A 90,723-nucleotide genomic window follows, 5' to 3' on the forward strand; every position below is an offset into this window, starting at 1 on the left:
TGATTGACACCCGATCCGCTGATGACAGCGTAAATGTGATCGCCGTCCGCGATTGCGTCTTTGAGTCGCTTCACAACTAGCGCCCCGCACCCTTCCCCAGGCACAAAACCATCCGCTCGGTCATCGAAAGTGAAGCAACGTCCCGTCTTCGACAACATGCCGGCTCGATGGCCCGCGGCCAAGAACCATGGAGTCGATTGCACATAAACGCCGCCGGCGAGCGCCATATCGACCTCGCCAGCCCGCAAAGCCTGGCAGGCAAGATGCAACGATACGAGAGAACTCGAGCATGCGGAGTCGATCGCAAGCGCAGGTCCTTGAAGATTAAGGTAATACGAAATCCGGGCCGGAATGATCGAGCCGATATTGCCCCACATCGCCTGAGCTGGTGCATCCTTCTCGATCAAGCGCTGATAGTCGCCGCCGTTATAACCGACATACACGCCGCAACGTTTGCCCTCTATCCCGGCGCCTGCGTAGCCTGCGTCTTCCAACGCTTTCCAGGACTCTTCCAAAAATATCCGCTGCTGCGGATCCATGTACTTCGCTTCTAAGCCCGAAATGTTGAAGAACAATGGATCGAACTTATCTATCTCGCTCAGAAAGCTGCCGAATTGGCATATCTCGCTATCGCCGTATACCGAATGCTCGGCGGCACTCCAGCGCGTAGCCTTGCCGACCAGGTCCACACCGTTTGCCAAGTTCTGCCACAACATCTCAAAATTATCGGACTGCGCGTATCGCGCGCTGACCCCGACAATTGCGATCGGCTCCTCCCCATTGGCGCTGGCATGCGATTCGGCCTTCCCCGCCGTAGCGACAACCGCCGACATGCCAGCTGGCTTCGCCAGCTGACGGATCTGAGTCAGCGAAGGCGCAGCAACGCGCTCGACTGCGGGATTGAGTTGTAAGCGGTCTCCATAGGTCGACAAAATATGCGCGCCAAGACGGTTGACCGAGCTGTAATCAAACAGACTGGTCGTATCCAAATCTATGCCAAGCGCCTGATTAATGGTTTTGACGACATTCACGCCCAGGATTGAATCCAAGCCATAGTGTGAAAACGCTTCGTCGGCATCAATCGCTTCGGGGCGCATTCTGAGCGCCGTCGCCAACCTCTCCCGGACGAGGTCTTTCAACTGAGCCCCAGGAAGCGAGGCCTTGCGCGCGCCCTGAGACTGATGCTGCTCAACGCTTGGCGCGGCTCGTTGTGTGAGATCAGCCATCTGCGCCGGCGCCGTGCCGCTAGGCGCTTCCAGGCGGCGCCGAACGATGCCATCGCTGGCGGCGACAATGATTTGCTGCCCCAGGCCATGCCCTTCCGCGACAGGAAACTGGATGCGCTGAAACCCTGCCAGCTCCAGAATGCGCCGCCATTGTTCCGGGTAAAGTCCCGGGCACCCGGGAATTCGCAACGCTGCGTCCTGATACAGCCACCACCCATCCAGCAAGCCGAATGTCAGGTGAGCAAACACGCTGTTGCGACTCATCTCATTCAATACAATGAGCGCATTCTTCTTGAGCGCGGCCTTGGCATTCTTCACTGTGGAAAAAATGTTCTTGGTCGCATGCAAAACATTCGCGGCGATGATTAGATCGTAGCTTCCCAGCGGGATCCCTTGCTCTTCGACAGGTTTTTCAATGTCGAGCGTTTGGCAACGAAGATAGGGAGCGATCTCGCGATAGGACTCTTCCGCATGGAGCAGGAAAGCCTTGGAAAGATCGGTATAACAATACTCCTGGATATTTTTCTCCGAACCTCGAAGCTCGGAGAAAATCATCGCGCTCGTACCTCCCGTCCCCGCGCCGATTTCGAGAATTCTGATCCGGACATCCGGCTGCAGGCGAATGCGTTCATTCACATGACGAACAACAGCCTCCGCCACGATCCGGTTGTAATAATCTGAAACAGGGTTTTCACGGTAAATACCTTGGACTAAATCCAATGAAGATTGTGGAAATAGAATATCGGTCGCTCTCGTCTTTCCCGTGAGTATCTCGGGCAAAGCGCGCAGCGTTTTCTCCGCCAATACGGTCTTTGCTCGCAGACCAGGATTGTCACGCCAACCTGCCGATCGTCTATCCCATTCCAGCCAAAGCGCATCGCCATGCAAACTGGATTGAACAGAAGACGGGTGCCTATTCGCTAATAATTTCTGCGCCTCTTGCAGCCATCCTTGATACTTCAAATCAATAGGTGGGCCACTTTCAATATTTTTTGCGCTATCGTGTCGCTCCAAGAACCCATCGCAGCAAACCTCCAGCTGCTTCTCCATGATTCGCAGCATCAAGTCATCGAATTCCTCATTGTGGAAATACTGCATGAGGCGATCCAATTCCCATCGGCCGGAAAGGCCAAGGTTCGCATCCCCATCTAAGTTGCTCAGCGTGGCTGGCAGCGCTTTGTCTAACGTCTCAACCTTTTCAAATGGCTCTATGCCCTGCCAGCCGGCATGGGATGTCACCTTCATGAAAATCATTTGCCTATGCTCTGAAGCTAGCAACTGATCCAGGCCATCCATCGCCTCTTCCGGTTCTATCGATCCCACGCCATGATCCGCCATCCATTGCTGGAAATGATCAGAGGCTGCGACAAGACCGACGCTGCCCCAGTACCCCCAATTCATGACCTTCACCGGACAATGCCACTCTCTAGCTAGCCGGTGCGCAAAAGCGTCCGCGAACGTCGATCCCGCGGCGTAATGGCTTTGCCTGGCATTTCGCGCATACGAAATAATGGATGAGAAAAACAAGACGAAATCCAGCGCTTCGTTCTGGAAGACTTGCGCAAGTCGCACGCTGACATCGACCTTTGCCGCAAACCCCTCGCGAAACCTCGCATCGTCCATATCAATGATTTGCTTGCCTAGCATGCCGGCAGCCGAATGAACAATCCCATCGATCTTGCCGTAGCGGCGCTTGATAAGATCGTAAGCACCTTGCAGTGCAGATCGATCAGCCGCGTCCGCAGATATATAAAATGGCGCCTCTCCAATACTCGCCAACGCATCTATCTTGGCCTGAATTTCCTGATCCTTGGCGCGCCTGCCAATCCAGACTATCCTCGCCTGGAAGCGCTCAATCATGTGACGACTCCACACCTCCCCAAGACTGCCGGCGCCGCCGATAATCACATACACGCCGCCATGCTTATACAAGCCATGGGTCCGTGCGCCGCCTTCGGCAAGCGCGAACGTCTGTCGATACCAGACATTCCGCCGCAAAGCCCACGCATTGCCCTCACGATCAGCTGGAGCAAACCTCACGATGTCAGCCAATGGCAGCGACTCATCAGCGCCCATATCCACTAGGCGAATCGACCAGTTGGGGAATTCTTTAGCGAGCGCGCCGGCAAAGCCATGCAAACTGGCATGAGTGGGCGTGATGGTTTCTGAGTCGAGCACAGCCTGGCTCTCCGTGGTAATCACGGTTAACCGCATTGCCAAGGCGCTGTAGCCTAGTGAAGCCAGAGTCTTTACGCCCCTGAACAGCAACAGCGTAGCAGCACGCTGTCCTTCGATAACCCGTTCGTCATCCACAGCCGAGACAATATCATGTGGCGCAACCCAGATAAGATGGCGCAGATTTGCGATGCCTCGCAGTTGCTGCGATATATCCAGGGTGTTGTTCTCAAGGCCATTGACAAAGTGTATATCTGGGAAACTGCCGATCAGATTCTTTTGGTGGGACTGCGATACGCCGAACACCACCGCCGCGCCGACATCATCCGAAATAATCCCCTGTTCAGGCAGCGCCATGGGCTCCCATCCAGGCACCAGCGTTACAGCTCTACCTACCAGGGAATTTGACGCGGAAGCATTGGCTGCCTTAAAAGCCGATGGCTTGACAACTTTGGAAACCACGCCCCGCAATCGAACGCTGATCTTGCCAGCGTCATCGCACATATCGATTTCAAGGCGTTCGCTACCGCTAGCGACGCCACCCGGGCCTTGTCGCCGGACTCGTGCCCACATCGTCTTGCCGCAGGCGCCAACAATCGTAATTTCTTTAAGCGCAAATAAAAATTTGGACTGCGCTGGAGGCGACTCTTCGTTCTTCAAGAGATCGAACCCTGCAGAAGCATGCAATGCCGCATCCATCAGGCTGGGGTGCAGAACATAATTCGACTGCGTATCCGTTAGCATTTCAGGTAAAACAAGTTTCGCCCAAAGCTCTCGGTCTCCGACATACAGATCTGCCACAGCCTGGAAGGCCTCGCCATACTCGATGCCCTGGTGTTTTAGCTCGTCATACAAGTCTTCTCTTCGCATGCGCTCACAAGCCATGCGCATTTCATCGAGATTCAAAGCCCCCAGATCGACAGGAGAGATAAAAGCAAGCGATCCTTGATTGTGTGCGACAACAGCCTGGCCCTGGAGTGAATCGCTGCATATCTGATAGCCTACCCATCCTTCCTCTTCCGGCGTCAGCGTTAAATGCAGCTTGGCAACAGGCTCGTCAACCACCACTGGGCTGGACCAGACAACGTCTCTTATCACTATTGTGGCCTCTGATAAGGCCTCCTGCCCTGCCGCCAGACAGAATCCGGCTCTTGCCATTTCAAGATACGCTACACCCGGCAAAATATGCGCGCCACCCACCATATGCGCTGCAAGGAAAAACTCCCGCCCGTTTAATATGGTTTCATATTTCTGGCCGGAAAAATCTGATACGTTTCGATGCAATAAGGGATGAAGAACGAACTCAGAACGGTTCGACAGGCGCTCGCTTCGTTTAACGTTTGCGCGGCCATAGCTTGCCTTATCATCAGATATCCAATATCTTTCCTTCGCGAATGGATAGGATGGCAAGCTCAGCCGGCAAGGTCGCAAGCCATCATATAAACGGTTCCATTGAATCACCAAACCTTTAGCCCAAACTTCCGCCAGCTTTCCGTACTTGCCCTTTTTGAACCATATATCCATTGTTTGCGCGATATCGTCATCATCCGCAAAGATCCGCAGCATATCTTTGTACGCCTTGCGCGTTCCGATATATAAACCTTCAACTTCCGACTTACCTTCAATGTAGCCGGCAAGCTTCAGCGCAAGTTCTTTCAGCGAGGTCACAGTCAGCGCAAGACGGTCATCCATTTCCTCGCGGCCAACTTGCAGGGTATAGGCAATATCATGCAATTGCTCTTCAATAAAACCTTCCTGGCTCAGCGCGGAAAGAAGGCGTTGCGCACGAGCTCTCAAGCGTTCCTCGCCTTTTGCCGACAACACGATAATCGCGGGGCGCTTGCTGGAAAATTCCACTCGGCTTAGATTATTTTCCGGCGAGCGATACTCCTCCATCACAACATGAGCATTTGCCCCTCCGGCGCCAAATGATGAAACACTGGCCCTTCTGGCATGCCGCTCAACTTTGCCATTTATCAGTCGTTCCGGCTCCTGCCACTCAGTCAATTTATTTTGGATAAAGAAAGGCGTCTGAGAGAAATCGATTTGCGGATTGACAACCTCCGCGTGCAAGGAAGGAACGAGCACGCGGTGTTTCATCTGCAACAGCACCTTAGTCACACCCGCCAGTCCAGCCGCACTTTCGCAATGCCCAATATTGGTCTTTACCGACCCAATGGCGCAATATTGTTTATCGCTGCCATGGCGAGAGAATGCTTTGATCAAGCCATCGATCTCAATCGGGTCCCCAAGAGCGGTGCCCGTTCCATGCGCTTCTACATAGCTCAAACTTGTCGGATCAACTCCCGCCCAATTGAAAGAATCGACAAGTAATTGCGACTGTAAACGGGGGCTAGGCACGGTATAACCGTTAGTCTTTCCCCCGGCATTGAGCATACTGCCTTTAATAACACCATAGATATGATCCCTATCCAGTATTGCCTTTTCTAATGGTTTCAATATAAGGGCACCAACCCCTTCAGCATCAATGAAACCATCTGCTCCGCTGCCAAAAGCCTTGCATTGATTTCCGCCCGAAAGCATAGACATGGAAGACAATCTCAAGAAGTGCGCAGGATCGAGAATCAAATTAACGCCGCCCGCGATAGCACAATCGCTGCTGCCGCTATGCAAACTCTCTAGAGCCAAATGAATGGCCGTCAATGATGAAGAGCAGGCCGTATCGACCGCAATACTAGGGCCATTGAAATTCAGCGTATAAGACACGCGATTGGCAATCGACCAGTAACTGGCCGCAGTCGGATAAGTGGCGTTCATCACTCCGACGAACACCCCAACCTTCCCATTTTCACTCAAACCAGCTGGCGTATATCCCGCATCCTCAATACTCGCGTAGGCTTCTTCTAGAAACAATCGTTCCTGTGGATCCATTCGTTCCGCTTCGGAAGGAGAAATTTGGAAGAAAAGTGGGTCGAATTTATCCACTTCCGTCAAGAACCCACCCCACTTTGTATAGGTGGTTCCAAACTTTCCTCGTTCCAAGTCGAAATACTCTCGCCAGTCCCAACGGTCTTGTGGGACTTCGCTTATACAATTTCGCCCTTCTTTAAGATTTAACCAGAACTCTTCCAAATTCTTGGCCTGGGGATATCTTCCTGAAATGCCAATAATCGCAACATCTTTGAGATTCCTCCCTGCCCCCGCCTTAACTAAAACTTCTAATTTATTTCCCTGTAAAGCGACACTTCCATTTTCATCACGTAAGCTAGCAGGCATATCATTATGGGCAATATGCTCACTCTCATCGAGCGAGGCGACGCCAAACAATTTCACTAAAGCAGCCTGTTCCGTATCGATTAGCCTCTCAACAATACTATCAATCGTCTGAAGATCGAAAAATAACGTACTGGTTACACTATCAAATGACTTCCGTAATTTATTAGTGAGCTGCACGATCAGAATCGAATCAATGCCATACTCTTTTAATGGCGTTGCTCTATCAATTTTTCCAGATTCTGACCTAATGGTTTCCGCCACAAGATTCTTCAGATAACCTACACACTTCTCACGTAATCGCATGCCCGACAACCGACTCTCAAGCTGAGGCTCTATGCTTTTCTGTTGAGCCGCCGCTTCTGCTTCAACTTTGACTGCAGCGCTTGAGTTGAGAGATATTTTCAGCGATCTGGCTGACTTCTGGCGCACCACACCATCGCTTTCTGATGCAATAATTTGATGTCCCAAGTCCTGCACATTTAAGACGGGGAAACTTATTAAATTAAACCCTTCATCCTGAAGCGTTTCACGCCACATTTCCGGATATAGTCCCGGGCAGCCAGGAATGCGCAATTCCCCATCTTCATACAGCCACCAGCCATCAAGCAAGCCAAAAGTTAGATGCGTAAATAAATCATTGCTGCAAATCTCATTCAACAGAAGCAAGCCATTACACTTCAATAATGCTTTTGTATTTCTCAATGCATCCCTAACATTTCGGGTTGCATGTAGAACATTAGCTGCAATAACAATGTCGTATCCGCCTAACTCAACATCCTGCCCCGACACAGATAAGCCGACATCAAACAAATTGTAAGAAAGGTAAGGGTACGCAGGTCCATATTCTTTTTCCGCATGCATCAAAAAAGCCCGCGACAAATCGGTGTAGCAATACTCTTCCACATGTCGCTGATACGGCTTAAGCCTATCCATGACAATTGCGCTTGTACCGCCAGTTCCTGCGCCGACTTCCAGGATACGGAATTTCGCTGAGGGATCATGCTTCAGACGCTGATCAATATACAGAAGCAAAACATCAGCAAGTACATGATTATAAAAATCCGCTACCGGATTATGCTTATAAATTCCCTCAACCCGCTCCATTGAGGCATTGGGAAATAGAACATCCGTAGGAAGAATATCCCCACGTAAAATATCTGGCAAAGCCCTGAGCGCCGACTCAACCAAAACAATTTGCGTTTCCATCCAACCATCTTGAGCCCACTGCTGTTTCACCCGATCCCATTGCCCCCACAGCTTATTGATATCTTCCTTGTAGGAGTCAGACTTTTTTTTCTTCTCAATCGACTGAGAATTCTCTTTTTTGTTCAGAAAATTTACAGTCTCCTCAAACCAATCCCTATAAGATTCTTTAATTCCCGCCTTGCTTAGGCTTTCGGAAGCATTTTCCAGTCCTCCAGCCCCTAACCCCATGGTAAACAGCTGAGCTGATAGCAATGCACTCAACAGCTCGTCCATTTCATGCCGACGATAGCCGCCACGTGACTTAATCAGATGCGACTTATCTGAGTAAGAGGGAATACTCTCTGCCACGCGCCCAAGAACCGACGGAATTTGACGACAGTAAAGACTTAGGCCATCTGCATGATCAATATTTAATTTGCTTATCATAATTTATTCTTGAAAGTATCGAGATATAAATCGTTCTTAATAAGAATCAAGACGCAGCAGCATCTGACAGTTTTAAGAAAGCCATCTGATCAATAGACGACGAAAGCAAAACCCTTAACGCGCTCATCGCCTCCGCAGGCTCAATTGAGCCAATACCATTCCTAGCCATATTTTCTTGACGCTCTTTGGTAGCGACAATACCCACCGTCCCCCAATATCCCCAATTCATAATCTTTACATGGCCATTCCGCTCTTTCCTGAGCTGATGAGCAAATGCATCTTTAAATACACAGCCCGCCGCATAATTACCCTGACCTGCAACTTTTGTGAAAGCGGTGATCGATGAAAAAAACAAAGCGAAGTCGAGGGATTCGCGCTGAAAAACTTGAGCTATCCGAACGCACACATCTACCTTTGATGAAAGCACATCGTGAAACTGGTTTTCAGTCATATTGGACAAACTCTGATCCCGCAGCACAATCGCAGAGTGAACAACACCATTAATTGATGAGTAATGCCGTTTGATTTCGTCATAAGCGCGCAGAAGCTCACTACGGTCTCTTGCATCAGCGCTAATATAGAGTGGCCTAGGTCCACATTTAGCTACTGCATTAAGCTTCAGCTCAATCGATTCATCCATAGGCCTTCGGCCTATCCAGATAAGTTTGGCTTGATAGTGCTCTGCGACAAATTCACTCCATACTTGACCTATGCCGCCAGCCCCCCCTATGACGACATATACCCCTCCATGTCGATATTGTTCTGTGTCGATATTGGATGCTTGAGTAGGGATCAAATATTGTTTGTACCAGCGACCGCGTCTGAAAGCCCAAGGATTTCCTTCATCATCCGTCGGCAACCTGAAGATGGCATCCAACGGCCAGTGGTCGTCAACTTCGATGTCAACCAGCCTCACCTTCCAGTCAATAAACTCTTTCGCCATTGCGCCGATCAACCCATGAATGCTTGCCTGAAGCGGCGACAGATACTCACTTCGCCTAATCGCACAAGCCTGCGTCGTCACCACAGTCCACTTCAATTCGCGCGAGCCAAATCCCAACAGCAGCAGCGCCTTGATCAGCCTAAAGCCAAATATCGCTGCGCCTTCTTGTTCGGATATCAATGCCTCATCCGTCATTGCCAAATAAGCGCTGGTAGACACCGACCAGATAATGTGTTCAATTGACCCCAAGGCGTGAATTTTTTCCGCCATGCACTCGATGCTCTCACCTGGCTGAATGTGCAACTCTTGGATTTTGCCAAAACGTTCGAACAAAGCTTTTTTCTCGCTAGCGCGCGCGCCTATAACAACAGTGCGCAGCGATGGCGACGGGATCGTACTTTCACAAATTTCTGCTACAGGATCCCATACTGGGGTAAGTATCAAATTTTCCGATTGGATAGATTTTCCGCCAAATGCCGCAGTTGGCATTTTGGATCGGTATCCCTTCATTTTGATGCAAACAGCTCCAAGATGGTCACAGATGTCAATATCAAAACATGAAAAATTATCGTCAGATGTTCCTTTTTCTTTGCAACGTATCCAAGCCCACATATCGTTTGTACATGGCGAGAATATTTCAACTTCATCCAAAATAAAAGGCAGCATCAAACGGGGCATCGCTGCCGCGATATCTAAAGCGAACGTTGCTTGCAAAGCAGAATCTAGAACGCCTGGATGCATAAATATTGCGGTGCAATCATGGGAACCTCCCAGAGGAAGGCTCAACTTTGCCAACACTTCGTTCTTACCTAAACGGAGGTCTGTTACACCCTTGTGCGAAATCCCATACTGTATCCCGACAGATTGGAATGCTTCATAAAATTCAGCTACGTCTACTGAGTTATCAGTACAACTTCTCAGACAAGAATCAATGTTGACAAACGGAGTTTGAGATAATTGAAATAACTCAATCTCACCCTGCCCGTGCAAATGTTCTCTGCGGCCCTCCCCATTTAGCCGAGTGATCATTTCAAATGATGTTTTATTATTCTCTGAGGTCTTAATAGTCGTGTAAATCGACACGGGAGAGTTGTCGACAAAAACAGGACTCGACCACACTACATTCTTTAATCTGAGGTATGTATTGGGTAGTTTTTTTCCCAGAATTGCATCTGCCGCAGCTCTGGCAATTTCCAAATACATGACACCTGGCAGCACTTTTCTGCCATTGACTACATGATCAACCAAGAATGATTCATTGCCAGAAAGAACCGTCAAAATCTGACTAGCCGAAGAGGCAACATCTATCGTTCCCAACAAGCCTTCGCCTAATGATCTGACACCCTCATTTCTTACGGCTACTTGATTGCTCTTTGAGACCCAGTAACGATCTCTGGCAAAAACATATCCAGGCAGCGCGACTCGCCGAACCGATTTCCCATGGTAAAGCACTTGCCAATTTATGGATAAACCCTTGGTCCACAATTCTGCCAGTTCATGAAGATTTCTACATTGCAATGCACTTTCTGCATCTCGGTTCTTTTCATTGACTTTCAAAGACGAAAATAGAGTTGTTTTGCGATTGCCTCGATATATCGCATTGTCACCCACGCCTTCCGTAACAGATACCAATCTTGAAATCAATTTTTCCTTACTATCAAATACAATAGCGAGGCGCTCATCCATTTCTTCGCGTGCGACTTGAAGAGTGTAACTCAGCTCCGTTAATGAAAAATCATGTTCTACGCAGTCAAGGTAAGCGATATATTGCTTCACCATAGCGAGGAGGCTATTCTCATTTCTCGCCGACAAGGTGAATAGATAGAGCATGTCTTCATCTATCCTCTTACTTGGCTGGGGATATTCCTGGAGAACGATATGAGCATTTGCACCACCGAAACCAAAAGCGCTAACGCCTGCACGCCTGGGAATTGCTTTGCCATCAGCAGCAAGCATTACCTCCCACTGTTTCAATCTATTTGCTATGTGAAAGTATTTCCCGAGTTTAATCTCCGGGTTCAAACGCTTGAAATTTAGCGTCGGGGGAATCATGCGATTCTTTAAGCTCAACGCAACTTTAATTAAACCTGCAATGCCAGATGCACCTTCAAGATGACCAATATTACTCTTGACAGAGCCTATTCCACACATGCCTAGCGACTGTAATGTCATTGCGCCATTAAAATGAGTAAATGCCTGGTTAAGCCCTTCTACTTCAATAGGGTCTCCTAGCTTGGTTCCTGTTCCATGGGTTTCTATATAACTTATGGTTTCGCCATGCAATCCGCTATCTTCCACCGCCCGAATAATCAACTTTCCTTGAGCTTCAGGATTCGGCGCAGTTAATGAGCTTGACTGACCAACGTGATTTACAGCACTACCCTTGACAACAGCGTATATATGATCTTTATCATCGATCGCATCCTGCAAACGTTTAAGAAAAATTATGGCTCCGCCTTCTCCACGCACGTAGCCGTTTGCTGCTTCATCGAATGTCGCGCATTTGCTATCTTTCGACAGCATCCCTGCATGGTCGTAGGCAAGCACATTCACGGTATTGCATATCAGATTTATACCGCCAACAAATGCTTGCCGGCACGCCCCTTCTCTCAAGTCTCGAATTGCCTGATGCACGGCCATCAAAGAACTGGAACAAGCCGTATCAACAACTAGGCTTGGCCCCTGAAAGTTATAGAAATAGGAAATACGATTCGCGAGAATTGATCCACTGCTTCCCGTCGCTACAAATGCCCTCTGAGAAGTACCGCTTTGCTCTAACAAGCTTCTATATTCAAAATGACACGCCCCGATATAAATCCCAGTCTCACTAGCCGCCAAACCGGAAGGTTTGTAGCCTGCATTTTCCGACGCTCCCCAAACTAGTTCCAACAGCATTCTTTGCTGCGGGTCCATTAACTCAGCTTCCATAGGAGAAATACGGAAGAAATCCGCATCAAATTCGTCAATCCGATCCAAGAATCCTCCTTGGGTCAGATACGATTTTTCTCCTGCCACATCGACATCAGCAGGCCAGTCCAAACGATTAAGTGGCAATGACCTAATAGCGCTAGTACCAGTTTTAAGCAAGTCCCAAAATTTTTCTGGATCGTTTGCATTTCCAGGAAATCTAAGTGCGATCCCAACGATTGCTATATCACCAGATCGAATACTCCCGGCCAAATCCTCTGCATGAAAATCCGATTGCGCAGCATTTTCATCGATATCTTTTACTGCCTGTGTAGTTTTTCTTTCATCACACGATTCATTAGGCAGTGCAACTCCATTCATCTCTAGGTATGCGGCTACCTTGTCACATGTATTGTATTGAAATAAAAAGGCAGCATTGAGTGCTATACCAAACTTCTTGCTGATAATAGTTCGAAGTTCAAGCAGCTCCAGTGAATCGATTCCAATTTCCATCAGAGGCAGTTCTGACTCATATTGAGCCATTCTTTTGGAGCCGATAAGACCAGAAATGATACTCTCGATCTCATCAACAAGACCTCGCGAAACCTTTTTCTTAGGCAAAGCTAGCACTTCACCTATATTTTCCACACCGTCATTCTGTTCAACATCAGCTTGCGTGTCAGCCAGCCTGTTCTTGTTATCTTTCCACTTACCCTTGAAATAGCTGCTCAACTTTTCGGCTGTATTAAACTGAAACAGAAAAGTAGTTTCTAGAAAAATTCCTGCTTTCCGCTTGAACAAGGCATTCAACTCAACCATTTCTAGAGAATCGATACCTTGCTCCATCAAGGGTACTGCAGTGTCAAATTGCGCAAATCGTTTGGCACCAATAATTTCCCGAATGGCCTCTACTACCATGGGATGGATGCTCTCTATTACGGTGGGTTTGACTGATGACGAGGAGAGAGGCAGTTCTTCCTCCAACGGAACGACGTGCATGCCGGCTTGCTCAATTTTCCTATCTACCGATATGCCATACTCAATGCCCTCTTCAGTGCCATTCCTTGTGCAGAACATTACACTCTGCCTGCAATGGTCTAGTGTTTCATCAAATGGCAACCCATGTGCTGAAAAATTACCGAATCCAGCCTTTTCCAAAACACTCTTCCAACGAGGCACATCTAGCAGGCAGGAATTAGGAAGTCTGTTTTCAGGGTCCTGGAACAACCACCAGCCGTGCAGGAGACCACCCGTATACAGCAATATATCCTTCATGACGGTAAACTCATTCAAGATAAACAGCCCTTCGGGTCGAAGCAGCTTGCCAACTTGATTAAGCGTGTTCATGAGGAATTTTGTGTCATGTAAAACATTAGACGCATAAACCAAGTCAAAATCGGCAAGATTAAAGCCTTGCTCTACAGGGTCTTGCTCTATATTCAGTCGTTCAAACTGCATGCAAGAATGCATTGCACCGAATGTTCGTTGCCCATATCGCACAAAAGTGGACGATATATCGGTATAATAAAAAATAATGCCCTCTGCTTGCTCGCCTAAACGATCCAACACGAATCTAGTGACGCCACCAGTTCCCGCACCGATTTCCAAAACACGAAGCTTTTCTTGTGCACCATGTCGTATGTGGCATGCCAAGTATTGATGAACAATTTCGGCCGTGAGTCTATTGAAGTAATCAGCAACGCTAGAATCTTTGAAAATTCCAGCGAATAATTCCACTGAGCCTTGCGGAAAAACAATATCAGTTGCCTCCTTCACTCCCGTCAAGACTTCGCCATAGCTACCAAGGCATGTCGCCATCAGGTTCATAAACGGAACTGACTCAGGGTGTTCTTTCTGAAATATATGCTTGAATGCTGTGTATTCGCACTGAATGTCTGCCAGTCCAAAATTCTCAATCTTTTCTGTCGTACTCAACCCTTCTGCCTGACGGTCAAGAAGACCTTTCCGCTCAAATATGCCAATCAGAGATGAAAATAGTGATTTGTATTTTGGCAAAATCCCCAGCTGTGCCGCTATTGAATCGACAGATGAATAAATTTCGAATCGTTCTCGCAGGACCCCCATTGACTGAAAAATACTTAGCAGCCACCTGACACCAAAGTCTTCTAATATTGTTTCCGCAACTAAAGTATCTTGTTCAGGCTTGATATCATAACAATCAACGAATTTTTTAATGGGCGCGATCACATCATCAAACCAATCCAGATTATTCGCATCACATCCAAAATTCATGCAATCATTTTCACCTACGACCTGATCAATGCAATTCATGACCCGAGAGTAGCCTTTCATAAATATCAGCAACTCATTTTTTAATTTCGGATCTGGCGCGATGACATACAACAATTCAACAACGCTACCATCTTTATGGTGCTCCCATTGCCTGGAGCAATGAAAAGCACCAACACGATCTTGAGTTGTGCGCCGAGAATAAATAACACCAACCAACTTCTGATCAGCGACTAGGAGCATTTGGCCTTCTGGATAATCGCTTATGCGTTGCTCAATATCAATTGACGATGAGCGCAATGGTGCTGGAAGATCTTTTTCAAGATTGACTAAATCTTCGATATCGCGATAACTTGCCACCCGAATTTGGTATTCCTTTAAACGGAAATGATTCAGGGTGATTCGTGCATATGGAAATATTGCTGGGTATTTCTTCGATGACTGCTCTTCAAAAACAAGACCAGCTTCAGCTGCTGCAGCTAAGAAGGTGGGCGCATCGACTAGATGCTGTTTGGAAAACGCATGATAGGCGTCAAAATGGAGATTTTCACTTTCGTTCACATACTGCGCGACAGTTCCTGCCGACAAACTGTGCACTTCTAGAATAATAATCCCATATTTACTACGGATGCTGGACCATTTAATTAAATGATCGACAAGACTCTGGACTGCTAAAGCTGGAGGAATCAGCGAACCTAATTTATCGACACTAATGCAATCATACTTCACATGGCTGCGCTGCTGTATCTGATCTATACTGTCCGGTTCGATAAATGGCCTATCATGATCAAGAAAAGAGCGCACATATAATACTTTTTCTACATCTTCTATATGCTGCTCAAGGTCGATTTCAATTTGTTTTGGATTTCCTATATCACCATGCAAAACTAAATGATTGATATCATTCAAAGTAGAATTTGTTGCCTCTAGGGCCTTATGATTATAATCAACACCGATTAAGGTTAATGGGTGTTTATGCAAAACTCTACCACGCTCAGTCTTCAGGATTATGTTATAAACTCGACGTAGCAGAGTTCCATCGCCGCACCCCACATCGGCGATATAATTTGGTTGATTTTCAACTGGCAATTCATTGAATATGGAAGCAAAAATTTCTTCCATTGCTCGAAAATAACGATCATGCTGAAACCCACTTGATACAACATTTAATGTTCGCTCAACATGAGTTTCATGTCCATCCTTATCGGTGACAAACAGCTCCGCAGGGTTTCCACCTATCAGTTGACCGATTTTTTTCAACATCGGCGTATAGGAAACGACCGTGCCTGTATTCATGATGCGCTCCATCATGAATTTCCCAACATCATTCAACTCTATTGAGTTAACACTTTCACTACACCACTCGTTATGTTGAAACAAGCGAAGTATTTCTTCCTTCGCTACTGGCGCTAACTTTGCGAAGCTAATAGCACGCTCATCTACCACATAAAAATTGGATTGCCTCAAGCCAAGTAGCAGAGGAGTCATCAGCATGCCGTCTAGTAAATATTGCAGCAGAATGCTGTCCACACCCCACCCCTGAACAGAACAGTCAATCCATTCTTTGAGCGAGAGGTGACTATTTGGATCTTCTAGATATCGATCAACAGGAAAATCCAAAAGGGACGTTATTGTTTCTGGAATTTTTTCATGATCACGTAGCCCTTGGGCTGTCAATGAGTATCGATCAGTATTGTCTTTAGAGATCCATTGCAGTGACTCCAGCAATCGCAAAGCAGCCAATAAGAAGCCGCTATTCGCTTTCAGCTCATCAGCAAGCTCAGTTAGCGTTAAGGCCCTACCCTTAAAAACTTCAAACAACTTAAGATATTTACACGCAAGGACTATAGGGATAGCTACAAAACCATGAGAATAACGATTTATTACAGATAGCATTTCTTTCTCTCATTTTGCACTAACTGACCTTGCATAGAAATCCTGCAGCCACTCGTTTTGGCAATCCATGCCAGAAAGCTATTCGGCCACACTCTACGCCCACACAGTATTAGGCATTATTAATCGAGCCAACTAAGAAAAACTGTAAAAGCCGATATAGGTAATACGCTCAAGCAACTTAAAATTCGCTTCCTTCATGCCCTAATCATTAAGTGGACGCACTTAATCAAGCAGTCCACCGCATACTTTGGTCATGCTGCATTGAGGACATCTCGGAATCCTTGCAACAGCATTTTGAAACAACCAGAATAGGAATAATGACAAATGTCATTATTAAAACAATCTACGTCTTGACTTATTCAACCAGCTGCATGAATCACCTTGCTAGAATATTGCATATGCATTTATTTGACAATGGCATACTAATTAGTATAATTCAAATCAATATTAATATTTTATTAACTGGACTGACCCGGCTCCTGTAGGCATTCCTGCCTTATGATTTGAGCAGAGGAGGATGTCCATGAGCACACCGCGCTTCACCCCAGAATTCAAAGAGGAAGCCGTCAAACAAGTCACCGAGCGTGGCTACCCCGTTTCCGAGGTAGCCAGTCGTCTCGGCGTATCTACCCACAGCCTGTATCAATGGCTGAAACGTTACGACCCCAAACGAATCCAACCTGCCGCCGCAACAGACCAGCACGCCGAAATTTCGTCGTCTCAAGGCAGAACTGGAACGGGTAACGGAGGAGCGCGACATCCTAAAAAAGGCCGCCGCATACTTTGCTAAGGAGTCCGGGTAAGGTATGCCTTCATCCGGGCTCACACGCAGTAGTTTCCTATCCGGAGATTGTGTCGGGTCATGTCAGTGCATCCCAGTGGCTACTACGCTTGGATCGCCTCTCCACACTCCGACCGGGCGCAGGAAGACAGCGCCTGCTTGGATATGTCAAACAGGCATGGCTGGAGAGCGGCGGTGTCTATGGCTGCCGCAAGGTGCATGACGACCTACGGGCTCAAGGAGAGCGCTGCGGCAAACATCGTGTGGCGCGACTGATGAGGCTGGAGAGGCTGCGTTCGCAGACGGGATACCATCGACGGCCTAGGCATTACCATGGCCGTCCGGCGGTTGTGGCACCGAATCACTTGCAACGCCAGTTCTCTGCGGATGCGCCGAATGCAGCCTGGGTGACCGACATCACGTATATCCGCACGCATGAGGGGGGGCTGTATCTGGCGGTGATGCTCGATTTGTTCTCGCGGCAGGTCATCGGCTGGTCGATGCAGTCACGTATCGATAGAGAGCTGGTACTGAATGCTTTGTTGATGGCGGTATTGCGACGTCAGCCCAAGCAGGAGGTGTTGGTGCATTCCGATCAGGGAAGTCAATTCAGTAGCTACGACTGGCAGGACTTCCTGAAGGCCCATCTCCTGATGCCCAGCATGAGTCGGCGCGGAAACTGCCACGACAATGCCGTGGCGGAGAGTGTCTCTCAGTTGCTGAAGCGTGAGCACATCAAGCGGAAAACCTATCACGACAGAGAATAAGTCCGGCGGAACATCTTCGATTACATTGAGATGTTCTACAACCCGAAACGCCGGCATGGTTCCGCTAATGGGCTATCGCCGGTAGAGTTTGAGAAGCAATTTTCCAACAGCTCACAAGTATCTAGAGAAGCCGGGGCGATTCAGTTCAAAACAAACCAAGCCATTCAAAACTCTGAAGATGATCGTATTCTTTTGCCATTTTAAATTCCCCGTATGCTCTGAGGGGCTATCGTCCATCATAGATTCTATGAAACGTACCAGTCTACAAACTCGGAAGCCTAGCTTAGCACCTGGGGCAGCACCTAGCGCGCGCGGTCGAGACCTCGCCCCGCCCGCTTCATGTGTGGGAAAGCGTGCAACTGCATAAGTCGGCTGGAAAGCCCGTCAGTACCGGGCCTCGTGAACAATAGAAACCCGCTGGAACACTTGCGGATTCATGCACTCAAGCCCATGCAGAGGGACGAACATGGCCATAACGGGATGGGAGGAGCGTCAAAAAGACTGGAGAAGGAGAAGCAGAAATGGCAACCAAGGACTGGCGGCGGCGATTTCGCCATATAAAGCATTGAAATACAAGGATTAACGAGGTTATTTCTCAAGGTCATCTGCGGTAACAGATGCAGTGACCAAAATATAAGTCATTGATTTTATTGGAAGTAAAAAATGAAAACGTTACAAGATAGAGAGGTCATCTGATTACTTCTTAGTTATTGATTGCTTACTTTTCGCCATCCCTCGCAATACCTTGAATTTACTGAGAGAAATGGCCTTTCTGCATGATGGGTTACCGATGTTACTATTTTTTTAGACCCCCCATAACCTTGGAAAGCCCCCCATGCGCATGACGCCCCCGCATACGTATATGCGTGTATGCACATGCACTGAAGAGCCATCAGGACATGGCCAGTGTGAGATTCCTGAATCTGGTTAGCTGAGCTGCGTGGGAATAATTTTTGTAGAAGGTTGCCGATTTTTGTAGAAGCAGCTGAGTGGGATTTGATGCGCTGAACAGCACGACCAGAATTGGCGGATTCTGAAATGAAATCAGGGGCTTGCAAATGCAAGCCCCTGATTATAATTTGGTGCCGGCGGCAGGAATCGAACTCGCGACCCCCTGATTACAAGTTAGCGGGTACATCAGTCTAAAAATCAAGCCAGATAAGGGTTTTAGGTGGTATCGCCTCTAATAAAAATGACATTTGCCGAAAAATCAACCCCGTGGATATTGGATTTCAGCGCCGTCTAAAACTCAATATTAGAGGATTATTTGACCGGTTTTCCCTTGCGGATTGCCCTGCGGTCGTAGACCGCACTTGGAGTCACGTCGTTAGTATGCCCGGTGGTATTTTTGGCTATCTCGCCCTGCTCTAGCAGGTCGGTTGTCGCCTTGGCTCGAACATCATGGAAGTGGAACCGCTCATTGCCGGCGGCGGCCCATGCTCGCTGAATTTTTTGGATCAACGACTTGAACCCATCTGATGTGTAAGGCTGTCCCGTACGAGTGCTAACGAAAAGATATGGCGAATCCTTCGGGCGCCATAACTTCAAGGCCCTGCCGATTGCAGCAGAGAGCCGCGGCGACCACTCTATCTGTACCGTGATGGGCTTGCGATCAACTCCTTTCAATTGCTTCACCCTCAGCCCTTCCGGAAGGATATGCGCCAGCGGCAGTTTCAAGATGTCTTGACGCCGTTGGCCTGTCAGGTAGGCAACTTCAAGGGCGGCGGCCACGACCTGGCCCGACATCAGCGGCTCAAGGTAATTTTTGTTTGTGGGACGCGGGGCCTGCCCCTCCCTCTCAGCAAGCATTCCGTGCACAAGATTCCGGCAGAAATGAAGGAACTTCTCTAGCTCAGCGTCATCGACATACCGGTCGCGGGGACGCTCCTTGTTTCTTGTCACCCCCCGGCAAGGATTGCTGTCAACAATCCCCCAGCGCATCGCAAACGTGAAAACATTGCTTAACAATGCCCTTTCTCTGTTTCCTGCCACCGCGGCGTCCTGCTCCAGCCTCGCATCCAGGTATTCGCCAATGTGCTTTGGTTTGATTTCGTCCGGCCGAAAATCACCAAATGCCGCCTCCAGCAACTTCATTTGAGGTGCCTGTAGCTCCCTGGTATAGGCTGCCTTCCTTGGCATGACCTCCACCATGTACCGATTGAAAACTGCCAACATGCCTTGCGACGGAAGGCTACATGGTGCCTCAATCTCGACCCAGCGCCGCTTTGCCTCTTCCAATTCCCTGGAGAGCCATATCCACTCGTTTTTACGCGTGACGTAATAGAAAGCACCATTCTTGCGGTACATCCTCGGCGGTAGATCACGGTCTTTTTTCCTGGGCCTGGCCATGTTATTGCCTTCTGGATACTTGGTTTAATTTATCTCGATTGATTGAGCGTTCAGCTCGAAAATTCTGAGGATTCTGGCTTTCTCCAAGCGCAGTCCTAATCACCACTCGAGAAACCAAAGGCCTGCCACGGCCATTTGTTAGGTGGGGAATTTTATTCAAAGTGAGCCATTCACAAATCCGGGATGCCGTCTTGAACCCGCTGATGTCTTTCAATTCATCGTATGTCAGGATAGCGTCGTCCATAACATGAACCTCTGCATTAAATAAAAAAAGACCGCACTTAGCGGCCATTTTCAATAGTAATTTCTTTGAAATCTAAATTCATTACTCTAGGACTCAACCATTAAAAAAAGCCTCATGCAGAGGCTTTTTGTTAATGGCATTTCACTAGATCAGACCTTCACACTGCAGACGCAATTCCTCATACCCTTTGGCGTCGCGCTGCTCGGATATTGCAAGAATAATTTCATCATGAAGTAGGTTGTCTACCTTTATTCCTATTTGATCGTCTGTTCTTATTGTTGTTTTTACTTCAAACATTACATCCTGACCTGATGCACCATAAACGATTGTAATCCTAGTTCTTGTACTATTGGGAGTATCAAATTTGACATTCTGCTTGACATGTCCAACATGTTCAGGATTTACAAAGTAGTTGCTAATAGCTTTGATAAGGGCCATTCCTGATTTCCTTTTTGACATATGAGTCAATGACACATTCGCATTATACCATTGACCTAATTTAATTGGTGGCTCGGCGGAGTGTTGCCCTCCTCTGGATCTGGCTGCACCAGCCCGATCAGCTGGAGCATTGCCAACCCATCGCCGCGTCGATTGCTGCATCGAGCCCCGACTCAACCAGAACCTTGTCAGTGCCATCTTGGTCGGATAGTTGACATCCATGCACGACGTAAATTTCCCGCCGCCCCGGGCAGCACCTCGATAGCGCTGGCCGGACTCGATGTGATGATCTTGCCGGCCGGTCAGCGTGAAACACAGGTGCTGTTTCCGGGCGGTCCAGATTTTTGTCGAGTGGCACTTGATCTCTGCTTCATCGCCCTGAAACGGGTCGAATGCAAGGTAGTCGGCATCGCTATACCTCTGCTGGGTGGCAGGTGGGTCAGGGGTTAGCATGGGCGGACACCTTTTCGTCGATAGGATGCCCTGGGCAGCCGCCGCCGGCCTTGTAGTCGAATCCCTTGCACTGGCAGCTGTTCTTGCACGGGTTGCCGCAGCCCTTGTGCATCGGGATGACCTCCCGGCCCTTGGCCAGCTCGTCCATCAGCGCGTCGATAGCTTCCTCGCGGTACAGCGCGCGGCCGGTGTCGTCTCGATACTCTGTAGATTTTCGGCTGCGCCGGCGCTGCAGGTCGTTGATCGCACCGCGAACAGACAGGCACATGTAAGTTCTTGTCATGGCCATCACTCATCCCCTCCTTTCTGCCGCATCCCAGCCGTCAGAGCCGACCACAGCTCGTTGGCCTGCCGCCTCGACTCATTTGCAGCGAACTTGCAGCGCTGGCCCTTTTTCTTGCCGCAGTAGCCGCCGCAGGTGCGGCACTTTGGTTTCTTGGGTTTCGTGGTGGCCATCACTTGCCCCCTTTCCGCATTGCCTCGACCTTTTCGAGGAATTGCCGTGACTCAGCCAGCTTGTGCTCGCTAATCACGACTAGCTTGCGCGCCCGCTCCAACAGCGCCGCGTGAGCCTCCTCCCACGAGTTGAAGTACTTGCCATGTTGCGACGGCCTGATGGGTGTCGCATGGTGCTCAATGATGCGTGGTCGCTGGATATTTATCGGCGGCAATTCGTATTTGCGCATCACTCGCCCCCTCCCTTCGGCTGCTCGCTCACCAGCCGCTTTCCTGCCGCGCGAATAGCCTGGCCGATGTCAATGTCGCCGCTGGGCGAATCGTAGATGCAGCCGTCCCACTGCTGGGCAATCTCATCGATCACGACTGGCAGCTGCTGGCCAGGCAGGATCGGCTCAGCAAACAGCGGGGATCCCGGCGGCAGCTTCTCCCCTTCCATCGTAAGAATTGCCGCCTTGCGCCCGGTGCCATCCATTCGGATCTCGGCAGCAGGGCTATGGCCCTGCTGCTGCGCGCTGATGTTGTTCTGAATCCCGCCCATTATTTGCCCCCTTCCTGCGGCAGCCGAGCGTTGGCCCTATCGATCCGCTCCATCGCAGCCACGATTAGCGCGCCGGCTTTTATCAGATTGCGGCGATCTTCGCTGGGCTTCCACCAGGCTGCATCCCACGGCCAGGACGGCGGAGGATCACCTACAGGGTATGCAAGCGTGGACATTGCGTAGCAGCCGGCTGCTACTGCCAGGGCGTAAGGGCTGTGCTGGTCATCATGCTCCGGCGTCCAACCCTCGACCTCGATCTGCCGGCGGCGCTCAGCGGCGATGTCGGATAGGGCGGCAGATAGTGGTGCGAGCTGCTGCGCGGCGGCGAGCAGGTGGCTCAACGCCCATTCAGCTTTGCCGGCCGGCCCGAGCGAGTAGCCGGGTTTGTCGTCTGGCAATTCTTCCAGCTTGTCCAAAACGCCGCACACCTCGTCGAAATTGTCGCTGTCGATAAGGTGAACGCGCCCCCCATCGCCTTGCCTTTCTTCGCTGTCGTCTAGAGCGATAGATACCACTCGTGCCAAGGCGACCAGGTCACGCACCACATCGCGCCACCGATCCGGCACGGCCGCCGCGTGCTGCGGGCGGGTGTAGATGAAAACCTTGCATGCCATGTACCTGCCCGGCAGGTCAGATAGGCTGTCTACCTCTGCCTGGGCGGCCTCCTGATGTTCGTACAGTTTCCACGGCGTGACGAACCCCGATGAGTAGCGAGTGCCCTCGCCATCGAAGTACACGGCCCACATCTCAGCCACCGCCTCGCCACTCTGTCCGGAGGCTAGCGACAGCTCGGCGCGAGCCGCATCAGCGTCTGCCGTGATGGCCATCTGCGCGAATTCGCGCGCCAGTTCGCCTGGCCTGTAGTTTTCCAGCCTTGGGATGATGCGAGCCAGTTTGCGGTGAAAATAGTCGGCGTCCACGCCGTAGGGGCTGATCCCGTGCTGCGAGCTAGCCAGTTTGGTCAGGGTTTGCATGCAGCCTCCTCAATGTCCGCCTCGGTGATGGTGTATTGCCGGACGTTCACCACGTTGAAGAACGTGGCCACGCAATGCTCTGCCTGCCAGCGCGTCAGGAAAGTGTCCAGCTCGGCTTTGGCCTCGTCAGGCACGTCCGGGAAATCGTCGGCAAACTCGCCGCCCTCATCGTCGCCGCGTTCGGCAATCTGCTCGATCACGTCGTCCGCGTCGATCCAGTTCGTGCCGTGTTCCTGCACGTCACCGACATGTACGACGGAGCCGGGCTCCAGCTCGTAATCCTTGATCAGCTCGCGCAGGGAGTCGGCTTGGAACGTTTCGCCGTTGTGGCTCCACACTTGGCGGGGTTGGGTGTTGGGTTGCATCACGCTACCTCCTTGTCTTCTTTGTCACGCTGCGCTTGGAGCGCGGCCCTGGCGACTTCGAAATGCTCCGGGCCCTGGCCGTCGCCATCGCCGCCGTAGAGCGCGATGCGGACCACATCCAACGCAAGCTTGATGTTCCAGGTGTTCCACCCCTCATTCGTGAGCTCGGCTCCGAGGCGGCACAGCTCGTCCTCAGCCTCTTTCAGCGCCTCCTGCATCATCGAAACGGTCTTGATCACCGGCATGGCGTGGCCTTCTGCTTCTCTCACGACGCGGTGCCCGCAATCCCACGCTGCCATCATGTCCGGTGTGATTGGTCCAGCGTGCTGAGCCGATACCATTGCCCGACATGCATTCAGCGTGCGGGCGTAGGAGGTGGCCACGAACTCCGGCGGTGTGGTGGTTTTGGTGTTGGTTTGCGTGGTCATGCGGTCTCCTTGTGCAGTTCGGGGCTGCCGTCGCAGAAAACTTCCCACCACTGTGCACATCCGTCGGTATGCGCCACTTCATGGCGCCGGCAGATGGCGCAGGTTCTGTCGTATGGATTCCGGTAGACCCAGTCATGGCGTAAGCCATAAAGCCTGCGCAGTAGCTTCCAGATCATCACACCTCCACTCGTTTGAACTCGATCACCCACACCCACGGATTCGCATTCCAGCTGTCTGGGCCGTTGAGTTGATTCCACAGCCAGTGGAATGCGCCTGCCGCTGTCGGGCCATAGCAGCCGATGTCCTCGCAGCTCTGCCGTTTGTGATCGCACGGCTTGGCCTCGCATCCCTCCGCGATGGCGTCGGCCTCGCTGATGTCCTGTAGCTGCTCGACGCGGACGTCGGTGATTTCCAGCAGGATTCGGCAGGCCGCACGCTGCATGTGGATGCTGGGCCTCCACTTGCAATCGCCATCATCCTGTGTTGCGCGGTAGACGATATCGCCAGGTTTCGGGCAGCCGCACGGTGCCTCTGAGCAACCGCATTCGGCACCGACCTTGCGCCACGTCTCCCGCACCCACAGCCGGTTGCCGGGTTCGCCATAGGGGCATTGGGCGTTGATGAATCCGTGTTGCCACGCCCCATCGACTTGCTGGCTCAGCGTAAATCCATCGATCCATGCGTCCAGTTCGCGCAGTCGCTCTTCGGTTACGTCGGGTTGCGGCTTGATGATCCGCCGCGTCTGCGTCTTGGCGCCGGCCAGCAGCGCGCAGACCATGTCGCCGCTGAACAGGATCGGGCGCTCTTTGATAGTGGGCATGGTTTTACCTTTCATTCAGAATTGGTCGTGATGCGATTCTTGTAATGCACGCAACGTGCGTGTATTCCCAATTGAGGACCGCTTCATGACAACCAAATCATTCAAAAAATACGCTTGCCGACCTGCCAATCAGGTCGTCACAATCACCATTTATCTGCATCCGCCCTTAACTGGAATCGGCGACGAGTACCTTCCTCCGCAGATTGACTACCAGTGCTCGGCAGAAGCGACCTGCACGCACGCCTGTAGCGATCTCTGCTATGTTGCGCAGCGCAACCGAGAGTGATCGCTTCGACATCCCCGACGATGACCAGCAGCGCGGCCTCGGCGATCAGCTCATGCCGGATGCCTAGGGGGCAGACAATCAGGCCTGGCCGCCGGACCTGCAACACAATCAGACGCATCCACTCGTTCTGCATCGAGGATTTGCCCAGGCCGAACGATGCGAAGATGGCGCGCCGGCCGTCCAGCACCGCCCAGCGCACGATGTCGCGCTGGTGTTGGTACAGCCGCTCATGCACTGCCGTCGGCTGGATCTCGAAGCCGCTGAAGCTGGCCATCCGGATCTTTGCTCGCAAAAAGTCGATGTAATCCATGTCGGCTCGCAATAAAAAAGCCGCCATAAGAGGCGGCATGTTGAAATTCGACTACCATGATGAAAACCACAACTGGAGAAATGAACATGCTGGAATTGTTTGATGCCCAAGTAGCACCTAATAACCTGATCCAAGTTAAAGCCATGCTTGATGGCGTTCCCGCTCCTTTTCATGTAGCACCAGAAGTGATTGCTGATATATTGCGCCTTCAGGAATACGATCTTGCATCATGCAAAGCCAAGCTAGAGGATGAGTGGGATCAGCTGGCCGATCCATTGGAAAGACTTCTCCGCAAGTACGGTGTAGCAACGCTAATCACATCGGAAATGCTTATCCCGTAACTAAAACGCACGCTGCCTGGCTGTTGAGGTGTGGATGGTGCAGTTGGTTGATAGGAGGGAATGCAGTCTTAGCTTGTATGGGCAAGTCATGATGTTTCCAATTAAAAAACCGCCGGGAGGCGGTTTTAATTTCCTTGGAATCTAAAGGACTAGTCACGTTCATTCTGGTGTTCAATAGCAGCCCATATACCAGCATCTTGACCGCCAGGCACATATCTGCCATGGATACGGCGAAGAAAGGCTTCTTCAGCGGTTTTAGTTACCAAAAGCAGTTCAAGATCAAGGCCTTGAGCAGTCACAATCAACTTACCATTCTTTGCTCGCTCTGCCTTAAAGCCTGAGAACTCGCACTCGCGCTCAACTGCTTCAACAAGGCCCGCTACATTCGCAGCATCACAAGGATCGGCCGCATCAAGCCATTCATCAAAATTCGTTGTTGGTTGCATAAATATCTTTCAAGAAAGATGCAAAATGGACAACGATTTTACTCCCCCTTCCCTACTGTCGGGTGGCTGAAAGTGACACGACTCATAATGGCAGGTCATGCGGCGACCCTTTGGCGCCGGGCCTGCAGCGCGGCCTTGTAGCTGGCCTTGGCTTCTTGCTTGGTTGGTTTCCACTGGCCAGCAACGACGTCTTGTCCCCAATATCTGTTGCGGGTGACACGTCGATAGCGATAGCGCCACTCGTGCCGCCCGCTGATCCATTTGCCGTCGTTGAGATGGCCATCAATCCATTGCAGTTCACTTTCGACCTCTGGCTTGGCAATCCCAAGGTGATCGGCAAACGAGTCGCCAGTGCATCCATCGGCGTCGAGATAGTCCTGATAGTTGCGCTGTGCCTTGGTCAGCACTGGCGGCGGTGGCGGTTCCGGGCTGAACTGGTCGATAGCCTGATCGCCTGTGCAGGTCACGAAGAACCACGGCGAACCGCCGGTCAGCTCGCTGGCCGGCCGCTCCTCCATGTAGCCCATGGTCACCAGCTCTCGGCAGTGATTGATGTCCTTGCCGCCGGCGACGTAGTGATTGCGATAGCGCCGACCCTGGCCATACTCGTCCAGGCCGCGCGAGTGCTGCAGGATGTGGAGCAGCTTGGATTTCATGCTGTAATCCTCTTGCACAATGCGCAGCGCCACACGCCCGTCACATACACGCCGCCGGCCAGAGGACGGCGCCGGTCACAGCCGCTGCATAACCGATACAGGCTCATGAGTGACTCCATAAAAAAAGGCCCGCTAGGGGCCTTATAAATATCGATGCCAGCATGTGCAGGCAATATATCAGCAGAGGTTAATAGTTATTCCTCAAACCCTGAAGGACCGCCGAAAAAGTTTCACGGACTGTAACAGTTGAATTGTCATCCACAAAATGAATAACTATGTGCTCATCATGCTGATCGCTTTCCCTTGCATAAGAAACAGCACTGGGATTGACCATCACATCTTTACCGTTCTTATCTTTAAAGACTGCGATACCCATAATTTATTCTCCAAATTTAAGGCGAGCTCCAAGAATATTCCGAACGAGTAAGCGGCGCAATATTCCGCCCTCCCTACAACCTACACTGCCTCGCTCAAATCATCGGCCACCGCCACTCTTTCCACCTCAGCCTCGGCAGCGAACAGCCGCTGTGTCGGCACCGTCTCCACCCAGCTCTGCAGCGCAGCAACCGTTCGGCGCAGTACTGCCCATTCATCACCTGTAACACCGTAGTGGCCATGCTGCTGTCGCCGGCGTTTCACTGCAGCCAGCACCGCAGCCATGTCGTTTCCATCCCGGTGACGTGCTGGTGTGTCGTACTGCGGCCAGCGGCGCAGCAGCGTGCAGCAGGTGTTGGCCAGGAAAATCAGCTCGTTGACATCGTGAGGTGTCCACTCCGCCGCCGGCCGCGCCGCGGTGAGCAGGCGTTTGATGGACCGAGACTGGCACCGATCGGCAGTCGGACTGAAAGCGGCCCCCACCGGCAGACCTGGGATGCCCGATGGAATGGAGATCGGCCGCCGTTTGCATTGCTTCCTCATGCGTTACCCCCTTCGCTTTCGTGCCCTTCTTCCAGATGCCGCGAGCTGCAGCAGCCCGGGCAGCCACATTCGGCGCGCGGACGGCGCATCGTCGGGCATTCATCAGCCGGCGGCGCATCCCGAGCAACCAGATGGTGATCGGCGTAGTCCTGATAGTTCATGCCGCGATCCGCCTCGAGGCAACGCTGTAGGCGCGCCGCTTGTTGATGAGCCGTTCCTGTGGAACCAAATTCCCGAGCACCACCAGACGCCGGATGAGGCCTGCCGCGGCGCTCTCATTGATTCCGAGCCTCCGCGCCACGTCCGGGCAGGTGAATGGCGGCTTGACCTCGCGCACGATCCGCCGCATGCGAACGGCGTCCACATCGATCACCTCGCCCGGCGCCGGAAGCAACTGCTCGGGCGGGATGCTCCTCAGCAGCTGGAGCAATGAAGGAATAGCCGGCGGTCGACCCCCGCGGCGCATCTGGTTGAGCCCATTCACGCCGCGGCCCCCCGCACAATGCCGATCGCGTTCTCACGGGAATCCAGCGGCAACTTGAACAGGACTATCGCGCCGCGCAGCTCGTCGACCAGCTTGTCGGAGGCCTCGAGCTGTTTCTCCAGGCGGTCGGCCCGGTCACGTTCGTGCGCCGCATCGCGACGGGCCTCGGCCAAGTGCACCGCGAATTCGCTCAACGATTCCGCCGCCTGGCGCTCCAGGCTGGAATATGCGGCCCGCAGCGCCGTTTGGGACGTTCTCATTCGCTCCAGGCGCGCGGCCAGCTCAGAGGACACGGCGCCGCCTGCCTCTATGACGGTGATATCGATTGCAATACGGTTCATGGCTGTGCCTCATCAGCAGTGGCTGCACCGCGCTCTTTCTCGAAGGCGCGCGCGGCGGCCTGATCAATGTTGTGCAGGAAAAAAGAGATAGTTGAGCCAATTGGAAATAAAATCATGTCGTCATTACGATGGAAGCGAGCGCCAAAGCCGCTCCCCTGACGCCATAACCAGTCCAAAACCTCACGGGTCTTGCTGGAATCCACTAAGTCGTAGCTGAAATGGATGCTGAACGGGTTGTATGCTCCCCCCATGCAAAGGCGAGAGGCTGAGCACTTAGGCTCGCGAAGTTGGAAGCCTGCAGATGTCATGCTCTGCACCAGATCGTCTGCCTTCTGGGCGCAGCTCAGGATCAATTCCCTGTCTATGCTGTTCAGCATCTCCTCGGCAAATTGCACTGTTGTTTGCATCACATCGGCCATGGAATCTCCTCATCCGCCTTGGCAGGCCCGGGTATGGGTGCAGAAGCTTGGCTCTCTTCCAAGCCGCCCAGGACCTCAACCAGCGCCTCCACCAACTCGCCCAGCTCCTCGCTCATCAGGATGAAGGTGGCTTCGAACAGGCTTTCGCGGTCGTCGCTGGCCTGGCTGGCCTCGTCCTGCAGCACGTCCAGGAACTGAATGCGCTTCAGCTGCAGAGTGTCGGTCAGCTGGAAGCGGATTTTCTCGTTCCAGATCAGGCCCAGCTTGGCAACCTGCTTGCCGGTGGCGATGTGTTGGCGGATCTCGTCGCTGGTCAGGTCGATTCGCCGGACGCGTACTTCGGCGCCGTTTTCGCTGCCGTCTTTCAGCACCGCGTCCTCGTCCAGCTCAAAGCCGCCCGGCGCTACGCCAGCGGCCAGCCAGTCGGTCATCGCAGTGTGCGGTGCGATCTTGGTGCGCGGCAGAGCGGCCGGGAACGGCGGCAGTGCTTCGCGCAGCTTCGAGACCAGGGCCTCGGCACGCGGCGCGCTGCTGGTGTCGGCGATCAGCCAGCTGCCGGACATGAAAGCTGAAACGCAGCCGGACTTGGTGAAGGCGCGCGGCAGCAGGTCGTCGGTGATCTGCTCCTTCAGCGCCAGCTTTTCCTTGCGGCCGACCTTGCGCAGCTCCTTGTCCTCGATCTCCTGCACCTTCATTTCGACGAAGTCGCGGATCACCGAAGCCGGCAAAACCTTGTCTTCGCGGCGCATGGAAACCATCAGGCTGCCGCGGGCGGCGTAGACCGGCGCTTCTAGGTGTCCGGCGGGCGGAACCCAGCCTTCGCTAAACCAGTCCAGGCCGCCGCAGGGCTGGAATGGGCGCTTGGCCAGTGCCTCGCTCAGGCGAATGGCGTCCGGCGCATCGGTGAGCCGGAACAGAGTTGCGTTGTTGAACCAGACCATTTCTTACCTTTCATTCAGCCGCGACGACCTCGATCGCGAATGTGGATTTGTTCGGGTTGACCAGCAGCCAGCCGGCCGGAAAGTTTTCTGCAAGACTCAGGCCGCGCGCAGTGGCGACCTGCTGCAGAACGCCCTCCGCACCCGTATGCACTCGAACCGATACATACGGCGTCGCCGGCGGCCGGAACATCGCCTGGGCATCCAGACCAGCGCCACGGGTGTCGGCGACCAGTCCCTCCACCAGTTCGAAATCGTCGCGCCGCGCCTCCAGCGACTTCAGGTTGTTGATCATTTCCTGGCTGGTGTGGCGCAGCGATGCGGAAAACAGAGATTTGCGAAACATAGTTACCTCCAGATCCCGGCGATGGAGTAGAGAACCACCACGGCCAGGCAGACGAGACTGTTGGTGAGGACGCGCTTCACGCCGCGCGCCTGACGACGTGGACCGGCAAGCCGCCCTTGCCAAAGCGGACAAACTGCAGATACTTTCCTTGCTGCCGATACATGGCGGCCAGCTCTTCGCTGATCCAGCCGATGATGTGTTCCGGGAGACGCATAGAACCTCCAGGCAAAAAGAAGCCCGGCACATGGCCGGGCGCAAGGGGTTGATGTCTACCTCGATGCAGTCGCATCCTGCAGCAGCCTGAATCCAAGCTGCTCGGGGATGCGGCCTACTCCACCGGTCTCGCAAAGATGGAGCGAGGTGAAACGGTCTGGCTGTGGTTGTAAGTCGGCTCGATATGGCCATGGGCTCCCATGCGGCTCTTGATAACCACTTCGTAGCCCATGCTCCGCTCTCCCTGATAGATGACCAGATCAAACTCGGCGCTTGCTGAAAGGATGTCCTGCTTGAGGTCGTAAAGAGATGGCAGCCTGCCGCCCGGATCGGCTAGCATGTCTTCGTCATCAACGAACAGCACTCGACCTTGAATCATGGAAAACCTCACAGAGTTATGGTCTGTAACTTGGATACCAGGGTATGGAAGCTTGAGCCTGGAAACCGTGGGAGACCTGATTGAGAAGAACAACGCCTCTTTCCGCAAAAGAGACCCGCTGCGCCTGGGGGCTGCCGGAGGCGTTACGATCTTCATTGGCGAGAAGAAGGAAGCGCAGCTGATAGCCAACAAGCTGCAAGAAATCCTGCATGCAGATGCTGCCAAACGAATTGCAGAGGAGGAAAACCGTGGATAGACCTGAAGCATTGAGACTGGCAGCCACGCTGCATGCCGGCCGGCTGGCCTCCATGGAGGGGGAAGGCTACGTTACTGATGAAGCGATAGTCGAAGCCTTGTTCAGCCTGGCGGAAAAGATTCAAGTCGAAGCCAATGGCCGCAAACCGCTTACTAGGCCGAATCCAATCAGTCGGTAGCTGATCGCTTCCAATGACATCCTGCAGCAGCCTAGGGAGGCTGCTCGGGGATATCATCGCCTTCGTGATCAAACAGCCTGCAGCTGACTTTCGCGGACGAAGGTGGGCTTTTCCTTGCCCTCCTCCTTCACGCCGTAGAACGAGCCTTTACCAGCCGGCTTGATCTCCACCAGCACGCCTTCGCCGCTGCGCGGCTTGCCGCGGCCACCGCTGGTGGTGAACTTCACCTTGGTACCGATTTCCATGTGCCTTCCCTCTTGAATTGGGTGGGCCGCCAGAGGCGGCCCGGTTGAATCAGCGATTGGGTCAGGCCCGCCGCATTGCCTGTTTGCTACAGAAAACCCGCGCAGTTCTAGCAGGAAATCAATCGTCGTAGCCGTCCGGGTCTCGGTACTGGAATTCACCGTCAAAGTCGGTGCGGTCGAAGACAACCTTCACCTGCTGGCTGTACAGCTGCAGCAGCAAGCGGGAAATGCCAAACATGCGGCCTGCAATCAGACCCTCGGTGATCTTCACGTCATCAACGCGAATGGTGGTGACGTGGCCATCGCCGTCAAAACTCAGCTGGTACTTGCAGGAATGGCGCGATTTGTTTCCCTCAGGGTCAATGCTCACGCTCATATAGCCGCGCAGGCCGCTGCTGTCTGGGTAACTCTGGTTGATGATGAAGGTCGGGTAATTGCTTTTCTCGGCGTAGCTCTCCGACTGGTCATTGAAGTCGTCGAACACCATCCTCAGCAGCTCGCCGATCTTCATTTCAGCCGGCAACGGCTTGGTGATCTCCTCCAGCATGGGATTGATTGCCTTTGCAGCTTGATCTGCCATCATCGCGTTCAGCTTGGCGACAACCGCCTTGGACACGAAGTCACCGAAATAGCCCATGTCGGCGTAGGTTTTCGGCATGTGGTCGGTGATGTGCTGCTCCAGCCCTTTACGGAAGTCGCTGTTGTAGCGAAACTGGCCCTCGATGGCCTGCTGCACGGCCTCGCCCACGTTCTTTTCGATGATGGGCTGCAGCACTTCCGGCGCCAGCTTGGTGATAATAGCCTCGGCCACCATCTTTTCGATGTCTATGTTCAGTTGCAAATCTGTCTCCTTTGTCTCCTGTGCAAAAAGAAACCGCCAAGCCAGGTGACTGAGCGGCAGTATTGGTGCTGGCCTTTAACGTCGCCAGCGCGGACGCCGTGATAGAATCGACTTGCATACGTCATCAACCACGGAGATAGAAATGAGCCAAGACCCTAACAGGACAAAAGGCCACGTGCCTCGTTCACCAGCCCCTAGCCCAGTTAATCCGCCGGTGACACCGAGCACGCGTCGAATACATGACCACGCTCCACGAGTTCCGGCACCACCGCCAAAGAAATGAGGTAATTAATGGACAGCCATCAGCTCACCTTTAACCTGACCTACTCCATATTGATGGAAGAAATGCACCAGACCTTGATGGGGCGGGTAGATCGGTTTTGCACATTTGCTCAACTAATCCTTGGATGCACGGTAGTAGTTTCTGTGGTGCCATCCTGGTTAACTGGCGGGCTGATGGCTATCCTGGCGGGGTTTCAATTGGTGTATCAACCCTCCGCCCGGGCCATGGAGGCCAAGATCCAGAAAGAACGCTATTACGAGATCAGACGAAAAAGCGCTGTCCTTGGTGCTGAGCAGTTATTTGACGCCCTTGAAGCCGCATCGCCGCATGACTCAGCCATCCCCGGCTCACTGACACACCCGGCTTGGTTGGCGGCCTCCCTGCAATTGGACTTGGACATTCCGATTGAAAAACGAAAAATGTCAAAATTAGAGAAGGCGTTTTCATTTATTGCGGGCAACTACCCAGACCTGACACCAACCAATAAGCCCGCCGAACAAAGCGCCAACTTGATTGACTCCTAACACCCAAGCCCCTATCACGGAGCTTGGGTGTGCCGCCTCGTGAGAAGCGGCTATTTGCTACTGTCTCCGGCTCCAATCCCTTCATCTGCATCTTGCGGCCTTGCCGCTTCCCGCTCGCCCTGCAGGTTTCTATCCCCGCCTAGCACCGCTGGTTGCATCCGTTCATGTGCCGGCTCTGGCCGCCCTCTTCGTCCTGGTTGCTGCCAGGATGTCCCGGTGGGCGGTGTGCCGTTAGTACTTTGGGTTGTTAAAGATCAGAGCAGAAGTTTCGCTGCTTGCGAAACAAACTTTAGCAACGTGCAAAACTTTGTGCAAATCATTTGTTAAACTTTCTGCGAAAGATTGTGCAAAACTGCAACACGGTGCGAATCGACCTCTGCATGACAAAGGCGTAGGATGGAAACATCAGCTGGAGGATTGATTGATGACACGCTATAGCAAGCGCGTAGGAGACGGCGTAACCGCCCACTACAACTCCGCCGAGGAGCTGCAGAAGGCCAATGATAATGAGTTCGAATCGAAGGTCCGCGGGATCGGTCTGCTGGTGGGCCTGGTCGGCGGTGGTTGGCTGACCTGGTCGGCGATCATGTCGCACGGCGGTGCCGAGTGGCCGAAGTTCCTGCGGCTGCTCATCACCTTGATCGGGGCTGCTTTGAGCGGCGGCGCGCTCTACGCCCTGAGCATGTACATCGTGTTCGCGATGGTCGCCGGTATGGTCGGCTGGGTGATCTGGGGAGGGGTAAAGTGGCTGTGGAGTGCGGTCTAGGTGGTGACGGCGGTCACGTTGGCCGACAATGGACGTTCACGTAGTGTGTAGGGTAGGAATGAACTCGGAGCTTGTCGAGGAGTCGTACAGTTGCAGGTTGCGGAAACATGCTTTCAACACCATACGCTTGGATGCTGAAAGTGGAAGTGTGGCGTTTACGTTCGTATACATTGATCAAATTTGCACAATTTTTCGCAGCGTTGCTATAGTGCGAAACAGTACGCCTCTAGAGGCGGACACCGAGGATGTTGCAGATCATGGTGTTGTTAGGCCAACTACCGGCTAGCGATGCCTTTGTTCTTTACACAACCCAAGTACTCTGCAGATCAAGGGCACCTTGATGAATTCAGCAGACACTTGGGTTTTGCGTTTATGGAGGCTTCTATGAATTGGTTTAAAAATAAAGATAGCGAAGTGGAACGCCTTGCTAAACTGTTAGATGAAAATAGCGAGCGTGTAACCATCAAGAAAAATGGCTACCTTCGTCTGAATCTTTCCAATTCTGAAGTAAAGAAGCAGATCGAAGAAACTGCCAAGCTAGTAGGCAAAATTAAAGTGCCAGGATAAAATGCCAGCCATATTAATACTTATAGTATTAGTTAGCGGTTTTACATTTACAACAAGATACCCCCTCGCACGTTACAAGCAATCCCGCTCTTCTGGGTGGGATTCTTATTTTCACGTAACGGCTTGGGGGGTTTTTATTTCTTTAATTTCCGCCATTATATTACTAGGCCTGACTCACATAGCAACAATTCAAAAGCTTGAAGCACTATTCCCAAGCCATGCCTCGTATGCCTTTGCCAAAGACGTCATTACGCCAAAATACTGTTATGCTGTAGCATGGTCGGTAATCTGCCTCATAGTTTCTTATGCACTTGGCACCTCACTAGAATTCATTTGGAAAAATGAAGCAATCGCGCTTGTCGCAGCGGAAGATGATTTCGAGAAGTTACTATTTGAATCAATGGCAAGACAGCAATTGATTCAGGTCACGTTAAAAAGCGGCAAAGCATATATCGGGCTCATATCCGAACAGGATGGATCAAAGGACTTTAAGAAGCGAGCATACATTTCAATGCTTCCATATTTGAGCGGATATCGAGACGACAAACTTATTCTGCAGCTAACCAATAACTACCACAAGCATTATAAAAATATATCAGATGACAATTCAGACTTAATTGGTTATCGAGTTGTATTGCCTATTTCCGAAATAAATACTGCCGCTTTCTTTGATGTCAACGCTTTCCTCGCCATCCAAACAGAGCAATGGCATAACCACGAAAATAATAAGCAAAATACAATCGACGCCCAGAATGTAGAGGCTGTCGAAGGTCCGCCAGCCTCTTGATAATAAATCGTATTTGTGGTGTTAAGTTAACTCCTAAGCCACCAAGTTATATCGTCGCCTTGACCGCACCCGCAACCGCCGGCAGACTCATCCCAAGCACCAGGCTGAGCCCACCCGTTCAGATAAAAACACCTGGTGCCCGCAGACCAGCCCGCACAAGCGGGCTTTTTTGCGCTCAAAAATGCCGTGTTCACGTCATACAATAACGCAGACACGCCCTATCTTTCATCGAAAATGTATCGATGAACGGACGTGGCGAACGAATCAAGGCCGAGCGGAAAAGGCTCAATTGGCGGCAAGAAGATCTGGCCCGCCGCGCGAAGGTAAGCCGGGGAATCATTGGTGACCTGGAGCGTGGTCGGAACCATGGGACCACAAAGATCCTGGATGTCGCAAAGGCATTGAAGGTGAACCCCATCTGGCTCGAGACTGGCAAAGGCCCTCGTGAGCCCGTCCCCGAATCCAACGTCCCCTATCTCACGGCCAACTCTTTGGAAGACCTGGCAGAGGTTCTGCTCGCCCGCGGCGCGGAGGAGATCGGCCAGTTGATGGCCCTGATCGTGAAGAAGCAGGCTGAGCGAAGATAAGGAAGTCAACTAGCCTTCAGGGCAATGTTGTGCGCAAACCACGCGGAATTTGCTACAAAAGTGAGCGGTCCGGCTGCTATCGTTAAGGTTACGTAATAATGCGTAGCACGCCGTGCCATCAGAGACATTCCACAGTAGATTGCGGTCCGCCATCGAGGACCGCGGAACCACCATAACAGCCGTCGCCGCACACCTTGGAGTCAGCCGGCACACAGTAACTCGCTGGTGTAAATCCCAAATGCCAGATGATGATCAAATAAAAAGACTGGCGGCATACCTCGGCATCAGCCCTCACGCCCTGTTCAGCGGAACCGAGATATCCCCCGAGCACATGGCCGCTTGTCATAGGCTGTTCGCCCTTGCCACTGGCCTATCTACCAGGGACGTCGAGGCCATGATCCACCTGGCTGAGTCGATTCTTGCTACAAAAGTGTAGCAAAAGTGAACAGACGATAAATCTGTATCAATACACACCCATCCCCGATCTGTCGTAGCCTATCCATGCATGCAGCGATGGCACCAATGCCCGTCGCGCATAGAAAAAAACTCATAGATTGGAGCGATAGAATGAATTGCACTGGTAGCACCGCTTGCATAAATGCCAAGAATTGCAGCGATTTCAGGCCTATACGAATTCGTTTAGATCGGAAGAACACACCGATCGCTCAGCTGGTGATCAGCTTGGCGGAGACAGGAGAGTTGACGGTCAAACGCATTGGTGACACAGCCCGAATAACCGATTTTTTCCTACGATGAAAAAGGCGCCTTCAAGGCGCCTTTTTCTTAGCATGGTACTCAAGTGCTCGGGTGATCACCAAGTGAAGCTCATCGGTCTCCAACTCACCGATTTGGGCTATCAGTTCGTCTTTGGTAAATGCGCTTGTCTCTGTCTTAGAGCTAGCCAACTCAGCCTCTTCCTCATGAAGCTGGTCAAACCAACCATGAGGCAAGCCTTCTGCCTGCTCGATTCTTCGCGCCAAGTCAGATCCAAGCTGACGCGACTTTCCCTTCAGAGTCGATAAGTACGACTCTGAAGAGCCAGTAGCACTTGCGATCCGAGCAGCTGCCCCACGTGGCGCCAGCAGCGCTTTCAGGTTCCTTCGGCGGATCTCGTTAACGTCAATATCCATCATGAGATGGTAGGAATTTTTAGCAATTTGCGAAATAAACGGTTTGCAAAAGTTTATGTACTCCGCTTGCTTAAAGTTTTGCATGTTGCTAAAGTTTTGCTCATGAAGATGCACGACTTCCTCCGAACCATCACGCCGGATGAGCGCGATCGGCTTGCAAGAGCTTGCGGGACGACCGTGAGTTATCTCTACCAGCTCGCCGGTAAGCATAGAAACCCATCCATTCCGCTTGCGCGCCGCATTCAGCGTGAGACGCGCAACAAGGTATCGCTGAGCGATTGGGATGAGCCATCAAAGTGATGTAAGGGTAGCCCATCATTAAATCCATTTGGCATGAACAAAGAGGCCCGCTCATGAACAGCCGCTACACCCACGTCACAGCTACCGCCCAAACCGTAGCGAAAACCCACCACAACGGCATCGCCGGCCTGGCCGTGGCAATGCAGAAAGGGCCGTCGGTACTGGCCAACAAGCTGAACCCGAACTGCGATACCAACCACCTGACGCTGGAGGAGGCTGCCGAGATCACCGATCGGACGCAGGATCCGGCGGTCGCAGACGCCCTGGCCGCGCTGTGCAACCGGATCACCGTTGCCCTGCCCTCTGGCGAGCTGACGCTGAAGGAGCTGTCGCGGGCGTTTTGCCAGCTGGCGGCCGAGTGCGGGGAAGTCGGACAGGAAATCAACGCGGCGGAACATCCGGAATCCGAATGGGGGGAGCGCATCAGCCCGGGAGAGGCGAGGCGTATCGAGCGCGCGCTGTGGGACTTGTTGTCCGCCGGCGCCGGCCTGCTGCAGCGAGTCAGGGGATGACTGTGGAACAAACGAACTGCGTGGGACCAGAAAAGAGAAAACCCCGGTCATCGCCGTTGGCGCGGCTCGCGGGGTATCTCCGTGGAGGGTTTGCCAGATGAGTATGCCCATGAGCACAACATTTTTCAATCCCGCCGAGGTGCCCGCGCGGCAAACGCCGGCTGAGGCGTGGCGTCGTTGCAACCCCGGCACGCCGTTGAGCAGGAGCCCGTCATGAGCGCGGCCGAGAAGGTGATCCACCTGGCCGACCGGCGCCCGGCTGCGGAAGAGCCGCCGCGCAAGGAGGGTTTTCTGGCCATTCCCAACGAGTTGATGGACGCCCTGCTGGCAGCCGATCTCACCGGGCGGCAGCTAAAGCTGGCCCTGGCGGTGGTGCGCAAGACCATCGGCTACGGCAAGGCCGAGGATGACTGCACCATCACCCAGCTAGCCGAGGTTGCCGGCCTGCACCGCCCTGACGCCAGCAAGGCCCTGCAGCAGCTGCTGGACCTGGGCATCATAAGCGCGCGCAAGGGTCGCCATGGACAGCTGGTGTCGCTCAATCCTCCGGCGAGTTGGCACTCTGGCGACGCGGAGCAAAACGCTACGCCTACCGCTACGAACGTAGCAAAACGCTACGATGACCCGTCGCAAAACGCTACGCACAATAAACAATCCCAATACCCAAGTAATTCTATCCCCCCTATATCCCCCCATGGCGAGCCGGCCGCCGCCAATTGTCCTGCTGCAGACGCTACGCCGCCCAAGCCGAAACGGCAGCCGCGCGCCAAGGGGACCAAGCGAACTTTCGCCCAATGGCGCGATGAAACGAAAGCCGCCGGCGCCGCACTGATCCCTGAAGACGATTCGGTGTTCGAGTACGCCGCCCAAGCCGGCATTGACAGCGAGTTCCTGCGGCTGGCCTGGATCGAGTTCCGCACCACCTACACCGACAAGCTGGCGAGCAAGCGGTACGTGGACTGGCGCGCCCATTTCCGAGATGCGGTCCGTCGCAACTGGTACAAGTTGTGGTGGATGAAGGACGACGGCACCTGCGAACTGAGCACCGCCGGCCTGCAGGCGCGCAACGCCGCCCAAGCCGCCAAAAAGAAGGGGGCGAACTGATGCACGCCGAGAGCGAGATTTTCCAGCTGCATCACCCTGGCGCGGAACAGTCAGTGCTGGGCGGCCTGCTGCTGGACAACCTGGCATGGGACAAGGTGAGCGAGACCCTGACGCCGGAGCATTTTTTCGACCCAGCACGCCGCGCCATTGCCCAGGTCATGTTCGGCATGCTCAACGCCGGCGCACCTGTCGACGTGGTGACGGTATCCGAAGCCCTCGAAGCCCAGGACAAGCTGGAGGCCGCCGGCGGCATTGCGGCCCTGAGCACCATGGTGCAGAACACGCCCAGCGCCGCCAACATCCGCCGGTACGCCGCCATCCTGCAGGACAAAGCCATCGCCCGACAGGCGATCCACATCACCGGCGAACTGATCGGGGAGCTGCAAACGCCGCGCGGCGCGAAGTCGGCAGAGCTGGTGGATCGGGCCGCTGGCGCGCTGGAGATGCTGACCGCCGACCAAGGCGCTGCTGACCAGACATTAGATGCCGTAGCACTGGCAAAGCGCGGTTTCGATAATGTAGACAGGCGCTGGTCTATGGAAGATGGGCAACTGGACGGGCTTGCCACCGGCTTCACTGATCTGGATGAGACGCTCTGCGGTCTACAGCCAGGGGATTTGGTGATCATCGCTGGGCGCCCGGGCATGGGGAAAACCGCTTTCGCAATGAATGTGGCAGAGCACGTGGCACGTTCCACTGGCCCAGTGTTCGTTTTCAGCCTGGAAATGAGCCCGACCCAATTAAGCGACAGGCAAATGGCAAGCCTGGGTGGGGTTGATCTGAAGCGGATTCGTACAGGCCGCCTGGAAGACGCTGACTGGCAAAAGCTGACCTATTACGCCAGCCAGGTGCAAGACATGCGGATGTACGTCGATTTTCGCGCCGGACTCAGCCCGGATCAGATCCGCAGCCAGTCCAGATATCTGACACGCCTACACGGCCGCCCTGCCCTGATTGTCGTTGACTACCTGCAATTAATGCGCGGCCCAGGCCATGGCACCAGTGATAACCGAAACCACGAAATCGGCTTCATCACCGGCGCACTAAAGAGCCTTGGAAAAGAGCTGGAATGCCCTGTGGCGGCGCTGAGCCAATTGTCCCGAGCGGTTGAGTCCCGCGCCAACAAGCGGCCGATGATGTCCGACCTCCGCGACTCTGGATCCATCGAACAGGATGCCGACGTGGTGCTGTTCACCTACCGCGATGAGTACTACAACCCCGACAGCACCGACGCAGGCACGGCAGAAATCATCGTTGGAAAGCTCCGCCAGGGTGAGGCGAAAACAGTCCGCCTGGGCTGGCAGGGCCAGTTCGCCCGTATGACCAATCTGCAGAATGACTGGATGCCCCGCCCTAGCCTCAGCAACCAACCACACAGAGGAGGATTCGAGGATTGAGCTCGACACAACGACCTACCAAGATCGTGCCGCGCCCCGGCGATCAGCCCGGCACCGGCCGGCGCGACGACTACCGCACGGATCCGCACTGGCTGGCGGCCGTGGGCACCATCCGCAACTGCATGCGCTGCGGCAGCAACGTCGCGGTCCAGGTGGCGCACCGCAACGAGGGCAAGGGCATGTCGTTGAAGAACCCCGACGCCCTGACTGCCGCGCTTTGCCTGGACTGCCACAACGCCCTGGACAACGGGAACCGATTCAATCTGGAGTTCCGGCGCCGAGAGATGGACCGCGCCATCGTGCATACCCTGGAGCGGCTGGCACTGGCCGGCCTGGTGCGAATCGACAAGCAGCGCTTGAAGGAATTGGGATGAGCATCGGCGCGAGGCATTTCAAATCAACAGGTGCCAAAAGCAGCCTGCTGGCACTGGGCCGACTCCCGGCTGGCACCATGAACCAGACCGAGGCCGCCTACGCCCAGCATCTGGAACACCGGAAGTTCGCCGGCGAACTGGTGTGGTATCGCTTCGAGGGCATCAAGCTGCGGCTGGCCGACAACACCTTCTACACGCCCGACTTCGCCGTGATGTTGGCGAACGGCCAGATGGAGATGCACGAGGTGAAGGGCCGCTGGATGGACGATGCGCGTGCCAAGATCAAGATCGCCGCGGACCAGTACCCGTTCCGCTTCATTGCGGTGATGGCACGGACCAAGAGGGCCGGCGGCGGCTGGGATGTTGAAGAGTTTTGAGTAAGGGGAAGGCAATGCAAGCATCGACAATTCAGAACCTAGTGGGACTGTGCTTCCAGCTGGAAACCACCGTGATATTGAAGACACAACACTTCGGCCTGTACGAGCCGCCGGAGTTCGAAGCACTGACGATGCATGAAAAGAAAGCCCAGGCCGCCATGATCATGGCCAAGATCAACCGGCTACCGTTCGAACAGCGCGCCGTGTTGTGGGCTTTGCACGTCCAGCGCGACACGGAAATGGTCTACCTGACCACACACACGCCCTGCAAATACGGCTACAAGACCGACCTGGACATCATCCGCAAGTGGGCTACAGGTGACGGCCCCGGCTGCCGCGATCTGGGTGACCGGCATAACGTCCACTACACCACCGCCTATCGTTACGGTAAAACCATAATCCGCCAGCTGGAATTGATGATGCACCAAGCCTATGCTGAACTTGAGAGGTCGCTGGGGGAAATCATCAGCGGCCTGAATTACGAGGTAGCGGCATAAGTTAATCTACCAAATACCGTATCATTCAGACAATTATCAACCATGATCGACAATTTAAAGTCACGCGCAACACTAAATTCGAAGAAAACATACTGCAAAGTGTAAATATAAAGTTCTTGCCTCTCACTCACTCCCACATACAAAACACATTTAGCTTTACTAACGCATTAGATAGTAATTGTGCGCAAGGAAATTAAATGCCTAAGTTAAAATACAGTTGGCCACGGCTTTTTCACTGGATAGGATATAGTGTACTGCCATCTTTATTTGGCTTTTTCATTATCTTCATAACAGCCATGCTAACTAATATTAGAGTTGACTTCTTTAATTTACTAGGACGTGGAGAACTAATGCTTCTAACAACCGCCATTGTTACCGAGGCAATGGGCGGCTTTATGAAAGCAAAAAAGAGGAGCCCTCAAATAAGTGTTCTTTCATGGGCTGCACTTTTCGCATGCATAATTTCTGCGTCAGAATTTGCAGTAATTTCAATTACCTCAAATAACATTCTTGGCATACACGTAACTTCAACCATTAATAAAGAATTTTCTATTGGCTTATCAATCTGTACATTATCTGTAGGCCTGATCATCGTGGGAGTTTTCAAATCAATAGACGATTTGGAGTAAGCAAAATGCAAACTTACTTATATGTTGCAAATGGATTAATGATTTCACTTGGAGTTCTCTCTCTTATAGCTGGCCCGTTGTATCGGCCGCTGAGTAGAATTTTGTCGAAAATAAAAACCTTTTCCTCGACACTTCTGAAGTGCAATATCTTAAATCTGTTTAAAACAAATTCCAAAACGCTACTTACCGATGATAACTATAAAAATGAACCACCGGCAAAAGATAACACAGTTGTAAACACTGAAATGATGAGCAGTATTGATATATTCCAGGACATCGCAGATCAAATACACCTACTGGCATTAAATGCTGCCATAGAGTGCGCAAGGGCAGGTGAATCGGGTGATAATTTTCAGAAAATTGCGCAATCAATACACGATCTTGATAAATCCTCAACGGCATCAGTACAGAATATTCGAGAAATTATTCAAAATCTGCATCAATTAGATGCAACCATCCCAACAGTAGAGGAAGTTGAAAAGTCGAAGTTCGATGATAAGAGAGGATACTCGCCGTTGTTTACAGAAATAAATAAAACATTACGCTCGCAACGTGAGTCAATTGAAAGACTGCAAGACCAAGTTCAGAAAATAAATGAAAAAACTGAACAACTTTCGGAATACAAAAACCAGGGCCTAGCAAAAAAATGAAGTTGGTTTCAAAAATACTGAAGCATCTCCTATAGATGTGTAAAGTTAATACTTTTTCAGCAAGATTTCATTGAGATTCGTATCAAGCGAGCAAAACCAAAACTTCAATCGACATCGAGCTCTCACCCCTTTTAGCGAATACCTACAAAGGAAAAAAGTCAAAATCAACCATTCTCAACTGCACCTTGAACTTAAGGACAACACTCATGAAGAATTTTGCAAGCCTTGAAAACAGACACAGCAACTCTTTGCAACATAAAGAATATAGAAACAATTTCCATAACTGTTCCCATCTAGCTAAAAATAGCTGCCCATTAACATATAAAAATAAAAAAACAAATTGAAACGACGCTGAAAATACTCTACTTTGCTGATGAGGCTGCTATCATTGGCGCCGCACCTGGGACAGTCACTGAGTACGCAATACAAGCAGCCTGAACTTGCTCAAGAGCTGCAAAACGTACCAAATAACTATTACTACTATTCGTCGCAGTGGCAAGACTTGTATTCATGGCTACTACAATATTGTTCCGTGTTGCAGCTACTGCATCGCCGGCAAGGCCAGCAGTGCGTAAAGTCTGTGCAGCTAAGTTAGTAGCGCCGGCCCACCCACTAGTTGCAGAAATCAATGCGCGATGTGCCGTAGCATTCGCTGCCGTTGCAGCCGGGGCGATAACAGCCCCGGCAAAAAGACCTGACATAGAAAGCCAGAATGAGTATCTTTCTTGATCCTCCACCTTCTGCTGCATGCCCGAAATTACACTATTACAGCCCATCAATACTTTAGATAGTTTTTCATTGATATCTTTATTCTCCTCATCAGTCAATTTTTGAGTGGCACTTTTATCCAATTCTGCTGCTGTCATTAACGCTGGCGTGTTCACATTTGCACCCGATGCAGCCAGCAAATTGGCATACTCCGTATGCTTTTTTGTGGCCTCCAAGCTAAGAGTACTAAACTTAGATGGCTCCAAGCTATAAAACACAGCCCGACTATTCTGTGAAGTACCACAAGCAGACAGCACAATCATGATTGGCATTAATATAGCTTGTTTCACAAATTTACTCCTTTTGGAACTTTAACCAATATGAGCAACTTAAGACTACTAACAATTCTTCTATAGTACGTATCGAAAAAAAACAGCAAAAGAAATGAAAAATCTTCATCCATACAGTAATTACACGTACCAACATCAAAACTGATACCCCAAAACGTACTTTTAAAGTAATGGCGTAGAGTTTGCTTGACAGCTAGATGCAACAAAACTATGATCGTTACAGCAGCCCGAATTACGCCTAGCGTTCAGGCTGTCCCCTCTTCAGGCCCCGCCACTGTGTGGGGCTTCGTCGTTTCTGGAGCTCTCTAAGATGCGCGCCAAGAATCTGCAATCAAATGGACGCCAGCTACTGATCGAAGATCATGTCTGCAGCGACTGCCAGTTACTGGACCTTTGCGAAGCAGACTCAGCTGTCGAGGTCTTGCTGGTGTTGGTTGGGGACTGGCAATGGCTGGACTGACCGCTAAGCTCTGCGCAACGCCGGGCTGCGGTGTGCTGGTGAGGCAGCCAGCTAGGCACTGCCCATTCCATGAGCAGCGTCGCCAGGTGGCGGAGCGCGAGGCAGACCGGCGTCGCGGAACGCGCGTTGAGCGCGGATATACCAACGCCTGGTCGCGCGCGGCTCGGGCGTATCTAGCCAAACATCCATTCTGCGCCGAGCACCAACGCCAAGACGGCCGTCTGGTTGCGGCCAATCATGTCGACCACATCACCCCGCCGCGATACCGGGAGGAGATGGAGAGCGGCGATCCCGCAAGGATCGCAGATGCCAAGCGCCTGTTCTGGGACTCGAGCAACTGGCAGTCGCTGTGCAGGCGCTGCCACTCACGCAAAACGGCGGCGGAGGACGGCGGATTCGGCAATGCACGATAAGCCTAACAAGGATGTTCAGATGAAAGACGAAAACATCCAATGATTATCATGACAGTCCTAGTCATGACTGCATTGGTAGGGGTAGTCAATCCTTTGATGGGAAACGACCACTGTGACCGCGCGTACCCCTCTATTTTTTCCGCCGCGTAATAAGAAATTTAGGGGTAGCGATGACAAGAGGTGCACCGCGGGCTCCAGGCGGGGGGCGAAAACCCAAACCGACCACGCTGAAAATGATCAGCGGCAATCCCGGCAAACGAAAACTGAACCAGGACGAGCCGGAATACGAGGCGATCGAAGTGCCGGCGCCGCCGGCGTGGCTGTCGCCCATCGCGACAGATAAATGGCATGAACTGGCCCCGCAACTTTCCGGCACGAAAGTTCTGACCGACGTCGATCTGCACAACCTGGAGATGTTCTGCCAGGCCTATAGCCGGTGGCGCGATGCCGAGGATCTTGTCAGCCGGATGGGGGTAGTCGTTGAAACGCCGTTCGGGCCCAAGAAAAACCCGGCCTGCACCATCATCAATGAGACCAGCCGCCAGCTCTCGACTTTCGGCGCGATGTTGGGGCTGGACCCGTCCAGCCGGTCCCGGATCCATATCCCAGGCGGCAAGCAAGCCCAGAACCGATTTACCAATCTGCTGAAACCAAAGAAGGCCTCATGACTCCATGGCTCACCAGCACGTCACCGCTGCCAAGAAATGGGCGCGCGACGTGGTGGCAGGCCGCTTCCCGGCTGGCAAGTGGACGCGACTTGCCGCCCAGCGCTTCCTTGATGACCTAAAGCACAGCAAAACCAAGGCATTTCCATACAAGCTCGACGAAGGCGAAGCGGAGCGCGCTTGCGCCTTTGTCGAGCAGTTGCCGCATACGAAAGGCAAGTGGGCGCGCGAGCAGCAGCTCATCGAGCTGGGGCCGTGGCAGTCGTTCATCTTCGTCAATATATTCGGCTGGGTTCACAAGAAGACCGGCCTGCGGCGTTTTCGCGAGGCATACAACGAGATCCCGCGGAAAAACGGCAAGTCGGTGCTGGCTGCTGGCGTGGGCTTGTACTGCTTCACCGCCGACGGCGAATACGGCGCAGAAGTGTATTCGGGCGCATCCAGCGAGAAACAGGCCTGGGAGGTGTTCCGCCCGGCCAAAATGATGCTGGAGCGATCTCAAGATCTCCTCGATGCCACTGGCGCTGAAGTCTATGCGAAGTCGATGGCGATTCCGGAGGATGGCAGCCGGTTCGAGCCCATCATCGGCAAGCCAGGCGATGGCTCCTCGCCCTCATGCGCGGTGATCGACGAGTTTCACGAGCACGACTCGCCGGAGCTGTACGACACGATGATCACCGGCATGGGTGCGCGCGAACAACCGCTGGCCTTCATCATCACCACGGCCGGCTACAACCTGGCCGGGCCGTGCTACGAGAAACGGACTGAGGCCGAGAAGGTGCTGCAAGGCCTGGTGGAAAACGACCAGCTTTTCTGCATCATGTTTGGCGCCGATGAAGACGATGATCCCTATGCGCCGGCCACGCTGCGCAAGGCGAATCCCAATTTCGGCGTTTCGGTGCTGGAAGATAACCTTCTGGCGGTACAGCGCCAAGCGGCTCAGACCCCGTCCAAACAAACCGCATTCAAGACCAAACATCTCAACATCTGGTGCTCGGCCAAATCAGCCTGGGCCAATATGGCCCACTGGAACGCCGCGGCCGATGCCACGCTGCGCGAGGAGGACTTCGCCAGCGAAGAGTGCGTGGTGTCCTACGACCTGGCCAGCAAGCTGGACTTCGCATCCACGGTGAAGATTTTCAAACGAAGCATATTCGAGAAGACCCACTACTACATCTTCGCCAAGCACTACCTACCAGAGGAGACGCTGGAGTCGGACGACAATCCGAATCGCGCAGCATGCGTGCGTTGGCGCGACACGGGCTGGATTGAGCAGCACGACGGGCCGGAGAACGATTTCGCCATGATTCTCCAAGACCTGGAGGAAATGCCGTCCAAGCACCAAGTGACCGAGTTCTGCCAGGACAAGTTCGGCGCGGCCTGGGTGGCGCAGCAGCTGGTGCATGGCGGCGCGACCGTCGTGGACGTGCCGATGAAAGCGATGTACCTGACCCCTGCCATGCGAGAAATTGAGGCCGCGCTGAAAGCGGGCCGATTGCACCACAACGGCGATCCGGTTCTGGCCTGGATGATGTCCAACGTCACAGCTCGGGCCGACAAGAACGACAACCTGTTCCCGGACAAGCAAGCCCCGCAAAACAAAATCGACGGTGCGGTGGCGCTGATTATCGGCATGACGCGGGCCATGGCTCCGGAAGCGCCAGACGACGGATACAAGTCCGCATACGAAGACGAGGTATATCTATGACCACCACCGATTTGGCGACCATGGCGGTCGGCCTGCTGGGCGCAGGCGCGGTCACCACCGGCGCCGCCCTGCTCCACCCTTCCGCCGGTTGGATCGTCGGCGGCGTGTTTGGCCTGGCCTGGTCCTACCTGACGGCGCGCGCCGCCGCGAGAGGAGCTGCCTGATGTTCATGTCCCGCCAATTTGGCGATCAGCGGATCGGCAGCCCTGATCCGGGTTGGATTTCCAGCCTCCTCGGCGCCAGCGCGCAGAGCGCGGCCGGCGTGATGGTGTCGCCGGAGCGGGCGCTGGCGCTGACCACGCTGCAGGCCTGCGTCTCGTTGATCGCCGAGTCCGTGGCGCAGCTGCCATGCGAGCTGTACCGCCGCAAAGGCGATACGCGCGAGCGCGCCACCGATCATCCAGTCTATCGGCTGATCCACGACACGCCGAACGAGTGGCAAACGCCAATCGAGTATCGCGAACAATGCCAAATCAGCGCAGGCCTGCGCGGCTCCACGTTTTCGTTCATCGAACGCGACGGCGCGGGGCGGCCCACTGCCCTGCTGCCGCTGGACTTCAACAAGGTTCAGGTGCTGCGCGGCAGCGACAACCTGCCGTACTACCGGATCGGCGGCGCCGAGCCGGTGCCGATGCGGCTGATCCACCATGTCCGCTGGTGGACGATGGACGGCTACACCGGCGTCAGCCCGGTCCGGCTGCACTGCGACACCATAGGCCTGGCGCTGGCTACCCAAAACCACGCATCCAAAGTGTTCGCCAACGGCACCCACCTGGCCGGCGTGTTGGAACGGCCCGCCGTGGTCGGTCAGCAGGAACTGAAGGCACTGAGCCAGGCGCGCGTGAATGAGGTCAAAGCGGCATGGAAATCGGAATACTCCGGTTCGGACAATGCCATGAAGGTGGCAGTGATTCAGGACGGCATGACTTTCCGCCCGTTGTCGATGACCAACGAGGACGCGCAGCTGATCGACAGCCGCAAAATGTCGGCGCTGGAGTTGGCGCAGATCTACAAGGTACCGCCGCACAAGGTGGGCCTGCTGGAACGTGCCACCAACAACAATATCGAGCACCAGGCGATTGAGTTCGTCATCTACTGCCTGTTGCCGTGGCTGCGCCGCCACGAGCAGGCCATGATGCGCGACCTGCTGCTGCCCAGCGAGCGCGCCGACTACTACATCGAGTTCAACGTCGGCGGCCTGATGCGTGGCGATACCACCAGCCGCTACGCCGCCTATGCAGTCGGGCGGCAATGGGGCTGGCTGTCGGTCAACGACATCCGGCGCCTGGAAAACCTGCCGCCCATCCCGGGCGGAGAGGTCTACCTGCAGCCCCTCAACATGATCCCGGCCGGCGCGGCCAAGCCGACGAATCCGGCCCCCGGCGCCGTGGCAGAGATCCAACAGATTCTGGAGACGCGATGAAACAACACCTGTACCTGCATCAGCTGTTCAATCAGCCGCACATGGTGCTGCCGGACATGCTGCATGAAGCTGTGGCCTGGGCTGGAACGCGTATGGGCCTGAACCTGCAGCAGGTCAACGTCAACCTGCCCGACATGGCCTGGAAGGGCGACCGCACCGCCGAGATCGAGGCCGCCAGCCCGGCCGACCGCCGGCAGCAGGCGGCGCAGCAAACGGGCGTGTTGGTCATCCCGGTGTCCGGCATCCTGGTGCCGCGCGCCAACGATGTCGGCCTGTGCGCCAACCAGACCAGCTACGAAAGCGTCCGCGCTCAGTTGAATGCTGGCCTGGCCGACCCGCAGATCGAACACATCGTCTACGACATGGCGACGCCAGGCGGTGCGGTAACGGGATGCTTCGAGCTGGCAGCTGACACCCGTGCAGCGCGCGCAGTGAAGCCGATCACTGCCCTGGTGCATTACAGCGCCTACAGCGCCGGCTACGCCCTTGCTTGCGCCTGCTCCGACATCGTGCTGTCGCAGACCTCCGGCGTCGGCTCCATCGGCGTGATCATGAAGCACGTCGACATCAGCAAGCAGTTGGAGGCTGACGGCATCACCGTCACCACGTTGTACCGCGGCGCGCGCAAAAACGACATGGCCAGCGACACACAGTTGTCCGACGATGCGCGCGCTAACGCGGACAAGCTGCTGGACCTGTACTACGAGCAATTCTGCGAGACCGTGGCCGAATACCGGGGCTTGGGTGTCCAAGCCGTTCGTGACACCGAGGCCGGTTTGTTCTACGGCCCCCAAGCCGTGGCTGCAGGCCTGGCCGACCGGGTGGAAAGCCAGCAGCAGGCCGTGAACCGCATCGTCACAGAGGTGGCGGCGCGCCGGAAGACCATCGCGCCCACGGCTCGACGCGCCAGCGCGCTGGCCGCCGCCATGCAGATGTCCATCAACACCTGACCGCCGCACGGCGTCAGCGCCCGACAGGGCACCCTCACCCGCCTGATGGCGGATTTTTTACGCCTGGAGAAACTGATGTCCAAGATCCTGGAACTGAAGAAGCGCCGTGCCGAAATCGCGGCGGAAGTGCAAACCCTCGCCACGCTAGAGTCCGGCGGCACCGCGCTGAGCGCCGAGCAGCTGCAGCAGTTGGATACGCTGAAAGCCGAATTTGGCCAGTTGGGCGCGCAGCTGGCGCGCTTGGAGGACGCCGAGCGCATGGTCGCCGCCGCTGCGGTGCAAGTCGATACGCTGAGAGGTCAAGGTGCGCCGCCTGCTGGTGTTCCGGCGACCCCTGTGGGTGATGCGGTACGTGGTGGCAGCGTTGCCCGCATGGCTATTGCGTTGATCGAAGCTCAGGGCAACTACCGCGCGGCCGCCGACTACGCCGACAAAAATGGCTTTGGCGCTGATGTTGCCGCCGCCCTAAACAGCGGCTCGCCATCCGCCGGAGGCGTGTTGATCCCGACCAACATGGCCACGGAGCTGATCGAGCTGTTGCGCCCCAAGGCCATCGTCCGCCGGCTGGGTGCCAGATCGCTGCCATTGAAAAATGGCAACCTTTCCATTCCGCGCCTGAAAGGTGGCGCTTCGGTGGGCTACATCGGCACTGACACCGATATCCCGCCAACTGAACAAACCTTCGGCGACCTGAAGCTGTCGGCCAAGAAAATGGCCGCACTGGTGCCGATCAGCAACGATCTGCTCAGCAACGCCGGCATCAGTCCGGATGTCGAGCAGGTGGTGGTCGATGATCTGACCTCCGCTGTCGCAGCGCGTGAGGACCTGGCATTCCTTCGCGGTGATGGTAGCGGCACTACCCCCAAGGGCCTGCGCAGCTGGGCGCTATCCGGCAACTGCATCGCTGCGCCGGCTCCGGCTGCGGTGGATGCCGCCTTCCTTCAGGCCGTCGAGAACTTCCTGAACGCGCTGATCCTACTGCTGGAAAGTGTGGACGCCAACCTGGTAAAGCCGGGCTGGGGTATGTCGCCGAGGACTTTCCGCTTCTTGGAGGGCCTGAAGGACATGAAAGGCAACAAGGTCTATCCGGAAATGGCCCAGGGCACGCTCAAGGGTTACCCCATCGGTAAAACCACCCAGATCCCGAACAATCTCGGTGCCGGTGGCGATGAGTCGGAAATCTACTTCACCGACTTCGCTGACTGCTTCATCGGCGAGGACAAGGGTCTGACCATCGACTTTTCCAAGGAAGCCACCTACATCGGCCAGGACGGCAAGATGGTCAGCGCCTTCGCCCGCGACCAGACCTTGGTGCGCGTGATCGCGAAGCACGACTTCGGCCCGCGCCACGTCGAGAGCATCGCCATCGGCACCGGCGTCAAGTGGGGCAAATAACCCAATCAGGCCCGCAGCGCGGGCCTTCCCTTCCCATGGAGAACACTATGCACAGCGTGAAATTCCTCAAGCACTGGGGCAAATACAACCCGGGCGAGGTCGCCGGCTTCGAAGAGAAGGACCGCGAGTTGCTGGAACGGCTCGCTATCGCGGGAGTTATCGGTCCTGCCGAAGAAACCCTCGAGGCGGTTTGTGACGCCATCGCAAAAATCAACGGTGAGCAAGAGGAGGTCGAAGCATCCGCAACTCAGGATACGACGGCCAGTGACGAAAACAGCGCCATCACTGATGCAGCCGCAGCCAGCAGCGATCAGTCGAACCCGGCGCCGCGCGCCCGCAAGAAGGCCTGATCATGCCGGCCACGCTCATTCGACGGAATGACGGGCCGGTGCTGACTGTCGAGGAGATGCGGCAGCAGTGCCGGATCGATGCTGGATGGACACCCGAAGATGCCGCAGCAGAAGACAAGCTGCTGCAGCGGCTGGAGCGCGCCGCGGTTCGCGCTTGCGAAGGCAAAATCCGCGGCCCGCTGCTGAATGCCGACTACCGACTGACGCTGGATGAGTGGCCGCGCATGCATTGGCTGTCGCTGCCAACTGCTGGCGCCATGGTGGTTTCCGCTATCAGGGTGGCGCAGGGCGGCCAGCATCAGCCGTGGGGCGACTTTGTCGCGCTGGCGGATGGGCCGCTGCTGCAGGTCAGGCCACGTAATGGTGCGTGGCCCGTGGCGGATGCCCTGCCCGATGCGATCCAGATCGACTACCGGGCCGGCCTGGCCGAGAGTGGCAATGCCATACCGGAGGATGTCCGCCAATGGCTGCTGTTCATGGTCGGCACCTACTACGAGCATCGCGAGGCACTGCTGGCCGGCGCCACGCTGACCGAGTTGCCGCGTAGATTCGTGGATGGACTGCTGACGCCCTACATGGTGGATGAGGTAGTGCTATGAGGGCGGGCAGACTCGACAAGCGTATCGTTTTCCAGAAGCAAATCAAGGGCCGGGATTCGGCCGGTCAGCCGACAAACACCTGGCAGGACCTTCCTGCAGTCTGGGCCAATGTCCTGTTCGTGAGCGGCCGCGAGTACATCAGCGCAGACCGCCAGCAGCAGGAAAGCGTCGCCAGCATCCGCATCCGGAAACGACCTGTCACCGCCAGCATGCGCGTCCGCTTCGGCGGCGTGGTGTACGAAATTTCCGCCGTACTGCCCGACCAGAGCGGTGAGTATCTGGACGTCGCGGTGAAGGTAAACAAGTAGGAGGCCCCATGCTGAAAATTGGCTTCGATCGCAGCAGCATCACCGCCGGCCTGCAAGAATTTCAGACCAAGTTACGGGACGACGTAATGCTTTCCGGCGCGGCAGCCGGCGCCAACGTGCTCTACGACGAAGTGCTGCAGCGCGTGCCGGAGAAGACAGGCAAGCTCAAAGGCAACGTCTACCGTGCATACATTCCGGAGCGCTCAGTAGATGGCCGGCAGGTCTACGTCATCAGCGTCCGCAAGCGCATCGCCAAGCACTGGCACCTGATCGAGTTCGGCCACTGGCGCATCAATAAATTCGTGCAGCTGGAATCCGGAGAATGGGTGCCGACCAAGCAGCGGCTGGCCAAGCCGGTGTGGGTGCCGGCCAAACCCTACTTGAGACCGGCCTACGACGCCAAAATCGGAGCCGCGCTGGACGCCGCACGCGACCGAATGCGCCAACGCCTGCAGGAGGACTGAGCATGCTGGAAGAGAAACTTTTCAGCATTCTGTCGCCGCTGGTGGACAGCAATGTGTATCCGGATACCGCACCGGAAGGAACGCCTCTCCCCTACATCCTGTATCAGCAAGTCGGCGGCATCCCGGTGCAGTTTCTGGAGGGGGCCGGCAGCACGGTGTCGCCGCGGATACAGATCACTATCTGGTCCGACTCTCGCCTGCAGGCCGCCCAGCTGCAGCGCGACGCGCAGCGACTGCTGGTGGGCGCGCCGCTGTTTGGCACCATCGCCGGCGGCGCTGTCGCCCTCCACGAAGAGGCGCTGGGGCTGCGCGGAACCCAGCAGGACTTCTACTTCAAGGGAGACCCATGATGCCGGAGCCAGCACTCGCCGTCGGCAGCACGCTGGCCATATCGCTCGCATTGCCGGCCACGCTGGACGCCGCCAGCTTCAGCGCGCTTGCATTCACAGCAGTGCGCGGCGTGCGAACAGTGGGCGATATGGCCGAGCAGTGGCAGACCACCACCAACAACCTGGCCAACCGGGACTACCCGCTGGTCACCAAAACCTGGCGCAGCGCCATTCAGCAGGACATCGACCTGCTTCAGCTGACCGATGCTGGCCAGACCCTGCTAATGCAGGCCTATAACCAGCGCGGCCCGGCGGCATTCCTGATGGCGCAGCCCAACGGCACGTACTGGTTCACCGCGTTGGTCACCACCCGCGCCGCCGGCGGCCGGTCGCCGGACGCGTTGCTGGCACGCCGATTCACGCTGACGCTAACCGCCCCGCCCATCACCGCAACCTGACCCACTCGCCCGCCGCGCGCGGGCAGTTTTATTTGAAAGGACACGACATGTCGGTCTTCCTCCCCAGCGGCAGCACGCTGCAGATCGCCAGCGCCTACGGCCCGGCGAAAGCCATCACCGCGCTCAGCAACGCCAATCCGGCCGTAGCCAGCGCCGCCGCGCACGGCTTCGCCGCCAGCGACATCATCGAACTGACCAGCGGCTGGGCTCGCCTCAACAACCGCATCGCCCGCGTCGGCGCTGCTCCGGTAGCCGACTCGTTCAAGATCGACGGCATGGATACCAGCGATACCAAGCTGTTCGGCGCCGGCCTGGGCATGGGCAGCGCCCGGGCCATCACCGGCTGGACGCCGATGCCCCAGGTACTCGACTTCAATACCAGCGGCGGCGAGGCGAAGTTCGCCACGTTCCAGTTCCTGGAGTCCGACGAAGAGCAGCAGATCCCGAACGGCAGGTCAGCCATGTCGATTGCCCTGAAAATGGCCGATGACCCGTCCCTGCCCTGCTACCCCGTGCTGCGCGCCGCCGACGCCAGCCGCAAACCCACTGCCATCATGCTCAGTCTGCCCAATGGAGGCAGCGTGCTCTACAACTGCTACGTCTCGTTCAACGAGACCCCTGAGCTGTCGCAGAACAGCGTGATGGCGGTAAAAGTCACCCTCTCGCTGCTCGGCAAGGCCACCCGCTACTAATCAACCACGCATAGGAAACGACCATGGCAAAACTCACCCTGGGCGCCGCGCCCACCTTCCCCGCCTCCGTTTCAATCCCGCAGCCCGGCGGCGCTGGCGCGGAGGTGGTGCTCACCTTCAAACATCACACCAGAACCGAGCTGCGCAGTCTGGCCGAGAAGCTGGATGCCACGCCGGATCTCGAACTGGTCCAGCAAATCGCCACCGGTTGGGATCTGGTGGACGCGTGGACGCCCGACAACGTGCGCCAGCTGCTGGAGAACCACCACGGCGCCGCGCTGGCCATCTGGAATACCTACGTTCGCGAGCTGACGGGCCTCCGCGAAAAAAACTGATTGCCGCCGCGCGCGCCATGTATGAGCGCCAGCCCGACGCCGCCCAATTGGAGGCGTTCGGGCTGACCGCTGCAGATCTGGGTCAGCAGCAGGATGTGGATGTCTGGCCAGACAACTGGCAGGCCGTCCAACTGCTCAACCGCATGAGCACGCAGTGGCGGGTAGGTTTTGGCGGCGCGGTGGGCCTGGATTACAACGTGCTGTACCGGATGATGGACCGGCTAGGGCTGAACCCGGAAGGGTTCGATCAGATGGAAGCCGACTTGCAAGTGATGGAAGCGGCGGTACTTGAGCTGATGCAGTAAACGTAAGCGAGGATGGGGGCATGTCAAACGAACAAATCGGCCGCGGCATCCTCGAATTTGAGGTCCGGGAAACGGGGGCGACTGCGTCTATCGCCAAGATCGACCAAGCATTGGGTGGTCTGGAAAGGACTACCGAGCAAGCGTCAAAGGCGGTCGAGTCTACCGGCAAAAGCCTGGCCAGTCTCAAAGAGGCAGCTCAGCCGGCTGAGGTGGCCGGCGCCAAGGTGCAGCAGATTGGCCAGGGTGGCGACGCCGCGGCGCGCAAGATGGAAGCGGCCACCCGCAACATGATCAGCGCGATCCAGCGCACCACGGTCAGCATGGAAGTGGGCAGCAAGGCCAGCTCCGACTATTTCCGTATGCTGGCTGGCCAGCGCGGCCTGGATGTGGCTCAGCTGGAGCCTTATCTCCAGCAGTTGGACTTGGTCGCCGCCCGTCAAAAAAATGCAGGCATCAGCGCCGGACAGCTTTCCAACGCCATGCGGATGCTGCCGGCGCAGTTCACCGACATCGCGGTTTCACTGGCCGGCGGCCAAAGTCCGATGATGGTTTTTATGCAGCAGGGCGGGCAGATCAAGGATATGTTTGGAAGTGCCGGCGAAGCAGTCAAGGCTATGGGGTCGTACGTTCTCGGTCTGATAAATCCATTCACCATTGCCACTGCAACAGTTGCCGCGTTCAGCTATGCAGCCTACGCAGGTCATAAAGAGACGCGCCAGCTTGCCATGACGCTTGCCATGACGAGCAATGCCGCGGGCCTGACTGCAGAGTCTTTTCGCTCAATGGCAGAGACGGTTGCCATGTCATCAAATACCAGCTTGGGGTCCAGCCGTGAAACCATGATGGCGCTGATTGGCAGCGGCAAACTGGCCGGTGAAACGCTGAAAAATATTGCTACCTCCGCCCAGGCATACGCAGAAGCCACCGGAGAGAAAGGTACCAAGGCAGCCAAAGACTTTGAAGAGGCCATCAGCGGCGATGTAAAGAAGCTGGCTGAAATGAATGAAAGATTCGGTTTCCTGACCGCTGCGCAGTTCGAACATATTGCCGCTCTGAAAGAAGCCGGCCGTGAAGAGCAAGCCAAGTACGACGCATCGGTGATCATTTCCCAGCACTTCGCTGAAGTGTCACTGCAAAGCCTTGGTGTAATTGAAAAAGCTTGGGTTTCCCTAATCAATAAAGTAGGCAGCTATTGGGATGCCGTAAAGAGCATTGGTCGCACGCCGGAGCTGGGCGATAACCTGAAGCTCGTCAACGACGAAATCGCCCACCTGGAGAGCGAGAGCAAAGGGAACAAGTACTGGGCGTCATTCAACAAAGAGAGGCTGCAGGAGCTGTACAACCAACGGGCCGGTTTGGAGTCCGACATTCGCATGTTGCAAGTCAATGCGGCAAAGGAGTCGGAGCAACAGGCCGTCCAAAAGGCAGGCACCCAGGCCAACATGGAGCTGGAGAAAAAGCTCGACACGCTTCGCACTGGCAAGGAAAAGATCAAGCACGAGCTGGAAGAACTGGACAGGCTGGTCACCTCTGCCCGTGCTGCCGGTTTAGGCAACAAATACGATGACGCCACTGTCGCCAAAATGCGCCAGGACATCATCAAAAAATACAGCGACAAGCCCCGCAAGGAATCGCCCTATGGCAAGCAGGAGGACCGCGAAATCGCCGACCTGCAGTCACGTATCGCCGCCGAAAATCAGATCGCCGAGGCTATGGGGAAAAACGGCGCCGCCTACGACAAGATGACCGAAGGTGCCAAGCTGGCGCTGAAGTTCCGCTATCAGGAAAGCGTGGCCACCACTGAGGCGGCAAAGGCCAATCTGCGATTGCGCGCCAGCCTGGCCGACGAGCTCGGCCAGCGGCAAGAGCTGACCGCCGCGTTGAAGGACCGGATCAGCGTCCAGAAAAGCCTGGACGAGGCCGACCAGCGCCGCATCGGCGAAATGCAGCTACAGCGCGAGGACATGGCCAAGCAGTTGGAATTCCTGACGCTATCAGCCGGTCAGCGCGACCGCGCCCAGGCGCAGTGGGCGGCGGAGCTGGAAACCAAGCGTTTGTTGCTGGACCTGCAGATCAAGCTGAACCAAGCCAAGGCAGATGAGGCTGCAGCATCCACGCCAGCGGCCAAAGGCGCACGCGGGGAAATCGTCACCCGGATTGAGCAAGAGATTGAAAGCGTGAAGACCACCGGCGCTCAAAAAGCGGCAGATGCCGTCAAAGCGGTTGACGACAAGATGTCCATGGCCGGCAATTGGACGGTTGGCGCCAGGCTGGCATTGGATAGCTACGCAGACCGCGCCAGAGATGTTGCGTCGCAGACCCAGGCGGCATTCAGCAATGCCTTCGATAGTATGGAAAACTCGCTTACTCAATTCGTTATGACGGGGAAGTTGAATTTCAAAGACCTGGCAAACAGCATCATCGAAGACATGATCCGTATCCAGATCCGTCAGAGTATCACCGGCCCTCTTGCGAAAGCACTGCCGAGCATGTTCGCCTCTGTTTTCCAAGAAAAAGGCGGTGCTTGGTCTGGTGGTGTCCAGATGTTCGCGAATGGCGCGGCGTTTACAAACTCCATCGTCTCCCGGCCAACCGCGTTTGCGCATGGGGCCGGATTAGGTGTAATGGGTGAGGCTGGGCCAGAGGCGATCATGCCGCTGACGCGCGACGGATCTGGCAGGCTGGGCGTGCGCTCGGCTGGCGGCGGCGCGCCATCGGTGGATGTGCAGGTCAACGTGATCAACCAGAGCAGCCAGCCGCTGCAGGCCCAGCAGCAGGGGAAGCCGCGATTCGATCAGTTCGGCAATGCGATCGTCGATTTGATCGTGACCGACATGCGCCGCGGCGGGCCGATCTCATCTACGATGGAACACGCCTACGGCCTGCGCCGAGGGGGATAAGGAGAACGCATGGTCACCCCTGCCCTTCCTTCGTTTGTACTGATCGATCTTGACGGCTACAGCGAGAAATCGGACTACGGCCTGCAAAGGTCTTCGATGGACGGCGGCATGCCGAAACAGCGGGCCCGGTGGTCTCTCCCCATCGTCAGCCGCAGCGTCACGCTGCTGATTGGTGGAACTGGCAACCGCGTGATATTCGACAGCTGGTATGGCGCGGACCTTCACGGCGGCGCCGACTGGTTCACGGTGACGCTGTTCGGCAAGCCGCTGCGCGCCCGATTCACCGAGCCACTGACGTTTCGGCCGGCCGGTCCGGATGCATGGACAGCGTCTGCCACCATCGAGACCATCGGGTAGCGGAAATCCCACAGGAGGAACGCACATCAGTTGGTAAGGAAAATGTGCTCACAAACCATATAAGGATTGTGACGCATGAAAACTATTAGTGATATTGCATGGCTCATGATTATCGTTAATCAAATGAGCCCCGATGCTAGACAGGATGGAATTTTGATCTTGGCCTTATGTTGCATTTTGGCTTTGATCTACGCCCTCATCCTGCTAATTAGACATAGATAATCGAACCCGCCATTGGCGGGTTTCTGCTTTCTGGAGGGCCGAATGGCCAGAGCCTATTCCCAACACGCCCGCGAGCAGCTCAACGCGACCAGTGCGGACGACATCCTGCTGACGTTGCTGGAAATCCGCCACCCGCTGCTGGCGGTGCCGGTCCGGATCGTGGGCGACACGCAGAACATCGTCGTCGCCGGCGATGAATACACGGCCTGCGCGTTCGACCTCACGCTGCCGGATGACTCAGACAACCAGCTGCCGCAGGCGCGGCTGGAGATCGACAACATCGGCCGCGAGCTGACGCAATGGCTGGAGCAGTCCGGGGGCGGCGTAGGTGCCACCTGCCGCATCCTGCATGTGATGCGTTCGACGCCTGGCGTGATCGAATTCGACATCACGATCGACATGAGCGGGCTGGCGATGGACCGGCAGAAGATCGGCGCCACACTCGGCTACGCCGACCTGCTCAATCAACCTGCCGTCACCCGCTACTACACGCCGGACACCGCGCCGGCACTGTTCTGATTCTGAGGTTTCCCTATGCATTGGTCTGATTGCTATGTCGGCCGCGACTACGAGCCCGGCACGGCCGACTGCGCCGTGCTGGCCTGCGACGTTGCGCGCGAGGTGCTGGGTGTGGATATCCAGCTGCCGGGCGCTCGCCGCGACGGGCCGTTCGGCCGCAATGCGCAGATCCAGCAGCACCAGAGCGAGTTCGCCCGACGCATTGATGCGCCGGTAGATGCCCAACCGGTGCTGCTAATTGCGCGCGGCCGCGCCCAGCACATCGGCGTGATGTGCCAGCTGGCCGGCGAGTGGTGGGTATTGCATGCAGATGAGGCCGCCGGGTTCGTGTTGCGCCAGCGCCTGCGCGACATAGCACGCCATGGCTACACCGTGGAGGGATTTTACGAATGGCTGTGAAACGTCCGACCCTGGTGCATTCGCCGCACCCGCTGACCGCAGCCGGCCGGCAAGTGATCTACGAGGCGCATCGCCGCAATGAAACGCTGGGCGGCTACCTGCGCCGGCTGCGGATCGAGGTCGACCGCGGGCCGCTGGCGGTGTGCGTCAACGGCAGGCCGCTGCCGAACTGGCAATGCTACCGCCTGCGCCGCGGCGATTTTGTCGAGGTGCGCGCCGTGGTCGCCGGCGGCGGTGGCGGCGCAGGCAAAGTCCTTCGAACAGTGGCCATGGTTGCAGTGATGGTTGCGGCAGCCTACGTGGCCGGCCCAGCTGGCACTTTCTTCGGCTCTCAATTCGCAGGCTCCGCCGCCGGCGCTGCGGTGATGATCGGCGGGTCGATGCTGGTCAACGCGCTGCTGCCGCCGCCGATGCCGGACATCGCCGGCGCCGGCGGCCGCGGCGACAGCAACATCAGCCAGAACTACGCACTGTCCGGCGCACGCAACCGCGCCCGCACCTACGCGCCGATGCCGCTGGTGATCGGCCAGCGCCGGTTCGTGCCGGATGCCGGCGGCAACCCGTTCACGGAGTTTGCCGGCCAGGATCAATATCTGTATCAGGTCTATCATTTCGGCCTGCAGCCTGACCTGCAACTTACGGACTACCGCATCGGCAACACCCCGATCGGCGTCTACCAGGGCGTCGAACTGATCTCCGCGGGCGGTGATGGCCGACTGCCGGGCGTGTTCGCCAACGTCGATACCGACACCGGCCGCGAGGTCAAAAATTCGGACGGCTGGGTGGTGCGCCAGCTAGCGCGCGATACCGTCGGCATCGGCATGGATCTGCAGGGCGTGGCTTACTACGCCAACGACCGCGGCGGCATGGACTGGCGCAACGTCGATACCGAGATTCAGTTTCGTAGTGTGCCGGATGGGAAATGGCAGCCCTACGGCGGCGATCAATATGGCAAATACCGGCTGACCGGCAACAGCATCACGCCGGTTCGTCAGACGCTGCGGCAGGACCTGCCGTCGGCGCAGTATGAGATCCGCGTCCGCAAAACCAGCGGCGACATCAGCAGCTCGCGCGAGCGCAACGATTTCGCGCTGGCTGGGCTGCGCGCCTACCGGCAGGACACGACCAACTACACCGGCCAGCGGCGCGTCGGGCTCAAAATCCGCGCCAGCAGCCAGCTGAACGGCGCCGTCGACGAGTTGTCGGCGATGGCTGTGGCCAGTTGCCCGGTGTGGACCGGCAGCGGCTGGGCGACACAGGCCACGACAAACCCGGCATGGTGGTATTTGTGGTTCGCCCGCGGTGGTTTCGATGCTCAGGGCCGGCGGATGTACGGCGCCGGGCTGCCGGACGCGCGCATCGACATCGATGCGATAAAAGTTTGGGCCGCCTGGTGTGACGCCAAAAAACTGAGCGTCGGCCTGGTGCTGGACCGAGCCTATAGCATCGCCGACGTGCTGACGATGATTGCCCGCTGCGGCCGCGCGCGCTACACCTGGCAGACAGGCAAACTCGGGGTGATTTGGGACGCGGCGGACCTCCCGGTGGTGGCGGTATTCGGCCCGGCCAACATCCGCGCCGGCTCGTTCCGGATCGAGTACACCACGGAACAGACTGCCGACGAGGTGGTGGTAAATTTCAGCAACCCGGCGAAGGGGTTTGAACTCGACCAGGTGCGGGTATCTGTTCCCGGCGTCATCGCGCCGACCAATCCCGTGACGCTGGATTTCGTCGGCTGTTGCGACGTCAGCATGGCCGGCCGCGAGGCTAATCTGATCGCCGCCTCCCAGCTGTATCACCGCCGGCGCGTCAGCTGGGAAACCGATTTCGAGGGCCTGGTGGCGACGCGCGGCGACGTGGTGCTGCTGAGCCACGATCTGGCCAGCTGGGCATACTCCGGCCGTCTGCTCGCCGGCAGCCGCGGCCAGCTGCAGCTGGACCGTGCCGTGCCGCTGGGCGCCAGCGGCTGGGTCGGCATCCGGTTTCCGGACGGCCGCTATGCGACCTACCGGGTCAAAACCGGCAGCGGCGAAAGCGACACGCTGCAGCTGCGCGACCTGATCCCGGCGTCGGATGCCGGCGGCCCGCTGCCGGTGCCGGACGAGTCACCCGACAGCGTGCCGTATGACTGGATGTGGTTCTACGACAACGGCGCGCAGCCGGGCCGGCGCGTCAAAATCGTCGACGTCAAACCCAGCGGCGACGGCGTGAAATTCACGGCGATCGACGACAACCCGTCGTACTACGCCGCCGAGTCGGGCGATTTCAGCAGCGGCGGCCAGGCTCCCAGCCTGCCGTCGGCGCTGGGTTTTCTGCGGCTGTCGGAGTCCAGCCGGGTGACCGGCGACGGCCGTCGCGTCGCGGTTGTCACGGCTGTCTGGCCGCCGCTGCGCGGCGCGATCAACTACCAGCTGAAATACCGGCGCGCCGGCGGCGCGTGGCAGGCCGCCGTAGTGCCGGACACGTCGTACAGCTGGGATGCGGACCCGCAGGACCTGGAGGTGTCGGTGTCGGCGGTGTTTGCCGATGGCACGATCTCGGCGCCGGCGGTGGCCTCGCTGACCATCAAAGGGCACGCCACACCGCCGCCGGTGGCGACCGCGTTCACGGCGACCGGCGAGATGATGCAGATCACGCTGCGCTGGAGCTACCCGGACCGGGCCGACCTGCGCGGCGCGCAGTTGTTCGCCAGCACTGATGGCAATACGTGGGTCAAACTGGCCGACATTGCCTACCCTGCCGCGGTGTACACGCACCTCGGCCTGATGGCTGGCACGGTGGTGCAGTACCAGCTGCGCATCGTCGACAGTTGGGGCAACGTCGGCGAGGCCGTCTCGGCGCGGGCAGAGGCCGTGCACAATGTGGATCTGCTGCTGGAGCAACTGAAAAACAGCCTCACCAGCGCGCAGTTGCAGGAGTCTCTGCGGACGCCCATCGAGCAGGCCGTGGGCGTCCAAGGTAGCGTCAACTCGCTGATCCAGGCGCAGATGCAGCAGATACTGACGGCGGACGAGATCCGCAGCACGCAGGGCAACCACTACGCGTTCGCCAAGCGCCAGCTGTCGACGTTGGGTGACGCTATTTCGCAGGAAGCCAACGAACGGGTGCTATTGGCCGCCAAAGTAAAAGACAACGCCGCCGGGATCATAGAGGAGTCGAAATCTCGGGTGCGCGAGGATGGTGCTTTGTCGGAGCGGATCGGGACGATGCAGACCACCGTCAACGGTCATACAGCATCGTTGCAGGAGGTCAGTAGGACGGTAGACGGCATAACGGCCGAGAAAATCATCAAGCTTAATTCGTCCGGAAAAATCGCCGGCATCGGCTTGAGGACCGACCCGAACGGCAGCGCGGTCGATTTTCTCTGTGACCGGCTGGTGATCTCTCAACCGGATGGCAACGGCTCGCGCCAGGTGTTCATCGTCGCCAGCATCAACGGGCGGCCGGCACTGGCGATTGCCGGCGATATGCTATCCGACGGTTCGATCATCGGTCGGAGGGTCATTGCCGACGGTTCGATCGATGCGGCACAGATCAACACCCGCGGGCTGACGATCAGGGACGCGGCTGGCAATGTCGTGGTCGACATGACGGGAATTGGCGCTGCCTACATCAAAGGCAAGCTGACGGTCGGTCAGATCGATACCGAGGGGCTGCGCATCACGCGAAACGGCAATGTCGTGGTCGACGCCAATGGCCTAGACGCGACCTATATCCGGAATTTGTCGGTGGACACGTTCCAGATTAAGGGCGAGGCGGTCAGTAAAAATGACACGAGGACAATCTCAGTCGTGCCAGGGGCGGCTCGGTTCGACATGAATTTCCCGTTCTACTGCTCGGATCGCGGAACGCTGCTCGTTTTCGCTGACGACCCGGTAACTGCAACCGCATATCTGTATGCCCGCGGCCGTAATACGCCGCTTGGCGGCCGCAGCGGGGTGCTGGTTTTGGATGTGTCCGCCGGCGAAACGGTATCTGTGGGCGTCAACATGCCGGTCCAACACCAGAGCAATACATCGGGCCAGATTCGCTACGGCGCGGTGTTGTTCCGGCGATAGGAGGAATCATGGAGAAAATCAACATCATCGAGTACGACGACACCGGCCGGATTTTGCAGACCGGCATCGCATCGCGGGAGAACGTCGAGGTCGAGTTCGCTCTGGGCAAATTGCTGTTGCAGGGCGAGGCTGACCCGCTATCGCAGTATGTCCGCGGCGACGGGGTGATTGAGACGCGGCCGCCGAATCCAGCCTGGCTGGACGGCATGATCCTGCGCGACCTGCCGGCGCCCTGCGTGCTGATGCTGGACGGTACGCTGTATGACTGCGACGACGCCGAGTGCGAGCTGTCGTTTGCATTGCCCGGGCGGCATCACATACAGGTGGAGGCTTGGCCGATGCAGTCCGCGACGTTCGAGGTGGTGACATGATGCAGATCCATCACCACGGTGACCACCGCGCCGCCCGCGCGGCGCAGTATCCGCCGCTGGGCGATCAGTGGGATGTCCTCTGGCGCTGGGTTGCGAGCCTGCCGCCGGAGCTGCTCAACGACGAGATGCGACAGATGCTGGATCGCATCAGGGCCGTAAAAACAAATTTCCCGAAGCCCCGCCAGGATCAAACCGGCGGGGCTGATTCATTGGAGGGGGCAGAGAATGGCGGATGATTGGGCTGGGCTGTCGGCACAGCTGGGGAAAATGCAGCAGGCGTGGTATGTCGCTGCGCGCAGCTACTGGAGCGTGTTTGATCAGAATGCCGACACAGCGACTATTGTCGCCGAGGACGGCAGCACGCGACAGGTTCCGTCGTGGAAATCGATTGCCAATGCGGTTAATCGAACAAATTTTATTTACGAGGGGCCGAGCAGTCAGTTTGTTGCTGTAAATGTGGGACGTGGATTTGCGGGAGGGACCGTTCGTATCTATCCCGAGTCGATGATGATTTATTCCAACGGCGGCGGGTCTGCTAGTCGAATCGATTGCTATGGAGATATCCAGGGTGACATCTGGCGAAACAGCTACGGTGGAGTCGAGAGTTTTGGTTTGAAAAACTGGTTGGAGGAGCGTATGCAATTCAACCGACAGTTCACTCGCTCAACTCTGCCGGCTCCTAGTTCCGCCCCTGGTGGAATTGCATATATCACGGATGGGCCGAACGGGCCTACACATGTTTTCAGTAACGGCCAGAAATGGCGAATTCCAACGATGACTGATCTGTGAGGGCCGTATGGGCAAACTCTATTTGTTGATGATTATCGTCGCTATCCAGCAGTTGCTGGACGTTGCCAGTACATGCTATGCCCTGCGCTCCGGCATCGGCCGCGAGGCCAACGGCTGGCTAGCGTATTTGATGAACTACATCGGCGTCCTGCCCACGCTGCTGCTGACCAAGCTGGCGCTGCTGGCCGCGTGCTGGTGGCTGCGGCCGCCATGGCCGGGTTACGTGGTCCTCGTGGCGATATACACCGCGGTGCTGATCAACAACGCAAGAGCAATCCATCAGGGCCGGAAAAACCGGCCCTGATTCATTTCAGGAGGGAGGCGATATGCAGGAACACGAAAAGGGGCTGCTGGCCCTGCTGGTGGTCGGCGCTCTGATCGGGCTGGGCAAACTGCTGGTGAGCAATGAGCAGATCACCACCCGATTGGCCGTCGGCCGCGCGATCCTCGGCGGCGCGACGTCGACGGTGGCTGGGGTTGCGCTGATGCAGTTTCCAAACCTGCCCCTGCCGGCGCTCGTCGGCATCGGCGCCGGCCTGGGCATCCTCGGTGCGCAGTACCTGGAGGCGTGGCTCCGACGACGGGCGGATACGCTGGTGCGCTAATCCTGCAGCCTGGATTGAATCTGCTGTTCAACGCAGGCTGGTGAAAATGGGTCGATTTTCTGATCTGCCCGGGGCACGCATGCCGCTGGATCATTTTTCTCTGCTACCCAGCCCGCCAGCAAATATAGCCCCACGGCTATGGCCAGGCCGTACAGCACGAATGGCAGCGCTCGCATAGGAATTCCCAGCAGTTGAAATACTCTGTTTTGCCAGCCGGCGGCAATGCCGGCAACTGACCATTCGGCCCGCCCTGCGCGGGCCGTTCCCATTTCTGGAGATGCAATGAAGACCAACACAGCAGGCATCAGCCTGATCAAGCAATTCGAGGGTGTCCGCCTCGCTGCCTATCAGGACATGGTGGGCGTCTGGACCATAGGCTACGGCCATACCGGCCCGGAGGTGAAGGCCGGCATGGCCATTACCCAACAGCAGGCCGACCAGCTGCTGGCCGCCGATCTGGAAACCTTTGAGGCCGGCGTCGGTAGGACGGTGACCGTGCCGCTGAACGCCAACCAGTTCTCCGCGCTGGTCAGCTTCAGCTACAACCTGGGCTTGGGCAATCTGCGTAGCTCCACGCTGCTGCGCCTGCTGAACCAGGGCGACTATGCCGGCGCAGCCGCGCAGTTCCTGCGTTGGAATCGGGCCGGCGGCCAGGTGGTGGCAGGACTGACCCGGCGCCGCCAGGCGGAGCAGGCGCTGTTCAATTCGCAGGAGGGGCTGTGATGGATTGGAAACAAATCGTGGGCACGGTAGCGCCGTGGATCGGGACCGCGCTGGGTGGCCCGCTCGGCGGCATGGCCGTCAGCGCGGTGGCCGACGCGATCGGTCTGCCGGAGAAAACCGAGGACGCGGTCAAACAGGCGCTGGCCAGCGCGACGCCGGAACAGATGCTGGCCGTCAAACAGGCTGACCAGCAATTCGCGGCGAAAATGCAGGAGCTCGGGTTCGAGAACCAGCGGGATCTGGAAGCGATCGCCGCCGGAGACCGCGCCAGCGCGCGTGAGCGCGAGATCAAAACCGGCGACATCACGCCGCGGCTGTTGGCCGCCGTCGTCGTCGCCGGATTTTTCGGCATCATGGCGCTGATGATTTTCCATGAACTGCCGCCCAACGGCCGGGATTCGCTGCTGGTGCTGGTCGGCGCGCTGGGCGCGGCGTTCGGCTCCATCATCCAGTACTACTACGGCAGCTCGGCCGGTAGTGCTGAGAAAGCCCGCACGATCGACGCCATGAAACGCGGGTCCGGCGCACAGTAAGAAAGCGGCGCGGCCTGCTGCGGTAACAGCCGGCCGCGCGATGGTAGTTCGCATGGTTAGAAGTGCTATGCTTCGGGCATGTGCGTAAACTTCACTCCACCCACGGCACAGCAGATCCGCCAGCACTTTGGCTATGAGGTCGAAGATGACCTATGGAAGCCTGAATGCTGGCAGGACTACGCTGCTACATGTGTGGTGGCGCCTACCTACAGATAGGACGCACAAAAATACGTATGGACATCCAAAGGGCGATGTGCTCGAATCAGGTCGCAGGTTCGACGCAAAGATTAAAGAAGGGCCTGTACCGTCAGAGCCATGTACACGTCTCAAAGCTCGAACGGGCTTGAACCAGGAAACAACCAGCACTACCGCTTCGGGTCTCTATCGGCAGAGTTCTCTTAAACAGGCAGCCCGTACAGCCCATTACCTGAGGCTGTTCCACCGACTAAAGAAGAAAAGGACGTGAATATGGCAAAGAAGCGCGTGTTCGTGAGCTTCGACTTCGATAATGATCGAGTACTCAAGGACTTCATCCTGGGTCAAGCCAAGCTAGAGGACTCCCCATTTGATGTCGTCGACCACTCCTTAAAGGAGGCGGCACCTGAGCGAGACTGGGAAAAGAAAGCACGAGCAGCGATCGGGCGTGCCGAAATCGTTCTCGTGATGGTCGGTGCCCATACGCACAAGGCACAAGGAGTGCTCAAGGAGGTCGCCATGGCCCGTGAGGCGGGCGTCAAGATTGTACAGATCATTGGGTACAAAGACGGCAATTACACGGCAGTTCCGAACGCCGGGCGCCTCTATTCCTGGAACTGGGAAAACCTCAAAAAGCTGTTGGGCTGACATTTTCGTTAGAGAAAGTCCGCCGTGATGGCACCTTCTACCCCATTCAGCCCCGACATTCAGGCGTTCATCAACTCCTTTGTAAACGACATCGCTGATGGCACCGCGACGATCTTCGCTGGTGCGGGGCTTTCGGTCGCCAGCGGTTACGTCAATTGGTCAGAGTTGATGCGCGACATCGCGAAGGAGTTAGGCCTTGATGTCGATCGCGAGACGAACTTGGTGGCCATCGCTCAGTACCACCTGAACGAACGGGGCAACCGAACGCGCATCAATCAGAAGCTCATTGACGAGTTCAGTGCTGATCACGCGATCAACGAAAACCACCAGATTCTCTCGCGCCTTCCGATCGCAACCTACTGGACTACCAACTACGATCGAATGATCGAGACGGCGCTCACGGCCGCTAGCAAGGTAGTAGACGTCAAACATACCGTCGAACATCTGAAGATAACTCAACGTGGACGGGACGCCGTGGTCTACAAGATGCACGGAGACGTTGACGCCGCAGACCAGGCGGTACTCACAAAAGATGACTACGAGCGCTACTTCCTCGACCGAGAGCCATTCGTTACAGCCCTAACCGGCGACCTTGTGTCGAAAACGATGCTGTTCGTGGGGTTTAGCTTTACTGACCCGAATATTGACTACGTAATGAGTCGAATTCGTGTGGTTCTGCGCGGACAACCGAAACAGCACTACTGCATCCTACGGCGGGAGACTCGCCGCAAAGGAGAGAAACTCTCCCTCTTCGAGTACCGCCAGCGTCAGCAGAGCTATTTCATTAAGGATCTCGCGCGTATCGGCATCCACGCGCTGATGATTGACGAGTATGCGGACGTCACTCGCATTCTTCGGGCCGTCGAGGCGCGCTACCGCGCCCGCACCGTATTTATTTCTGGCAGCGCACACGAATTCGCGCCTTGGCGGACTGATGACGCCGGTCGCTTCATCGAAGCGTTGAGCGCAGGCATCGTCGGCAAACGGCTCAACGTCGTCACTGGCTTCGGCCTTGGTGTCGGACCATCCGTGATAGCAGGCGCTCTTCGTGAAATCTATACGCATCCGATGAAGCGATCGCAAAACCAACTGCAAGCTTTCCCGTTTCCAGTGGGTGATCGCTCGTTGTACCGCCAACATCGAGAGCAAATGATCGCAAATGCCGGTATCGCGATTTTCCTTTTCGGAAACAAGCGAGATGACAGCGGAAACATCATTCCGGCCGATGGCATGAGGGAAGAGCTGGCCATCGCACGGACCAAGGGGTTGCATATCATAGCAGTGGGTGCCACGGGCTGGGTCGCCGAAGAAATTGCCAATGAGCTAGCCAGCACTCTTTCTGGGCGAACCAAGAAATTTAAGAAAGCTTTTGCAACCGCCAATAACCCAAAGGCAGGCACGGAGCCCCTGGTTGAGGCTATCTTGACGATGGTGGACGAATTTAAAGAACTCTGAACGGCGTAGGGCCGGGCTTAGGTTGGAAGGGAAAGAATGGCAAGGCGTTGTTTCTTTAGCTTTCACTATCAAGATGTGATCGATTTTCGCGCGAATGTTGTTCGAAACCACAACGTGACCAAGGCGGACAACGGGGGATTCTTCGATGCATCCATTTGGGAAGGCGCGAAAAAACAAGGTGACCTGGCGCTCAAAAGGTTGATCAATGGCGGGTTGGACCGCACATCCGTCACGGTAGTGCTCATTGGTTCACAAACCTACGCCCGACGCTGGGTGCGATACGAAATTATGAAGAGCATCGAGCGCGGGAATGCGCTGCTCGGCATTCATATCAACAACATCCGGGATAGGCACAAGAATGTGAAGGCTCTGGGTCCGAACCCGTTCGACTACCTTGGCCTACAAATCAGTGCTGATGGCTGCACGGGGACCCCAACTGTTTGGAACGGAATTAAATGGGTCTATTACGACGATCTTGGCAAGATTTCGATCAGACAACAGGCTGTGGACAAGCGTGACAGAAATCTACAGTTGAGCACATGGTTTTCCACCTACGACTGGGTTGAGGACGATGGTTTTAATAATTTCGGCAAGTGGGTGGCGTAATGGGGTTGTTCAAAGACTCGACTCTGCGAGCACGCGCCGCACGCGGCACTACGCTTCAAAAGTCAGCAACGAAGGTGCTGGACGAAAAGGCCCATGCTTCGGCCAAAGTTGCGAAGTTCGACATTTTCCTATCGCATAGCTTGAGCGATCAAGAGTTAATACTTGGGATCTGGCTGTCCCTTGAGGACATGGGCTACAAAGTATACGTAGACTGGATCCATGACCGCCAGTTGAGCCGCGATAGCGTTTCCAAGGACACCGCGCATGTTCTTCGCCAGCGGATGTTGAGTTGCAAGAGTTTATTTTTCGCGACAACGACCAACAGCACCGAATCCAAGTGGATGCCGTGGGAGCTTGGATTCAAGGACGGGCAGAATCACAAAGCGGCTATCCTACCGGTGGCGCGAACCGACACCAACCAATATGCGGGCCAGGAGTACCTCGGAATCTATCCCTACGTATCCAAGGATCCCACTAAAGGTAGCTCCATAGAAAAGCTTTGGATCAATGCCTCGCCCACTTGCTATGTCCTGTTCGATGACTGGCTTCTTGGCAAAGATCCCTACGAACGTGGAAAATGACAAACAGGTTCTGTAGCCAAGACCATGGCCGCACAACCAAATCCGGGGCTGACGTGGTTTATGTCGCTGTCACCTACACGTGAGAGCCATGACAACGTGCGTGAGCAGTTCGAAACAGTGGTTTGCCGCCAAGTTTTGGCCATGCCGAACGGATGGCACTGTCTCCAGTCAAGCGGAGCATAGCGTGTGTGGATGGCTTTGCATGCTGGCTATAAAGCGCGCTAGCGCTGCCTGATTGGCCAACGCAGAAAACATATGTCCTGGGGTAGTGCGATTTGCATGATGACAGGGTGCTAGCATATCAAGTTGACAGGCTAGTAGCGGTCCCACTGTGTGTGATACAAGGGCGCGCTTAATGGCCAACCTCGAATATATCAGCTACGTGCCGCATCGCTCTGAGATTGTCTCTGGAACTGTGCGCTGGCTACCTCAAGCATCGGCCCGCCCGCTGGATCGGATCCCTCAGATTTTCTGGAAGGATGGAAAGCCGTGGAGGGAAGTCAATCTGTGGTCAGTAGAGTTGGGGCGCGGCTTGGGCGTAAAGATCCGAACGGTCCAATCGCTAGTGGAGCACCTTCACAAATATGCAAATTGGCTGGAGCAGGAGCAAATCGACTGGCGACACTTTCCCCAAACCAAGGCGGAACGTGTCTTGGTGCGGTACCGCGGAGCACTCGTGATGCCCGCGACCGGGGTAAGCTGAGCCCATCGACCACTACCGCCCGCATGCGAGCCGTTATCCGGTTCTATCGCTACTGCGCCAGCCGCAACTTCATCAGCCGCGATGCGCCCAAATGGCAGGACAATCCGGTGGTGGTTCACTATTTTGACGCTGTTGGCTTCGAGCGAACCATACTGAGGATCACTACGGACGTTTCCATCCCCAATCGTGTTCGCCCCGGCCTGCGGCTTGAGGATGGACTGCTGCCAATCACCGAGCAGCACATGACTGACTTGTTGCGCTTTGCGAAGGAGAATGCTTCCGAAGAACTGTACCTGATGCTGCTGATCGGTTTCTTCACGGGTGCCCGACTCGGAACCATCACCACTCTGCGCGTACCTGCACTTCAGCAGGCGGTGCGTGACCCCCAAGTGCCGGGGATGTGGTTGGTCCCCATTGGCCCTGGGACGGGGATTGGCTGGCGTGTCGAAAGCCGGAGGAGGCAAGAGCGTTTTTGTCGCTTTTCCCGGCTGAAAAAATGGTGGCAACATCAATGCCGACGAAGCCGCCAGCTTAGCAGAATCATTATTCTAAGATTTAACTTTTTTTGATTTTATTGGAATGGCTGGCATGAGCAGAAAGGATATGTCTGACTTCCTTGTTCATTGGACAAAGGAGGTAGATGGGTCAAACGCATTTGATAACTTATTTAATATCTACGAAAATATGGAGCTTCTTGGGGGGAGCGGATTTATCAAGGGAGACTACCGTTGCGTTTGCTTTACGGAGGCACCTGAGGGAACATTTCATGACGTATGGAGTCGCTACTCAGGCTTCGGAGTTAAGGTCAGGAAGGACTGGCTATTTGCGAAAGGTGGTAGGCCGGTAATTTATCAGTCTGACGATGAGTATGATTTGCTTCACGAAGACCAGAAATGGAGGCATGTTCGCTATGAGCCATGTAGTGATTTCAGGGTTGATTTTACCTGGGAGCGGGAATGGAGATATCATGGCGATATCTTGTCTCTAGAAGAAGAATGCGTTTCTTTAATAGTGCCAGATGAAGAATCGGCGGATAGATTTCTCCATTGGCATAATACGTTGGAAGCGCATGCTTTGGGGGAATACTACATCTTTCCTAGCCCTCTTCGCGTCAATTTGGAGGTGCTGGACAGAGCTTAGTCAGGTAACTGAAAGCAACTCATCTAGCCGCGTCGTGTAGCGAGGTGACCGCACGTCCTGGCGCATCTGCCACCGCCGGGTCATGTCCTCGGACGCCAGCCGCACCGCCCCGCGCCCGAATTGCCGGCTGATTGCATCCATGGTGCGCATCAGTCTCGCGCGGCGCGGGTCCGGCGGCGCGGCGAACAGGTCGGACTGCACTATGCCGCGCGGCCCGATCTCCATAAGCACGATCCCCGCCTTGTGGTAGAGATAGCCCTTCTTGTAAATGTCCCGTAGCCCGGCCAGCGCCGCGCGCGTGATCTCCAGCGTGTCGTCCGTGGCCTGGACCAGCGGCACCACGATATATGGCCGGTACTGCGCCACGTCTGAAAACGGGCTGGTGCGAATGCCGACGCCGACCATGCGCGCCGTGCTGCCCTGGGCGCGCAGCTTCTCGGCCGCTCGCGCCGCGTGGTGAGAAATGGACGCGATCAAGGTGTCCAGGTCGCGCACCTTCTTCGAAAACGACCTCGATGCAATGATCTGCTGCTTGCTGGGCGCCACGTCTTCCAGCGCCAGGCAGCTGATTCCATTCAGCTCCTGTACCGTTCGCTCGACAACGACGCTGAAGCGCCGCTTGATCTGCCGAGAGTCCGCGCGTTTCAGGTCCAGCGCACTGTTGATGTTCATCGCCTGCAGTTGCTCGGAAAGCCGGCGCCCGATACCCCACACATCGCCCACCTCGATCTGCGCCATCAACTCGTCGGCCTGGGCCGGCGTCACAAAATCCCACTCGAACACGCCATTCCACTGCGTCTGCTTCTTCGCGATTCGGTTGGCCAGCTTGGCGAGTGTCTTCGACGGCCCCATGCCGACGCATGTCGGGATGCCGACCCGCTGCAGCACAGCCTGGCGCATCCGATGGCCATGGCTGTCCAGATCCGGCATGCCGGTCATGTCGAGGAAACACTCGTCAATTGAGTAGACCTCCTGCACGGCGGCGAACTCCGACAGCACCCGCATCATGCGTCGGCTCATGTCGCCGTACAGCGCGTAGTTGCTGGAGAACACGGCCACGTCATGCTGGCGGCACACGTCGGCGATCTCGAAGAAGGGGCCGAACATACGCAAGCCTGGCAGCGCCTTTGCCTCGGCGCTAGCCGCCACTACGCAGCCGTCGTTGTTGCTGAGAACGACGATGGGCTTGCCGATCAGGTCCGGGCGGAACACGCGCTCGCAGCTGGCGTACATGCTGTTGCCGTCCACCAGGGCGAACAAGGTCTTGGAGCTCATCGCCGGAACTTCTTCACTGCGCCGGTTACGACGCCCCATACCAGCAGCTCTTGGCCAGAATGAAGGGTGATCGGCGCGTAGGCGGGGTTCTCCGGCATCAGCGCACAGGAGCCGCCGCGGCTGTGCAGTCGCTTCACGGTGAACTCACCATCGATCACGGCAACCACGATGTCGCCATGCGCCGGTGCCAGGCCCTTGTCAACGACCAGTAGGTCGCCGTTGTCGATGCCGGCGCCGATCATGGAGTCACCGCGCACGCGAACGATAAACGTCGCTGGCGGATCGGCTACCAGGTACTCGTGCAGATTGATGTTGTCGTCCAAATAATCATCCGCCGGCGATGGGAAGCCTGCGCGAACCGGTGCCAGCACGAGCGTTGAAAATCCGCCCCCCTCTCGAGGGATCAGGCAAGGAAGAGATGTCATAATGGTAGCAATTTGAATTTGTACATTTTCAAATTACGCGATAGGACCGCCAAGGGCAACAAGCATCTGACGAACGGAGTGAATATGCGTTTTTGATTAAAAGAATGGAATAAGCGGAGGAATATTGCAGTGCAGGACACACATATTAGGAAGGAGAAACGAGGGAATATTAGACAGTGCTGTCTAATATTCTGTCTAAAATGCACCAAGGGCTTACGAAAATTAATTCGTAAGCCCTTGATTTTATTGGTGCCGGCGGCAGGAATCGAACTCGCGACCCCCTGATTACAAGTTAGTGCGCCAAACCAAGCCCAATAAGGGTTTCAAGCATATTCCCGTTCCGCAATCCTGATAGAAAACCACTTGAAACTCCTTGATTTTGCTTGTGTCGTCTCGCTTTTGCGGAACGGTTCTCACCTCGTCGGCGTGATGGTATCCCCTTTCCGGTTTCGGATGTAAGTTTCGGTCATGGTCACTGAGCTATGGCCAAGCTGCCGCTGCGCCTGGCGCACATCGCCGGCCAGATCCGCCTTGTCCGTCCCCGCCTTGGCCCGCAGGTCTCGCAGTTGGAACTGGGCAATCTCCTCGTCCAGCTCCGGGTGCTTCTCGCGAGCTGCCAGGCGGGCGTCACGAAACCAGCGAACCAGGGAGGACCGGGACAAACGGCGGCCCTGCTCGTTGACCAACAGATACGGCGATGAGTTGGGCCGCCCCTCTTTCCAGATCAGCACCATCTCGACCACAACCAGCAGCTCGCCGATCACCAACACGCGCAGCTTCTTGCTCGTCTTGCCCTGCTTGAATATCAGCTCCTGCTTGCCGTCCGTCCTTGTCGCCAGATGGCGCTTCAGCTCCCGCGTCACCACATCCGTTGGCCGCTGGCCAGTCAGATACAGCAGCTGCATCAGGAACCTCAGCGGCTGGCATGCTTCGTCATATACGGCCTGGAACACCTCCCGCTCCACGTAAATGTCACGGCCCGTTTCGCTGGCGCCCTTTACACCGGTGCAGGGGTTGGGCTGGTTGGTGTAGCCCCACACCCGCGCCATGTTCCACACGTGGCTGAACAGCGACTTTTCTCGATTGGCGGCCACCGGCACGTCCTTGCGCCACTCCAGGAACTGCTGGATATGGACTGGCCAGATATCGTCCAGTGGCGCCGGCGGGTTTCCAAAGAACTCCTGCAGCGTTTCCATCTGCCGGATGTTCTCGTCCTGGGTCTTTGGCGCCTTGGTCGGCACCACCTCGGCCAGGTAGCGGGTGGCGGCGTCACAGAACGTTGGCCGGGCGTTGCGCGGCACTTTTTCCAGCTGCAGCTCCGCCCACTTCTTTACCGCCAGCGGGTAGTCGCTGCCCAGCGCCAGCTCACGCCGGGGCCGTTCGCCGATGTCCAGGTAGTAATAGACGCGATCGCCACGTCGCCGGCGGCGCATGCCCTTGGGCAGGTTGAGATTGACTGTCGGTTTCCGTCCCATGGCCACCTCAACTCAACACGGCCGGCGCCCAACCGCCGGCGGCCGGCTTGGACTTGTCCGCCCTCGCCTTGCCTTCCACCGCAGAGCGCGGCACCACCGCCTCGCCCCGGGCGTTGACGTAGAAATGCAGCCCCATGCGTCGCAGCTCGGCCACCTGAGCCTTGCGGATCTTGCAGCCGGTCAGGACCGCGACGTCTTCCTTGCTGAGAAACACTTCTGACATTTGCGGCTCCTTTCCTAGGCCGAAAACAGTTCAAGATTCCGCGGTAGGCCCTGCTGATTCAGAGCGGCACTGCAGGCAGGATTGAGCCATACGACTTCAGTCCGCGCGCGCGCACCATCGGCCAATGCTGTCCTTTCGTGGCGCTCCCAATCGGCAAATAGCTCATCGTCGTACAGACTGCAGGGGTAGCCCGAAAGGATCACCATTCCTTTCAGCGTGCGCAGGCCTGCGGCCAATAACCTGTGATCACCGTCCGTCATCTCATGTCGGTACGCCGGCGAGCGTGTGCGTAGATTCCGGGTGCTGTGGACGTAGGGTGGGTCTACATAGAACAGCGTTGTGGCTGCATCGTGATGCCGCATGCAGTCCATGGCATCCCGGTTTTCAATTACAACGCCTCTTAGTCTTTCGACGATGCTGGCCAGCGCACTAGGGAATCCCGCCCAATCGTGTGCCGGTGTTTTATGCGAGCGATTGCTGTTGGCCCTGAATCCGGTGGACTGGCCGCTGGCACCGGCGCTTCCGAACCCCATGAAAGATCTAATCAACGTTCTCCGGGCCTGTTCTATAGGGTCGGTGCTTGGGACGTAGGCGGAGGTGAATTCATCGCGGGCAAATGGCGTCAGCTCTATTTGGCGAACAAGTTCGTCGCCAGCGGATCGCACTACACGGAACAGATTGACTACCTCACCGTCGAGGTCGTTGTAAACCTCAGCATGTGCTGGATCCTTGCGCAGCATCACGCTGGCACCGCCTCCAAATGCTTCAACGTAGACCTGATGCGCAGGCATAAACTGCTTGATCCAAGATGCGAGGCGAAACTTGCCCCCATGGTAGCGAAGCGCCGGCCTTGTTATTTGCGTTGTCATGGGATGTCTCGCTTAATCTCCGGCGCGGCCGACAGGCCCAGCGCCTCCAGTTTGTTCAGGCTGATGGCCGTCATATGGCCGATCCGCCGCCGGTCTATGGTCTTCTCCACATCGTCCAGCATCTCGCCCTTCCTCACCGCCACCACGCCACTGGCCAGCAGCTGGCTCTTGAAGATGCGGCCGGTCTTCACCGGCAGCCCGTCAAACTTGGCGCGCAGGTGATTGGCGGTGGAGAGATGGTCCATGATGTGGTTCGGGCGGATGTACAGCAGCACGTCCGGGTTGCCCTCGTCGTCCTGCGCGTCCTCCCAGCAAAACGGATGCTCAAAACGGCGCGCATCCAGCTCGGACAGCGCGATCTCCATGATCCGCACCCAGGGCAGCCGCGTGCCGTCGGTCTCGGACAGGTGGCTGTTCATCTCCGCCAGCAGGTCCTCCACAAAATGCCCCTGGGCGGCGTCGATCTCGGCGAACTCGCAGAGCAAATGCCAGGCGGCCAGGATGGCGGCGTAGTTCTCCATCATCCGGTTGCTGGTGGCGTCGCCGTCGCCGGCGCGGCTCTTGGCCTGGCAGAACCGCAGCATGGACTTGTGCAAGTCGCGGATGCGCGCCGGCTCGGTGCTGGCCAGGAACTGCAGCCACGGCCAGACAGGGAACTGCGGCAGCTCATGCGGCAGCATCGGCCCTTGCCGCTCTACAGTCAGCTTGGAACGGCAGACTTTGGACTGCAGGCTCTGGATATCCACCTCTTCGCCGGCCAGCAGCACCGGCGCGCACATCAGATAGGGCGTCAGCGCCGCGCCGATCCGGGTGAACTCGAATCGGTACGTGCTCTGCAGCAGCCCGTCGATGTCGGTCAAGATGCTCTTCGGCAGCTTGGAAAACTCGTCCCATCCCACCGGGTTGGTGGTGTAGGACACGCTGGCGCGCCGGCGGTGGTCGGTCTTCAGCATCTGGCCGGACAGCACCTGAAAGCTGAAGCTGCGCTGCATGCCTTCCATCAGCTTGGACTTGCCGGAGCCTTTGTCCGCCTGCATCTCGAAGTGCGGGTAGAAACCCAGCAGCATCTTCAAATGCGCGCCCAGCGCCCACACCATGGGGATGGCCGCGGCGTTGTGCTTGAACGTCTCCTGATAGGCGGCTATCACCTGCCGCGCCGCCTGCTTGCCGCCGCGGGGGAATGACAGGTTGTGATACAGGCATTGCCGGGCCGGCTCGGTGAAATAGCAGTCATTGCCCTCCAGCGCCGCCAGCTCGCCGCCGCGCCACGCCAGGCCTACGAAGTTGACCACGTCGCGGGCGCCGATGTCGGCGGTGCGTTCCAAGATGCTGATCATTCGCGCAAACTCCTTGGGTTTCCAGATGTAGCCGAATCGGTTTCCCCACCAATCCAGGCTGAAAATCTTGTCGTCGGTGATCACCGCGCGCTGCAGCGTGTTGCCGTGGCGCGCCACCTGGGCGCTCACGCCAAACACCGTTTCCGGCTGGTTGTCCGGCGTGCCGTTGATGGTGGCCAGGTGGCTCTGGATGCGCAGCCGGGAAATGCCGGCGATGCGAAAGGCGCACAAGTCGCCCATCTCCTCGCGGCGATGCTTCTTGCCGTCGTCGTCCTCGTTGTCCTTGTATTCCTGGACGTACTGGGTGAAATCGTCGGTTTGCTTGAACCGCCAGTACACGTTCCAGTCCAGCGTTGGCAACCACACGCGGCGCCGGCCGTGGGCCTCGTCCGCGCTGCAGGCCGGGTTGCCGGGGATCAACCAGGGCTCAATCTGCTTCAGCCGCGCGCCCAATTCTCCGGGGCCGCCATCCTGCAGCACATCGTTGATGTCCTGGCCTTCTTCCCAGTCCAGCATGTTGACGAAGCGGTTGGCGATATCCAGCGCGGTCAGCCGCTCATTCAGCCGCCAGGCAGCGGCCAGGCCTGGGCGCTGGCCGGTCTTCTCGTTGACCTTGTCGGTGTGATCCAGCGCAATCAGCACCTTCTTGCCGCGCAGGAACGAGAAATCGATGGTGTCCACGTTTGCCACGCCGCGGACGGCATAGGCGGCGACACCCTCCGGCCAGTAGCAGCTCTCCACCGACAGCGCGTTGATGGGAGACTCCACGATGTACACCGTGTGGGCGCGTTTCAGGCGGTTCAGGTCGCTGTACCAGCCGTAGCCTGATTTCTCGCCCTGGCATTGGGTTTTCACGCCGCCGTTCAGGTCCGGGTCCTGGTAGCGCATGTCCACGGCTACCACTCTCCCCGGGTTCAGCGTGCGCACGATGAAGGCCGCGGCCGCGCCGCCGTGTCCAGGCTCGCCGGCCGGCACTTTGTTGGATTCCCAGTTGTTCCAGCCGATGGTCTTGTTCTTCAACGCGCGCGCCAGCGCTTCCTCGGTGATTCCGCGGCCGCGCAGGTAATCCAGAACCGGATCCGGTTCCTTCAGGCAGCGGTCAGCCAGCCATTCCTCTGTGCTCTTGCGCACCGGCGCTGCCGGCGCGTCCGGTTTCGGCATCGGAATGCCGAACCAGTCGCCCAGCATCTTGGCTGCCTCCATGGGGTCGCCGGCGCGGCCGGCGTAGATCACCAGGTCGATGGTTGTGCTGCCCTGCCCCGTGGTGTGGTCCTTCCAGCCGGCCGCGCGGCCGTCTATTGCTGGGTAAATCGACAGGCTCGGCTGGGTCTCCTTGCGCGCCGGGCTGAAGTAGTTGCCCTTGCTGCCCTGCTTCGTCATGTTTAATCGGTCCGCCACATCGCGCAAATCCAGCTCTTTCAGGCGAGCGAACCACTCCGCCATGCGCGGATTCTGTGTTGCCATGGTGTTCTCGCTTAGTAGGACGGTGTGGCGCCGGTCAGCGCCAGATCGGCGGATATCGCCACCCGCACCCCACAATCGTGGGCGAACAGCACCGCGCGCAGCGCCGGCAGCGCGGCCATGCGCCAACCGGTCACGGCCACGTTCGCCAGCCTGGCCACCACGTCGGTGAAATCCGGGTTGTCCAGATCCACTTCCGCGCCGGCCGCGTCCGCATCAATCACCGCGCACGCCTCGTCCCACGGCACCGGGCACCCGTCCACCAGACCCAGCAGCGAGCCCTCCATGGCATGCAGCGGAGCCACCGCCACCAGCCCAGGCTCCGCGGCGATCGCGTGGCCAAAGCTGCGGAACGCGCGCCGGTCGGAGGAAAACGGGAGAAGAGTTTTGATATTTGCCATTGCCACACCTGTTTGTTTCATGCGCCGATCAGATCCAGCTGCGCGGTTTCCTCGAACATCCAGCAGAAATGCGCAACCGCCTGGTCAATCGGCATCGGTTTGATGCGCTCCGGCAGGGGAGCCACCCCAGCCAGCACCGGCCACTCGCTGCCGTCATGCGGCATCAGGTCGCGCCGCTCGGTGGCCAGCAGCACCAGATCCGCGCGGCGGATCTCCGTCCGGTCGGCCGGGCTCAGTTGCAGCCGGAACCGCGCCTCGATCGCCGCGGCCACCAGGCCCTCGGTGTACTGGTAGCTCGGCAAGATCTTCTTGAGCGGCGTCACCACGTCGCCCACGTAGGCCTCGGTCGCGTCATGCAGCAAGCCCGCCAGCTTGAGCCGCGGCGGCAGGATGGCCGCCACACGCACCGAATGCTCGGCCACGCTGTAGAACAGCCGGCACGCGCCGCCAAAGCGGCACAGGTGCGCCAGGTGGTGGGCGATGTCGTGGATCTCGATGTCGGCCGGTGACGGGTGCAGCAGATCCACGTAGCGGCCGGAAACGGTTTGGATGATGGATTGGGTCACGGAAAGTCCTTTCTTAGTAGGCGCTGACGTTGCCGCAGTTCGGGCAACCGCCATACCAGCCGTCAGCATTGACGAAACGCCCGCAAGTCACGCAGTTGTAGCGATCGGGGGCCGGCCGCTTCGGTTTGATCAGTTTGATGCCGGTGCCGCGCAGCGCGATCCTGATGGAGACGTTCTTCTGGCTGACCAACACGCGCGACTTGGACTTGATGTAGCCCATGGGAAGCGGCCGAAGACCATGCGCTACTAGTCCGCGTATATAGAACTCATCAAACACGGTAGCCCTGCGCAGATCGGCCGTTTTCCCATCCTCGCTCTTGAAAATCAGGTCATTGCCGTTGAACTCGCCGGGAAATGCCGCGTAATACAGCGCCTCGCTCGCCGCGCAGATAGCAGCTTCAGCCAGATCGACATGTTGATGATCAACACCGATATGCGCTTTCGCATTGATGTAGGCCATTGGCCACGGAATATCGGTTTCTCGCATGCGGTGCTGGGCCATCGCCTCGTCGCGGGTGTAGATCTGCAGCTTGGCCAGATCGGTGTAGTAGCCGTTTCCGCCAGTACCCCAGAACTGCAGGTTGTCACCGGTGAGGCTGCGAGAGTCCTGAAGGTAGAAGTGTTGAGTCTGCATCACGGGCTCCCGACCTTCTTGCTATGCGCGTCGCAGTCCGTGCAAAAGTGCTCCAGCGTCAGAGGGTCGCCGGTATAGCCAGTGTCTTCGCACGCCAGGCATTGCGGTTTGGAATCGTCCTGTTCCTTATCCCGTTGAGCCTTGAGCGCCGCGCGGGCATTTTCGAAATGCTCCGGACCTTGGCCATCTCCATCGCCGCCATAGAGGGCGATGCGGATCACGTCCAGCGCTAGCTTGATGGTCCAGGTGTCCCATCCATCATTCATGATCTCGGCTCCGAGGCGGCACAGCTCGTCCTCAGCCTCGTGTAGCGCTTCCTTCAGCATCGTGATGGTCTCAACCACTGGTATGGCGTGATTTGCCGCTTCATCCACGATGCGCTGGGCGTTTGTCCAGGCCGTATACATCTCGGGGGTGATGGGCCCAGCGTGTTGGGCCGATACCATGTTGCGGCATGCGCTGATTGCGCTAGCGTAGGCTGTGGCCACGAACTCCGGCGGCGTGATGGGTTTGGTGTTGGGTTGCATGGTCATTTCTCCGAATCGGTCTCACGAAACGCGCAGCAATCCGGGCAGCCGCAGCTCTCGCGCGGCAGCCGCATCGCTTCGCACTCGTCCACCGGCGCCGCGGGGCGCGGCACCAGGTGGAAGTCGGCGTAATCCAGGTAGCTCACGCCGTGGCCTTTTTCTTCTCGGCCAGCTTGTGCTGGGCCAGGATCACGTCCCATTCCTCTTCTTCGATCCGACGGCAGCCGTCGAACTCGGCCACGAAGGAGGCCGCGGGCTCGTCAACGATTCGTCCATCAGCCCGGACCTCGGCCACTGCTGCGGCTACGTCGGGAATCACCATCACGTATGGGCCGTCCTGATGGGGAAATAGGAACTTGCACGGGCTGAATGGGTGCCCAATATGGCGACTACCGTTCCACTCTCCGGATTTGGACGAGTAATGAAGGCTTGTCGGTATGCCCATTTCTTCCTCAATCAGATCTGAAGCTGAAATGTATTTCGGGCACTCAGCGAATTTCCTAGCCCACTCCGTGCCCTTCTTCGGCCTGCTGGAGCCATCGCGTTGAGGCACGGTGAAATCAGGGTGACGCTCGCCCGTGAATCTGACGCACAGCAGATTCCCTGTGTATTTATCGGTCCAGATGAAGTCCACCCCGAGTTCCTTGGCCAGGGCAGACACACCCTTCTTCACCCGGATGCGTTCCTCGATGTGGCCCTTCACCAGTTCCAGAGCCTTGCCGCCTTCGATCAGGAAATACAGGTTGTTCATGGTTCAGTCCTCGAACTTTTCACCGCAAAACGGGCAGAATTTGATGACGAACGGCATGTCCTTGCCCTTGCGGTAGCCGGGCTTGTCGGCCGTGATCTTGAAACTGACGAAATGGCGGTGGACAAGCCCCAATTCCTTGGTAACCACCAGCGTTTCGTTCTGGTATTCCGCCTTCGCCGGCACGCCAAGTTGCTGCGTTACGTGCTCGATCATCTTGTCGGTGAACTCTTTGGTGCAGTTGCAGCTCATCGCGCGCCCTCCCCGCATTTGCAGACTCCACACACCGAATAGGTCAGCGCATTGGGCGCGCCCTTCGGCGTCACGTCGTTGCGTGCCACCCAGTAAAAGCCGCCGCGAATGCCCTTCACTCGTAGGGTATCGCCCTTGGTACTCACCACCTCGCCCTCTTTCGCAGTACTGCGGAAGCTCTTGTGGCTGGTTGGGGTGGTGACGGAGAAGTTGACGAAATCACCCACGCCGATCTTGCTCACGTCCGGCTGGCGGAACTTGCCGCAGCCGTCGCATCGGTAGTTGGTCTCGATCATTCCGCGCTCTCCCCTGCAGCCTGGGACGACTTCACCTGCGCCAGCAGCGGCTGGATGTCGATCTCGCCGGCCAGCAGCGCGCGCAGCACGGGGGCGTTGCGGCGGTTGACCATTTCCAGCGGGATGCCGTGGACGTGCACCACGTTGACCAGGGTTTGCACCGGGCGCGGGATGTTGCGGCCGGACTCGTAGCGGCTGCCGCCGGACTGGGTCACGCCAATGCGGCTCCAGAACTGCTGTTGGTTCAGGCCGGCCTGGCGGCGGATTTCGCGGGCGGATTGGGTCAGTTGGTTCTTGCTCATGTTGCGGTCCTCGAATGGGTTTGAATCAGTCCAGAATCAGTTGGATGGCGGGCAGGTTGTCGTCCGTGCCGGCGGTGGGCGTCAGCAGCCAGCGGCCGGCTGATTGCGGCACCAATTCCAGCCGGTGGCGCGTGCAGATGCTGCTCAGTTGGGCGGCGTCCTGAATCGGTCGGCCCAGGCGGATGAACAAGCCGCACGTGGGGTGATAGCTGGCCATCGCCTGCAGCGGGGTTTCGCTGTTGATGTCCGCCGCCACCTCGTCCACGCGGTCAAACCAATGGTGTTGACGGTCAAGCGCGGACAGCACGGCGCGGAACGAGTTAGTGTGGTGCTGCAGGGCTTGGGTGTAGAGGCTGCTCATTGCACATCCTCCCGGTACTCACCGGGCGCGGACCAGAGCGCGGCGGCCAGCGACTCAACCCGGCGGGCGTCTCCGGACTTCATCACAAGATGTCGATCCGGCGACTGGGTGAGCCAGCTCGGGGCCTCCTCCGCGATCAGAACCAGGATGGACGGGGCGGCCCCGCTTCTCAGCAAAGCATTGAGCGAGTGAAGAGCGTTATTGCCCAGCTCATCAGCTATCACGATGCGCTCGCCATAGAACTGGCCCAGCAATCGCAGCTGTCCACCTACTCGGGTCTTGCCGCAGCTTCTGGGGCCCGTCACCAGCCACAGAGCCGTGCCGGCCGGCAGGTTTTGCAATTGGTTTTCCATAAGGTCAGTCCTTGCTTTGCAAACGGTTGGCCATGCGCTCTTCTGCTGCGCGGCGGCTGGCCACGCGGTGGCGGTTCAGCGCCTGCAGCTTCATGCGGCCGTTGGGATCGATGGGGCCAGCCAGCAGCGCCATAGGTCGGCGGTCGGTGTTGTCGGGCGTCCAGCAGCGGACGTTGGCGTCACGCATGGATTTCTCCTTTCAGCGCCTTCGCCTCCCTCAACACATCGAGATAGCGGTCAACGTGGCCGCACGGATTGGTCCAGTTGTCGACGTAGTAAAACTCGCCGTCTTCGCAGTACCGGTTTCGGGTCGGAGTGCCACGGGGACCCCCGCATTTCTGGCAGGTATCGGCAATCTCGACCTCTACGATGTCGAATGTGTAGCTGGTGCCGTGGCCTCGGTCGGTGATCAGGACCTTCATCACTCGCCCCTTCCGCGCTTGATGTAGTCCGTCACATTCCAGTCCTTGGCCAGTTGCTCCCAAATCTGGCTGCCGTTCTCGAAGTAGTTGTGCACCTCTCGCTCCGGTCTGGAGTCCATCCGCAACACGGCCAGGCAGTCGTCGAACAGCTCCTGGTCCAGCAAGCGGAAGTCGGTCAAGTCGAATTTGAAACGGTTGCCGTTGTAGAGGCTGAGCAGGAAGTGGGCGATTACGTGGCATTGCCCGGTGTGGCCCTGCGCCAAGCTCAGAAGCCGGCGCAGCGCCGGAACGCCAGCGGCGCGGTCAGCCTGAAGTTGGCGCCCTTGCTGGTACAACTGTTCCAGGTATTGGGACATGGGTTTCTCGATCGGCTTTTGCATCACCCCGCCCTCCTCTGGTAGCGGTTGCGCAGCTGGGCCCGCGAGGTGCGTTTGCCCCCGTTGCCGTCCAGCGCCTCCAGCTCCTGCTCGATCTCCTCGCGGCTGGGCGCCGAATAGATGGCGGTGCTGTTGAGGGAGGCGTGGCCCAGGGTGCTTTTCACGATCAGCAGCGGCTCCTTGGCCTCGCTGTTGCGCATGATGTCCATGGCCCTGGTGTGCCGCATCCAGTGCGGCGAGACCGGCAGCGTGATGCCCGCCTCCTCTGCCCAGTGGCGAAACCGCAGCTGCACCGCCCGCGCCGTCAGCGCCTCGCCAAACCGGCCGGCGATCAGCGGGTCCGCGCCGTTCTGCGACGGGTTCATATTCAGCAGCGCCACCAGGTGCATGCGCAGGGGCTTTGTCAGCAGCACGTCGTGGTCTTGCTTGCCGCCCTTGCGGTGCGCCGCCGGGATGTAGAGGTAATTGGATTTCAGCGCGTCCCAGGCATCGGCCAGGGATACGGCCAGGAACTCGCTGATGCGGCAGCCGCTGTAGTACAGCGCGCTCATCAGGTGGTAGTCCCGTTGGGCCAGGTCGTCGTTGGTTTTGTACGCGGCGCTGAACAGCTGATGCCGTTCCGCTGGCGTGAGATAGCGTTTCATCGTGTTCTCCTTGAATCGTCGTCAGGCTGTGGCGGGCATGACGATCAGGGCCAGGTCGGCGCCCACTTCTTCCGCGGCATCCACCACCACGTGGGTGGCGGTTACCGCCTGAATCCACAGCAGGAGGCGTTTGCCGCCCACCGTCAGCTGGATTTCCTCCCCGGGCATCACCGGCAGCCGCCGGCGGGGTTGCCCTACCGCCATGCTTTCCACTTCCAGGCCCTGCCCGGCGCGGTGAAAACTGATGGATGCGATATCGGCGGGGCCGTAGATCACCGCGTCCTCGCCCAGGGCGATGCGAAACCGGCCGCTGCGGTTCTGGTAGCCGGGGGTAAACAGTTGAATCAGGTTGTTCATGACCGCTTGCTCCTCAACATGGCCAGCGCGATGCGTCTAATGCAGATCGCCAACGCCGGGTTGTCCATTGCGGATTCGAACGATTGCCGCAGCCTGGCGCGCTGATGCGCCACGCGCAGCGCCTGCTCGGTCAGCTCGCCAGAGCTGGGGTCGAGTGGGAGAGCGAGTTGCCGTCGCATGGCACCACCACTAGGCTGCCGAACCGGTTGCGCAGCTCCACGATGGCGGCAATCCACTCCATCGTTTCCCGGTTGAACTCGTTGAACTCGTCCTGGGTGACGATGCCGTCGGCCAGGGCCTCGTTCATGCAGCTGTGCACGTCGCCGCCCTCGGCGTGGACCTTGTTGACCAGGTCCAGCAGCGCGGAGTCGGACACGTTGTCCAGCCTGGGCAGCTGATAGCGGGCGCTGTCGAACTGCCGGCACAGCGCATCCAGCGGCGACAGGTCGCGGGTGAGGTGCAACACCTGGATGAAATCGTCCAGCGTGGTTTTGTGGTGGTGGGCGCCAGGCGCCAGCTTGTTGGTCAGCACGCCGGCGGAGACACGCATCAGGTTCGCCAGCTTGGTGATGCCAAATGACTTGGCCGATAGATGCAGCGCGCCAAACACGTCAGCCGGGGCTGACGGCAGGGTTGCCGCCATAGAAGTGTTCATTTGTATTAACTCCTGTTGGTTCCCACTTGTCGTGGGTCAAACAGGTGCCGATACTGCAGTTGCCACACCGTAGTAACAGCACCACCCGATCGCACCTCACCTAGCCCGTGAGGTGCGTTCACTTTTTGTGGAACAGCACTTGCTCCACTTTCACGCGCAGCAGGACTGCCAGTTTCTTGGCCAGCGCCGGAGAGGCGTTGTCTATGCCTCGTTCCAGGTTGCTGATATGCGCCTGGCTGCAGCCGATGGCCTCCGCCACGCCCTTCTGTGTCAACTTCAGCTCCTTTCGTCTTGCTGCCAGGTCCATGTCGCCATGCTCATCAGATATCGATGCCTGCAATATAGGTATCACCTATATTCATTGTCAATAGGTGATTCCTGTTTTTTAAAAATAGGGATCGCCTTTACACTTCGCTTATGGAAGAAAATGCGAAGTTGGCGATAGGCCGCCGCATCCGAGAGGTGCGCAAATACAGGGGCCAGACCCAGCCATGGGTTGCCGAACGAATGAAGATCGCGCAGGCCAGCGTGTCGGACTGGGAGCGTGGCAAAACCTCGCCCACCGTAGCCAATATCTCGACGTACTGCCGCCTGTTCGATGTGAATTTCGAGTACATCGCAACCGGACGCGGCCCGATGGAAGGGCCCAATCATGCCCCGCCACCTGGTTTCCAGCTGGCGGAGCCGGAGCCGCTGCGATACTCAAACCCGATCGAAGCCGACGAACAGGAACTGTTGCAGATCTACCGCTCGCTGACGAAAGCCCGACGGCGCGCGATGCTTCAATTCATCCGAGACTGGAGTGGAAAGAAATGATCCGACTGGCCATCCTCGCCCTCTTCCTCGCCCTGCCGGCCGCCGCCGCGCCGCGGGACGATGCCCGCGCGCTGCTGGCCTGGCTGCATGCTGCCCGCCACGACATCAACCGGGACGGGCAGGCAAAAGACCGGGTGGCGCTGCAGCGATGGCGCCGGGAGGCGCAGCAGAAATTGAACGCGTGGCCGGACAATGCGGCCCACGCGGATTACATGGGCTGCCGCACCGCGCTGGTTGACATGACAGAGTTCCTGGACGCGTATCTGCGCAAGGACTACGCCTGGAGAGACCGGCAGGGAAAACACTTCCGGCAGGACCTGGCCGACTGCGAGCGAGCAGTGGCAGGCAAATGGTAAAGGTGCTGGTTAGCTGGCTCATCACATTGCCCTCTTGTTATGCCAGCTAATTTTTCTCCTCGTTTACATTTTCCTCAATCGCACAACTGACATCAAAACCAATACAGAGCATCAATACAGATATTAAATCTGTACCGATATTGGGCTGATATTGAACAGCCGCCGGACCAGGTCAATCCGATTCCGCGCCGCATGCAATCCCCTGATTTTGTTGATTCTGTCGCGCACCGTCCGCACCGAAACCCCCACTTCGTCGGCGATTTCGTCGTCAGTTAGACCATTCAGCATGTGTTGCAGGATATGACAATCACGTTTATCTAATCCTGTCAGGTCCGGCTGCTGATAGACCAGCCGGAATGCGACATCCATCACCGCCGGAGCCAGCGCCTCAACCAGTCGCAGAGACAACGGATCACGCTCCACGTCAACGCCGGCAAACGATATGACCAGCCTCACGTCTCCGCGCTGCTCCACCCAGCTGACGCCGTTCAGCATGTTGTTGTTGGCGGCCGCCTGGATGAATTTGCGCCGCAGTGGGTCGCTGGTCACAGAGAGCAGACGGGACCACAGCAATAGTTCTCCCTGCGGCCCATTCCAAACGGGATCACGCGTCTGGCCGTCGCTGCGAAAATATCCCGTCAGCCACGCGTTGTCCCACCCCTCATTCGCCATCACCCGTATGCCGTCCCCTCGGTCAACAACCAGGATAGTGCGGGTGCCATCAGGCATGAGCCGATGCCATATGGCGACAAACTGCCGCAGCCCGGCAATGTCATCCACCCGCACCAGGGTTTCCAGCAGTGCGAGCAGGTGTTCGGTTAGGCGTCCAATCTGGGAGATCTGCATAGTGTTTCATCGTGGTGTCCAATTCAGTTCTAGTTAAAACTACGTAGAAAAAAACCCACTGTGTCGTGGGTTTGAAAAAAATAACTTCTGCATAAATTACTGCGACAATACATTGCTTTTGGATATGTAGTCTGGAACAGGCGGCCACAAAACCGATAATGGAAATCCGCTCTGTGCTGGTACATCGCGTAGAGATTGCCTGTATTTCAACAGTGTTGTGTATTGCTCAACAGTCAGTGATGTTTTATCACCAACAGATATCTGGTCTGTGTGGCGTTCAACAAACCACTGGGTAGCGAATAGCCGCACATCACGATCAGCACGAACAGCGGCAGCAAGAGTTTCATACGATGGAGCGGGCGGATCAAACAACAAAGGTGCCCCGTTACCATCCCGTCTAATTTCCTTCCCCGCATTATGACCCGCAATCAACGCAGCGTAAGCTGAATCAGAAATTTTCAGCCCACCATTATCAGATTCTGAAAATTCGAAGCGTAGATCTGCCTCAATCCATAGTGCAAACATGCTATCCTCCAAATGCAATATACATTACAGTTGCAGCACCGCGAACACCAAGCGCAGCTGTAGAATACGCACCCCAGACATCAAGCATAAACCCCGTGCGAGTTTTGTTTGTCGCGCTTGGAAAATATGCTTGCCCCATTAGTGGCATTGCAATAACTGCTTGGCAATAATTTGGAAAAGCCGGCATGAACGTTACATTTGCCGACTCGACTGAAGAACCAACTGCCGTTCCAATTTTAATTATATTCCCACCCGGAAGTGCAAAAGTACCGTTACTGAACAGTCCAGAAAACTGGTCTAGCCTAACTGCATGCGCAGGAGCTGTTGCCAAACCAACTGATTGTGGTTTAGAAAATACATTTGACGCATCCAGGCCTGGCAATGTCGCCCATGCACTCCACACCATGGTTTTTGCGGTATAAAACCGGAATGCAAATGCTCCTGACGTGGTATTGCAGTATTGCAGTGCGATGCCATTTTGCGGAGCCGTGGTAAATAACACACCAGGACCGGCAGCCGGAACATTTGAGGCATTAGAGTCAAAATATGAAAGCCCCGTGGATGCTGAATTTGCATCACCTACAGAGCCATTACTGCCAGCAGTTGAGCTATTGATTGGCGTAAAGGCGCTTTCGACTTGCGATACGTTTGGCAATTTCGTCCACGCACTCCACGTCATGGTTTTAACGGTATAAAACCGGAATGCAAATATTCCTGACGTGGTATTGCAGTATTGCAGTGCGATACCATTTTGCGGCGCAGTGGCAAATAACACACCTGGACCTGGAGCCGGAAAATTTGAGGCATTAGAGTCAAAATATGAAAGCCCTGCGGATGCTGAATTTGCATCTGCTACGGAGCCATTACTACCGGCAAGGCTAGCATTCAGCGGTCCAAACAGTTTTGCAGACTGAGTTTCAATCGCTTTCGCTAGCTGTCTATTATTAGACGCATCCAGCTGCATGCCTGCTGACTCAACTACATTTGCCAGCTCCTCCTGCCAGCTATCGAACAGTTCATAACCTGGCGTGGTCGCCGGCTGCCCTGTCTGCGGATCTCCGGGGCCGAATCCGTGTTTCCCAGCGCCGAATTTGTCCCGTACCGGGTTGCGGTTGTCGCCTACTCGCCTCATTGGTCTACCCCTCCATATGCAATCAAAACCGTGCTGACTGCCGGCGTTTCCCGACGGATCACGCACTCCATCATTGTGTCTCCCCATGTTCTCAGCGGCTCATCAGAGCCGGACTCTGTTGTCGCCTCCATCACCCGCGTGCCTGCTGTCACATTGAGCGCCCAGGTATGCCGCCAGCCGATGTCCTGTAGTGGCTCCTCACAGCTCATTTCGCAGTGGTGGTAGCGAAATCGGGTGATGGTGGCGCCTGGGTAGCCCAGCCGCGCCGCCAATTGCAAAAAGCGCGGCACGCGCGCGCCGCCGGTGTCGGTCAGTTTGGCCACCACCGCTTGCTGGCGAGCCAGCAGCGTCTGCTCGCCCACCGTGCAGGCGTCAGGCAGGCCCAGGCTGGCCTCCCATTCCGGCAGCAGCGCCACCGCGCAGCGCGGGTCGGACTCCTGCAGCAGCAGCTGGGCGCGGGTGTCGGCGTCGGCCAGCCTCACGGCCAGCGTGGCCAGCAGCGTGGCCAGCTCGCTGCCGTCCTCCGCCATCAGAGCCAGGCCAGGCGGCAGCAGCGCCGCCAGCTGCTGCTGGTAGTGGGCTGCTGTCATTGCCATGTGATGTTCCCCATCACCGCCAGCTCGCCCACTCCGCACACGATGTCCGCCGCCGGCGCCAGCAGCTGGTGGTCGTACTCGCCCGGCGCGCCGGAGATCTGTTCCGTGATGTGGCTGCGCGGAATGGTGACGGGCGTGGTGGTGCCGCTGCGCACCGGCGCGCCCTCGCTGGCCAGCACCGCCGCCAGCGCGTCCGTCACCGCCTGGCGGATGGCCGGCGTGTCTGGCGTCAACCGGATGCGAAAATCAATAGGCCGGCGAATGGGCGCCAGCGCGTAGATCTCGCTGAACGGCGTGCCGGTCTGCTCCAGGTGAGCCTGCACCGCCGCCACTTCGGCAGCGTCCGGGATTAGGTCCGTGTCGCCATCGCGGACGAAATACACGCCGATCGAGCCCGGGCCCAACAGCCTGGGCGCTGCCCAGGCGCGTGTCACGCCAGGCACCTCCCGCGCCCATAGCTCCCAGTCCTGGGCCCGGCCCACCTGGCCGCTGTTGTAACGCGCCTCCATCACCCGGGCGCGCAGCTCGTCGATGGACTCCAGATCCGCGCCGCCGGACAGCCCTGGCGCCAGCACCTCCAACTCGCCGTTGATGCCCGGCACCGGGTTGACCAGCCGCAACTTGGCCCCGGGCTCGGTGTTGCCGGCCGCGCCGGGCTGGACGCAAATCAGCCGCACCGTAGCGGCGGCCGTGCCGGTATCCGGCAATGTCACGCCATCGACAACCGCGAACAGCGCGCCATCGGCTCGCGCCAGCTGCTCGCCGGCGGGTAAAGGGGCCTTGTTGGCGCCGGTGGCGCGCGCGCTGCCGCTG

The 90,723-nt window shown here is 56.6% G+C and carries 113 protein-coding genes and 1 pseudogene (1 of these 114 cut by a window edge); 54 read left to right on the forward strand and 60 right to left on the reverse strand.

What is annotated here, in order from left to right; translation table 11 throughout:
- Both LQR33_RS02755 and LQR33_RS02760 read right to left on the reverse strand, forming a co-directional pair.
- Positions 1-8,270, reverse strand: the 5' portion of a protein-coding gene (locus tag LQR33_RS02755) for an SDR family NAD(P)-dependent oxidoreductase (RefSeq protein WP_231467404.1). 2,563 nt of this gene lie to the left of the window's left edge; only the first 8,270 of its 10,833 coding nucleotides appear in the window; the start codon lies at positions 8,268-8,270; its stop codon lies off the left edge, out of view.
- A 46-nt stretch (positions 8,271-8,316) separates the two neighbouring features.
- Complete coding sequence (locus tag LQR33_RS02760) at positions 8,317-16,266, reverse strand: SDR family NAD(P)-dependent oxidoreductase (protein WP_231467406.1); 7,950 nt, start codon at positions 16,264-16,266, stop codon at positions 8,317-8,319.
- A 523-nt stretch (positions 16,267-16,789) separates the two neighbouring features.
- On the opposite strand from LQR33_RS02760, the pseudogene LQR33_RS02765 reads away from it, so the two are divergent.
- Positions 16,790-17,916, forward strand: a pseudogene (locus LQR33_RS02765) (IS3 family transposase); the annotation flags it as partial.
- A 1,161-nt stretch (positions 17,917-19,077) separates the two neighbouring features.
- Here the strand turns inward: LQR33_RS02765 and LQR33_RS02770 are convergent.
- The 12 genes from LQR33_RS02770 to LQR33_RS02820 form a co-directional block, all read right to left on the reverse strand.
- Positions 19,078-20,163, reverse strand: a complete 1,086-nt coding sequence (locus LQR33_RS02770; RefSeq protein ID WP_231467408.1) for a tyrosine-type recombinase/integrase — start codon at positions 20,161-20,163, stop codon at positions 19,078-19,080.
- Position 20,164: 1 nt separating this feature from the next.
- A complete protein-coding gene (locus LQR33_RS24370) occupies positions 20,165-20,455 on the reverse strand; it encodes a DUF4224 domain-containing protein (protein ID WP_378108673.1) in 291 nt (96 codons plus the stop codon).
- A 96-nt stretch (positions 20,456-20,551) separates the two neighbouring features.
- A complete protein-coding gene (locus LQR33_RS02775) occupies positions 20,552-21,298 on the reverse strand; it encodes a hypothetical protein (RefSeq protein ID WP_231467410.1) in 747 nt (248 codons plus the stop codon).
- Entirely contained in the window at positions 21,285-21,581 is a 297-nt protein-coding gene (locus tag LQR33_RS02780) for a hypothetical protein (protein ID WP_231467411.1), read from the reverse strand. Before LQR33_RS02780 ends, LQR33_RS02775 begins: the two co-directional genes overlap by 14 nt.
- Before the next feature lie 5 nt (positions 21,582-21,586).
- Positions 21,587-21,754 (reverse strand): hypothetical protein, encoded by a 168-nt coding sequence (locus LQR33_RS02785; protein ID WP_231467414.1) that lies wholly within the window; start codon positions 21,752-21,754, stop codon positions 21,587-21,589.
- A complete protein-coding gene (locus LQR33_RS02790; protein ID WP_231467416.1) occupies positions 21,754-21,984 on the reverse strand; it encodes a hypothetical protein in 231 nt (76 codons plus the stop codon). The genes LQR33_RS02785 and LQR33_RS02790 overlap by 1 nt, the downstream gene beginning before the upstream one ends.
- The gene (locus LQR33_RS02795) at positions 21,984-22,295 is read right to left on the reverse strand and encodes a hypothetical protein (protein WP_231467418.1); all 312 of its coding nucleotides are present in this window, start codon (positions 22,293-22,295) and stop codon (positions 21,984-21,986) included. Before LQR33_RS02795 ends, LQR33_RS02790 begins: the two co-directional genes overlap by 1 nt.
- Positions 22,295-23,269, reverse strand: a complete 975-nt coding sequence (locus LQR33_RS02800; protein WP_231467420.1) for a hypothetical protein — start codon at positions 23,267-23,269, stop codon at positions 22,295-22,297. The genes LQR33_RS02795 and LQR33_RS02800 overlap by 1 nt, the downstream gene beginning before the upstream one ends.
- Positions 23,257-23,634, reverse strand: coding sequence for a hypothetical protein (locus tag LQR33_RS02805; RefSeq protein WP_231467421.1), 378 nt, complete (start codon positions 23,632-23,634; stop codon positions 23,257-23,259). The genes LQR33_RS02800 and LQR33_RS02805 overlap by 13 nt, the downstream gene beginning before the upstream one ends.
- Positions 23,634-24,062: a hypothetical protein gene (locus tag LQR33_RS02810; RefSeq protein WP_231467423.1), complete on the reverse strand. Its 429-nt coding sequence runs from the start codon at positions 24,060-24,062 to the stop codon at positions 23,634-23,636. The genes LQR33_RS02805 and LQR33_RS02810 overlap by 1 nt, the downstream gene beginning before the upstream one ends.
- Before the next feature lie 175 nt (positions 24,063-24,237).
- Positions 24,238-24,882 (reverse strand): ASCH domain-containing protein, encoded by a 645-nt coding sequence (locus LQR33_RS02815; protein ID WP_231467425.1) that lies wholly within the window; start codon positions 24,880-24,882, stop codon positions 24,238-24,240.
- A gap of 143 nt (positions 24,883-25,025) precedes the next feature.
- Positions 25,026-25,478, reverse strand: a complete 453-nt coding sequence (locus LQR33_RS02820) for a hypothetical protein (protein WP_231467427.1) — start codon at positions 25,476-25,478, stop codon at positions 25,026-25,028.
- A gap of 86 nt (positions 25,479-25,564) precedes the next feature.
- Between LQR33_RS02820 and LQR33_RS02825 the strand changes: the two genes are divergently transcribed.
- The gene (locus tag LQR33_RS02825; RefSeq protein ID WP_231467429.1) at positions 25,565-25,819 is read left to right on the forward strand and encodes a hypothetical protein; all 255 of its coding nucleotides are present in this window, start codon (positions 25,565-25,567) and stop codon (positions 25,817-25,819) included.
- Between the two features lie 149 nt (positions 25,820-25,968).
- Here LQR33_RS02825 and LQR33_RS02830 read toward each other — a convergent pair whose 3' ends face one another.
- From LQR33_RS02830 to LQR33_RS02885, 12 genes are all read right to left on the reverse strand, one after another.
- Positions 25,969-26,265 carry a hypothetical protein gene (locus LQR33_RS02830; RefSeq protein WP_231467431.1) on the reverse strand — a complete coding sequence of 99 codons (297 nt, stop codon included), beginning with the start codon at positions 26,263-26,265 and terminating at the stop codon, positions 25,969-25,971.
- Positions 26,266-26,360: 95 nt separating this feature from the next.
- Complete coding sequence (locus tag LQR33_RS02835; RefSeq protein ID WP_231467433.1) at positions 26,361-26,921, reverse strand: hypothetical protein; 561 nt, start codon at positions 26,919-26,921, stop codon at positions 26,361-26,363.
- A gap of 187 nt (positions 26,922-27,108) precedes the next feature.
- Positions 27,109-27,297: a hypothetical protein gene (locus LQR33_RS02840; protein WP_231467435.1), complete on the reverse strand. Its 189-nt coding sequence runs from the start codon at positions 27,295-27,297 to the stop codon at positions 27,109-27,111.
- An 80-nt stretch (positions 27,298-27,377) separates the two neighbouring features.
- Positions 27,378-27,839 carry a hypothetical protein gene (locus LQR33_RS02845; RefSeq protein ID WP_231467437.1) on the reverse strand — a complete coding sequence of 154 codons (462 nt, stop codon included), beginning with the start codon at positions 27,837-27,839 and terminating at the stop codon, positions 27,378-27,380.
- Positions 27,836-28,000 carry a hypothetical protein gene (locus tag LQR33_RS02850; protein WP_231467439.1) on the reverse strand — a complete coding sequence of 55 codons (165 nt, stop codon included), beginning with the start codon at positions 27,998-28,000 and terminating at the stop codon, positions 27,836-27,838. The genes LQR33_RS02845 and LQR33_RS02850 overlap by 4 nt, the downstream gene beginning before the upstream one ends.
- The gene (locus tag LQR33_RS02855; RefSeq protein WP_231467442.1) at positions 27,997-28,269 is read right to left on the reverse strand and encodes a hypothetical protein; all 273 of its coding nucleotides are present in this window, start codon (positions 28,267-28,269) and stop codon (positions 27,997-27,999) included. Before LQR33_RS02855 ends, LQR33_RS02850 begins: the two co-directional genes overlap by 4 nt.
- Before the next feature lie 50 nt (positions 28,270-28,319).
- A complete protein-coding gene (locus LQR33_RS02860; RefSeq protein ID WP_231467444.1) occupies positions 28,320-28,664 on the reverse strand; it encodes a hypothetical protein in 345 nt (114 codons plus the stop codon).
- Complete coding sequence (locus LQR33_RS02865; RefSeq protein WP_231467446.1) at positions 28,661-29,083, reverse strand: hypothetical protein; 423 nt, start codon at positions 29,081-29,083, stop codon at positions 28,661-28,663. Before LQR33_RS02865 ends, LQR33_RS02860 begins: the two co-directional genes overlap by 4 nt.
- The gene (locus LQR33_RS02870) at positions 29,071-30,024 is read right to left on the reverse strand and encodes a recombination-associated protein RdgC (protein WP_231467448.1); all 954 of its coding nucleotides are present in this window, start codon (positions 30,022-30,024) and stop codon (positions 29,071-29,073) included. Before LQR33_RS02870 ends, LQR33_RS02865 begins: the two co-directional genes overlap by 13 nt.
- A gap of 10 nt (positions 30,025-30,034) precedes the next feature.
- Positions 30,035-30,367 (reverse strand): hypothetical protein, encoded by a 333-nt coding sequence (locus LQR33_RS02875; protein WP_231467450.1) that lies wholly within the window; start codon positions 30,365-30,367, stop codon positions 30,035-30,037.
- Positions 30,368-30,443: 76 nt separating this feature from the next.
- Entirely contained in the window at positions 30,444-30,581 is a 138-nt protein-coding gene (locus tag LQR33_RS02880; RefSeq protein WP_231467452.1) for a hypothetical protein, read from the reverse strand.
- Between the two features lie 114 nt (positions 30,582-30,695).
- Complete coding sequence (locus LQR33_RS02885) at positions 30,696-30,959, reverse strand: hypothetical protein (RefSeq protein WP_104946965.1); 264 nt, start codon at positions 30,957-30,959, stop codon at positions 30,696-30,698.
- 52 nt (positions 30,960-31,011) lie between these two features.
- On the opposite strand from LQR33_RS02885, the gene LQR33_RS02890 reads away from it, so the two are divergent.
- Entirely contained in the window at positions 31,012-31,215 is a 204-nt protein-coding gene (locus LQR33_RS02890; RefSeq protein ID WP_231467454.1) for a hypothetical protein, read from the forward strand.
- The gene (locus tag LQR33_RS02895) at positions 31,208-31,393 is read left to right on the forward strand and encodes a hypothetical protein (RefSeq protein ID WP_231467456.1); all 186 of its coding nucleotides are present in this window, start codon (positions 31,208-31,210) and stop codon (positions 31,391-31,393) included. Before LQR33_RS02890 ends, LQR33_RS02895 begins: the two co-directional genes overlap by 8 nt.
- Before the next feature lie 68 nt (positions 31,394-31,461).
- Here LQR33_RS02895 and LQR33_RS02900 read toward each other — a convergent pair whose 3' ends face one another.
- Positions 31,462-31,638, reverse strand: a complete 177-nt coding sequence (locus tag LQR33_RS02900; protein ID WP_231467458.1) for a hypothetical protein — start codon at positions 31,636-31,638, stop codon at positions 31,462-31,464.
- A 118-nt stretch (positions 31,639-31,756) separates the two neighbouring features.
- Entirely contained in the window at positions 31,757-32,479 is a 723-nt protein-coding gene (locus LQR33_RS02905) for a hypothetical protein (protein ID WP_231467460.1), read from the reverse strand.
- Between the two features lie 291 nt (positions 32,480-32,770).
- On the opposite strand from LQR33_RS02905, the gene LQR33_RS02910 reads away from it, so the two are divergent.
- The 6 genes from LQR33_RS02910 to LQR33_RS24375 all read left to right on the forward strand — a co-directional run bounded on the left by LQR33_RS02910 (position 32,771) and on the right by LQR33_RS24375 (position 36,429).
- Positions 32,771-33,286: a hypothetical protein gene (locus tag LQR33_RS02910; RefSeq protein WP_231467462.1), complete on the forward strand. Its 516-nt coding sequence runs from the start codon at positions 32,771-32,773 to the stop codon at positions 33,284-33,286.
- A 424-nt stretch (positions 33,287-33,710) separates the two neighbouring features.
- Positions 33,711-34,052: a hypothetical protein gene (locus LQR33_RS02915; protein ID WP_231467464.1), complete on the forward strand. Its 342-nt coding sequence runs from the start codon at positions 33,711-33,713 to the stop codon at positions 34,050-34,052.
- A 384-nt stretch (positions 34,053-34,436) separates the two neighbouring features.
- On the forward strand, positions 34,437-34,619 hold the full coding sequence (locus LQR33_RS02920; protein ID WP_231467466.1) for a hypothetical protein: 183 nt from the start codon (positions 34,437-34,439) through the stop codon (positions 34,617-34,619).
- A gap of 1 nt (position 34,620) precedes the next feature.
- On the forward strand, positions 34,621-35,406 hold the full coding sequence (locus tag LQR33_RS02925; protein WP_231467468.1) for a hypothetical protein: 786 nt from the start codon (positions 34,621-34,623) through the stop codon (positions 35,404-35,406).
- A gap of 242 nt (positions 35,407-35,648) precedes the next feature.
- The gene (locus LQR33_RS02930) at positions 35,649-35,993 is read left to right on the forward strand and encodes a helix-turn-helix domain-containing protein (RefSeq protein ID WP_231467471.1); all 345 of its coding nucleotides are present in this window, start codon (positions 35,649-35,651) and stop codon (positions 35,991-35,993) included.
- Positions 35,994-36,105: 112 nt separating this feature from the next.
- Positions 36,106-36,429, forward strand: coding sequence for a helix-turn-helix domain-containing protein (locus LQR33_RS24375; RefSeq protein ID WP_378077510.1), 324 nt, complete (start codon positions 36,106-36,108; stop codon positions 36,427-36,429).
- A 331-nt stretch (positions 36,430-36,760) separates the two neighbouring features.
- Here the strand turns inward: LQR33_RS24375 and LQR33_RS02935 are convergent, their stop codons facing one another.
- Complete coding sequence (locus LQR33_RS02935; RefSeq protein WP_231467473.1) at positions 36,761-37,333, reverse strand: hypothetical protein; 573 nt, start codon at positions 37,331-37,333, stop codon at positions 36,761-36,763.
- 143 nt (positions 37,334-37,476) lie between these two features.
- Here LQR33_RS02935 and LQR33_RS02940 point away from each other — a divergent pair, with 143 nt between their 5' ends.
- The 8 genes from LQR33_RS02940 (at position 37,477) to LQR33_RS02975 (ending at position 42,963) form a co-directional block, all read left to right on the forward strand.
- Positions 37,477-37,935 carry a phage regulatory CII family protein gene (locus tag LQR33_RS02940; RefSeq protein ID WP_231467475.1) on the forward strand — a complete coding sequence of 153 codons (459 nt, stop codon included), beginning with the start codon at positions 37,477-37,479 and terminating at the stop codon, positions 37,933-37,935.
- A gap of 213 nt (positions 37,936-38,148) precedes the next feature.
- A complete protein-coding gene (locus tag LQR33_RS02945; protein ID WP_231467477.1) occupies positions 38,149-39,039 on the forward strand; it encodes a replication protein in 891 nt (296 codons plus the stop codon).
- Positions 39,039-40,436: a replicative DNA helicase gene (dnaB, locus tag LQR33_RS02950; RefSeq protein ID WP_231467479.1), complete on the forward strand. Its 1,398-nt coding sequence runs from the start codon at positions 39,039-39,041 to the stop codon at positions 40,434-40,436. Before LQR33_RS02945 ends, dnaB begins: the two co-directional genes overlap by 1 nt.
- Positions 40,433-40,810: a hypothetical protein gene (locus LQR33_RS02955; protein WP_231467481.1), complete on the forward strand. Its 378-nt coding sequence runs from the start codon at positions 40,433-40,435 to the stop codon at positions 40,808-40,810. Before dnaB ends, LQR33_RS02955 begins: the two co-directional genes overlap by 4 nt.
- Positions 40,807-41,187, forward strand: a complete 381-nt coding sequence (locus tag LQR33_RS02960) for a PDDEXK family nuclease (RefSeq protein WP_231467483.1) — start codon at positions 40,807-40,809, stop codon at positions 41,185-41,187. Before LQR33_RS02955 ends, LQR33_RS02960 begins: the two co-directional genes overlap by 4 nt.
- 14 nt (positions 41,188-41,201) lie before the next feature.
- Positions 41,202-41,684: a hypothetical protein gene (locus tag LQR33_RS02965; protein WP_231467485.1), complete on the forward strand. Its 483-nt coding sequence runs from the start codon at positions 41,202-41,204 to the stop codon at positions 41,682-41,684.
- A gap of 197 nt (positions 41,685-41,881) precedes the next feature.
- A complete protein-coding gene (locus LQR33_RS02970; RefSeq protein WP_231467487.1) occupies positions 41,882-42,313 on the forward strand; it encodes a hypothetical protein in 432 nt (143 codons plus the stop codon).
- Between the two features lie 5 nt (positions 42,314-42,318).
- On the forward strand, positions 42,319-42,963 hold the full coding sequence (locus LQR33_RS02975) for a methyl-accepting chemotaxis protein (protein ID WP_231467489.1): 645 nt from the start codon (positions 42,319-42,321) through the stop codon (positions 42,961-42,963).
- A 362-nt stretch (positions 42,964-43,325) separates the two neighbouring features.
- On the opposite strand, the gene LQR33_RS02980 is transcribed toward LQR33_RS02975, so the two are convergent.
- A complete protein-coding gene (locus tag LQR33_RS02980; RefSeq protein WP_231467491.1) occupies positions 43,326-44,021 on the reverse strand; it encodes a hypothetical protein in 696 nt (231 codons plus the stop codon).
- Positions 44,022-44,331: 310 nt separating this feature from the next.
- Here LQR33_RS02980 and LQR33_RS02985 point away from each other — a divergent pair, with 310 nt between their 5' ends.
- The 26 genes from LQR33_RS02985 to LQR33_RS03110 all read left to right on the forward strand — a co-directional run bounded on the left by LQR33_RS02985 (position 44,332) and on the right by LQR33_RS03110 (position 65,095).
- Positions 44,332-44,481 carry a hypothetical protein gene (locus LQR33_RS02985; RefSeq protein ID WP_231467493.1) on the forward strand — a complete coding sequence of 50 codons (150 nt, stop codon included), beginning with the start codon at positions 44,332-44,334 and terminating at the stop codon, positions 44,479-44,481.
- 646 nt (positions 44,482-45,127) lie between these two features.
- Complete coding sequence (locus tag LQR33_RS02990) at positions 45,128-45,562, forward strand: phage terminase small subunit P27 family (RefSeq protein ID WP_231467494.1); 435 nt, start codon at positions 45,128-45,130, stop codon at positions 45,560-45,562.
- A gap of 4 nt (positions 45,563-45,566) precedes the next feature.
- Positions 45,567-47,267, forward strand: a complete 1,701-nt coding sequence (locus tag LQR33_RS02995) for a terminase large subunit (RefSeq protein WP_231467496.1) — start codon at positions 45,567-45,569, stop codon at positions 47,265-47,267.
- Positions 47,264-47,431: a hypothetical protein gene (locus LQR33_RS03000; RefSeq protein WP_231467498.1), complete on the forward strand. Its 168-nt coding sequence runs from the start codon at positions 47,264-47,266 to the stop codon at positions 47,429-47,431. The genes LQR33_RS02995 and LQR33_RS03000 overlap by 4 nt, the downstream gene beginning before the upstream one ends.
- A complete protein-coding gene (locus tag LQR33_RS03005) occupies positions 47,431-48,690 on the forward strand; it encodes a phage portal protein (RefSeq protein WP_231467500.1) in 1,260 nt (419 codons plus the stop codon). Before LQR33_RS03000 ends, LQR33_RS03005 begins: the two co-directional genes overlap by 1 nt.
- Positions 48,687-49,640: a S49 family peptidase gene (locus tag LQR33_RS03010; protein WP_231467502.1), complete on the forward strand. Its 954-nt coding sequence runs from the start codon at positions 48,687-48,689 to the stop codon at positions 49,638-49,640. Before LQR33_RS03005 ends, LQR33_RS03010 begins: the two co-directional genes overlap by 4 nt.
- Positions 49,641-49,715: 75 nt before the next feature.
- Positions 49,716-51,035 (forward strand): phage major capsid protein, encoded by a 1,320-nt coding sequence (locus tag LQR33_RS03015; protein ID WP_231467504.1) that lies wholly within the window; start codon positions 49,716-49,718, stop codon positions 51,033-51,035.
- A gap of 47 nt (positions 51,036-51,082) precedes the next feature.
- Entirely contained in the window at positions 51,083-51,385 is a 303-nt protein-coding gene (locus tag LQR33_RS03020) for a hypothetical protein (protein WP_231467506.1), read from the forward strand.
- A gap of 2 nt (positions 51,386-51,387) precedes the next feature.
- On the forward strand, positions 51,388-51,984 hold the full coding sequence (locus LQR33_RS03025; RefSeq protein WP_231467508.1) for a head-tail connector protein: 597 nt from the start codon (positions 51,388-51,390) through the stop codon (positions 51,982-51,984).
- Entirely contained in the window at positions 51,981-52,292 is a 312-nt protein-coding gene (locus LQR33_RS03030) for a phage head closure protein (RefSeq protein ID WP_231467510.1), read from the forward strand. The genes LQR33_RS03025 and LQR33_RS03030 overlap by 4 nt, the downstream gene beginning before the upstream one ends.
- An 8-nt stretch (positions 52,293-52,300) precedes the next feature.
- On the forward strand, positions 52,301-52,756 hold the full coding sequence (locus LQR33_RS03035; protein WP_231467512.1) for an HK97 gp10 family phage protein: 456 nt from the start codon (positions 52,301-52,303) through the stop codon (positions 52,754-52,756).
- 2 nt (positions 52,757-52,758) lie between these two features.
- A complete protein-coding gene (locus tag LQR33_RS03040) occupies positions 52,759-53,106 on the forward strand; it encodes a DUF3168 domain-containing protein (RefSeq protein WP_231467513.1) in 348 nt (115 codons plus the stop codon).
- Positions 53,106-53,543 carry a hypothetical protein gene (locus LQR33_RS03045; protein WP_231467515.1) on the forward strand — a complete coding sequence of 146 codons (438 nt, stop codon included), beginning with the start codon at positions 53,106-53,108 and terminating at the stop codon, positions 53,541-53,543. The genes LQR33_RS03040 and LQR33_RS03045 overlap by 1 nt, the downstream gene beginning before the upstream one ends.
- 47 nt (positions 53,544-53,590) lie before the next feature.
- The gene (locus LQR33_RS03050) at positions 53,591-54,235 is read left to right on the forward strand and encodes a phage tail protein (protein WP_231467517.1); all 645 of its coding nucleotides are present in this window, start codon (positions 53,591-53,593) and stop codon (positions 54,233-54,235) included.
- 23 nt (positions 54,236-54,258) lie between these two features.
- On the forward strand, positions 54,259-54,570 hold the full coding sequence (locus LQR33_RS03055) for a phage tail assembly chaperone (RefSeq protein ID WP_231467519.1): 312 nt from the start codon (positions 54,259-54,261) through the stop codon (positions 54,568-54,570).
- A gap of 17 nt (positions 54,571-54,587) precedes the next feature.
- The gene (locus tag LQR33_RS03060; RefSeq protein ID WP_231467520.1) at positions 54,588-54,875 is read left to right on the forward strand and encodes a DUF1799 domain-containing protein; all 288 of its coding nucleotides are present in this window, start codon (positions 54,588-54,590) and stop codon (positions 54,873-54,875) included.
- Positions 54,876-54,895: 20 nt separating this feature from the next.
- On the forward strand, positions 54,896-57,775 hold the full coding sequence (locus LQR33_RS03065; protein ID WP_231467522.1) for a phage tail tape measure protein: 2,880 nt from the start codon (positions 54,896-54,898) through the stop codon (positions 57,773-57,775).
- 9 nt (positions 57,776-57,784) lie between these two features.
- Positions 57,785-58,132, forward strand: coding sequence for a hypothetical protein (locus LQR33_RS03070; RefSeq protein WP_231467525.1), 348 nt, complete (start codon positions 57,785-57,787; stop codon positions 58,130-58,132).
- Positions 58,133-58,396: 264 nt separating this feature from the next.
- Positions 58,397-58,873 carry a DUF1833 family protein gene (locus LQR33_RS03075; protein WP_231467527.1) on the forward strand — a complete coding sequence of 159 codons (477 nt, stop codon included), beginning with the start codon at positions 58,397-58,399 and terminating at the stop codon, positions 58,871-58,873.
- A 15-nt stretch (positions 58,874-58,888) separates the two neighbouring features.
- Positions 58,889-59,272 carry a hypothetical protein gene (locus LQR33_RS03080; protein WP_231467529.1) on the forward strand — a complete coding sequence of 128 codons (384 nt, stop codon included), beginning with the start codon at positions 58,889-58,891 and terminating at the stop codon, positions 59,270-59,272.
- Complete coding sequence (locus LQR33_RS03085) at positions 59,263-63,330, forward strand: TipJ family phage tail tip protein (RefSeq protein ID WP_231467531.1); 4,068 nt, start codon at positions 59,263-59,265, stop codon at positions 63,328-63,330. Before LQR33_RS03080 ends, LQR33_RS03085 begins: the two co-directional genes overlap by 10 nt.
- Before the next feature lie 8 nt (positions 63,331-63,338).
- Entirely contained in the window at positions 63,339-63,701 is a 363-nt protein-coding gene (locus LQR33_RS03090; RefSeq protein ID WP_231467533.1) for a hypothetical protein, read from the forward strand.
- Positions 63,698-63,937, forward strand: coding sequence for a hypothetical protein (locus LQR33_RS03095; RefSeq protein ID WP_231467535.1), 240 nt, complete (start codon positions 63,698-63,700; stop codon positions 63,935-63,937). The genes LQR33_RS03090 and LQR33_RS03095 overlap by 4 nt, the downstream gene beginning before the upstream one ends.
- On the forward strand, positions 63,927-64,490 hold the full coding sequence (locus tag LQR33_RS03100) for a hypothetical protein (RefSeq protein ID WP_231467536.1): 564 nt from the start codon (positions 63,927-63,929) through the stop codon (positions 64,488-64,490). Before LQR33_RS03095 ends, LQR33_RS03100 begins: the two co-directional genes overlap by 11 nt.
- A gap of 7 nt (positions 64,491-64,497) precedes the next feature.
- On the forward strand, positions 64,498-64,794 hold the full coding sequence (locus LQR33_RS03105) for a DUF5658 family protein (protein WP_231467538.1): 297 nt from the start codon (positions 64,498-64,500) through the stop codon (positions 64,792-64,794).
- Positions 64,795-64,816: 22 nt separating this feature from the next.
- Positions 64,817-65,095, forward strand: coding sequence for a phage holin family protein (locus LQR33_RS03110; RefSeq protein WP_231467540.1), 279 nt, complete (start codon positions 64,817-64,819; stop codon positions 65,093-65,095).
- On the opposite strand, the gene LQR33_RS03115 is transcribed toward LQR33_RS03110, so the two are convergent.
- Complete coding sequence (locus LQR33_RS03115; RefSeq protein WP_231467542.1) at positions 65,092-65,400, reverse strand: hypothetical protein; 309 nt, start codon at positions 65,398-65,400, stop codon at positions 65,092-65,094. The two genes, LQR33_RS03110 and LQR33_RS03115, sit on opposite strands and share 4 nt — an antisense overlap.
- Between LQR33_RS03115 and LQR33_RS03120 the strand changes: the two genes are divergently transcribed.
- The 8 genes from LQR33_RS03120 to LQR33_RS03155 all read left to right on the forward strand — a co-directional run bounded on the left by LQR33_RS03120 (position 65,378) and on the right by LQR33_RS03155 (position 71,679).
- Positions 65,378-65,818, forward strand: a complete 441-nt coding sequence (locus tag LQR33_RS03120) for a lysozyme (RefSeq protein WP_231467544.1) — start codon at positions 65,378-65,380, stop codon at positions 65,816-65,818. The two genes, LQR33_RS03115 and LQR33_RS03120, sit on opposite strands and share 23 nt — an antisense overlap.
- A 17-nt stretch (positions 65,819-65,835) precedes the next feature.
- Positions 65,836-66,351, forward strand: coding sequence for a hypothetical protein (locus tag LQR33_RS03125; RefSeq protein ID WP_231467546.1), 516 nt, complete (start codon positions 65,836-65,838; stop codon positions 66,349-66,351).
- Between the two features lie 468 nt (positions 66,352-66,819).
- A complete protein-coding gene (locus LQR33_RS03130) occupies positions 66,820-67,194 on the forward strand; it encodes a TIR domain-containing protein (RefSeq protein WP_231467548.1) in 375 nt (124 codons plus the stop codon).
- Positions 67,195-67,221: 27 nt separating this feature from the next.
- On the forward strand, positions 67,222-68,649 hold the full coding sequence (locus tag LQR33_RS03135) for an SIR2 family protein (RefSeq protein WP_231467550.1): 1,428 nt from the start codon (positions 67,222-67,224) through the stop codon (positions 68,647-68,649).
- Between the two features lie 36 nt (positions 68,650-68,685).
- The gene (locus tag LQR33_RS03140; RefSeq protein ID WP_231467552.1) at positions 68,686-69,255 is read left to right on the forward strand and encodes a TIR domain-containing protein; all 570 of its coding nucleotides are present in this window, start codon (positions 68,686-68,688) and stop codon (positions 69,253-69,255) included.
- Positions 69,255-69,836, forward strand: coding sequence for a toll/interleukin-1 receptor domain-containing protein (locus LQR33_RS03145; RefSeq protein ID WP_231467554.1), 582 nt, complete (start codon positions 69,255-69,257; stop codon positions 69,834-69,836). Before LQR33_RS03140 ends, LQR33_RS03145 begins: the two co-directional genes overlap by 1 nt.
- A 726-nt stretch (positions 69,837-70,562) precedes the next feature.
- A complete protein-coding gene (locus LQR33_RS03150) occupies positions 70,563-71,108 on the forward strand; it encodes a hypothetical protein (protein WP_231467556.1) in 546 nt (181 codons plus the stop codon).
- A gap of 19 nt (positions 71,109-71,127) precedes the next feature.
- A complete protein-coding gene (locus tag LQR33_RS03155) occupies positions 71,128-71,679 on the forward strand; it encodes a hypothetical protein (protein ID WP_231467558.1) in 552 nt (183 codons plus the stop codon).
- Here LQR33_RS03155 and LQR33_RS03160 read toward each other — a convergent pair whose 3' ends face one another.
- The 24 genes from LQR33_RS03160 to LQR33_RS03275 all read right to left on the reverse strand — a co-directional run bounded on the left by LQR33_RS03160 (position 71,680) and on the right by LQR33_RS03275 (position 85,946).
- Complete coding sequence (locus tag LQR33_RS03160; protein ID WP_231467560.1) at positions 71,680-72,954, reverse strand: Y-family DNA polymerase; 1,275 nt, start codon at positions 72,952-72,954, stop codon at positions 71,680-71,682.
- Positions 72,951-73,379, reverse strand: a complete 429-nt coding sequence (locus tag LQR33_RS03165; RefSeq protein ID WP_269326191.1) for a LexA family protein — start codon at positions 73,377-73,379, stop codon at positions 72,951-72,953. The genes LQR33_RS03160 and LQR33_RS03165 overlap by 4 nt, the downstream gene beginning before the upstream one ends.
- Before the next feature lie 413 nt (positions 73,380-73,792).
- The gene (locus LQR33_RS03170) at positions 73,793-74,854 is read right to left on the reverse strand and encodes a tyrosine-type recombinase/integrase (protein ID WP_231467562.1); all 1,062 of its coding nucleotides are present in this window, start codon (positions 74,852-74,854) and stop codon (positions 73,793-73,795) included.
- Positions 74,855-74,861: 7 nt separating this feature from the next.
- Positions 74,862-75,077, reverse strand: coding sequence for a DUF4224 domain-containing protein (locus tag LQR33_RS03175; RefSeq protein ID WP_231467563.1), 216 nt, complete (start codon positions 75,075-75,077; stop codon positions 74,862-74,864).
- 14 nt (positions 75,078-75,091) lie between these two features.
- The gene (locus LQR33_RS03180) at positions 75,092-75,946 is read right to left on the reverse strand and encodes a DNA adenine methylase (protein WP_231467564.1); all 855 of its coding nucleotides are present in this window, start codon (positions 75,944-75,946) and stop codon (positions 75,092-75,094) included.
- Positions 75,943-78,747, reverse strand: a complete 2,805-nt coding sequence (locus LQR33_RS03185) for a toprim domain-containing protein (protein WP_231467565.1) — start codon at positions 78,745-78,747, stop codon at positions 75,943-75,945. The genes LQR33_RS03180 and LQR33_RS03185 overlap by 4 nt, the downstream gene beginning before the upstream one ends.
- A gap of 11 nt (positions 78,748-78,758) precedes the next feature.
- The gene (locus tag LQR33_RS03190; protein WP_231467566.1) at positions 78,759-79,145 is read right to left on the reverse strand and encodes a hypothetical protein; all 387 of its coding nucleotides are present in this window, start codon (positions 79,143-79,145) and stop codon (positions 78,759-78,761) included.
- Between the two features lie 17 nt (positions 79,146-79,162).
- Positions 79,163-79,711: an HD domain-containing protein gene (locus tag LQR33_RS03195; RefSeq protein WP_231467567.1), complete on the reverse strand. Its 549-nt coding sequence runs from the start codon at positions 79,709-79,711 to the stop codon at positions 79,163-79,165.
- A 13-nt stretch (positions 79,712-79,724) separates the two neighbouring features.
- A complete protein-coding gene (locus LQR33_RS03200) occupies positions 79,725-80,345 on the reverse strand; it encodes a hypothetical protein (RefSeq protein WP_231467568.1) in 621 nt (206 codons plus the stop codon).
- Positions 80,345-80,872 carry a hypothetical protein gene (locus LQR33_RS03205; RefSeq protein WP_231467569.1) on the reverse strand — a complete coding sequence of 176 codons (528 nt, stop codon included), beginning with the start codon at positions 80,870-80,872 and terminating at the stop codon, positions 80,345-80,347. Before LQR33_RS03205 ends, LQR33_RS03200 begins: the two co-directional genes overlap by 1 nt.
- 2 nt (positions 80,873-80,874) lie before the next feature.
- Complete coding sequence (locus LQR33_RS03210; RefSeq protein ID WP_231467570.1) at positions 80,875-81,018, reverse strand: hypothetical protein; 144 nt, start codon at positions 81,016-81,018, stop codon at positions 80,875-80,877.
- Positions 81,015-81,623, reverse strand: a complete 609-nt coding sequence (locus LQR33_RS03215; RefSeq protein WP_231467571.1) for a hypothetical protein — start codon at positions 81,621-81,623, stop codon at positions 81,015-81,017. The genes LQR33_RS03210 and LQR33_RS03215 overlap by 4 nt, the downstream gene beginning before the upstream one ends.
- A 3-nt stretch (positions 81,624-81,626) precedes the next feature.
- Positions 81,627-81,872 carry a hypothetical protein gene (locus LQR33_RS03220; protein ID WP_231467572.1) on the reverse strand — a complete coding sequence of 82 codons (246 nt, stop codon included), beginning with the start codon at positions 81,870-81,872 and terminating at the stop codon, positions 81,627-81,629.
- Positions 81,869-82,168 carry a hypothetical protein gene (locus LQR33_RS03225; RefSeq protein WP_231467573.1) on the reverse strand — a complete coding sequence of 100 codons (300 nt, stop codon included), beginning with the start codon at positions 82,166-82,168 and terminating at the stop codon, positions 81,869-81,871. Before LQR33_RS03225 ends, LQR33_RS03220 begins: the two co-directional genes overlap by 4 nt.
- The gene (locus LQR33_RS03230) at positions 82,165-82,470 is read right to left on the reverse strand and encodes a helix-turn-helix domain-containing protein (RefSeq protein ID WP_231467575.1); all 306 of its coding nucleotides are present in this window, start codon (positions 82,468-82,470) and stop codon (positions 82,165-82,167) included. The genes LQR33_RS03225 and LQR33_RS03230 overlap by 4 nt, the downstream gene beginning before the upstream one ends.
- 25 nt (positions 82,471-82,495) lie before the next feature.
- A complete protein-coding gene (locus LQR33_RS03235) occupies positions 82,496-82,831 on the reverse strand; it encodes a hypothetical protein (RefSeq protein ID WP_231467578.1) in 336 nt (111 codons plus the stop codon).
- Positions 82,828-83,184, reverse strand: a complete 357-nt coding sequence (locus LQR33_RS03240) for a hypothetical protein (protein WP_231467579.1) — start codon at positions 83,182-83,184, stop codon at positions 82,828-82,830. The genes LQR33_RS03235 and LQR33_RS03240 overlap by 4 nt, the downstream gene beginning before the upstream one ends.
- 4 nt (positions 83,185-83,188) lie before the next feature.
- Positions 83,189-83,371, reverse strand: coding sequence for a hypothetical protein (locus tag LQR33_RS03245; RefSeq protein ID WP_231467581.1), 183 nt, complete (start codon positions 83,369-83,371; stop codon positions 83,189-83,191).
- Positions 83,364-83,606, reverse strand: coding sequence for a hypothetical protein (locus tag LQR33_RS03250; RefSeq protein WP_231467583.1), 243 nt, complete (start codon positions 83,604-83,606; stop codon positions 83,364-83,366). The genes LQR33_RS03245 and LQR33_RS03250 overlap by 8 nt, the downstream gene beginning before the upstream one ends.
- Entirely contained in the window at positions 83,606-83,986 is a 381-nt protein-coding gene (locus tag LQR33_RS03255) for a DUF7673 family protein (RefSeq protein WP_231467585.1), read from the reverse strand. The genes LQR33_RS03250 and LQR33_RS03255 overlap by 1 nt, the downstream gene beginning before the upstream one ends.
- Positions 83,986-84,627, reverse strand: a complete 642-nt coding sequence (locus tag LQR33_RS03260; RefSeq protein ID WP_231467587.1) for a tyrosine-type recombinase/integrase — start codon at positions 84,625-84,627, stop codon at positions 83,986-83,988. Before LQR33_RS03260 ends, LQR33_RS03255 begins: the two co-directional genes overlap by 1 nt.
- Positions 84,628-84,648: 21 nt before the next feature.
- Positions 84,649-84,984, reverse strand: a complete 336-nt coding sequence (locus LQR33_RS03265; protein WP_231467589.1) for a hypothetical protein — start codon at positions 84,982-84,984, stop codon at positions 84,649-84,651.
- Positions 84,985-85,114: 130 nt separating this feature from the next.
- A complete protein-coding gene (locus LQR33_RS03270) occupies positions 85,115-85,639 on the reverse strand; it encodes a phage regulatory CII family protein (protein ID WP_231467591.1) in 525 nt (174 codons plus the stop codon).
- 118 nt (positions 85,640-85,757) lie between these two features.
- Positions 85,758-85,946, reverse strand: a complete 189-nt coding sequence (locus LQR33_RS03275; RefSeq protein WP_269326194.1) for a helix-turn-helix transcriptional regulator — start codon at positions 85,944-85,946, stop codon at positions 85,758-85,760.
- A 110-nt stretch (positions 85,947-86,056) separates the two neighbouring features.
- Between LQR33_RS03275 and LQR33_RS03280 the strand changes: the two genes are divergently transcribed.
- Together LQR33_RS03280 and LQR33_RS03285 are read left to right on the forward strand one after the other, a co-directional pair.
- On the forward strand, positions 86,057-86,455 hold the full coding sequence (locus LQR33_RS03280; protein WP_231467593.1) for a helix-turn-helix domain-containing protein: 399 nt from the start codon (positions 86,057-86,059) through the stop codon (positions 86,453-86,455).
- The gene (locus LQR33_RS03285) at positions 86,452-86,811 is read left to right on the forward strand and encodes a hypothetical protein (protein ID WP_231467595.1); all 360 of its coding nucleotides are present in this window, start codon (positions 86,452-86,454) and stop codon (positions 86,809-86,811) included. Before LQR33_RS03280 ends, LQR33_RS03285 begins: the two co-directional genes overlap by 4 nt.
- Positions 86,812-86,934: 123 nt before the next feature.
- Here LQR33_RS03285 and LQR33_RS03290 read toward each other — a convergent pair whose 3' ends face one another.
- From LQR33_RS03290 to LQR33_RS03310, 5 genes are all read right to left on the reverse strand, one after another.
- Positions 86,935-87,657, reverse strand: coding sequence for a helix-turn-helix domain-containing protein (locus LQR33_RS03290; protein WP_231467597.1), 723 nt, complete (start codon positions 87,655-87,657; stop codon positions 86,935-86,937).
- 96 nt (positions 87,658-87,753) lie between these two features.
- Positions 87,754-88,182, reverse strand: a complete 429-nt coding sequence (locus LQR33_RS03295; protein WP_231467599.1) for a tail fiber assembly protein — start codon at positions 88,180-88,182, stop codon at positions 87,754-87,756.
- 1 nt (position 88,183) lies between these two features.
- Positions 88,184-89,314 (reverse strand): gp53-like domain-containing protein, encoded by a 1,131-nt coding sequence (locus LQR33_RS03300; protein ID WP_231467601.1) that lies wholly within the window; start codon positions 89,312-89,314, stop codon positions 88,184-88,186.
- Entirely contained in the window at positions 89,311-89,910 is a 600-nt protein-coding gene (locus LQR33_RS03305) for a YmfQ family protein (RefSeq protein WP_231467603.1), read from the reverse strand. Before LQR33_RS03305 ends, LQR33_RS03300 begins: the two co-directional genes overlap by 4 nt.
- On the reverse strand, positions 89,901-90,723 hold an 823-nt coding region (locus LQR33_RS03310), incomplete at its 5' end, for a baseplate J/gp47 family protein (RefSeq protein WP_231467605.1). The genes LQR33_RS03310 and LQR33_RS03305, both read right to left, overlap by 10 nt.

Origin of the sequence: Chromobacterium piscinae, from assembly GCF_021129175.1 — a bacterium.
Classification (GTDB): domain Bacteria; phylum Pseudomonadota; class Gammaproteobacteria; order Burkholderiales; family Chromobacteriaceae; genus Chromobacterium; species Chromobacterium piscinae.

What these genes read in the sequence shown, in the direction of transcription:
- LQR33_RS02760 (WP_231467406.1), bottom strand. Translation starts at nt 16,266, where the DNA reads ATGCTATCTGTAATAAATCGTTATTCTCATGGTTTTGTAGCTATCCCT.
- LQR33_RS02770 (WP_231467408.1), bottom strand. Translation starts at nt 20,163, where the DNA reads ATGGCCAGGCCCAGGAAAAAAGACCGTGATCTACCGCCGAGGATGTAC.
- LQR33_RS24370 (WP_378108673.1), bottom strand. Translation starts at nt 20,455, where the DNA reads ATGGCCGCTAAGTGCGGTCTTTTTTTATTTAATGCAGAGGTTCATGTT.
- LQR33_RS02775 (WP_231467410.1), bottom strand. Translation starts at nt 21,298, where the DNA reads ATGCTAACCCCTGACCCACCTGCCACCCAGCAGAGGTATAGCGATGCC.
- LQR33_RS02780 (WP_231467411.1), bottom strand. Translation starts at nt 21,581, where the DNA reads ATGACAAGAACTTACATGTGCCTGTCTGTTCGCGGTGCGATCAACGAC.
- LQR33_RS02785 (WP_231467414.1), bottom strand. Translation starts at nt 21,754, where the DNA reads ATGGCCACCACGAAACCCAAGAAACCAAAGTGCCGCACCTGCGGCGGC.
- LQR33_RS02790 (WP_231467416.1), bottom strand. Translation starts at nt 21,984, where the DNA reads ATGCGCAAATACGAATTGCCGCCGATAAATATCCAGCGACCACGCATC.
- LQR33_RS02795 (WP_231467418.1), bottom strand. Translation starts at nt 22,295, where the DNA reads ATGGGCGGGATTCAGAACAACATCAGCGCGCAGCAGCAGGGCCATAGC.
- LQR33_RS02800 (WP_231467420.1), bottom strand. Translation starts at nt 23,269, where the DNA reads ATGCAAACCCTGACCAAACTGGCTAGCTCGCAGCACGGGATCAGCCCC.
- LQR33_RS02805 (WP_231467421.1), bottom strand. Translation starts at nt 23,634, where the DNA reads ATGCAACCCAACACCCAACCCCGCCAAGTGTGGAGCCACAACGGCGAA.
- LQR33_RS02810 (WP_231467423.1), bottom strand. Translation starts at nt 24,062, where the DNA reads ATGACCACGCAAACCAACACCAAAACCACCACACCGCCGGAGTTCGTG.
- LQR33_RS02815 (WP_231467425.1), bottom strand. Translation starts at nt 24,882, where the DNA reads ATGCCCACTATCAAAGAGCGCCCGATCCTGTTCAGCGGCGACATGGTC.
- LQR33_RS02820 (WP_231467427.1), bottom strand. Translation starts at nt 25,478, where the DNA reads ATGGATTACATCGACTTTTTGCGAGCAAAGATCCGGATGGCCAGCTTC.
- LQR33_RS02825 (WP_231467429.1), top strand. Translation starts at nt 25,565, where the DNA reads ATGCTGGAATTGTTTGATGCCCAAGTAGCACCTAATAACCTGATCCAA.
- LQR33_RS02830 (WP_231467431.1), bottom strand. Translation starts at nt 26,265, where the DNA reads ATGCAACCAACAACGAATTTTGATGAATGGCTTGATGCGGCCGATCCT.
- LQR33_RS02835 (WP_231467433.1), bottom strand. Translation starts at nt 26,921, where the DNA reads ATGAAATCCAAGCTGCTCCACATCCTGCAGCACTCGCGCGGCCTGGAC.
- LQR33_RS02840 (WP_231467435.1), bottom strand. Translation starts at nt 27,297, where the DNA reads ATGGGTATCGCAGTCTTTAAAGATAAGAACGGTAAAGATGTGATGGTC.
- LQR33_RS02845 (WP_231467437.1), bottom strand. Translation starts at nt 27,839, where the DNA reads ATGAGGAAGCAATGCAAACGGCGGCCGATCTCCATTCCATCGGGCATC.
- LQR33_RS02850 (WP_231467439.1), bottom strand. Translation starts at nt 28,000, where the DNA reads ATGAACTATCAGGACTACGCCGATCACCATCTGGTTGCTCGGGATGCG.
- LQR33_RS02860 (WP_231467444.1), bottom strand. Translation starts at nt 28,664, where the DNA reads ATGAACCGTATTGCAATCGATATCACCGTCATAGAGGCAGGCGGCGCC.
- LQR33_RS02865 (WP_231467446.1), bottom strand. Translation starts at nt 29,083, where the DNA reads ATGGCCGATGTGATGCAAACAACAGTGCAATTTGCCGAGGAGATGCTG.
- LQR33_RS02870 (WP_231467448.1), bottom strand. Translation starts at nt 30,024, where the DNA reads ATGGTCTGGTTCAACAACGCAACTCTGTTCCGGCTCACCGATGCGCCG.
- LQR33_RS02875 (WP_231467450.1), bottom strand. Translation starts at nt 30,367, where the DNA reads ATGTTTCGCAAATCTCTGTTTTCCGCATCGCTGCGCCACACCAGCCAG.
- LQR33_RS02880 (WP_231467452.1), bottom strand. Translation starts at nt 30,581, where the DNA reads ATGCGTCTCCCGGAACACATCATCGGCTGGATCAGCGAAGAGCTGGCC.
- LQR33_RS02885 (WP_104946965.1), bottom strand. Translation starts at nt 30,959, where the DNA reads ATGATTCAAGGTCGAGTGCTGTTCGTTGATGACGAAGACATGCTAGCC.
- LQR33_RS02900 (WP_231467458.1), bottom strand. Translation starts at nt 31,638, where the DNA reads ATGGAAATCGGTACCAAGGTGAAGTTCACCACCAGCGGTGGCCGCGGC.
- LQR33_RS02910 (WP_231467462.1), top strand. Translation starts at nt 32,771, where the DNA reads ATGGACAGCCATCAGCTCACCTTTAACCTGACCTACTCCATATTGATG.
- LQR33_RS02915 (WP_231467464.1), top strand. Translation starts at nt 33,711, where the DNA reads ATGACACGCTATAGCAAGCGCGTAGGAGACGGCGTAACCGCCCACTAC.
- LQR33_RS02920 (WP_231467466.1), top strand. Translation starts at nt 34,437, where the DNA reads ATGAATTGGTTTAAAAATAAAGATAGCGAAGTGGAACGCCTTGCTAAA.
- LQR33_RS02925 (WP_231467468.1), top strand. Translation starts at nt 34,621, where the DNA reads ATGCCAGCCATATTAATACTTATAGTATTAGTTAGCGGTTTTACATTT.
- LQR33_RS02930 (WP_231467471.1), top strand. Translation starts at nt 35,649, where the DNA reads ATGAACGGACGTGGCGAACGAATCAAGGCCGAGCGGAAAAGGCTCAAT.
- LQR33_RS02935 (WP_231467473.1), bottom strand. Translation starts at nt 37,333, where the DNA reads ATGCTTACCGGCGAGCTGGTAGAGATAACTCACGGTCGTCCCGCAAGC.
- LQR33_RS02940 (WP_231467475.1), top strand. Translation starts at nt 37,477, where the DNA reads ATGAACAGCCGCTACACCCACGTCACAGCTACCGCCCAAACCGTAGCG.
- LQR33_RS02945 (WP_231467477.1), top strand. Translation starts at nt 38,149, where the DNA reads ATGAGCGCGGCCGAGAAGGTGATCCACCTGGCCGACCGGCGCCCGGCT.
- dnaB (WP_231467479.1), top strand. Translation starts at nt 39,039, where the DNA reads ATGCACGCCGAGAGCGAGATTTTCCAGCTGCATCACCCTGGCGCGGAA.
- LQR33_RS02960 (WP_231467483.1), top strand. Translation starts at nt 40,807, where the DNA reads ATGAGCATCGGCGCGAGGCATTTCAAATCAACAGGTGCCAAAAGCAGC.
- LQR33_RS02965 (WP_231467485.1), top strand. Translation starts at nt 41,202, where the DNA reads ATGCAAGCATCGACAATTCAGAACCTAGTGGGACTGTGCTTCCAGCTG.
- LQR33_RS02970 (WP_231467487.1), top strand. Translation starts at nt 41,882, where the DNA reads ATGCCTAAGTTAAAATACAGTTGGCCACGGCTTTTTCACTGGATAGGA.
- LQR33_RS02975 (WP_231467489.1), top strand. Translation starts at nt 42,319, where the DNA reads ATGCAAACTTACTTATATGTTGCAAATGGATTAATGATTTCACTTGGA.
- LQR33_RS02985 (WP_231467493.1), top strand. Translation starts at nt 44,332, where the DNA reads ATGCGCGCCAAGAATCTGCAATCAAATGGACGCCAGCTACTGATCGAA.
- LQR33_RS02990 (WP_231467494.1), top strand. Translation starts at nt 45,128, where the DNA reads ATGATCAGCGGCAATCCCGGCAAACGAAAACTGAACCAGGACGAGCCG.
- LQR33_RS02995 (WP_231467496.1), top strand. Translation starts at nt 45,567, where the DNA reads ATGGCTCACCAGCACGTCACCGCTGCCAAGAAATGGGCGCGCGACGTG.
- LQR33_RS03000 (WP_231467498.1), top strand. Translation starts at nt 47,264, where the DNA reads ATGACCACCACCGATTTGGCGACCATGGCGGTCGGCCTGCTGGGCGCA.
- LQR33_RS03005 (WP_231467500.1), top strand. Translation starts at nt 47,431, where the DNA reads ATGTTCATGTCCCGCCAATTTGGCGATCAGCGGATCGGCAGCCCTGAT.
- LQR33_RS03010 (WP_231467502.1), top strand. Translation starts at nt 48,687, where the DNA reads ATGAAACAACACCTGTACCTGCATCAGCTGTTCAATCAGCCGCACATG.
- LQR33_RS03015 (WP_231467504.1), top strand. Translation starts at nt 49,716, where the DNA reads ATGTCCAAGATCCTGGAACTGAAGAAGCGCCGTGCCGAAATCGCGGCG.
- LQR33_RS03020 (WP_231467506.1), top strand. Translation starts at nt 51,083, where the DNA reads ATGCACAGCGTGAAATTCCTCAAGCACTGGGGCAAATACAACCCGGGC.
- LQR33_RS03025 (WP_231467508.1), top strand. Translation starts at nt 51,388, where the DNA reads ATGCCGGCCACGCTCATTCGACGGAATGACGGGCCGGTGCTGACTGTC.
- LQR33_RS03030 (WP_231467510.1), top strand. Translation starts at nt 51,981, where the DNA reads ATGAGGGCGGGCAGACTCGACAAGCGTATCGTTTTCCAGAAGCAAATC.
- LQR33_RS03035 (WP_231467512.1), top strand. Translation starts at nt 52,301, where the DNA reads ATGCTGAAAATTGGCTTCGATCGCAGCAGCATCACCGCCGGCCTGCAA.
- LQR33_RS03040 (WP_231467513.1), top strand. Translation starts at nt 52,759, where the DNA reads ATGCTGGAAGAGAAACTTTTCAGCATTCTGTCGCCGCTGGTGGACAGC.
- LQR33_RS03045 (WP_231467515.1), top strand. Translation starts at nt 53,106, where the DNA reads ATGCCGGAGCCAGCACTCGCCGTCGGCAGCACGCTGGCCATATCGCTC.
- LQR33_RS03050 (WP_231467517.1), top strand. Translation starts at nt 53,591, where the DNA reads ATGTCGGTCTTCCTCCCCAGCGGCAGCACGCTGCAGATCGCCAGCGCC.
- LQR33_RS03055 (WP_231467519.1), top strand. Translation starts at nt 54,259, where the DNA reads ATGGCAAAACTCACCCTGGGCGCCGCGCCCACCTTCCCCGCCTCCGTT.
- LQR33_RS03060 (WP_231467520.1), top strand. Translation starts at nt 54,588, where the DNA reads ATGTATGAGCGCCAGCCCGACGCCGCCCAATTGGAGGCGTTCGGGCTG.
- LQR33_RS03065 (WP_231467522.1), top strand. Translation starts at nt 54,896, where the DNA reads ATGTCAAACGAACAAATCGGCCGCGGCATCCTCGAATTTGAGGTCCGG.
- LQR33_RS03070 (WP_231467525.1), top strand. Translation starts at nt 57,785, where the DNA reads ATGGTCACCCCTGCCCTTCCTTCGTTTGTACTGATCGATCTTGACGGC.
- LQR33_RS03075 (WP_231467527.1), top strand. Translation starts at nt 58,397, where the DNA reads ATGGCCAGAGCCTATTCCCAACACGCCCGCGAGCAGCTCAACGCGACC.
- LQR33_RS03080 (WP_231467529.1), top strand. Translation starts at nt 58,889, where the DNA reads ATGCATTGGTCTGATTGCTATGTCGGCCGCGACTACGAGCCCGGCACG.
- LQR33_RS03085 (WP_231467531.1), top strand. Translation starts at nt 59,263, where the DNA reads ATGGCTGTGAAACGTCCGACCCTGGTGCATTCGCCGCACCCGCTGACC.
- LQR33_RS03090 (WP_231467533.1), top strand. Translation starts at nt 63,339, where the DNA reads ATGGAGAAAATCAACATCATCGAGTACGACGACACCGGCCGGATTTTG.
- LQR33_RS03095 (WP_231467535.1), top strand. Translation starts at nt 63,698, where the DNA reads ATGATGCAGATCCATCACCACGGTGACCACCGCGCCGCCCGCGCGGCG.
- LQR33_RS03100 (WP_231467536.1), top strand. Translation starts at nt 63,927, where the DNA reads ATGGCGGATGATTGGGCTGGGCTGTCGGCACAGCTGGGGAAAATGCAG.
- LQR33_RS03105 (WP_231467538.1), top strand. Translation starts at nt 64,498, where the DNA reads ATGGGCAAACTCTATTTGTTGATGATTATCGTCGCTATCCAGCAGTTG.
- LQR33_RS03110 (WP_231467540.1), top strand. Translation starts at nt 64,817, where the DNA reads ATGCAGGAACACGAAAAGGGGCTGCTGGCCCTGCTGGTGGTCGGCGCT.
- LQR33_RS03120 (WP_231467544.1), top strand. Translation starts at nt 65,378, where the DNA reads ATGAAGACCAACACAGCAGGCATCAGCCTGATCAAGCAATTCGAGGGT.
- LQR33_RS03115 (WP_231467542.1), bottom strand. Translation starts at nt 65,400, where the DNA reads ATGCCTGCTGTGTTGGTCTTCATTGCATCTCCAGAAATGGGAACGGCC.
- LQR33_RS03130 (WP_231467548.1), top strand. Translation starts at nt 66,820, where the DNA reads ATGGCAAAGAAGCGCGTGTTCGTGAGCTTCGACTTCGATAATGATCGA.
- LQR33_RS03135 (WP_231467550.1), top strand. Translation starts at nt 67,222, where the DNA reads ATGGCACCTTCTACCCCATTCAGCCCCGACATTCAGGCGTTCATCAAC.
- LQR33_RS03140 (WP_231467552.1), top strand. Translation starts at nt 68,686, where the DNA reads ATGGCAAGGCGTTGTTTCTTTAGCTTTCACTATCAAGATGTGATCGAT.
- LQR33_RS03145 (WP_231467554.1), top strand. Translation starts at nt 69,255, where the DNA reads ATGGGGTTGTTCAAAGACTCGACTCTGCGAGCACGCGCCGCACGCGGC.
- LQR33_RS03150 (WP_231467556.1), top strand. Translation starts at nt 70,563, where the DNA reads ATGCGAGCCGTTATCCGGTTCTATCGCTACTGCGCCAGCCGCAACTTC.
- LQR33_RS03155 (WP_231467558.1), top strand. Translation starts at nt 71,128, where the DNA reads ATGAGCAGAAAGGATATGTCTGACTTCCTTGTTCATTGGACAAAGGAG.
- LQR33_RS03160 (WP_231467560.1), bottom strand. Translation starts at nt 72,954, where the DNA reads ATGAGCTCCAAGACCTTGTTCGCCCTGGTGGACGGCAACAGCATGTAC.
- LQR33_RS03165 (WP_269326191.1), bottom strand. Translation starts at nt 73,379, where the DNA reads ATGACATCTCTTCCTTGCCTGATCCCTCGAGAGGGGGGCGGATTTTCA.
- LQR33_RS03170 (WP_231467562.1), bottom strand. Translation starts at nt 74,854, where the DNA reads ATGGGACGGAAACCGACAGTCAATCTCAACCTGCCCAAGGGCATGCGC.
- LQR33_RS03175 (WP_231467563.1), bottom strand. Translation starts at nt 75,077, where the DNA reads ATGTCAGAAGTGTTTCTCAGCAAGGAAGACGTCGCGGTCCTGACCGGC.
- LQR33_RS03180 (WP_231467564.1), bottom strand. Translation starts at nt 75,946, where the DNA reads ATGACAACGCAAATAACAAGGCCGGCGCTTCGCTACCATGGGGGCAAG.
- LQR33_RS03185 (WP_231467565.1), bottom strand. Translation starts at nt 78,747, where the DNA reads ATGGCAACACAGAATCCGCGCATGGCGGAGTGGTTCGCTCGCCTGAAA.
- LQR33_RS03190 (WP_231467566.1), bottom strand. Translation starts at nt 79,145, where the DNA reads ATGGCAAATATCAAAACTCTTCTCCCGTTTTCCTCCGACCGGCGCGCG.
- LQR33_RS03200 (WP_231467568.1), bottom strand. Translation starts at nt 80,345, where the DNA reads ATGCAGACTCAACACTTCTACCTTCAGGACTCTCGCAGCCTCACCGGT.
- LQR33_RS03205 (WP_231467569.1), bottom strand. Translation starts at nt 80,872, where the DNA reads ATGCAACCCAACACCAAACCCATCACGCCGCCGGAGTTCGTGGCCACA.
- LQR33_RS03215 (WP_231467571.1), bottom strand. Translation starts at nt 81,623, where the DNA reads ATGAACAACCTGTATTTCCTGATCGAAGGCGGCAAGGCTCTGGAACTG.
- LQR33_RS03220 (WP_231467572.1), bottom strand. Translation starts at nt 81,872, where the DNA reads ATGAGCTGCAACTGCACCAAAGAGTTCACCGACAAGATGATCGAGCAC.
- LQR33_RS03225 (WP_231467573.1), bottom strand. Translation starts at nt 82,168, where the DNA reads ATGATCGAGACCAACTACCGATGCGACGGCTGCGGCAAGTTCCGCCAG.
- LQR33_RS03230 (WP_231467575.1), bottom strand. Translation starts at nt 82,470, where the DNA reads ATGAGCAAGAACCAACTGACCCAATCCGCCCGCGAAATCCGCCGCCAG.
- LQR33_RS03235 (WP_231467578.1), bottom strand. Translation starts at nt 82,831, where the DNA reads ATGAGCAGCCTCTACACCCAAGCCCTGCAGCACCACACTAACTCGTTC.
- LQR33_RS03240 (WP_231467579.1), bottom strand. Translation starts at nt 83,184, where the DNA reads ATGGAAAACCAATTGCAAAACCTGCCGGCCGGCACGGCTCTGTGGCTG.
- LQR33_RS03245 (WP_231467581.1), bottom strand. Translation starts at nt 83,371, where the DNA reads ATGCGTGACGCCAACGTCCGCTGCTGGACGCCCGACAACACCGACCGC.
- LQR33_RS03250 (WP_231467583.1), bottom strand. Translation starts at nt 83,606, where the DNA reads ATGAAGGTCCTGATCACCGACCGAGGCCACGGCACCAGCTACACATTC.
- LQR33_RS03255 (WP_231467585.1), bottom strand. Translation starts at nt 83,986, where the DNA reads ATGCAAAAGCCGATCGAGAAACCCATGTCCCAATACCTGGAACAGTTG.
- LQR33_RS03260 (WP_231467587.1), bottom strand. Translation starts at nt 84,627, where the DNA reads ATGAAACGCTATCTCACGCCAGCGGAACGGCATCAGCTGTTCAGCGCC.
- LQR33_RS03265 (WP_231467589.1), bottom strand. Translation starts at nt 84,984, where the DNA reads ATGAACAACCTGATTCAACTGTTTACCCCCGGCTACCAGAACCGCAGC.
- LQR33_RS03270 (WP_231467591.1), bottom strand. Translation starts at nt 85,639, where the DNA reads ATGAACACTTCTATGGCGGCAACCCTGCCGTCAGCCCCGGCTGACGTG.
- LQR33_RS03275 (WP_269326194.1), bottom strand. Translation starts at nt 85,946, where the DNA reads ATGGACCTGGCAGCAAGACGAAAGGAGCTGAAGTTGACACAGAAGGGC.
- LQR33_RS03280 (WP_231467593.1), top strand. Translation starts at nt 86,057, where the DNA reads ATGGAAGAAAATGCGAAGTTGGCGATAGGCCGCCGCATCCGAGAGGTG.
- LQR33_RS03285 (WP_231467595.1), top strand. Translation starts at nt 86,452, where the DNA reads ATGATCCGACTGGCCATCCTCGCCCTCTTCCTCGCCCTGCCGGCCGCC.
- LQR33_RS03290 (WP_231467597.1), bottom strand. Translation starts at nt 87,657, where the DNA reads ATGCAGATCTCCCAGATTGGACGCCTAACCGAACACCTGCTCGCACTG.
- LQR33_RS03295 (WP_231467599.1), bottom strand. Translation starts at nt 88,182, where the DNA reads ATGTTTGCACTATGGATTGAGGCAGATCTACGCTTCGAATTTTCAGAA.
- LQR33_RS03300 (WP_231467601.1), bottom strand. Translation starts at nt 89,314, where the DNA reads ATGAGGCGAGTAGGCGACAACCGCAACCCGGTACGGGACAAATTCGGC.
- LQR33_RS03305 (WP_231467603.1), bottom strand. Translation starts at nt 89,910, where the DNA reads ATGGCAATGACAGCAGCCCACTACCAGCAGCAGCTGGCGGCGCTGCTG.